The organism is Enterobacter cloacae complex sp. 309I3, assembly GCF_050031595.1.
Lineage (GTDB): Bacteria > Pseudomonadota > Gammaproteobacteria > Enterobacterales > Enterobacteriaceae > Enterobacter > Enterobacter cloacae.
Map to the genome: position 1 here is coordinate 4,456,647 of NZ_JBLGWI010000001.1, position 111,628 is coordinate 4,568,274.

At 54.2% G+C, this 111,628-nt stretch carries 123 protein-coding genes, 2 tRNA genes and 4 rRNA genes (2 of these 129 only partly in view); 39 read left to right on the forward strand and 90 right to left on the reverse strand.

What is annotated here, in order from left to right:
* Positions 1-552, reverse strand: partial view of an acrEF/envCD operon transcriptional regulator gene (gene envR, locus ACQG22_RS21305; protein ID WP_054442329.1) — the 5' portion only. 168 nt of this gene lie to the left of the window's left edge; the window shows 552 of its 720 coding nt (coding positions 1-552); its start codon is at positions 550-552; its stop codon lies off the left edge, out of view.
* Between the two features lie 386 nt (positions 553-938).
* On the opposite strand from envR, the gene ACQG22_RS21310 reads away from it, so the two are divergent.
* The 7 genes from ACQG22_RS21310 (at position 939) to ACQG22_RS21340 (ending at position 10,341) form a co-directional block, all read left to right on the forward strand.
* Positions 939-2,078 carry an efflux RND transporter periplasmic adaptor subunit gene (locus ACQG22_RS21310; RefSeq protein ID WP_013098999.1) on the forward strand — a complete coding sequence of 380 codons (1,140 nt, stop codon included), beginning with the start codon at positions 939-941 and terminating at the stop codon, positions 2,076-2,078.
* Between the two features lie 11 nt (positions 2,079-2,089).
* Entirely contained in the window at positions 2,090-5,203 is a 3,114-nt protein-coding gene (locus ACQG22_RS21315; RefSeq protein WP_369706611.1) for an efflux RND transporter permease subunit, read from the forward strand.
* Between the two features lie 293 nt (positions 5,204-5,496).
* Positions 5,497-5,718, forward strand: coding sequence for a lipoprotein (locus ACQG22_RS21320; protein ID WP_013099001.1), 222 nt, complete (start codon positions 5,497-5,499; stop codon positions 5,716-5,718).
* A 469-nt stretch (positions 5,719-6,187) separates the two neighbouring features.
* Positions 6,188-7,213 carry an amino acid ABC transporter substrate-binding protein gene (locus tag ACQG22_RS21325; protein WP_013099002.1) on the forward strand — a complete coding sequence of 342 codons (1,026 nt, stop codon included), beginning with the start codon at positions 6,188-6,190 and terminating at the stop codon, positions 7,211-7,213.
* Positions 7,214-7,280: 67 nt separating this feature from the next.
* The gene (locus ACQG22_RS21330; protein WP_013099003.1) at positions 7,281-8,462 is read left to right on the forward strand and encodes an amino acid ABC transporter permease; all 1,182 of its coding nucleotides are present in this window, start codon (positions 7,281-7,283) and stop codon (positions 8,460-8,462) included.
* 9 nt (positions 8,463-8,471) lie between these two features.
* Positions 8,472-9,575: an amino acid ABC transporter permease gene (locus tag ACQG22_RS21335; protein ID WP_102752937.1), complete on the forward strand. Its 1,104-nt coding sequence runs from the start codon at positions 8,472-8,474 to the stop codon at positions 9,573-9,575.
* Between the two features lie 7 nt (positions 9,576-9,582).
* Positions 9,583-10,341, forward strand: a complete 759-nt coding sequence (locus ACQG22_RS21340; protein WP_013099005.1) for an amino acid ABC transporter ATP-binding protein — start codon at positions 9,583-9,585, stop codon at positions 10,339-10,341.
* A 106-nt stretch (positions 10,342-10,447) separates the two neighbouring features.
* Here the strand turns inward: ACQG22_RS21340 and rrf (ACQG22_RS21345) are convergent.
* From rrf (ACQG22_RS21345) to ACQG22_RS21370, 6 genes are all read right to left on the reverse strand, one after another.
* A 5S ribosomal RNA gene (gene rrf, locus ACQG22_RS21345) occupies positions 10,448-10,563 on the reverse strand.
* Between the two features lie 43 nt (positions 10,564-10,606).
* Positions 10,607-10,682, reverse strand: a tRNA-Thr gene (locus ACQG22_RS21350).
* Positions 10,683-10,696: 14 nt separating this feature from the next.
* Positions 10,697-10,812, reverse strand: a 5S ribosomal RNA gene (gene rrf, locus ACQG22_RS21355).
* Between the two features lie 64 nt (positions 10,813-10,876).
* Positions 10,877-13,780, reverse strand: a 23S ribosomal RNA gene (locus tag ACQG22_RS21360).
* A 182-nt stretch (positions 13,781-13,962) separates the two neighbouring features.
* Positions 13,963-14,038: transfer RNA gene (locus ACQG22_RS21365), tRNA-Glu, on the reverse strand.
* A gap of 84 nt (positions 14,039-14,122) precedes the next feature.
* Positions 14,123-15,662, reverse strand: a 16S ribosomal RNA gene (locus ACQG22_RS21370).
* Together the 16S, 23S and 5S rRNA genes with 2 tRNA genes alongside form the textbook arrangement of a ribosomal RNA operon.
* A 474-nt stretch (positions 15,663-16,136) precedes the next feature.
* Between ACQG22_RS21370 and ACQG22_RS21375 the strand changes: the two genes are divergently transcribed.
* The gene (locus ACQG22_RS21375) at positions 16,137-16,691 is read left to right on the forward strand and encodes a gamma carbonic anhydrase family protein (RefSeq protein ID WP_058650936.1); all 555 of its coding nucleotides are present in this window, start codon (positions 16,137-16,139) and stop codon (positions 16,689-16,691) included.
* Here the strand turns inward: ACQG22_RS21375 and ACQG22_RS21380 are convergent.
* Genes ACQG22_RS21380 through dprA form a run of 6 tightly spaced genes read right to left on the reverse strand, consistent with a single transcriptional unit; the run spans position 16,667 to position 20,450 of the window.
* Positions 16,667-16,915, reverse strand: a complete 249-nt coding sequence (locus ACQG22_RS21380; RefSeq protein WP_047352259.1) for a DUF1488 domain-containing protein — start codon at positions 16,913-16,915, stop codon at positions 16,667-16,669. The genes ACQG22_RS21375 and ACQG22_RS21380 overlap by 25 nt on opposite strands.
* Entirely contained in the window at positions 16,912-17,730 is an 819-nt protein-coding gene (gene aroE, locus ACQG22_RS21385; RefSeq protein ID WP_102752815.1) for a shikimate dehydrogenase, read from the reverse strand. Before aroE ends, ACQG22_RS21380 begins: the two co-directional genes overlap by 4 nt.
* Positions 17,731-17,734: 4 nt before the next feature.
* A complete protein-coding gene (tsaC, locus tag ACQG22_RS21390; protein ID WP_038420961.1) occupies positions 17,735-18,307 on the reverse strand; it encodes an L-threonylcarbamoyladenylate synthase type 1 TsaC in 573 nt (190 codons plus the stop codon).
* Positions 18,300-18,854, reverse strand: a complete 555-nt coding sequence (locus ACQG22_RS21395) for a DNA topoisomerase family protein (RefSeq protein ID WP_013099010.1) — start codon at positions 18,852-18,854, stop codon at positions 18,300-18,302. The genes tsaC and ACQG22_RS21395 overlap by 8 nt, the downstream gene beginning before the upstream one ends.
* A 26-nt stretch (positions 18,855-18,880) precedes the next feature.
* Complete coding sequence (gene smg / locus ACQG22_RS21400; protein WP_013099011.1) at positions 18,881-19,354, reverse strand: DUF494 family protein Smg; 474 nt, start codon at positions 19,352-19,354, stop codon at positions 18,881-18,883.
* Positions 19,326-20,450: a DNA-protecting protein DprA gene (gene dprA / locus ACQG22_RS21405; protein ID WP_044157682.1), complete on the reverse strand. Its 1,125-nt coding sequence runs from the start codon at positions 20,448-20,450 to the stop codon at positions 19,326-19,328. Before dprA ends, smg begins: the two co-directional genes overlap by 29 nt.
* A gap of 127 nt (positions 20,451-20,577) precedes the next feature.
* Here dprA and def point away from each other — a divergent pair, with 127 nt between their 5' ends.
* The 5 genes from def (at position 20,578) to mscL (ending at position 25,354) form a co-directional block, all read left to right on the forward strand.
* Positions 20,578-21,087 carry a peptide deformylase gene (gene def / locus ACQG22_RS21410; protein ID WP_013099013.1) on the forward strand — a complete coding sequence of 170 codons (510 nt, stop codon included), beginning with the start codon at positions 20,578-20,580 and terminating at the stop codon, positions 21,085-21,087.
* 25 nt (positions 21,088-21,112) lie between these two features.
* A complete protein-coding gene (gene fmt / locus ACQG22_RS21415; RefSeq protein ID WP_013099014.1) occupies positions 21,113-22,060 on the forward strand; it encodes a methionyl-tRNA formyltransferase in 948 nt (315 codons plus the stop codon).
* Between the two features lie 52 nt (positions 22,061-22,112).
* Positions 22,113-23,399, forward strand: coding sequence for a 16S rRNA (cytosine(967)-C(5))-methyltransferase RsmB (rsmB, locus tag ACQG22_RS21420; protein ID WP_102752816.1), 1,287 nt, complete (start codon positions 22,113-22,115; stop codon positions 23,397-23,399).
* Positions 23,400-23,421: 22 nt separating this feature from the next.
* The gene (trkA, locus tag ACQG22_RS21425; protein WP_013099016.1) at positions 23,422-24,798 is read left to right on the forward strand and encodes a Trk system potassium transporter TrkA; all 1,377 of its coding nucleotides are present in this window, start codon (positions 23,422-23,424) and stop codon (positions 24,796-24,798) included.
* A gap of 145 nt (positions 24,799-24,943) precedes the next feature.
* Positions 24,944-25,354, forward strand: coding sequence for a large-conductance mechanosensitive channel protein MscL (gene mscL, locus ACQG22_RS21430; protein WP_013099017.1), 411 nt, complete (start codon positions 24,944-24,946; stop codon positions 25,352-25,354).
* Here mscL and ACQG22_RS21435 read toward each other — a convergent pair.
* From ACQG22_RS21435 to rpsJ, 31 genes are all read right to left on the reverse strand, one after another.
* Positions 25,351-25,566: an alternative ribosome-rescue factor A gene (locus tag ACQG22_RS21435; protein ID WP_013099018.1), complete on the reverse strand. Its 216-nt coding sequence runs from the start codon at positions 25,564-25,566 to the stop codon at positions 25,351-25,353. The two genes, mscL and ACQG22_RS21435, sit on opposite strands and share 4 nt — an antisense overlap.
* 57 nt (positions 25,567-25,623) lie before the next feature.
* Positions 25,624-26,049 (reverse strand): Zn(2+)-responsive transcriptional regulator, encoded by a 426-nt coding sequence (gene zntR, locus ACQG22_RS21440; protein ID WP_013099019.1) that lies wholly within the window; start codon positions 26,047-26,049, stop codon positions 25,624-25,626.
* Between the two features lie 2 nt (positions 26,050-26,051).
* Positions 26,052-26,420 carry a DUF1992 domain-containing protein gene (locus ACQG22_RS21445; RefSeq protein ID WP_013099020.1) on the reverse strand — a complete coding sequence of 123 codons (369 nt, stop codon included), beginning with the start codon at positions 26,418-26,420 and terminating at the stop codon, positions 26,052-26,054.
* Positions 26,421-26,527: 107 nt separating this feature from the next.
* Positions 26,528-26,914: a 50S ribosomal protein L17 gene (gene rplQ / locus ACQG22_RS21450; RefSeq protein ID WP_001216372.1), complete on the reverse strand. Its 387-nt coding sequence runs from the start codon at positions 26,912-26,914 to the stop codon at positions 26,528-26,530.
* 40 nt (positions 26,915-26,954) lie between these two features.
* Positions 26,955-27,944 carry a DNA-directed RNA polymerase subunit alpha gene (locus ACQG22_RS21455; RefSeq protein WP_002919219.1) on the reverse strand — a complete coding sequence of 330 codons (990 nt, stop codon included), beginning with the start codon at positions 27,942-27,944 and terminating at the stop codon, positions 26,955-26,957.
* Positions 27,945-27,969: 25 nt separating this feature from the next.
* A complete protein-coding gene (rpsD, locus tag ACQG22_RS21460; RefSeq protein WP_003863314.1) occupies positions 27,970-28,590 on the reverse strand; it encodes a 30S ribosomal protein S4 in 621 nt (206 codons plus the stop codon).
* Positions 28,591-28,622: 32 nt separating this feature from the next.
* Positions 28,623-29,012: a 30S ribosomal protein S11 gene (gene rpsK, locus ACQG22_RS21465; protein WP_003031137.1), complete on the reverse strand. Its 390-nt coding sequence runs from the start codon at positions 29,010-29,012 to the stop codon at positions 28,623-28,625.
* Positions 29,013-29,028: 16 nt separating this feature from the next.
* Complete coding sequence (gene rpsM / locus ACQG22_RS21470; RefSeq protein WP_013099021.1) at positions 29,029-29,385, reverse strand: 30S ribosomal protein S13; 357 nt, start codon at positions 29,383-29,385, stop codon at positions 29,029-29,031.
* 146 nt (positions 29,386-29,531) lie between these two features.
* Positions 29,532-29,648: a 50S ribosomal protein L36 gene (gene rpmJ / locus ACQG22_RS21475; RefSeq protein WP_000868187.1), complete on the reverse strand. Its 117-nt coding sequence runs from the start codon at positions 29,646-29,648 to the stop codon at positions 29,532-29,534.
* Positions 29,649-29,679: 31 nt separating this feature from the next.
* Complete coding sequence (secY, locus tag ACQG22_RS21480) at positions 29,680-31,011, reverse strand: preprotein translocase subunit SecY (protein ID WP_003863305.1); 1,332 nt, start codon at positions 31,009-31,011, stop codon at positions 29,680-29,682.
* Positions 31,012-31,018: 7 nt separating this feature from the next.
* Positions 31,019-31,453 (reverse strand): 50S ribosomal protein L15, encoded by a 435-nt coding sequence (rplO, locus tag ACQG22_RS21485; RefSeq protein WP_013099022.1) that lies wholly within the window; start codon positions 31,451-31,453, stop codon positions 31,019-31,021.
* Positions 31,454-31,456: 3 nt separating this feature from the next.
* Entirely contained in the window at positions 31,457-31,636 is a 180-nt protein-coding gene (gene rpmD / locus ACQG22_RS21490; RefSeq protein ID WP_003863301.1) for a 50S ribosomal protein L30, read from the reverse strand.
* 6 nt (positions 31,637-31,642) lie between these two features.
* Positions 31,643-32,143 carry a 30S ribosomal protein S5 gene (gene rpsE, locus ACQG22_RS21495; protein ID WP_003863299.1) on the reverse strand — a complete coding sequence of 167 codons (501 nt, stop codon included), beginning with the start codon at positions 32,141-32,143 and terminating at the stop codon, positions 31,643-31,645.
* A gap of 14 nt (positions 32,144-32,157) precedes the next feature.
* Positions 32,158-32,511 carry a 50S ribosomal protein L18 gene (gene rplR / locus ACQG22_RS21500; protein ID WP_013099023.1) on the reverse strand — a complete coding sequence of 118 codons (354 nt, stop codon included), beginning with the start codon at positions 32,509-32,511 and terminating at the stop codon, positions 32,158-32,160.
* A 9-nt stretch (positions 32,512-32,520) separates the two neighbouring features.
* Positions 32,521-33,054, reverse strand: a complete 534-nt coding sequence (gene rplF, locus ACQG22_RS21505) for a 50S ribosomal protein L6 (RefSeq protein WP_013099024.1) — start codon at positions 33,052-33,054, stop codon at positions 32,521-32,523.
* Between the two features lie 12 nt (positions 33,055-33,066).
* Positions 33,067-33,459 carry a 30S ribosomal protein S8 gene (gene rpsH / locus ACQG22_RS21510; RefSeq protein ID WP_013099025.1) on the reverse strand — a complete coding sequence of 131 codons (393 nt, stop codon included), beginning with the start codon at positions 33,457-33,459 and terminating at the stop codon, positions 33,067-33,069.
* A gap of 33 nt (positions 33,460-33,492) precedes the next feature.
* Complete coding sequence (rpsN, locus tag ACQG22_RS21515) at positions 33,493-33,798, reverse strand: 30S ribosomal protein S14 (protein ID WP_013099026.1); 306 nt, start codon at positions 33,796-33,798, stop codon at positions 33,493-33,495.
* Between the two features lie 14 nt (positions 33,799-33,812).
* Positions 33,813-34,352, reverse strand: a complete 540-nt coding sequence (gene rplE, locus ACQG22_RS21520; protein WP_001096202.1) for a 50S ribosomal protein L5 — start codon at positions 34,350-34,352, stop codon at positions 33,813-33,815.
* Positions 34,353-34,366: 14 nt separating this feature from the next.
* The gene (gene rplX, locus ACQG22_RS21525) at positions 34,367-34,681 is read right to left on the reverse strand and encodes a 50S ribosomal protein L24 (RefSeq protein WP_000729185.1); all 315 of its coding nucleotides are present in this window, start codon (positions 34,679-34,681) and stop codon (positions 34,367-34,369) included.
* Positions 34,682-34,691: 10 nt separating this feature from the next.
* Positions 34,692-35,063, reverse strand: a complete 372-nt coding sequence (gene rplN / locus ACQG22_RS21530; RefSeq protein WP_002919748.1) for a 50S ribosomal protein L14 — start codon at positions 35,061-35,063, stop codon at positions 34,692-34,694.
* A gap of 166 nt (positions 35,064-35,229) precedes the next feature.
* Entirely contained in the window at positions 35,230-35,484 is a 255-nt protein-coding gene (gene rpsQ / locus ACQG22_RS21535; RefSeq protein ID WP_008503489.1) for a 30S ribosomal protein S17, read from the reverse strand.
* A complete protein-coding gene (gene rpmC / locus ACQG22_RS21540) occupies positions 35,484-35,675 on the reverse strand; it encodes a 50S ribosomal protein L29 (protein ID WP_013099027.1) in 192 nt (63 codons plus the stop codon). Before rpmC ends, rpsQ begins: the two co-directional genes overlap by 1 nt.
* Positions 35,675-36,085 carry a 50S ribosomal protein L16 gene (rplP, locus tag ACQG22_RS21545; RefSeq protein WP_002919759.1) on the reverse strand — a complete coding sequence of 137 codons (411 nt, stop codon included), beginning with the start codon at positions 36,083-36,085 and terminating at the stop codon, positions 35,675-35,677. Before rplP ends, rpmC begins: the two co-directional genes overlap by 1 nt.
* A gap of 12 nt (positions 36,086-36,097) precedes the next feature.
* Positions 36,098-36,799 (reverse strand): 30S ribosomal protein S3, encoded by a 702-nt coding sequence (gene rpsC, locus ACQG22_RS21550; RefSeq protein WP_000529945.1) that lies wholly within the window; start codon positions 36,797-36,799, stop codon positions 36,098-36,100.
* A gap of 17 nt (positions 36,800-36,816) precedes the next feature.
* Positions 36,817-37,149 carry a 50S ribosomal protein L22 gene (gene rplV / locus ACQG22_RS21555; protein WP_002919773.1) on the reverse strand — a complete coding sequence of 111 codons (333 nt, stop codon included), beginning with the start codon at positions 37,147-37,149 and terminating at the stop codon, positions 36,817-36,819.
* A 14-nt stretch (positions 37,150-37,163) separates the two neighbouring features.
* Complete coding sequence (gene rpsS, locus ACQG22_RS21560; protein WP_001138117.1) at positions 37,164-37,442, reverse strand: 30S ribosomal protein S19; 279 nt, start codon at positions 37,440-37,442, stop codon at positions 37,164-37,166.
* A gap of 16 nt (positions 37,443-37,458) precedes the next feature.
* Positions 37,459-38,280, reverse strand: a complete 822-nt coding sequence (rplB, locus tag ACQG22_RS21565) for a 50S ribosomal protein L2 (protein ID WP_000301859.1) — start codon at positions 38,278-38,280, stop codon at positions 37,459-37,461.
* Between the two features lie 17 nt (positions 38,281-38,297).
* Complete coding sequence (rplW, locus tag ACQG22_RS21570; RefSeq protein WP_000617546.1) at positions 38,298-38,600, reverse strand: 50S ribosomal protein L23; 303 nt, start codon at positions 38,598-38,600, stop codon at positions 38,298-38,300.
* Complete coding sequence (gene rplD / locus ACQG22_RS21575; RefSeq protein WP_000424395.1) at positions 38,597-39,202, reverse strand: 50S ribosomal protein L4; 606 nt, start codon at positions 39,200-39,202, stop codon at positions 38,597-38,599. The genes rplW and rplD overlap by 4 nt, the downstream gene beginning before the upstream one ends.
* Before the next feature lie 10 nt (positions 39,203-39,212).
* Complete coding sequence (gene rplC / locus ACQG22_RS21580) at positions 39,213-39,842, reverse strand: 50S ribosomal protein L3 (RefSeq protein ID WP_003863274.1); 630 nt, start codon at positions 39,840-39,842, stop codon at positions 39,213-39,215.
* Between the two features lie 32 nt (positions 39,843-39,874).
* Positions 39,875-40,186, reverse strand: coding sequence for a 30S ribosomal protein S10 (gene rpsJ, locus ACQG22_RS21585; protein ID WP_001181005.1), 312 nt, complete (start codon positions 40,184-40,186; stop codon positions 39,875-39,877).
* A 381-nt stretch (positions 40,187-40,567) separates the two neighbouring features.
* On the opposite strand from rpsJ, the gene ACQG22_RS21590 reads away from it, so the two are divergent.
* Positions 40,568-41,041, forward strand: coding sequence for a prepilin peptidase (locus ACQG22_RS21590; protein ID WP_057072483.1), 474 nt, complete (start codon positions 40,568-40,570; stop codon positions 41,039-41,041).
* Here the strand turns inward: ACQG22_RS21590 and bfr are convergent.
* From bfr to fkpA, 11 genes are all read right to left on the reverse strand, one after another.
* Positions 41,025-41,501 carry a bacterioferritin gene (bfr, locus tag ACQG22_RS21595; protein WP_013099029.1) on the reverse strand — a complete coding sequence of 159 codons (477 nt, stop codon included), beginning with the start codon at positions 41,499-41,501 and terminating at the stop codon, positions 41,025-41,027. The genes ACQG22_RS21590 and bfr overlap by 17 nt on opposite strands.
* A gap of 72 nt (positions 41,502-41,573) precedes the next feature.
* A complete protein-coding gene (gene bfd / locus ACQG22_RS21600) occupies positions 41,574-41,768 on the reverse strand; it encodes a bacterioferritin-associated ferredoxin (protein WP_008503493.1) in 195 nt (64 codons plus the stop codon).
* Positions 41,769-41,947: 179 nt separating this feature from the next.
* A complete protein-coding gene (gene tuf, locus ACQG22_RS21605; RefSeq protein ID WP_023620081.1) occupies positions 41,948-43,132 on the reverse strand; it encodes an elongation factor Tu in 1,185 nt (394 codons plus the stop codon).
* Between the two features lie 69 nt (positions 43,133-43,201).
* The gene (gene fusA / locus ACQG22_RS21610; protein WP_029882142.1) at positions 43,202-45,316 is read right to left on the reverse strand and encodes an elongation factor G; all 2,115 of its coding nucleotides are present in this window, start codon (positions 45,314-45,316) and stop codon (positions 43,202-43,204) included.
* Between the two features lie 96 nt (positions 45,317-45,412).
* Positions 45,413-45,883: a 30S ribosomal protein S7 gene (rpsG, locus tag ACQG22_RS21615; protein ID WP_003861706.1), complete on the reverse strand. Its 471-nt coding sequence runs from the start codon at positions 45,881-45,883 to the stop codon at positions 45,413-45,415.
* A gap of 96 nt (positions 45,884-45,979) precedes the next feature.
* Complete coding sequence (gene rpsL / locus ACQG22_RS21620) at positions 45,980-46,354, reverse strand: 30S ribosomal protein S12 (RefSeq protein WP_000246815.1); 375 nt, start codon at positions 46,352-46,354, stop codon at positions 45,980-45,982.
* Positions 46,355-46,478: 124 nt separating this feature from the next.
* Positions 46,479-46,766 carry a sulfurtransferase complex subunit TusB gene (tusB, locus tag ACQG22_RS21625; RefSeq protein WP_013099033.1) on the reverse strand — a complete coding sequence of 96 codons (288 nt, stop codon included), beginning with the start codon at positions 46,764-46,766 and terminating at the stop codon, positions 46,479-46,481.
* A 7-nt stretch (positions 46,767-46,773) separates the two neighbouring features.
* A complete protein-coding gene (tusC, locus tag ACQG22_RS21630) occupies positions 46,774-47,133 on the reverse strand; it encodes a sulfurtransferase complex subunit TusC (protein ID WP_013099034.1) in 360 nt (119 codons plus the stop codon).
* Positions 47,133-47,519 (reverse strand): sulfurtransferase complex subunit TusD, encoded by a 387-nt coding sequence (gene tusD, locus ACQG22_RS21635; RefSeq protein WP_130626953.1) that lies wholly within the window; start codon positions 47,517-47,519, stop codon positions 47,133-47,135. Before tusD ends, tusC begins: the two co-directional genes overlap by 1 nt.
* A complete protein-coding gene (locus ACQG22_RS21640) occupies positions 47,519-48,241 on the reverse strand; it encodes a helix-turn-helix transcriptional regulator (RefSeq protein ID WP_003861697.1) in 723 nt (240 codons plus the stop codon). Before ACQG22_RS21640 ends, tusD begins: the two co-directional genes overlap by 1 nt.
* Positions 48,242-48,407: 166 nt before the next feature.
* Positions 48,408-49,229, reverse strand: coding sequence for an FKBP-type peptidyl-prolyl cis-trans isomerase (gene fkpA, locus ACQG22_RS21645; RefSeq protein ID WP_262786659.1), 822 nt, complete (start codon positions 49,227-49,229; stop codon positions 48,408-48,410).
* A gap of 238 nt (positions 49,230-49,467) precedes the next feature.
* Here fkpA and ACQG22_RS21650 point away from each other — a divergent pair, with 238 nt between their 5' ends.
* Positions 49,468-49,686 carry a protein SlyX gene (locus tag ACQG22_RS21650; protein ID WP_003861693.1) on the forward strand — a complete coding sequence of 73 codons (219 nt, stop codon included), beginning with the start codon at positions 49,468-49,470 and terminating at the stop codon, positions 49,684-49,686.
* A 51-nt stretch (positions 49,687-49,737) separates the two neighbouring features.
* On the opposite strand, the gene slyD is transcribed toward ACQG22_RS21650, so the two are convergent.
* The 4 genes from slyD to kefG all read right to left on the reverse strand — a co-directional run bounded on the left by slyD (position 49,738) and on the right by kefG (position 52,987).
* Positions 49,738-50,322, reverse strand: a complete 585-nt coding sequence (gene slyD, locus ACQG22_RS21655; protein ID WP_013099037.1) for a peptidylprolyl isomerase — start codon at positions 50,320-50,322, stop codon at positions 49,738-49,740.
* A 94-nt stretch (positions 50,323-50,416) separates the two neighbouring features.
* Positions 50,417-50,617: a YheV family putative zinc ribbon protein gene (locus ACQG22_RS21660; RefSeq protein ID WP_013099038.1), complete on the reverse strand. Its 201-nt coding sequence runs from the start codon at positions 50,615-50,617 to the stop codon at positions 50,417-50,419.
* A 13-nt stretch (positions 50,618-50,630) separates the two neighbouring features.
* Positions 50,631-52,436, reverse strand: a complete 1,806-nt coding sequence (kefB, locus tag ACQG22_RS21665) for a glutathione-regulated potassium-efflux system protein KefB (RefSeq protein ID WP_020690480.1) — start codon at positions 52,434-52,436, stop codon at positions 50,631-50,633.
* Positions 52,436-52,987, reverse strand: a complete 552-nt coding sequence (kefG, locus tag ACQG22_RS21670) for a glutathione-regulated potassium-efflux system ancillary protein KefG (RefSeq protein WP_029882146.1) — start codon at positions 52,985-52,987, stop codon at positions 52,436-52,438. Before kefG ends, kefB begins: the two co-directional genes overlap by 1 nt.
* Positions 52,988-53,125: 138 nt before the next feature.
* On the opposite strand from kefG, the gene ACQG22_RS21675 reads away from it, so the two are divergent.
* Positions 53,126-55,030 (forward strand): ABC transporter ATP-binding protein, encoded by a 1,905-nt coding sequence (locus ACQG22_RS21675; protein ID WP_013099041.1) that lies wholly within the window; start codon positions 53,126-53,128, stop codon positions 55,028-55,030.
* Positions 55,031-55,045: 15 nt separating this feature from the next.
* The gene (locus ACQG22_RS21680) at positions 55,046-55,978 is read left to right on the forward strand and encodes a LysR family transcriptional regulator (RefSeq protein WP_013099042.1); all 933 of its coding nucleotides are present in this window, start codon (positions 55,046-55,048) and stop codon (positions 55,976-55,978) included.
* A gap of 62 nt (positions 55,979-56,040) precedes the next feature.
* Here ACQG22_RS21680 and mdcH read toward each other — a convergent pair whose 3' ends face one another.
* The 8 genes from mdcH to mdcA all read right to left on the reverse strand — a co-directional run bounded on the left by mdcH (position 56,041) and on the right by mdcA (position 63,087).
* On the reverse strand, positions 56,041-56,937 hold the full coding sequence (mdcH, locus tag ACQG22_RS21685) for a malonate decarboxylase subunit epsilon (protein WP_369706785.1): 897 nt from the start codon (positions 56,935-56,937) through the stop codon (positions 56,041-56,043).
* Complete coding sequence (locus ACQG22_RS21690) at positions 56,937-57,554, reverse strand: malonate decarboxylase holo-ACP synthase (protein ID WP_047024195.1); 618 nt, start codon at positions 57,552-57,554, stop codon at positions 56,937-56,939. Before ACQG22_RS21690 ends, mdcH begins: the two co-directional genes overlap by 1 nt.
* Positions 57,555-57,556: 2 nt before the next feature.
* Positions 57,557-58,516 carry an AEC family transporter gene (locus ACQG22_RS21695; RefSeq protein ID WP_369706784.1) on the reverse strand — a complete coding sequence of 320 codons (960 nt, stop codon included), beginning with the start codon at positions 58,514-58,516 and terminating at the stop codon, positions 57,557-57,559.
* Positions 58,517-58,639: 123 nt separating this feature from the next.
* Positions 58,640-59,440 (reverse strand): biotin-independent malonate decarboxylase subunit gamma, encoded by an 801-nt coding sequence (gene mdcE / locus ACQG22_RS21700; protein WP_346721234.1) that lies wholly within the window; start codon positions 59,438-59,440, stop codon positions 58,640-58,642.
* Positions 59,440-60,273, reverse strand: a complete 834-nt coding sequence (locus ACQG22_RS21705) for a biotin-independent malonate decarboxylase subunit beta (RefSeq protein ID WP_218656209.1) — start codon at positions 60,271-60,273, stop codon at positions 59,440-59,442. Before ACQG22_RS21705 ends, mdcE begins: the two co-directional genes overlap by 1 nt.
* Entirely contained in the window at positions 60,266-60,565 is a 300-nt protein-coding gene (gene mdcC, locus ACQG22_RS21710) for a malonate decarboxylase acyl carrier protein (protein WP_029882152.1), read from the reverse strand. Before mdcC ends, ACQG22_RS21705 begins: the two co-directional genes overlap by 8 nt.
* 9 nt (positions 60,566-60,574) lie before the next feature.
* On the reverse strand, positions 60,575-61,432 hold the full coding sequence (locus tag ACQG22_RS21715) for a triphosphoribosyl-dephospho-CoA synthase (RefSeq protein WP_013099049.1): 858 nt from the start codon (positions 61,430-61,432) through the stop codon (positions 60,575-60,577).
* Positions 61,432-63,087, reverse strand: a complete 1,656-nt coding sequence (gene mdcA, locus ACQG22_RS21720; RefSeq protein WP_013099050.1) for a malonate decarboxylase subunit alpha — start codon at positions 63,085-63,087, stop codon at positions 61,432-61,434. The genes ACQG22_RS21715 and mdcA overlap by 1 nt, the downstream gene beginning before the upstream one ends.
* 228 nt (positions 63,088-63,315) lie before the next feature.
* Here mdcA and ACQG22_RS21725 point away from each other — a divergent pair, with 228 nt between their 5' ends.
* The 3 genes from ACQG22_RS21725 to ACQG22_RS21735 are packed head-to-tail and all read left to right on the forward strand — an operon-like array spanning position 63,316 to position 65,453.
* On the forward strand, positions 63,316-64,338 hold the full coding sequence (locus tag ACQG22_RS21725) for a hydrolase (protein ID WP_369706783.1): 1,023 nt from the start codon (positions 63,316-63,318) through the stop codon (positions 64,336-64,338).
* Positions 64,335-64,553 carry a YheU family protein gene (locus ACQG22_RS21730; protein WP_013099053.1) on the forward strand — a complete coding sequence of 73 codons (219 nt, stop codon included), beginning with the start codon at positions 64,335-64,337 and terminating at the stop codon, positions 64,551-64,553. The genes ACQG22_RS21725 and ACQG22_RS21730 overlap by 4 nt, the downstream gene beginning before the upstream one ends.
* Positions 64,554-64,583: 30 nt before the next feature.
* On the forward strand, positions 64,584-65,453 hold the full coding sequence (locus ACQG22_RS21735) for a phosphoribulokinase (RefSeq protein ID WP_013099054.1): 870 nt from the start codon (positions 64,584-64,586) through the stop codon (positions 65,451-65,453).
* Positions 65,454-65,519: 66 nt separating this feature from the next.
* On the opposite strand, the gene ACQG22_RS21740 is transcribed toward ACQG22_RS21735, so the two are convergent.
* Positions 65,520-65,924, reverse strand: a complete 405-nt coding sequence (locus tag ACQG22_RS21740; RefSeq protein ID WP_047024191.1) for an OsmC family protein — start codon at positions 65,922-65,924, stop codon at positions 65,520-65,522.
* Between the two features lie 310 nt (positions 65,925-66,234).
* Between ACQG22_RS21740 and crp the strand changes: the two genes are divergently transcribed.
* A complete protein-coding gene (gene crp / locus ACQG22_RS21745; RefSeq protein WP_000242758.1) occupies positions 66,235-66,867 on the forward strand; it encodes a cAMP-activated global transcriptional regulator CRP in 633 nt (210 codons plus the stop codon).
* Between the two features lie 57 nt (positions 66,868-66,924).
* Positions 66,925-69,012 (forward strand): YccS/YhfK family putative transporter, encoded by a 2,088-nt coding sequence (locus ACQG22_RS21750; RefSeq protein ID WP_013099057.1) that lies wholly within the window; start codon positions 66,925-66,927, stop codon positions 69,010-69,012.
* Here ACQG22_RS21750 and argD read toward each other — a convergent pair.
* The 4 genes from argD to ppiA form a co-directional block, all read right to left on the reverse strand.
* On the reverse strand, positions 69,009-70,229 hold the full coding sequence (gene argD, locus ACQG22_RS21755) for a bifunctional acetylornithine/succinyldiaminopimelate transaminase (protein ID WP_369706782.1): 1,221 nt from the start codon (positions 70,227-70,229) through the stop codon (positions 69,009-69,011). The genes ACQG22_RS21750 and argD overlap by 4 nt on opposite strands.
* A gap of 86 nt (positions 70,230-70,315) precedes the next feature.
* A complete protein-coding gene (gene pabA / locus ACQG22_RS21760) occupies positions 70,316-70,879 on the reverse strand; it encodes an aminodeoxychorismate synthase component 2 (protein ID WP_040022682.1) in 564 nt (187 codons plus the stop codon).
* Between the two features lie 30 nt (positions 70,880-70,909).
* Complete coding sequence (locus ACQG22_RS21765; RefSeq protein WP_013099060.1) at positions 70,910-71,494, reverse strand: putative adenosine monophosphate-protein transferase Fic; 585 nt, start codon at positions 71,492-71,494, stop codon at positions 70,910-70,912.
* A 105-nt stretch (positions 71,495-71,599) separates the two neighbouring features.
* Positions 71,600-72,172 (reverse strand): peptidylprolyl isomerase A, encoded by a 573-nt coding sequence (gene ppiA / locus ACQG22_RS21770; RefSeq protein ID WP_013099061.1) that lies wholly within the window; start codon positions 72,170-72,172, stop codon positions 71,600-71,602.
* Between the two features lie 278 nt (positions 72,173-72,450).
* On the opposite strand from ppiA, the gene tsgA reads away from it, so the two are divergent.
* Positions 72,451-73,635: an MFS transporter TsgA gene (gene tsgA, locus ACQG22_RS21775; RefSeq protein WP_038981457.1), complete on the forward strand. Its 1,185-nt coding sequence runs from the start codon at positions 72,451-72,453 to the stop codon at positions 73,633-73,635.
* A gap of 18 nt (positions 73,636-73,653) precedes the next feature.
* On the opposite strand, the gene ACQG22_RS21780 is transcribed toward tsgA, so the two are convergent.
* Complete coding sequence (locus ACQG22_RS21780) at positions 73,654-74,955, reverse strand: cytosine deaminase (RefSeq protein WP_038420963.1); 1,302 nt, start codon at positions 74,953-74,955, stop codon at positions 73,654-73,656.
* Between the two features lie 241 nt (positions 74,956-75,196).
* Here ACQG22_RS21780 and nirB point away from each other — a divergent pair, with 241 nt between their 5' ends.
* The 4 genes from nirB to ACQG22_RS21800 all read left to right on the forward strand — a co-directional run bounded on the left by nirB (position 75,197) and on the right by ACQG22_RS21800 (position 79,887).
* Positions 75,197-77,740 (forward strand): nitrite reductase large subunit NirB, encoded by a 2,544-nt coding sequence (gene nirB, locus ACQG22_RS21785; RefSeq protein ID WP_369706781.1) that lies wholly within the window; start codon positions 75,197-75,199, stop codon positions 77,738-77,740.
* Entirely contained in the window at positions 77,737-78,063 is a 327-nt protein-coding gene (gene nirD, locus ACQG22_RS21790) for a nitrite reductase small subunit NirD (protein WP_013099065.1), read from the forward strand. The genes nirB and nirD overlap by 4 nt, the downstream gene beginning before the upstream one ends.
* Before the next feature lie 134 nt (positions 78,064-78,197).
* On the forward strand, positions 78,198-79,571 hold the full coding sequence (cysG, locus tag ACQG22_RS21795; RefSeq protein ID WP_013099066.1) for a siroheme synthase CysG: 1,374 nt from the start codon (positions 78,198-78,200) through the stop codon (positions 79,569-79,571).
* Between the two features lie 145 nt (positions 79,572-79,716).
* On the forward strand, positions 79,717-79,887 hold the full coding sequence (locus ACQG22_RS21800; protein ID WP_008503029.1) for a YhfL family protein: 171 nt from the start codon (positions 79,717-79,719) through the stop codon (positions 79,885-79,887).
* 145 nt (positions 79,888-80,032) lie between these two features.
* Here the strand turns inward: ACQG22_RS21800 and trpS are convergent, their stop codons facing one another.
* The 12 genes from trpS to ACQG22_RS21860 all read right to left on the reverse strand — a co-directional run bounded on the left by trpS (position 80,033) and on the right by ACQG22_RS21860 (position 89,989).
* The gene (gene trpS / locus ACQG22_RS21805) at positions 80,033-81,037 is read right to left on the reverse strand and encodes a tryptophan--tRNA ligase (protein WP_020687783.1); all 1,005 of its coding nucleotides are present in this window, start codon (positions 81,035-81,037) and stop codon (positions 80,033-80,035) included.
* Complete coding sequence (gene gph, locus ACQG22_RS21810) at positions 81,030-81,791, reverse strand: phosphoglycolate phosphatase (RefSeq protein ID WP_029882160.1); 762 nt, start codon at positions 81,789-81,791, stop codon at positions 81,030-81,032. The genes trpS and gph overlap by 8 nt, the downstream gene beginning before the upstream one ends.
* Positions 81,784-82,461 (reverse strand): ribulose-phosphate 3-epimerase, encoded by a 678-nt coding sequence (rpe, locus tag ACQG22_RS21815; protein WP_008503032.1) that lies wholly within the window; start codon positions 82,459-82,461, stop codon positions 81,784-81,786. The genes gph and rpe overlap by 8 nt, the downstream gene beginning before the upstream one ends.
* A 41-nt stretch (positions 82,462-82,502) precedes the next feature.
* Positions 82,503-83,315: an adenine-specific DNA-methyltransferase gene (gene dam, locus ACQG22_RS21820; protein ID WP_013099069.1), complete on the reverse strand. Its 813-nt coding sequence runs from the start codon at positions 83,313-83,315 to the stop codon at positions 82,503-82,505.
* A gap of 67 nt (positions 83,316-83,382) precedes the next feature.
* Positions 83,383-84,684: a cell division protein DamX gene (gene damX, locus ACQG22_RS21825; protein WP_102752326.1), complete on the reverse strand. Its 1,302-nt coding sequence runs from the start codon at positions 84,682-84,684 to the stop codon at positions 83,383-83,385.
* Between the two features lie 92 nt (positions 84,685-84,776).
* Positions 84,777-85,865, reverse strand: coding sequence for a 3-dehydroquinate synthase (gene aroB / locus ACQG22_RS21830; RefSeq protein ID WP_029882162.1), 1,089 nt, complete (start codon positions 85,863-85,865; stop codon positions 84,777-84,779).
* A gap of 57 nt (positions 85,866-85,922) precedes the next feature.
* Positions 85,923-86,444: a shikimate kinase AroK gene (gene aroK / locus ACQG22_RS21835; protein ID WP_003861630.1), complete on the reverse strand. Its 522-nt coding sequence runs from the start codon at positions 86,442-86,444 to the stop codon at positions 85,923-85,925.
* A 286-nt stretch (positions 86,445-86,730) separates the two neighbouring features.
* The gene (gene hofQ, locus ACQG22_RS21840; protein WP_038981443.1) at positions 86,731-87,966 is read right to left on the reverse strand and encodes a DNA uptake porin HofQ; all 1,236 of its coding nucleotides are present in this window, start codon (positions 87,964-87,966) and stop codon (positions 86,731-86,733) included.
* The gene (locus ACQG22_RS21845; RefSeq protein ID WP_246932334.1) at positions 87,881-88,273 is read right to left on the reverse strand and encodes a HofP DNA utilization family protein; all 393 of its coding nucleotides are present in this window, start codon (positions 88,271-88,273) and stop codon (positions 87,881-87,883) included. The genes hofQ and ACQG22_RS21845 overlap by 86 nt, the downstream gene beginning before the upstream one ends.
* A complete protein-coding gene (locus ACQG22_RS21850) occupies positions 88,263-88,724 on the reverse strand; it encodes a HofO (protein ID WP_114519300.1) in 462 nt (153 codons plus the stop codon). Before ACQG22_RS21850 ends, ACQG22_RS21845 begins: the two co-directional genes overlap by 11 nt.
* A 3-nt stretch (positions 88,725-88,727) precedes the next feature.
* Positions 88,728-89,216 carry a PilN domain-containing protein gene (locus ACQG22_RS21855; RefSeq protein WP_222169124.1) on the reverse strand — a complete coding sequence of 163 codons (489 nt, stop codon included), beginning with the start codon at positions 89,214-89,216 and terminating at the stop codon, positions 88,728-88,730.
* Complete coding sequence (locus tag ACQG22_RS21860) at positions 89,213-89,989, reverse strand: DNA utilization protein HofM (protein WP_369706780.1); 777 nt, start codon at positions 89,987-89,989, stop codon at positions 89,213-89,215. The genes ACQG22_RS21855 and ACQG22_RS21860 overlap by 4 nt, the downstream gene beginning before the upstream one ends.
* A 120-nt stretch (positions 89,990-90,109) precedes the next feature.
* On the opposite strand from ACQG22_RS21860, the gene mrcA reads away from it, so the two are divergent.
* Positions 90,110-92,662, forward strand: a complete 2,553-nt coding sequence (mrcA, locus tag ACQG22_RS21865; RefSeq protein ID WP_013099079.1) for a peptidoglycan glycosyltransferase/peptidoglycan DD-transpeptidase MrcA — start codon at positions 90,110-90,112, stop codon at positions 92,660-92,662.
* Between the two features lie 82 nt (positions 92,663-92,744).
* Here the strand turns inward: mrcA and nudE are convergent, their stop codons facing one another.
* Positions 92,745-93,305, reverse strand: a complete 561-nt coding sequence (gene nudE, locus ACQG22_RS21870; RefSeq protein ID WP_029882167.1) for an ADP compounds hydrolase NudE — start codon at positions 93,303-93,305, stop codon at positions 92,745-92,747.
* A gap of 325 nt (positions 93,306-93,630) precedes the next feature.
* Here nudE and ACQG22_RS21875 point away from each other — a divergent pair, with 325 nt between their 5' ends.
* From ACQG22_RS21875 to hslO, 4 genes are all read left to right on the forward strand, one after another.
* On the forward strand, positions 93,631-95,769 hold the full coding sequence (locus ACQG22_RS21875; protein ID WP_013099081.1) for an intracellular growth attenuator family protein: 2,139 nt from the start codon (positions 93,631-93,633) through the stop codon (positions 95,767-95,769).
* 62 nt (positions 95,770-95,831) lie between these two features.
* A complete protein-coding gene (yrfG, locus tag ACQG22_RS21880; RefSeq protein ID WP_013099082.1) occupies positions 95,832-96,515 on the forward strand; it encodes a GMP/IMP nucleotidase in 684 nt (227 codons plus the stop codon).
* Positions 96,512-96,913, forward strand: a complete 402-nt coding sequence (gene hslR / locus ACQG22_RS21885; protein ID WP_013099083.1) for a ribosome-associated heat shock protein Hsp15 — start codon at positions 96,512-96,514, stop codon at positions 96,911-96,913. The genes yrfG and hslR overlap by 4 nt, the downstream gene beginning before the upstream one ends.
* Before the next feature lie 24 nt (positions 96,914-96,937).
* Positions 96,938-97,816 carry an Hsp33 family molecular chaperone HslO gene (gene hslO / locus ACQG22_RS21890; protein WP_013099084.1) on the forward strand — a complete coding sequence of 293 codons (879 nt, stop codon included), beginning with the start codon at positions 96,938-96,940 and terminating at the stop codon, positions 97,814-97,816.
* Between the two features lie 34 nt (positions 97,817-97,850).
* On the opposite strand, the gene ACQG22_RS21895 is transcribed toward hslO, so the two are convergent.
* Entirely contained in the window at positions 97,851-99,599 is a 1,749-nt protein-coding gene (locus ACQG22_RS21895) for a DUF4153 domain-containing protein (RefSeq protein WP_222169121.1), read from the reverse strand.
* Positions 99,600-99,934: 335 nt separating this feature from the next.
* On the opposite strand from ACQG22_RS21895, the gene pckA reads away from it, so the two are divergent.
* Entirely contained in the window at positions 99,935-101,554 is a 1,620-nt protein-coding gene (gene pckA, locus ACQG22_RS21900) for a phosphoenolpyruvate carboxykinase (ATP) (RefSeq protein ID WP_014833557.1), read from the forward strand.
* A 96-nt stretch (positions 101,555-101,650) separates the two neighbouring features.
* On the opposite strand, the gene envZ is transcribed toward pckA, so the two are convergent.
* Positions 101,651-102,997: a two-component system sensor histidine kinase EnvZ gene (gene envZ / locus ACQG22_RS21905; RefSeq protein ID WP_029882169.1), complete on the reverse strand. Its 1,347-nt coding sequence runs from the start codon at positions 102,995-102,997 to the stop codon at positions 101,651-101,653.
* Positions 102,994-103,713 carry a two-component system response regulator OmpR gene (ompR, locus tag ACQG22_RS21910; RefSeq protein WP_006177890.1) on the reverse strand — a complete coding sequence of 240 codons (720 nt, stop codon included), beginning with the start codon at positions 103,711-103,713 and terminating at the stop codon, positions 102,994-102,996. Before ompR ends, envZ begins: the two co-directional genes overlap by 4 nt.
* 232 nt (positions 103,714-103,945) lie before the next feature.
* Here ompR and greB point away from each other — a divergent pair, with 232 nt between their 5' ends.
* From greB to feoC, 6 genes are all read left to right on the forward strand, one after another.
* Positions 103,946-104,419, forward strand: a complete 474-nt coding sequence (greB, locus tag ACQG22_RS21915) for a transcription elongation factor GreB (RefSeq protein WP_013099090.1) — start codon at positions 103,946-103,948, stop codon at positions 104,417-104,419.
* An 86-nt stretch (positions 104,420-104,505) separates the two neighbouring features.
* Positions 104,506-106,836 (forward strand): Tex family protein, encoded by a 2,331-nt coding sequence (locus tag ACQG22_RS21920; RefSeq protein ID WP_058660997.1) that lies wholly within the window; start codon positions 104,506-104,508, stop codon positions 106,834-106,836.
* 152 nt (positions 106,837-106,988) lie between these two features.
* A complete protein-coding gene (locus tag ACQG22_RS21925) occupies positions 106,989-108,164 on the forward strand; it encodes an IS4 family transposase (protein ID WP_038418736.1) in 1,176 nt (391 codons plus the stop codon).
* A 294-nt stretch (positions 108,165-108,458) separates the two neighbouring features.
* Positions 108,459-108,686 carry a ferrous iron transporter A gene (gene feoA / locus ACQG22_RS21930; protein ID WP_010436417.1) on the forward strand — a complete coding sequence of 76 codons (228 nt, stop codon included), beginning with the start codon at positions 108,459-108,461 and terminating at the stop codon, positions 108,684-108,686.
* Between the two features lie 30 nt (positions 108,687-108,716).
* Positions 108,717-111,035 (forward strand): Fe(2+) transporter permease subunit FeoB, encoded by a 2,319-nt coding sequence (gene feoB / locus ACQG22_RS21935; RefSeq protein WP_369706721.1) that lies wholly within the window; start codon positions 108,717-108,719, stop codon positions 111,033-111,035.
* A gap of 8 nt (positions 111,036-111,043) precedes the next feature.
* Complete coding sequence (gene feoC / locus ACQG22_RS21940; RefSeq protein WP_013099093.1) at positions 111,044-111,283, forward strand: [Fe-S]-dependent transcriptional repressor FeoC; 240 nt, start codon at positions 111,044-111,046, stop codon at positions 111,281-111,283.
* On the opposite strand, the gene bioH is transcribed toward feoC, so the two are convergent.
* Positions 111,255-111,628: the 3' portion of a pimeloyl-ACP methyl ester esterase BioH gene (gene bioH / locus ACQG22_RS21945; protein ID WP_038420750.1), read on the reverse strand. The gene runs 409 nt beyond the window's last position; only the last 374 of its 783 coding nucleotides appear in the window; its start codon lies off the right edge, out of view — the gene reads right to left on this strand; the stop codon is at positions 111,255-111,257. The two genes, feoC and bioH, sit on opposite strands and share 29 nt — an antisense overlap.

Consider the following 111,628-nt stretch of genomic DNA (forward strand, 5'->3'; position numbering starts at 1 on the left):
GAAGCTGTCGTTATTCATTAACCAGTTTTTAATTATTCCGCTAAAAAATCCGTGGAACACTATCAGCGTTAAATCCACATTGACCTGCGAAGAAATGATGTTTCGTGAAATACAGCGCTCCAGTGTCGCACGTAGAAAATCATTGTTGAAACCAATACGTTTCCTGATTTCATACTCGGAAACCATATCACTGGTAAATTCACACTTATGATACAAAATCTGTAACAGCGCCCACTGGCGAGGCTCATGCGCAATATATTGCAACGCAGTGATAAATTGCTCACGAAGCATTAACAAGGGATCATCTTTTTCGGAAAGAGAAAGTCTGTCGCGAATGAGATCGCGAAGCGGCAATTGCTGTTCCCAGATAGCATTAAATATCTCTGTTTTACTGGTGAAATGCCAATAGACGGCCCCACGCGTCACCTTTGCCGCATCGGCGATATCCGTCAGCGTTGTGTTGGTTACGCCACGTGTCGCAAACTGCCCGATAGCCGCTTCAATCAGCTGTTGACGGGTTTGTTGAGCCTCTGCTTTCTTTTTACGCGCCATGGACGACTACTCGTTACTCACAAGAATTAAGCTGTTTAGTAGGGTTTTGTAATCAGAAGTATTCATGAAAGACAAGGTGAATTCTGCACAAAAAAAGTCAATTCGCTTTATTTATAACTGAGGTAAATACATACCAATAATTAAATTCACAAAACAGATGAATGCCCTCTATGAAACATCACTCTCCTGATTACTTTTGTTAAAGTATATTGCTGTAAACGCAAAGCCTTCTTCTGATTTTCTTTCCTGCCGCATTTACCCGCACTTATAAATTAAAAAACATTAAATACCCTCATTATTATACGCAGCTACATTTTTTGTTTTTGTCCCCTGCCCTGTCACCGATCCACGGAAATATCGGTTAATGGGTATTTAAAGGAACAGTAATGACGAATCATTTCAGACGCTTGCCCTTAACCGGTTTTATTGTCTGCGCCGCACTGCTTGCCGGATGCGATGGGCAGGAAAATCAGCAACATCAACCGCAGCCGCCTCAGGTGAGTGTACACATTGTCAAAAGTGCCCCCCTCACTGTGACAACAGAGCTGCCGGGCAGAACAGATGCGTTTCGCGTTGCGGAAGTGCGTCCTCAGGTTAGCGGCATTATCCTGCGTCGCAATTTCACCGAAGGCAGCGATGTCAAAGCTGGCCAGTCACTTTATCAGATCGATCCCGCCAGCTATCAGGCGGCGTATGACAGCGCAAAAGGAGAGCTGGCGAAAGCCCAGGCGGCAGCCAATATTGCGCACCTGACGGTGAAACGTTATCTCCCGCTGGTGGGCACACAGTATGTCAGTAAGCAGGAGTACGACCAGGCCGTTGCGACGGCTCAGCAGGCGGATGCCAGTGTCGTTGCTGCAAAAGCAGGAGTTGAAAGCGCACGCATCAACCTTGCCTATACCAAAGTCACCTCTCCCGTCGATGGTCGCATTGGTAAATCCAGCGTGACCGAGGGAGCTCTCGTCACCAACGGCCAGGCAAACGCCCTCGCAACGGTACAGCAACTGGATCCGATGTATGTCGATGTCACCCAGTCCAGCAATGATTTTATGCGTCTGAAGCAGACAAGCCTGCAAAAAGGGGAGACCACCAGCACCGTCGAGCTGTTGATGGAGAATGGTCAGCCCTATCCGCTAAAAGGCACGCTGCAGTTTTCTGATGTGACGGTTGATGAAAGCACTGGCTCCATCACTCTGCGGGCGATTTTCCCGAATCCGCAACACCTGCTGTTACCGGGAATGTTTGTACGCGCCCGCATTAATGAGGGTACGCAGCCGAATGCGATTCTGATCCCACAGCAAGGCGTCACCCGCACGCCGCGTGGGGATGCAACCGTCCTGATTGTTAACGACAAAAACCAGGTTGAGTCACGCACCGTCGTTGCCTCTCAGGCCATTGGCGATCGCTGGCTGGTCACAGAGGGGCTGAAAAACGGTGACCGCGTGATTGTCAGTGGGTTACAAAAAGCCAAACCTGGGGCTACCGTCGTCGCCACACCCGATACCTCTACGACTCCAGCCGGTTAAGGAACGACGTCATGGCTAATTTCTTTATCCAGAGGCCGGTTTTCGCCTGGGTACTCGCCATCATTTTGATGATTGCAGGTGGGCTGGCGATCCTCAAACTGCCTGTAGCGCAGTATCCGACTATCGCCCCACCCGCGGTTGCCATAACCGCAACCTACCCTGGCGCAGATGCGCAGACGGTGCAGGATACCGTGACGCAGGTTATCGAACAGAATATGAACGGCATCGATAACCTGATGTATATGTCATCCACCAGCGATTCTGCAGGTAATGTCACCATCACCCTGACCTTTGAGTCTGGTACAGACCCGGATATCGCCCAGGTTCAGGTTCAGAATAAACTTCAGCTCGCCATGCCGCTGCTGCCGCAGGAAGTGCAGCAACAAGGGATCGGCGTTGAGAAGTCCAGCAGCAGCTTCCTGCTGGTGGCTGGCTTTGTTTCAGACAATAAAAGCCTCTCGCAGGATGACATTTCCGACTACGTCGCCTCGAATGTGAAAGATGCCATTAGTCGAACCACTGGGGTGGGTGATGTTCAGCTGTTTGGTGCCCAGTATGCAATGCGCATCTGGCTCGACAGTAACGCGATGAATAAATACCAGCTGACGCCGCTGGACATTATTAATCAACTGAAAACCCAGAATGACCAGATAGCGGCAGGCCAGCTAGGCGGAACGCCGTCCGTGCCGGGCCAACAATTGAACGCCTCGATCATTGCGCAAACCCGCCTGAAATCACCGGAAGAGTTTGGCCGCGTGACGCTGAAGGTGAACCAGGACGGCTCGATGGTGCATCTGAAGGATGTCGCACGCATTGAACTGGGCGGTGAAAACTACAATATGGTGACCAAAATCAACGGGCAGGCCGCAACCGGCCTGGGGATTAAGCTGGCGACCGGTGCAAATGCGCTGGATACGGCGTCGGCCATCAAGAGCAAGCTGGCGCAACTGCAGCAATTCTTCCCACAGGGTCTGAAGGTGGTTTATCCGTACGACACCACGCCGTTTGTGAAGATCTCTATTCACGAAGTGGTGAAAACCCTGTTTGAAGCGATCATTCTCGTCTTCCTGGTGATGTATCTGTTCCTGCAAAACCTGCGCGCGACGCTTATCCCCACTATCGCGGTGCCGGTTGTTTTGCTGGGTACCTTCGCGGTGCTGGCGGCGTTCGGGTTCTCCATCAATACCCTGACGATGTTCGGGATGGTGCTGGCAATAGGCTTGCTGGTTGATGATGCCATCGTGGTCGTTGAGAACGTCGAACGCGTGATGGTAGAAGACAAACTGCCGCCGAAAGAGGCGACGCAGAAGTCGATGGAACAGATTCAGGGCGCACTGGTGGGTATAGCCATGGTGCTGTCGGCGGTCTTTATCCCGATGGCATTTTTCGGTGGCTCGACCGGGGCCATCTATCGGCAGTTTTCGCTGACCATCGTTTCGGCAATGGCGCTCTCCGTGTTGGTCGCCCTGATCCTGACCCCCGCGCTGTGCGCAACCCTGCTTAAACCGGTATCCGGCGATCACCACGAAAAGAAAGGCGGTTTCTTTGGCTGGTTTAATGCGCTTTTTGACCGTAGCGTGGAGCACTACAGCAACAGCGTGAGCGGCATTTTACTCAAGACCGGACGCTACCTGGTGGTGTACATCATCATTGTGGGTGGTATGGCGGTGCTGTTCCTGCGCTTGCCCACCTCCTTCCTGCCCGAAGAGGACCAGGGAGTATTTATGACGATGGTGCAACTTCCGGCCGGTGCGACCCAGACGCGTACACAGCAGGTCCTCGATCAGGTCCAGAACTATTATCTGAAAAACGAGAAGGCCAATGTTGAATCTGTCTTTACCGTTAATGGCTTTAGTTTTAGCGGCCAGGGCCAGAACGCCGGGATTGCCTTCATTAGCCTGAAGCCCTGGGAAGCACGACCGGGGGCGGAAAATAGCGTTGAGGCGATTGTTGGCCGCGCGACAAAAGCCTTCAGTCAGATAAAAGATGGACTCGTATTTCCGTTTAACCTTCCTGCGATTATCGAACTGGGAACCGCAACGGGCTTCGACTTCGAACTGATTGATCAGGCAAACCTGGGACATACCTCGCTGACGCAGGCGCGGAATGAGCTGCTCGGAATGGTGAAAGCGCACCCTGACATGCTGGTGCGCGTGCGGCCAAATGGTCTGGAAGATACCCCGCAGTTTAAACTGGATGTCGACCAGGAGAAGGCTCAGGCGCTGGGCATCAGTCTTTCTGACGTCAACCAGACCATCTCGACGGCCCTGGGTGGAACTTATGTAAATGACTTTATCGATCATGGACGCGTGAAAAAGGTCTATGTCCAGGCTGATGCGCGCTTCCGTATGCTGCCTGGTGACATCAGCAACCTGTATGTACGCAGCGCAAATGGTGAGATGGTTCCTTTCTCCGCCTTTAGCACCTCGCACTGGGTGTACGGTTCACCTCGCCTGGAGCGCTATAACGGGATGCCATCCATGGAGATCATCGGTGAGTCCGCACCCGGGAAAAGTACTGGTGAGGCCATGGCGCTGATGGAGAGTCTTGCTGCAAAACTGCCTTCCGGCATCGGGTATGACTGGACAGGAATGTCTTATCAGGAGCGACTTTCCGGAAATCAGGCGCCTGCGTTGTACGCTATTTCACTGATTGTGGTGTTCCTGTGTCTGGCTGCTCTTTACGAAAGCTGGTCCATTCCCTTCTCAGTGATGCTGGTGGTCCCGCTGGGAGTCATAGGGGCGCTGGTTGCAGCAGCGTTACGTGGCTTGAACAATGACGTCTATTTCCAGGTGGGTTTACTGACAACGATTGGTTTGTCGGCTAAAAACGCCATTCTGATCGTTGAGTTTGCCAAAGATCTGATGGAAAAAGAGGGTAAAGGCATCATTGAAGCCACGCTGGAAGCATCAAGAATGCGCCTTCGACCGATCCTGATGACCTCGCTCGCCTTTATTCTTGGCGTCATGCCGCTGGTGATCAGCCATGGCGCCGGGAGCGGTGCGCAAAACGCGGTCGGGACAGGGGTCATGGGGGGCATGCTTTCCGCAACGCTTCTGGCTATCTTCTTCGTGCCCGTTTTCTTTGTGGTCGTCCGGCGACGCTTTACGCGCCATAAAGAGTAATGAATACCTGAAAGGCACCTCTGGTGCCTTTTTTATTTTAAGATAAACAGTGTATTAAGATCGCAGTGTTAAAAAGAGTCAGTTTGCATTAAGTAAGAACGCCACGTTGTTACTCCATAATTTCTCCATTAATTCGTTCTGACGAAACACTTTTCTCCACGATGTTTACAAACAACATAATTTGAGATTATTCCTCGTGTAACGTGGGCTTATCCCGGTGGTAAAATAACCTCCAGTTCGTTAATAGCCCTCCTGGCTTTATAGCGGACGCGAAATAATACTGAGGTAACATCATGAAAAGATTCATTTCCGTTGCACTACTCGCTGCGCTGCTGGCTGGATGCGCGCACGACTCTCCATGTGTACCGGTATACGACGATCAGGGCCGACTGGTTCATACCAATACCTGTATGAAAGGTACCACTCAGGATAACTGGGAAACAGCAGGTGCTATCGCTGGTGGTGCTGCCGCGGTGGCGGGGTTGACGCTGGGTATTGTTGCCCTGACCCGATAACATCTGTTCAGAAAGCGCGGCTCTGGCCGCGCTTTTGCTTTGAATGAGTGCAGTAATATCAAATCAGTAAAAATCCCGTATTTATTCACGCCATTAATTTTAGCCAGAAGCCTGTCACCTCTTTTTCACTTCCCCTTTTAATTTTGTATTCAGTTTTGATGATTTTCACCCATTCATATTATTGAATACCCGGCCAATATTCACTCCGGAAACTATCTCTTCTTTTTTTCTAACCCTCCTTAAAAGTTTTGCTCCGATTTGTGGCACAGGTTGTAATTTCGCACCGTTTCGGGGCGCTCCTTTTATTTAAGCCTGTCTACACTCAGCATTAAGCGTTCACTTATCGCTTATTTCATCGAGCGCGAAACCTGGCATTACGTTTGCTATATAAACGTCGGCCAACGCCACAGATGGGTAAAAGTGTTTAAAACACCTAAATAACGATAAATTTAGCCACACAGGATGCATTATGAAAAAGACGATGATAGCCAGCCTGGCCGCTGCGGGTATGTTGTTTGCTGTTGCGGGTCAGGCCCATGCGGGCACAACGCTGGATGCCGTGAAAAAGAAAGGTTTTGTTCAGTGCGGTATCAGCGACGGTTTGCCTGGCTTCTCTTATGCCGATGCTAACGGCAAATTTACCGGTATCGATGTTGACGTCTGCCGGGGCGTCGCCGCTGCCGTTTTCGGTGATGACAGCAAAGTAAAATATACCCCACTGACGGCCAAAGAACGTTTCACCGCGCTGCAGTCCGGCGAAGTGGACATGCTCTCCCGTAATACCACCTGGACCTCCTCCCGTGATGCAGGAATGGGGATGTCATTCACCGGTGTCACTTATTATGACGGCATCGGTTTCCTGACCCACAATAAAGCGGGTCTGAAAAGCGCCAAAGAGCTGGACGGTGCGACCGTGTGTATTCAGGCCGGTACCGATACCGAGCTTAACGTCGCCGATTATTTCAAAGCGAATAATATGAAGTACACCCCGGTGACATTCGATCGCTCTGATGAATCAGCCAAAGCGCTGGAATCTGGCCGTTGCGATACGCTGGCCTCTGACCAGTCACAGCTCTACGCGCTGCGTATTAAGCTGAGCAACCCGGCAGAGTGGATCGTCCTGCCTGAAGTCATCTCCAAAGAGCCCCTTGGACCCGTCGTTCGCCGTGGCGACGAAGACTGGTTCTCTATCGTTCGCTGGACCCTGTTCGCCATGTTAAATGCAGAAGAGATGGGTATCAGCTCGAAAAACGTCGATGAGAAAGCTGCCAAACCGTCTACCCCGGATATGGCACACCTGCTGGGCACAGAAGGCGATTTTGGCAAGGATCTGAAGCTGGATAACAAGTGGGCGTACCACATCATTAAACAGGTGGGCAACTACGCTGAGATCTTTGAGCGCAACGTGGGATCGGAAAGCCCGCTGAAGATCAAACGCGGCCAGAACAATCTCTGGAATAACGGCGGTATTCAGTACGCACCGCCAGTACGTTAAGTCTTTGCTGTAACGGGCACTGTGAACGCAGTGCCCACTCCAGAGTCATGGTTACCGAGGTTTCTTTATGTTCCATCGCCGCTCCCCCGTAAAAGGATCGCTATCCTTTTCTCATCCCGCGGTCCGCGCCTGGCTATTCCAGATTATTGCCATTCTTGCGGTTGTTCTTATCGCCATTTATTTAATTCATAACACGGTTACCAACCTGAATAATCGCGGTATTACCTCCGGCTTTGCTTTTCTGGATCGCAGTGCGGGTTTTGGCATTGTTCAGCATCTTATTGACTATCAGGAAGGCGATACCTACGGCCGCGTGTTCCTCGTCGGTTTACTCAATACACTGCTGGTCTCCGCGCTGTGTATTGTTTTCGCCTCCATACTGGGCTTTTTTATTGGCCTCGCTCGCCTGTCAGATAACTGGCTGCTGCGAAAGCTGTCCACCATTTACATTGAGACGTTCCGTAATATCCCGCCGCTGCTGCAGATTTTTTTCTGGTATTTCGCCGTACTGCGTAACCTTCCGGGGCCACGTCAGGCTGTCGATGCCTTCGATCTGTTTTTTCTGAGCAACCGTGGGCTCTATATTCCTTCTCCTGAACTCGCAGAAGGGATATATGCTTTTATCGCCGCGATTATCATCGCGCTCGCCCTCTCTGCCGGGCTATTTCGCTATAACCGCAAACATCAGATCAAAACCGGGCAGCTTCGCAAGACATGGCCAATTGCGGCGCTTTTGATTATCGGTCTGCCGCTACTGACACACTGGCTTTTTGGTGCCGCGTTACACTGGGATGTCCCACATCTGCGGGGCTTTAACTTCCAGGGCGGGATGGTATTAATTCCTGAACTGGCGGCCCTGACCCTGGCCCTTTCCATTTATACGTCTGCGTTTATTGCCGAAATCATTCGGGCGGGGATCCAGGCAGTCCCGCATGGACAGCACGAGGCAGCACGCTCTCTGGGGTTACCTCATACGGTAACGCTTCGACAGGTCATTATTCCACAGGCGTTACGGGTCATCATTCCGCCCCTGACCAGCCAGTACCTCAATATTGTCAAAAACTCGTCGCTGGCAGCCGCTATTGGCTACCCGGATATGGTGTCACTGTTCGCCGGCACCGTGCTTAACCAGACAGGACAGGCCATTGAAACCATTGCCATCACTATGTCCGTTTATCTGATTATCAGCCTGGCGATCTCGTTGCTGATGAACCTGTATAACCGCCGTATCGCACTGGTCGAGCGCTAAGGAACTATGATGACAAAAGCGATACTGTCGCGCTCTTCGCGTCCTGCCAACCCGACAGGTGGGCGTTTTATTCTCTGGGCGCGCAAGAATCTGTTCTCCAGCTGGGGTAACAGTCTGCTGACAATAATTTGTCTGTGGCTGATGTGGGAGTTGATCCCGCCACTCATTAACTGGGCTTTCTTGCAGGCTAACTGGGTCGGTTCAACCCGGGCAGATTGTACAAAAGCTGGCGCTTGCTGGGTGTTTATCCACGAGCGTTTTGGTCAGTTCATGTATGGATTGTATCCGCACGAACAACGCTGGCGAATCAATCTGGCGCTGGTTATTGGGCTGCTCTCCATCGCCGTGATGTTCTGGAAAAGGCTGCCGCAACGCGGACGGTACATCGCCTGCTGGGCGGTGGTGTATCCGATTGTTGTGTGGGTGCTGTTGTACGGTGGTTTCCTGGGGCTGGAACGCGTGGAAACCCGACAATGGGGCGGCTTAACGCTGACGCTGATTATTGCTTCTGTTGGGATCGCAGGCGCACTGCCGTGGGGCATTTTACTGGCGCTAGGCCGTCGCTCAAAAATGCCCGTTGTCCGTGTGCTCTCGGTTATTTTCATTGAGTTCTGGCGCGGTGTACCGCTTATTACCGTCCTCTTTATGTCTTCGGTCATGCTGCCATTGTTTATGGCAGAAGGCACGACGATAGACAAACTGATCCGTGCCCTGGTGGGAGTCATTCTGTTCCAGTCAGCCTACGTTGCGGAGGTGGTGCGTGGCGGTCTGCAGGCATTGCCTAAAGGGCAGTATGAGGCTGCGGAATCACTGGCGCTCGGTTACTGGAAAACACAGGGGCTGGTGATACTTCCGCAGGCACTCAAGCTGGTTATCCCTGGGCTGGTGAACACGATCATCGCCCTCTTCAAAGATACCAGCCTCGTGATCATTATCGGATTGTTCGATCTCTTTAGCAGCGTGCAACAGGCAACGGTTGACCCTGTCTGGCTTGGCATGTCCACCGAAGGATATGTCTTTGCTGCTCTGATCTACTGGATCTTTTGTTTTAGCATGTCGCGCTATAGCCAGCATCTGGAAAAGCGCTTTAACACCGGGCGTACACCGCACTGAGGAAATTATGAGCCAAATAACTATGACACCCGCCGACGCGATGATTACGCTTGAAAACGTAAATAAATGGTACGGGCAATTTCACGTCCTGAAAGATATCAATCTTAAGGTCAAGCAGGGCGAACGCATTGTCCTTTGCGGCCCTTCCGGGTCCGGGAAATCGACAACCATTCGCTGCATCAATCACCTTGAGGAGCATCAACAGGGGCGTATTGTTGTTGATGGTATCGAACTGAATGAAGATATTCGCAACATCGAACGCGTGCGTCAGGAAGTCGGGATGGTGTTTCAGCACTTTAACCTGTTCCCCCATCTGACGGTGCTGCAGAACTGTACGCTTGCGCCGATTTGGGTGCGCAAAATGCCAAAAAAGGAAGCTGAAGCGTTAGCGATGCACTATCTGGAACGTGTACGTATTGCTGAACACGCCAATAAATTTCCAGGCCAGATATCGGGTGGCCAGCAGCAGCGTGTGGCTATCGCCCGTTCACTGTGCATGAAGCCCAAAATTATGCTTTTTGATGAGCCAACTTCAGCGCTGGATCCTGAAATGGTGAAAGAAGTTCTGGATACCATGATTGGGCTGGCGCAATCTGGAATGACTATGCTGTGCGTGACTCACGAAATGGGGTTCGCCAGGACCGTGGCTGACCGGGTGATCTTTATGGATCGCGGAGAGATTGTTGAACAGGCGCCACCGGATGAGTTCTTTGCGCATCCGAAGTCAGAACGCACGCAAGCATTCCTGTCACAGGTGATTCACTAGTCGTTTGTTATGCCGGGTGGCGGCTTCGCCGTACCCGGCCTACGCTGTGTGCCGTGTAGAAATGCAAAAAGGCCATCCTTTCGGATGGCCTTTTCACTTGTTTGATGTCTGGCAGTTCCCTACTCTCACATGGGGAGACCCCACACTACCATCGGCGCTACGGCGTTTCACTTCTGAGTTCGGCATGGGGTCAGGTGGGACCACCGCGCTAAAGCCGCCAGACAAATTCTTTTACTTCTTGCCGAACTTTAACCTAAGTATAAAGTGGTGCTGATACCCAGAGTCGAACTGGGGACCTCACCCTTACCAAGGGTGCGCTCTACCAACTGAGCCATATCAGCACACTAAATTTGATGCCTGGCAGTTCCCTACTCTCACATGGGGAGACCCCACACTACCATCGGCGCTACGGCGTTTCACTTCTGAGTTCGGCATGGGGTCAGGTGGGACCACCGCGCTAAAGCCGCCAGGCAAATTCTGTTAATCTGTATCAGGCTGAAAATCTGTCTCTTCGCCAAAACATCTTCGGCGTTGTAAGGTTAAGCCTCACGGTTCATTAGTATCGGTTAGCTCAACGCATCGCTGCGCTTACACACCCGACCTATCAACGTCATCGTCTTTAACGTTCCTTCAGGAGACTTAAAGTCTCAGGGAGAACTCATCTCGGGGCAAGTTTCGTGCTTAGATGCTTTCAGCACTTATCTCTTCCGCATTTAGCTACCGGGCAGTGCCATTGGCATGACAACCCGAACACCAGTGATGCGTCCACTCCGGTCCTCTCGTACTAGGAGCAGCCCCCCTCAATTCTCCAGCGCCCACGGCAGATAGGGACCGAACTGTCTCACGACGTTCTAAACCCAGCTCGCGTACCACTTTAAATGGCGAACAGCCATACCCTTGGGACCTACTTCAGCCCCAGGATGTGATGAGCCGACATCGAGGTGCCAAACACCGCCGTCGATATGAACTCTTGGGCGGTATCAGCCTGTTATCCCCGGAGTACCTTTTATCCGTTGAGCGATGGCCCTTCCATTCAGAACCACCGGATCACTATGACCTGCTTTCGCACCTGCTCGAGCCGTCACTCTCGCAGTCAAGCTAGCTTATGCCATTGCACTAACCTCCTGATGTCCGACCAGGATTAGCTAACCTTCGTGCTCCTCCGTTACTCTTTGGGAGGAGACCGCCCCAGTCAAACTACCCACCAGACACTGTCCGCAACCCGGATCACGGGTCTACGTTAGAACACCAGCCATTAAAGGGTGGTATTTCAAGGACGGCTCCACGCAGACTGGCGTCCACGCTTCAAAGCCTCCCACCTATCCTACACATCAAGGACCAGTGTTCAGTGTCAAGCTATAGTAAAGGTTCACGGGGTCTTTCCGTCTTGCCGCGGGTACACTGCATCTTCACAGCGAGTTCAATTTCACTGAGTCTCGGGTGGAGACAGCCTGGCCATCATTACGCCATTCGTGCAGGTCGGAACTTACCCGACAAGGAATTTCGCTACCTTAGGACCGTTATAGTTACGGCCGCCGTTTACCGGGGCTTCGATCAAGAGCTTCGCGTTGCCGCTAACCCCATCAATTAACCTTCCGGCACCGGGCAGGCGTCACACCGTATACGTCCACTTTCGTGTTTGCACAGTGCTGTGTTTTTAATAAACAGTTGCAGCCAGCTGGTATCTTCGACTGATTTCAGCTCCACCCGCAGGGGCTTCACCTACATATCAGCGTGCCTTCTCCCGAAGTTACGGCACCATTTTGCCTAGTTCCTTCACCCGAGTTCTCTCAAGCGCCTTGGTATTCTCTACCTGACCACCTGTGTCGGTTTGGGGTACGATTTCGTGTTACCTGATGCTTAGAGGCTTTTCCTGGAAGCAGGGCATTTGTTACTTCAGCACCGTAGTGCCTCGTCATCACACCTCAGCGTTAAAAGGTACCGGATTTACCTGGAACCTCCGCCTACATGCTTAAACCGGGACAACCGTCGCCCGGCTAACATAGCCTTCTCCGTCCCCCCTTCGCAGTAACACCAAGTACAGGAATATTAACCTGTTTCCCATCGACTACGCCTTTCGGCCTCGCCTTAGGGGTCGACTCACCCTGCCCCGATTAACGTTGGACAGGAACCCTTGGTCTTCCGGCGAGCGGGCTTTTCACCCGCTTTATCGTTACTTATGTCAGCATTCGCACTTCTGATACCTCCAGCAACCCTCACAGGCCACCTTCAACGGCTTACAGAACGCTCCCCTACCCAACAACGCATAAGCGTCGCTGCCGCAGCTTCGGTGCATGGTTTAGCCCCGTTACATCTTCCGCGCAGGCCGACTCGACCAGTGAGCTATTACGCTTTCTTTAAATGATGGCTGCTTCTAAGCCAACATCCTGGCTGTCTGGGCCTTCCCACATCGTTTCCCACTTAACCATGACTTTGGGACCTTAGCTGGCGGTCTGGGTTGTTTCCCTCTTCACGACGGACGTTAGCACCCGCCGTGTGTCTCCCGTGATAACATTCTTCGGTATTCGTAGTTTGCATCGGGTTGGTAAGCCGGGATGGCCCCCTAGCCGAAACAGTGCTCTACCCCCGAAGATGAGTTCACGAGGCGCTACCTAAATAGCTTTCGGGGAGAACCAGCTATCTCCCGGTTTGATTGGCCTTTCACCCCCAGCCACAGGTCATCCGCTAATTTTTCAACATTAGTCGGTTCGGTCCTCCAGTTAGTGTTACCCAACCTTCAACCTGCCCATGGCTAGATCACCGGGTTTCGGGTCTATACCCTGCAACTTAACGCCCAGTTAAGACTCGGTTTCCCTTCGGCTCCCCTATACGGTTAACCTTGCTACAGAATATAAGTCGCTGACCCATTATACAAAAGGTACGCAGTCACACCCGAAGGTGCTCCCACTGCTTGTACGTACACGGTTTCAGGTTCTTTTTCACTCCCCTCGCCGGGGTTCTTTTCGCCTTTCCCTCACGGTACTGGTTCACTATCGGTCAGTCAGGAGTATTTAGCCTTGGAGGATGGTCCCCCCATATTCAGACAGGATACCACGTGTCCCGCCCTACTCTTCGAGTTCACAGCCTGTGCATTTTCGTGTACGGGACTTTCACCCTGTACCGTGCGACTTTCCAGACGCTTCCACTAACACACAAGCTGATTCAGACTCTGGGCTGCTCCCCGTTCGCTCGCCGCTACTGGGGGAATCTCGGTTGATTTCTTTTCCTCGGGGTACTTAGATGTTTCAGTTCCCCCGGTTCGCCTCGTTAACCTATGTATTCAGTTAACGATAGTGTGACGAATCACACTGGGTTTCCCCATTCGGACATCGCCGGGTCAAGGGTTCATATCACCTCGCCGGCGCTTTTCGCAGATTAGCACGTCCTTCATCGCCTCTGACTGCCAGGGCATCCACCGTGTACGCTTAGTCGCTTAACCTCACAACCCGAAGATGTTTCACTTCTGATTGCGAAAATTTGAGAGACTCGAACACACATAACATGTGTGTCGTTTCAATTTTCAGCTTGATCCAGATTTTTAAAGAGCAAATATCTCAAACATGACTCGCAAGTCAGTTTTGAGATATGACGGCAGGTGACTTTCACTCACGAACCAGCAAGTGGCGTCCCCTAGGGGATTCGAACCCCTGTTACCGCCGTGAAAGGGCGGTGTCCTGGGCCTCTAGACGAAGGGGACGTACAGTCTCAATCGCAAGACGCCTTGCTATTTACTTTTCATCAGACAATCTGTGTGAGCACTGCAAAGGCAGGTTCTTTAAGGTAAGGAGGTGATCCAACCGCAGGTTCCCCTACGGTTACCTTGTTACGACTTCACCCCAGTCATGAATCACAAAGTGGTAAGCGCCCTCCCGAAGGTTAAGCTACCTACTTCTTTTGCAACCCACTCCCATGGTGTGACGGGCGGTGTGTACAAGGCCCGGGAACGTATTCACCGTAGCATTCTGATCTACGATTACTAGCGATTCCGACTTCATGGAGTCGAGTTGCAGACTCCAATCCGGACTACGACGCACTTTATGAGGTCCGCTTGCTCTCGCGAGGTCGCTTCTCTTTGTATGCGCCATTGTAGCACGTGTGTAGCCCTGGTCGTAAGGGCCATGATGACTTGACGTCATCCCCACCTTCCTCCAGTTTATCACTGGCAGTCTCCTTTGAGTTCCCGGCCGGACCGCTGGCAACAAAGGATAAGGGTTGCGCTCGTTGCGGGACTTAACCCAACATTTCACAACACGAGCTGACGACAGCCATGCAGCACCTGTCTCACAGTTCCCGAAGGCACCAATCCATCTCTGGAAAGTTCTGTGGATGTCAAGACCAGGTAAGGTTCTTCGCGTTGCATCGAATTAAACCACATGCTCCACCGCTTGTGCGGGCCCCCGTCAATTCATTTGAGTTTTAACCTTGCGGCCGTACTCCCCAGGCGGTCGATTTAACGCGTTAGCTCCGGAAGCCACGCCTCAAGGGCACAACCTCCAAATCGACATCGTTTACGGCGTGGACTACCAGGGTATCTAATCCTGTTTGCTCCCCACGCTTTCGCACCTGAGCGTCAGTCTTTGTCCAGGGGGCCGCCTTCGCCACCGGTATTCCTCCAGATCTCTACGCATTTCACCGCTACACCTGGAATTCTACCCCCCTCTACAAGACTCCAGCCTGCCAGTTTCGAATGCAGTTCCCAGGTTGAGCCCGGGGATTTCACATCCGACTTGACAGACCGCCTGCGTGCGCTTTACGCCCAGTAATTCCGATTAACGCTTGCACCCTCCGTATTACCGCGGCTGCTGGCACGGAGTTAGCCGGTGCTTCTTCTGCGGGTAACGTCAATTGCTGTGGTTATTAACCACAACACCTTCCTCCCCGCTGAAAGTACTTTACAACCCGAAGGCCTTCTTCATACACGCGGCATGGCTGCATCAGGCTTGCGCCCATTGTGCAATATTCCCCACTGCTGCCTCCCGTAGGAGTCTGGACCGTGTCTCAGTTCCAGTGTGGCTGGTCATCCTCTCAGACCAGCTAGGGATCGTCGCCTAGGTGAGCCGTTACCCCACCTACTAGCTAATCCCATCTGGGCACATCTGATGGCAAGAGGCCCGAAGGTCCCCCTCTTTGGTCTTGCGACGTTATGCGGTATTAGCTACCGTTTCCAGTAGTTATCCCCCTCCATCAGGCAGTTTCCCAGACATTACTCACCCGTCCGCCACTCGTCACCCGAGAGCAAGCTCTCTGTGTTACCGTTCGACTTGCATGTGTTAGGCCTGCCGCCAGCGTTCAATCTGAGCCATGATCAAACTCTTCAATTTAAAAGTTTGATGCTCAATGAATTAAACTTCGTAATGAATTACGTGTTCACTCGTTGAGACTTGGTATTCATTTTTCGTCCGAGGACGTTAAGAATCCATGTCACTTTGAGTGCCCACACAGATTGTCTGATAAATTGTTAAAGAGCAGTTGCGACGCGCTTCAGCGCTCTTTCGCGAGGTGGCGTATATTACGCTTTCCTCTTTCAGAGTCAACCCTGATTTTCAGGATTTTTTCTCTTCAACCGACCGGGCTGTTTGTGAAGTGATTCACATCCGCCGTGTCGATGGAGGCGCATTATAGGGATCCCATTTTTTAGCACAAGTATTTTTTAGATCTTTTTTTCTGACTGATGATTTTCCGCGCTTTTCGCTGAAATCCCGCCCGATCTGCTTAAATATTGACGTATTTTGCCTTGCCTCGATCCCAAAATATGATCAAAGTCTTCTGTATAAAGCTCATCTGTCGAGGTAGATATGTCTGCAGTACTACGTCCGTATAAAGATCTGATTCCACAAAAAGGCGATCGCGTGATGATCGATGCCAGCAGTGTGGTCATTGGCGATGTCCGAATGGCCGATGATGTCAGCATCTGGCCGCTCGTTGCGATCAGGGGAGACGTTAACTATGTGGCAATTGGCGCACGCACTAATATTCAGGATGGCAGCGTGCTGCATGTCACCCACAAATCCTCATATAACCCGGACGGCAATCCACTTGTTATAGGAGAAGATGTTACCGTCGGTCATAAAGTCATGCTTCACGGCTGCACTATCGGAAACCGGGTGCTGGTTGGCATGGGATCGATCCTGCTGGATGGTGTCATCGTAGAGGATGATGTAATGATTGGTGCCGGGAGTCTTGTCCCTCAACATAAACGGCTCGAAAGCGGCTATCTCTATTTAGGCAGCCCGGTAAAGCAGATCCGCCCCTTAACAGAAGCGGAAAGAGAAGGTCTGAAATATTCAGCGAATAATTACGTGAAATGGAAAGATGAGTATCTGGATCAGGACAGCCAGACCCAGCCCTGATCGTCTTCCTGCTGATCGCGGATCAACTCGCTGGCTTCTTCTTCAAGATCCCAGCGATTTTCGCAAAACACCTCTAATGGATTTGAGCCACCAAAGCGGCGCTTGAGCGTTTCACCGCTAATGGCACATGTCAGTTGCATCCCATGCACGAGCACCGGGAAACAGACTGCTTGCTTACTCTCATCCCACTGTTCTCTGTCGGGAAAGTGAATCGCCTGGTTCACGCCGTAAGTTCCTGTTTCAGCTTTTCAATGACAGGTTCGACAGCAGGTAATACACCGTGCCAGAGCAAAACTGCATGCGCAGCCTGCCCCACCAGCATGCCAAGGCCATCAGCCAGCTGTTTCGCGCCGTGTTGTTCACACCAGCTGAGGAAGGGAGTTTTCCCTTTCTGATAAAACATGTCGTAGCAATAGAGGTGGCTGTTTACCAAAGAGGACGGGATCGCCGGTACTTCCCCGCCAATGCCGCTGGAGGTGGCATTAATGATAAGATCAAATTCATGGTGGATAAGATCATCAAGAGCCATCGCGCTCACGCTGCCAGTATGTGCAAACAACGCCGCCAACGCTTCCGCCCGGGAAAAGGTGCGATTGGTTATGGTCACTGCACAATCCAGTGAAAGGAGCGGCAACAGTACGCCTCGCGATGCCCCACCAGCACCAATCAACAGAACCCGGAACCCGGGTTTGATAAATGAGAGTCTTTCCAGATCGCTAAGTAAGCCGATTCCGTCAGTGTTGTCACCGAGAAGGCGACCATCCTCCAGCCGTTTAAGCGTATTCACGGCACCCGCAAGAGATGCGCGCTCAGTTAATTCATCCGCACGTTCAAAGGCTTCTTCTTTAAAAGGCACCGTCACATTGGCACCTTTACCACCCGCGTCAAAAAAAGCATTCAGGGTGGTAACAAAGGCATCAACAGGTGCCAGCACCCGGCCATAGGGATGATCAATCTGCAGTTGTTCAGCAAACTGCTGATGGATCAGCGGCGACTTGCTGTGTGCGATCGGATTACCAAAAACGGCATAGGTTTCCATCATATTACCCCTGGCGAAAACGTTCGCCGGTCAAGGCGTCGCGGATTTCCGACGGATTAAGACGACCTCCGGTTTCACCGACGGCTACCGGGAAGTCATTCCCGAACTGCGCCAGCACCTCTTCGGTGCTCCGGCAAGGAGGCTGCCCGGTAAGGTTGGCACTGGTTGAGACCAGCGGTTTACCAAACGCCAGACATAGCTCTACCACCAGCGGATGATCGGTGACACGGACAGCGAGGGAATCGAAACGCCCTGTTAACCAGCGTGGCGTAGTTGGCTGCGCCGGGAAAACAAAGGTCACCGGCCCTGGCCACGCCGAAAAGATGGTATCCCGTTGTGCTGGCGTGAGCATGGAATCATCAATATAGGGTTTAAGCTGCTCATAATTAGCAGCGATCAAAATCAATCCTTTTTCGACAGGTCTCTGTTTTAGCGTAAGTAAGCGATTCACAGCTGTCTCGCTGTCAGGATCGCAACCGACCCCAAAGACAGCTTCTGTTGGATAGGCGATGACTTCTTCATTTTTCAGGACCTCCACTGCGTGCGCAATGGATCCTGTTGGCAGGTTATTATTCACTGATTTCATCCGCCGAAACCGGCTTTCCACATTGTTTACTGGCGCAAAAGCGTTTCATACCTTGCGCCGTTTTCTTCTCTATAAGTAACGGATAATCGCAATGAGGGCAGGTACCCGCTACCGGTTTGAAATTGATAACGAACTGGCATTCAGGATAACGATCGCAGGAATGGAAGGTTTTACCAAAACGAGAACGACGCTGTACCAGTTGTCCGCGCTGGCACTGGGGGCAGGCGATTGCCGTTTCATCTGGCTTATCAATTTGTTCCGTATGTTCACATTCAGGATAGCGACTGCAACCAATGAACATACCAAAACGGCCCTGCCGTAACGCCAGTTCGCCTCCACACTTCGGGCAAAGCTGCCCCTCCAGAATTTTAACGATATGTCCGTCCGCCTGGCTTTTCAGGGGACGAACATAATCACATTCCGGATAGTGTGAACAACCGAGAAACGGACCGTGTTTCCCGGACCGAATGACAAGTTCAGCCCCGCACTGTGGGCAGGGCTCGTTTTTATGCACCGTGAACAGTGCTGATTTGGCCATAACAACTCTTGGTGCTGCACATTGAATTAGTGCAGCATACCTTCATTCACTTCAAAGAGTAATTCTTCCATTTGCTGATAGGCATTTTCACAGCCTGGAATATTAAACAGAACCATCAGGATCACCCACTTGAGGTCATCCAGTTCGAACTCTGCCGTATCCAGCGCCATAACACGCTCTATCACCATTTCTCTTGTTTCGAGGTTTAGCACCTGAATCTGCTCAAGGAATAAGATGAATCCCCGGCAGCTGGCGTCCAGCCTTTCACACTCTTCAGCGGTATAAATGCGCACAGACAATGGGTCAGAAGCAAGCTGCATCGGTTCGGCAAGGCCTTCCTGATAATCAGCCAGTTTTTCCAGCCACATCAACGCATTATAAATATCTTCCCGTTCAAACCCCGCATCGGTAAGATCCTGTGTCAATTTGTCCTGATCCACTCGCATTTCTGCTTCGTTATGGATGTAAGTCTCAAACAAATACATCAGTACGTCGAACATGGCTTGCCCTCCTCAATCGGACATAGCCGCCGGGTACAGCTGCGATCCACCCTGCTAACTCCAGTTCGAGTAGCTGTGCTACCGTTACTGGCACAGGTTGGCCGGCACGTTCAGCGACAACGTCAACAGGTGTTACCTCATCTCCTACGTTAGCCAGGAGGCTGGGAAATGGCAATGCCACCTTCTCCTGATCTGATGAAAAATGTCGCTTTTCGGGTTCATCTGTTAACCAGTGCAAGCCATATTGCAAATTTTCAAGGATGTCCTCGACGCTCGTCACAGGCGTTGCCCCCTGCTTGATGAGCCAGTGGGGGCCCTCACACCCCGGGTTACCTATCGGGCCAGGTAAGGCAAAGACTTCTCGCCCCTGTTCTAGCGCATACCGTGCCGTGACGAGTGAGCCGCTTCTTAAAGCGGCCTCCACCACCAGCACGCCCAGACTCAGACCGCTGATGATTCGGTTACGACGTGGAAAATTTGCCGGCCAGGGCGGCGCTGACAGCGGGAACTCTGACACAATAGCCCCCTCTGATTCGATAAGCCGTGCAGCCAGAGCCTGATGCCGACGGGGATAAATGCTAAACAGCCCGTTTCCAAGCACCGCGACACTTCGCCCTTTTACAGACAGCGCGGCGTGGTGAGCGACGCCGTCAATACCGCAGGCCAGCCCACTGGTGATCGTGAAACCACTTTGTGAAAGTTGTTCGCACAGGATTTTCCCCCATCGCTCACCGTACCAGGATGGCGCGCGGCTACCCACAACCGCCAGTTGAACGGTAATAAGGGCTTCAGGATTGCCTTTAATAAACAATGCGCTGGGGTAGTCAGGGATCGTGCGAAGTAAAGGGGGATAACGAGGATCATCCGCCGTCAGCAGATGGTTCTCCGGCTGTTCAAGCCACGCCAGATTTCGTTGCAGTTCATTTTCATCAAGCGCAAAGAACTGTTGAGCCTGTTTTGTTGACAGCCCGGCATCTCTGACAACGGCATCATCAATCCTTGTCTGCATAAGTAGTCGCGCTGCCGCTGCGAGCATCTGATCACCACACAGAGAGCCTGTGTGGATTAGCCGTAACCATATCTCCGTCGACGTCATCCTTTTCCCTGCCATAAGCAGCCTCTGCAATCATTGCGATTGGTCACGGATGCTGTCAATCGATGGGGGATTTGTCTAGAATAGAGATAGTATTCTTATCAACTCCTGAACACGACTCTGGAAATTTATGGCAGTTTTGCAAGTGTTACATATTCCGGACGAGCGCCTTCGCATCGTCGCTGAACCGGTCAAAGAAGTGAATGCAGAAATTCAGCGTATCGTTGATGATATGTTCGATACCATGTACGCCGAAGAAGGCATTGGTCTTGCGGCAACTCAGGTGGACATTCACAAGCGTATTATCGTGATCGACGTTTCTGAGAATCGCGATGGCCGTCTGGTGCTGATCAACCCTGAGCTGTTGGAAAAGAGCGGTGAAACAGGTATTGAGGAAGGTTGTCTGTCCATTCCTGAACAGCGTGCTTTAGTTCCACGTGCCGAAAAAGTGAAAATTCGCGCCCTGGATCGTGAAGGCAACCCGTTCGAACTGGAAGCAGACGATCTGCTGGCGATTTGTATTCAGCATGAGATGGATCACCTGGTCGGTAAACTGTTTATCGATTACCTCTCACCATTGAAGCAGCAGCGTATTCGTCAGAAAGTAGAGAAACTGGATCGTTTGCGCTCCCGCGCATAACATCCCCCCGGATACAAGGATCATCGTGTCTAAAACACTACGTATTATCTTCGCGGGTACCCCTGATTTTGCAGCGCGTCATCTTGACGCGCTGTTATCTTCTGGCCACCAGGTTGTTGGCGTGTTTACCCAACCGGATCGCCCGGCAGGCCGTGGTAAAAAGCTCATGCCCAGCCCGGTGAAAGTGCTGGCAGAAGAACATGGGTTACCCGTTTACCAGCCCGCATCCTTACGACCTCAGGAAAATCAGCAACTTGTTGCCGATCTCAATGCTGATGTCATGGTGGTGGTGGCTTACGGCTTAATTCTGCCAAAAGTCGTGCTTGATATGCCTCGTCTGGGGTGTGTCAACGTACATGGTTCGTTGCTTCCACGCTGGCGTGGCGCGGCACCGATCCAACGCTCGTTGTGGGCGGGTGATGCTGAAACTGGCGTCACCATCATGAAGATGGATGTAGGTTTAGACACCGGCGACATGCTGTATAAACTGGCCTGTCCAATTACCGCCGACGACACCAGTGCCACGCTGTATGACAAACTGGCGGACCTGGGTCCACAAGGACTCATCAAAACCTTGCAGCAGCTTGCTGATAATACGGCTACCCCTGAAGTTCAGGATGAGACTCTGGTGACCTACGCCGAAAAACTCAGCAAAGAAGAGGCGCGGGTCGACTGGTCCCTCTCAGCCGCACAGCTTGAGCGTTGCATTCGCGCCTTTAATCCGTGGCCAATGAGCTGGATGGTGATCGATGAGCAACCTGTTAAAGTCTGGAAAGCATCCGTCATTGAAGGCAATACGTCTGCTGAGCCGGGTACAATTATCGAAGCCAGCAAAAATGGTATCCAGGTGGCAACCTCGGAAGGGATCCTGAATCTGGAATCACTGCAACCCGCGGGTAAAAAGGCAATGAGTGCTCAGGATCTGTTAAATTCCCGTCGCGAATGGTTTATCCCTGGCTCTCGCCTTGCCTGAGCAAATTTATTCTTAAGGCCCGGTGTTTCCGGGCATTTTTATTTTTACGGTTATGAAAAAACAAAATCTACGCAGTCTGGCGGCACAGGCCGTTGAGCAGGTTGTCGAGCAGGGTCAATCACTGAGTAATGTCCTACCTCCACTGCAGCAAAAAGTGTCCGACAAAGACAGAGCTCTGCTTCAGGAGCTCTGTTTTGGCGTCCTGCGCACCCTTTCTCAGCTTGAATGGCTGATTAATAAGCTGATGTCGCGCCCAATGACCGGTAAGCAGCGTACCGTCCATTATTTGATTATGGTTGGCTTCTATCAGCTTCTTCATACCCGCATCCCACCTCATGCTGCGTTGGCTGAGACGGTAGAAGGTGCTGTCGCGATTAAACGTCCCCAGCTCAAAGGGCTGATCAACGGCGTACTGCGTCAGTTCCAGCGTCAACAGGAAGAACTTCTGGCAGAATTTGCAAAAAGCGAAACCCGTTTCCTTCATCCTGACTGGCTTCTGAATCGCCTCAAAAAAGCGTATCCGCAGCGGTGGCAGGATATTGCTGACGCAAATAATCAACGTCCGCCGATGTGGTTACGCGTTAACCGTAATCATCATACCCGCGATGCATGGCTGGCCTTGCTGGAAGAAGCCGAAATGAGTGGATTCGCGCATGATACTTATCCTGATGCCGTGCGTTTAGCCTCCCCTGTGCCGGTGCATGCCTTACCCGGATTCGATGAAGGCTGGGTAACCGTTCAGGATGCATCTGCTCAGGGCTGTATGACATGGCTCGAACCCAAAAATGGCGAACAGATCCTCGACCTGTGTGCCGCGCCTGGGGGCAAAACAACGCATATTCTGGAAGTCGCACCGCAGGCCAGCGTAATGGCTGTGGATGTTGATGAGCAGCGACTTTCGCGTGTCTACGACAACCTTAAGCGTTTAGGTATGAAGGCGCAGGTCAAGCAAGGCGACGGACGTAAGCCCGCAGAATGGTGCGGCGAGACTCAATTCGACCGCATTTTGCTGGACGCTCCCTGCTCGGCAACCGGCGTTATTCGTCGTCACCCGGACATTAAGTGGCTGCGTCGCGACTGTGATATAAAGGAACTTGCGCAGCTGCAATCCGAGATCCTTGACGCTATCTGGCCACACCTGAAGCCTGGCGGAACGCTGGTCTATGCCACCTGTTCCATTCTTCCGGAGGAGAATAGCCAGCAAATTTCAGCCTTCCTTAAACGCACTCCTGGCGCTACGCTGCGCGATACGGGGACACCGGAGCACCCGGGCCAGCAGAACCTGCCCGGCGCTGAAGAGGGTGATGGCTTCTTTTACGCTAAGCTAATCAAAGAGTGATGTTGAGAACAGGTCACGAGATATGAAGATTATCATTCTGGGCGCAGGACAGGTCGGCGGGACGCTGGCGGAAAACCTTGTAGGTGAAAACAACGACATTACGATCGTCGATACCAACGGCGATCGACTGCGCGTTCTGCAGGATAAATTTGACCTTCGCGTTGTGCAGGGGCACGGTTCGCATCCACGTGTCCTCCGTGAAGCCGGTGCTGACGATGCCGATATGTTAGTGGCCGTGACCAGCTCGGATGAGACCAATATGGTCGCTTGTCAGGTGGCCTATTCGCTCTTCAACACGCCTAACCGAATCGCCCGTATCCGCTCCCCGGATTATGTCCGCGATGCGGAAAAACTCTTTAACTCAGAAGCGGTACCAATCGACCACCTTATCGCACCAGAACAGCTGGTTATCGATAATATTTATCGCCTCATCGAATATCCCGGCGCACTGCAGGTCGTGAACTTTGCAGAAGGGAAAGTGAGTCTGGCCGTTGTTAAGGCCTATTATGGCGGTCCGTTGATCGGAAACGCGCTGTCTACGATGCGCGAACATATGCCGCATATCGATACCCGCGTCGCAGCCATTTTCCGTCACGACAGACCGATTCGACCTCAGGGCTCGACCATTGTCGAAGCAGGAGATGAAGTTTTCTTCATTGCTGCCTCTCAACATATTCGTGCCGTTATGAGTGAACTTCAGCGCCTCGAAAAGCCCTATAAACGCATCATGCTGGTCGGCGGGGGTAATATCGGCGCAGGTCTCGCTCGCCGTCTGGAAAAAGACTATAGCGTGAAGTTGATCGAGCGCGATCAACAGCGCGCCTCTGAACTTGCTGAAAAACTACAAAACACGATCGTGTTTTATGGCGATGCATCAGATCAGGAATTACTGGCAGAAGAGCATATCGATCAAGTTGATCTGTTTATTGCCGTCACCAACGACGATGAAGCAAATATTATGTCCGCCATGCTCGCCAAGCGCATGGGAGCAAAAAAGGTCATGGTACTTATTCAGCGTCGTGCCTATGTTGACCTGGTGCAGGGGAGCGTAATTGATATTGCGATTTCGCCGCAGCAGGCAACGATTTCCGCGCTGTTGAGCCACGTTCGTAAAGCAGATATTGTTGGTGTGTCCTCACTTCGTCGCGGCGTCGCTGAAGCTATTGAAGCTGTCGCTCACGGTGATGAAACCACATCGCGCGTGGTGGGACGCGCCATCGATGAAATTAAGCTACCACCCGGCACAATTATCGGCGCTGTAGTACGCGGGAATGATGTCATGATTGCCAATGATAATTTGCGTATTGAACAAGGCGATCACGTTATTATGTTCCTGACCGATAAAAAATTTATTACCGACGTCGAACGTTTATTCCAGCCAAGCCCATTCTTCCTGTAATGATTCAGGTGCTCGCGATAGAGCACCTGAATATTATCCTTCTGATTCCTGTGCCTTTTATTTTCATAACGTTTATTTATCCCCAATGGCAATTAGCTAATCATTTGTTAAACTTATAGTCGTCAGCTGGCACAAGGAGAACATAATGAGTTTTGTTAAAGAATTTCGCGAATTTGCGATGCGCGGAAATGTGGTGGATTTGGCAGTGGGTGTCATTATTGGTGCAGCGTTCGGCAAGATCGTTTCATCTTTAGTGGCTGATATCATCATGCCACCTTTAGGGCTATTAATTGGGGGCATTGATTTCAAACAATTCGCCTTCACGCTTCGGGAAGCACAGGGGGATATCCCGGCAGTGGTGATGCACTATGGCGTGTTTATTCAGAACGTATTTGATTTCGTGATCGTCGCGTTTGCCATTTTTATGGCCATCAAGCTTATCAACAAGCTCAACCGTAAAAAAGAAGAGCCTGCTGCGGCGCCCGCGCCTACGAAAGAAGAAGTATTACTGACTGAAATTCGCGATCTGTTAAAAGAGCAGAATAACCGCGTTTAACAGCTAAAAGCAGGAAGGCCAGTGGTAAATAAGCGATTCGCTTGCTTGCCACTGGCCTCCCAGTTACCCCGTTTTGCATGTTTGTTTTTACGCAGATAACTTCCCTTCCCTTTTTTGTTCTTTTCAACTCGCTGTCGAAAAAGCGGGTCGTGAAGCAAAGCCTCAATGGCATTATCTTTAATTTGTCCCTTCGTATGTTGATAGTGACTCATAATTTCTCCTGAGCATGATTAATGTCGAGGGGAGTCTAGACCCGGACTGATAAAAAATCAACAACCCCGGGTTTCTCCACTTGCCCCTTGTTCAAGGGCCTCCAGAATAGAACAATAGACACTGCTGTGAGCCGTACCACAGCATGCATCATTCAACCTTTGCAGAGAGCGCTGCATGGTTTGCAGTTCCTGAATACGCGCTTCAACTTCATCCAGCCTGGCCTGGACAATGCTTTTCGATTCCTGGCAGGTGTGATGTGCCGGATCGATACGGATCGACAATAACTCACGGATCGAATCCAGCGTGAATCCCAGTTGGCGTGCATAACGAATAAACCGCAGCCGTTGCAGATCGTTGTCGGTATAGAGCCGGAACCCACCTTCGGTTCGCACCTCGTGATCAATCATCTGCTGTTTTTCATAGTAACGGATGGTATCCGGCGTCACGTTAGCAAGCTTTGCAAGTTCACCGATACGATACATGGCTATTCCTCGTTTATTTTCTGCATCAGTCTTTCACTATACTCGCCATGCAGAAAATCAGTCGCAATTCCTGCTTGTCGTAGCTTGAGTTCAACCAGAGCCAACCGCCGGCTTAGTTCTCCATGACGGGGATCGTCTTTCCGTATCCCTTTTAGCAGGTCAGTAAGCTCAATCGCCTCTTTGCGCTGTTCAAGCTCGGGAGGCAGACACCCCGCATTTTTCAGTAAGCGATATCCAGCCCGTAGTTCAGGGGGTATATGCGAATCATCTTCCAGTATTAGCGGTTCACCGCTACCGGACAGGTTATCGAATTCGCCTTTAGTTTGGGCATCGCGAATATGGCGTTCTGCCCACTGGTCGAGCAACCACATCATAAACTCCAGGGGATGAACAAAATTAATACAGATATTGTAGAGAAGTGGGGATAGTGCGGATATAAAAAAACCCGCCGGAGCGGGTTTTTTTACGTTACTGCAGATTACTCTGCAGCAGCTTCTGCTTTCGACTCAGAACGATCAACCAGCTCGATGTAAGCCATCGGAGCGTTGTCGCCTGCGCGGAAGCCACACTTCAGAATGCGAGTGTAACCACCGGCACGGCTCGCGAAACGCGGGCCCAGCTCGTTAAACAGTTTTGCCACGATCTCGTTATCACGAGTACGGGCGAATGCCAGACGACGATTAGCAACGCTGTCAGTCTTGGCAAGAGTAATCAGCGGCTCAACTACACGACGCAGCTCTTTCGCTTTAGGCAGGGTCGTCTTGATGATTTCATGACGAACCAGTGAACCTGCCATGTTGCGGAACATAGCCTGGCGATGGCTGCTGTTGCGGTTCAGTTGACGACCACTCTTACGATGGCGCATGACCTTATCCTTCTCAGTAAAACCTTAACCTGTGATCCGGTTACTCGTCAGCAATGCTTGCTGGTGGCCAGTTTTCCAGGCGCATGCCCAGAGACAGACCACGTGAAGCCAGCACGTCTTTAATCTCAGTAAGAGATTTTTTACCCAGGTTCGGCGTTTTCAGCAACTCAACCTCGGTACGCTGTACCAGATCACCGATATAGTGGATAGCTTCTGCCTTGAGGCAGTTAGCAGAGCGGACAGTCAATTCGAGATCGTCAACAGGGCGCAGCAGGATCGGATCGAATTCTGGTTTCTCTTCTTTCACTTCCGGCTGACGTACATCACGTAAGTCAACGAAAGCTTCCAGTTGTTCTGCCAGGATGGTTGCCGCACGACGAATCGCCTCTTCAGGATCGATTGTGCCATTGGTTTCCATTTCGATGACCAGCTTGTCCAGGTCGGTACGCTGTTCTACACGCGCTGCTTCAACATTGTAGGCAATACGCTCTACAGGGCTGTAGCATGCGTCGACCAGCAGACGGCCGATTGGGCGCTCATCTTCTTCCGAATGAATTCGGGCAGAAGCCGGCACATAACCACGACCGCGCTGAACTTTGATACGCATGCTAATAGCTGCGTTCTCATCGGTCAGGTGGCAGATCACGTGCTGCGGCTTGACGATTTCAACATCACCGTCGTGGGTGATGTCGGCTGCAGTCACAGGGCCAATGCCAGATTTATTCAGAGTAAGAATAACTTCATCTTTACCCTGAACTCTCACCGCCAGCCCTTTCAGGTTGAGCAGGATTTCAAGGATATCTTCCTGAACGCCTTCTTTGGTGCTGTACTCATGAAGTACACCATCAATCTCAACCTCGGTCACCGCGCAACCCGGCATCGATGAGAGCAGAATACGGCGCAGTGCGTTACCCAGAGTATGGCCAAAGCCACGCTCTAAAGGCTCAAGGGTCACCTTGGCGTGCGTCGAACTCACTTGCTCGATATCTACCAGGCGCGGTTTTAGAAACTCTGTCACAGAACCCTGCATTGTGTCCTCTCTTTGGTACTAAGCTTTACTTGGAGTAAAGCTCGACGATCAGGTGTTCGTTAATGTCCGCAGACAGATCAGAACGTTCTGGCTGACGCTTGAACGTACCTTCCATCTTGCCAGCATCAACTTCCAGCCAGGTTGGCTTTTCACGCTGCTCAGCCAGCTCCAGAGCGGCTTTCACGCGAGATTGCTTTTTCGCTTTCTCACGAATGCTAACAACGTCATTCGCTTTAACCTGATAAGAAGCGATGTTAACAACACGACCGTTTACCATGATTGCTTTGTGGCTAACCAGCTGGCGTGATTCAGCACGAGTAGCGCCGAAGCCCATACGGTATACAACGTTGTCCAGACGACCTTCCAGCAGAGCCAGCAGGTTTTCACCTGTGTTGCCTTTCAGACGTGCTGCTTCTTTATAGTAGTTACGGAACTGACGCTCCAGCACACCGTAGATACGGCGAACTTTTTGCTTTTCACGCAACTGCACACCATAGTCAGACAGACGCGGTTTACGCGCACCGTGCTGGCCAGGAGCTTGTTCAATTTTACACTTGGTATCGATCGCGCGAACGCCAGACTTAAGGAATAAGTCGGTGCCCTCACGACGGCTCAGCTTGAGCTTAGGACCCAAATATCTTGCCATTTTCTATCTCCAACTAACCTAAAAAACGAGCGTTATACGCGACGTTTTTTCGGCGGACGACAACCGTTATGAGGGATCGGAGTCACATCAGTAATATTAGTGATGCGGAAACCAGCGGCGTTCAGAGCGCGAACAGTAGATTCACGACCCGGACCCGGACCTTTAACCATAACTTCCAGATTCTTGATGCCGTATTCTTTTACGGCTTCTGCGCAACGCTCTGCTGCAACCTGAGCTGCAAACGGAGTGGATTTGCGAGAACCACGGAAACCGGAACCACCGGCTGTTGCCCAACCCAATGCGTTACCCTGACGATCAGTAATAGTAACGATGGTGTTGTTGAAAGAAGCATGGATATGAGCCACGCCGTCAGAGACTTGTTTTCTTACACGTTTACGTGCACGAATTGGTGCCTTTGCCATTATTCAATCACCCCGATTATTTCTTGATCGGTTTGCGCGGACCCTTACGGGTACGTGCGTTGGTCTTAGTACGCTGACCGCGCACTGGCAGACCACGACGATGACGCAAACCGCGATAGCAACCAAGATCCATCAGGCGCTTGATGCTCATGCTGATTTCACGGCGCAGATCACCTTCAACGACAAATTTGGCAACTTCGTCACGCAGCGTGTCGATTTGTCCTTCAGACAGCTCACTGATCTTAACATCTTCAGCGATACCCGCTGCAGCCAGGATGGCTTTAGAACGGGTCTTGCCGATGCCGTAGATCGAAGTTAATGCGATCACAGCATGTTTCTGATCAGGAATGTTAATGCCTGCTATACGGGCCACTATGCACTCCTACTATTTAATATGTACGCACCATGCTGAAAAGCCCGTTTTCAGGATACTCAAATGGAAACGTACAGACATACAAAAGATTGGCTGGCTAATCTAGCCAGCTCAACCCAACTTTGCAAGAAAAATATGCGAAATAATCAGCCTTGGCGCTGTTTATGCTTCGGCTCGGCACTGCAAATCACACGGATGACACCATCACGCTTAACGATTTTGCAGTTACGGCATAATTTCTTGACGGAAGCACGAACTTTCATTTTTACTCTCCGTAACTTCTCAGGCGACCAATTAGCGGCCGTAGCCTTTCAGGTTCGCCTTCTTCAATGCAGACTCATACTGACTGGACATCATCAGAGTTTGCACTTGAGCCATAAAGTCCATAATCACGACAACAACGATAAGCAGTGAGGTCCCACCGAAGTAGAACGGTACTTTCATTGCATCACGCATGAACTCCGGGATCAGGCAGATAAAAGTAATATAAAGCGCACCAACCAAAGTCAGGCGAGTCATTACTTTATCGATATACTTCGCCGTTTGCTCTCCCGGACGAATTCCTGGTACAAATGCACCGGACTTCTTCAGGTTATCTGCTGTTTCACGCGGGTTGAAGACCAACGCCGTGTAGAAGAAACAGAAGAAGATGATCGCAGACGCATAGAGTAACACATAAAGTGGTTGCCCAGGCTGCAAATACAGCGAAATTGTTGTCAGCCAGTTCCAACCAGTACCGCCCCCGAACCATGACGCGATGGTTGCCGGGAACAGAATAATACTGGAAGCGAAGATCGCCGGGATTACCCCTGCCATATTCACTTTCAGCGGCAAATGTGTGCTCTGTGCAGCATAGACACGACGACCCTGCTGACGTTTCGCGTAGTTCACCACAATGCGGCGTTGACCACGTTCAACGAAGACAACAAAGAACGTCACTGCAAATACTAATACTGCAACCAACAGCAACAGGAGGAAGTGCAGGTCGCCTTGACGCGCTTGCTCGATAGTATGGGCGATGGCTGGCGGGAGACCCGCAACAATACCGGCGAAGATAATGATTGAGATACCGTTACCGATACCACGTTCAGTAATCTGTTCGCCGAGCCACATCAGGAACATTGTCCCTGTGACCAGACTAACAACAGCGGTGAAATAGAATGCAAAGCCTGGGTTTAAGACCAGGCCCTGCATACCAGGCATATTCGGAAGACCGGTAGCAATACCGATCGACTGGAATATTGCCAGCACCAGAGTACCGTAGCGGGTGTACTGACTAATCTTACGACGTCCAGACTCCCCTTCTTTCTTCAGTTCTGCCAGGGCCGGATGAACGACCGTCAGCAGCTGGATAATAATGGATGCCGAAATATACGGCATAATACCCAGCGCGAAGATAGAAGCACGGCTGAGAGCACCACCAGAGAACATGTTAAACATTTCAATGATGGTGCCTCGCTGTTGCTCAAGCAGTTTGGCAAGTACAGCGGCATCGATACCAGGGATCGGAATAAAAGAGCCAATACGGAACACAATCAGCGCGCCGATTACAAACAGCAGTCTGCGTTTCAGCTCACCAAATCCACCTTTGGCACTTTGAAAATCTAATCCCGGTTGCTTAGCCATCTGCTACTTATTCCTCAATTTTACCGCCAGCAGCTTCGATAGCAGCACGAGCACCTTTAGTAACACGCAGGCCACGAACAGTTACCGGAGTAGAAACTTCACCAGCCAGGATCACTTTCGCGAACTCGATCTGGATACCGATAATGTTAGCTGCTTTCAGCGTGTTCAGGTCTACAACGCCGCCTTCAACTTTCGCCAGGTCAGACAGACGGACTTCCGCTGTGATCGCTGCTTTGCGAGAAGTGAAGCCGAACTTCGGCAGACGACGGTACAGTGGCATCTGGCCACCCTCGAAACCGCGACGTACGCCACCGCCAGAACGAGAGTTCTGACCTTTGTGACCACGACCACCGGTTTTGCCGAGGCCAGAACCGATACCACGACCCAGGCGTTTACCCGCCTTTTTAGAGCCTTCGGCCGGAGACAGAGTATTTAAACGCATCTCTTACTCCTCAACTTTAACCATGAAGTAAACCGCGTTGACCATACCGCGAACAGCAGGAGTATCCTCGCGCTCAACGGTATGACCAATACGACGCAGACCCAGGCCAAGCAGCGTTGCCTTGTGTTTCGGCAGACGACCGATTGCACTGCGGGTTTGAGTGATTTTAATAGTCTTTGCCATGGTCAATTACCCCAGAATTTCTTCAACGGATTTACCACGCTTGGCAGCGACCATTTCTGGAGAATTCATATTTTCCAGGCCATCAATAGTTGCACGAACCACGTTGATCGGGTTGGTGGAACCGTATGCTTTAGCCAGAACGTTATGAACCCCAGCAACTTCCAGAACGGCGCGCATTGCACCACCGGCGATGATACCGGTACCTTCTGAAGCTGGCTGCATGAATACACGAGAACCCGTGTGAACACCTTTAACTGGGTGCTGCAGGGTGCCGTTGTTCAGCGCGACGTTAATCATATTGCGACGGGCTTTTTCCATCGCTTTCTGGATCGCTGCTGGAACTTCACGCGCTTTACCGTAACCAAAACCAACGCGACCGTTACCATCACCAACTACAGTCAGAGCTGTGAAGGAGAAAATACGACCACCTTTAACGGTTTTAGATACGCGGTTTACCGCGATCAGCTTTTCCTGCAGTTCGCCAGCTTGTTTTTCGATGTGAGCCATCTTACACCTCTACCTTAGAACTGAAGGCCAGCTTCACGGGCAGCATCTGCCAGTGCCTGGACACGACCATGATATTGGAACCCGGAACGGTCAAAGGATACATTGCTGATGCCTTTTTCCAGAGCGCGTTCAGCAACAGCTTTACCTACAGCTGCAGCAGCGTCTTTGTTACCGGTGTACTTCAATTGTTCTGCGATAGCTTTTTCTACAGTAGAAGCAGCTACCAGAACTTCAGAACCGTTCGGTGCAATTACCTGTGCGTAAATGTGACGCGGGGTACGATGTACCACCAGGCGAGTTGCACCCAGCTCTTTGAGCTTGCGGCGTGCGCGGGTCGCACGACGGATACGAGCAGATTTCTTATCCATAGTGTTACCTTACTTCTTCTTAGCCTCTTTGGTACGCACGACTTCGTCGGCGTAACGAACACCCTTGCCTTTATAAGGCTCAGGACGACGGTAGGCGCGCAGATCTGCTGCAACCTGGCCAATCAGCTGTTTATCAGCGCCTTTCAGCACGATCTCAGTCTGAGTTGGACATTCTGCAGTGATACCGGCCGGCAGCGGATGCTCAACAGGGTGAGAGAAGCCCAGAGACAGGCCTACTGCATTCCCTTTGATCGCTGCACGATAACCTACACCAACCAGCTGCAGCTTCTTAGTGAAGCCTTCGGTAACACCGATAACCATTGAGTTCAGCAGGGCACGCGCGGTACCAGCCTGAGCCCAGCCGTCTGCGTAACCATCACGCGGACCGAAGGTCAGAGCATTATCTGCATGTTTAACTTCAACAGCATCGTTGAGAGTACGAGTCAGCTCGCCGTTTTTACCTTTGATCGTAATAACCTGACCGTTGATTTTTACATCAACGCCGGCAGGAACAACGACCGGTGCTTTAGCAACACGAGACATTTTTTCCTCCGATTAGGCTACGTAGCAGATAATTTCGCCGCCAAGACCAGCCTGGCGCGCTGCACGATCAGTCATAACACCTTTAGAGGTAGAAACAACTGCGATACCCAGACCGGCCATAACTTTTGGCAGCTCATCTTTTTTCTTATAGATGCGCAGACCTGGGCGGCTGACACGCTGAATGCTTTCTACAACAGCTTTACCCTGGAAGTACTTAAGAGTCACTTCCAGTTCCGGCTTGGTGTCGCCTTCAACTTTAAAATCTTCAATAAAACCTTCGTCCTTCAGCACGTTGGCGATTGCCACTTTCAGCTTGGAGGAAGGCATGGTGACCGCAGCTTTATTCGCGGCCTGACCGTTACGGATACGGGTCAGCATATCCGCGATCGGATCTTGCATGCTCATCTGTCTTTACTCCCGTGATTCAATTGGTGACAATTACCAGCTAGCCTTTTTCAAGCCTGGCACTTCACCGCGCATGGCGGCTTCACGCAGCTTAATACGGCTCAACCCGAACTTGCCCACATAACCATGTGGACGACCTGTTTGACGGCAGCGGTTACGCTGACGAGACGGGCTGGAATCACGCGGCAGAGTTTGCAGCTTGAGAACTGCGTTCCAACGATCTTCGTCGGAAGCGTTCACATCAGAGATGATCGCTTTCAGTTCAGCGCGTTTAGCGAAGAATTTATCAGCTAAAGCTACGCGTTTTACTTCGCGTGCTTTCATTGATTGCTTAGCCATTCAGTAACCCTACCTTACTTGCGGAACGGGAAGTCAAAGGCAGCCAGCAGAGCACGGCCTTCTTCGTCAGATTTCGCAGTAGTGGTAATGGTAATATCCAAACCACGCACGCGGTCGACTTTATCGTAGTCGATTTCTGGGAAGATGATCTGCTCACGGACACCCATGCTGTAGTTACCACGACCGTCGAATGACTTAGCGGACAGGCCACGGAAGTCACGGATACGAGGTACAGCAATAGTGATCAGGCGCTCAAAGAACTCCCACATGCGTTCGCCACGCAGAGTTACTTTACAGCCGATCGGATAGCCCTGACGGATTTTGAAGCCTGCAACTGATTTGCGTGCTTTGGTGATCAGCGGTTTTTGACCGGAGATTGCTGTCAGGTCAGCTGCTGCGTTATCCAGCAGTTTCTTGTCAGCGATCGCTTCACCAACACCCATGTTCAGGGTGATCTTCTCGACCCGAGGGACTTGCATGACAGAATTGTAGTTAAACTCAGTCATGAGTTTCTTAACTACTTCGTCTTTGTAGTAATCATGCAGTTTCGCCATCGTACTACTCCAAATTACTTGATAGTTTCGCTGTTAGACTTGAAGAAACGGACTTTTTTGCCGTCTTCGAATCTAAAGCCTACACGGTCAGCCTTGCCGGTTGCCGCATTGAAGATTGCAACGTTAGAAACCTGAATAGCAGCTTCTTTTTCAACGATGCCGCCTGGTTGGTTCAGGGCCGGAACCGGCTTCTGATGTTTTTTAACCAGGTTGATACCTTCAACAATGACCTTGCCGGAAGACAGGACATTTTTTACTTTACCGCGTTTACCTTTATCTTTACCGGTTAACACGATAACTTCGTCATCACGACGGATTTTCGCTGCCATGATTCGCTCCTTAGAGTACTTCTGGTGCCAGAGAGATAATTTTCATGAACTTCTCAGTACGAAGTTCACGAGTTACCGGCCCAAAGATACGCGTGCCGATTGGCTGCTCGCTGTTATTGTTCAAAATAACGCATGCATTACCATCGAAGCGAATGACAGAACCGTCAGGGCGACGAACACCCTTCTTGGTGCGCACCACTACCGCTTTCAGCACATCACCTTTTTTGACCTTACCACGTGGAATTGCTTCTTTGATGGTGATCTTGATGATGTCGCCTACGCCTGCGTAGCGACGGTGCGAGCCACCCAGAACCTTGATACACATTACGCGACGTGCACCGGAGTTGTCGGCGACGTTCAGCATAGTCTGTTCTTGGATCATTTTAGTGCTCCGCTAATGTCAACTACTACCTGAGACTCTAAAATCAGAGCCGTTAAAAAGCCCCATATCGAGGGCGCGGCATTATAACACCGCTTCTGCAATATGGGTAGAAAAAATAAACGGCTCATCGCTGAGCCGTTTATTCGTATCGAGAACGGGTACTGTATTACAGAACCGCTTTCTCTACAACGCGAACCAGCGTCCAGGACTTAGTCTTGGACAGTGGACGGCATTCACGGATTTCAACCTTGTCGCCGATACCACATTCGTTGTTCTCGTCATGTACGTGCAGTTTGGTCGTACGCTTGATGAATTTACCGTAGATCGGGTGTTTCACAATGCGTTCGATAGCAACAACGATGGATTTCTCCATTTTGTCGCTAACAACACGACCTTGCAGAGTACGGATTTTATCGGTCATTACGCACCCGCCTTCTCAGTCAGTAAAGTCTTAACGCGTGCAACATTGCGACGCACTTGCTTCAGCAGGTGGGTCTGTTGCAGCTGGCCACTTGCAGCCTGCATACGCAGGTTGAACTGCTCGCGCAGCAGGTTCAGCAGCTCAGCGTTCAGCTCTTCAACGCTCTTTTCACGCAGCTCTTTTGCTTTCATTACATCACCGTCTTAGTTACAAAGGTGGTTTTGATAGGCAGTTTCGCTGCTGCCAGGCCGAAGGCTTCACGGGCCAGCTCTTCCGGAACACCGTCCATTTCATACAGGACTTTGCCCGGTTGGATCAAGGCAACCCAGTACTCCACGTTACCTTTACCTTTACCCATACGAACTTCCAGCGGCTTCTCGGTGATCGGTTTGTCCGGGAATACACGGATCCAGATCTTACCTTGACGCTTAACTGCACGGGTCATTGCACGACGTGCTGCTTCGATCTGACGTGCAGTCAGACGACCACGGCCAACAGCTTTCAGACCGAAAGTGCCGAAGCTAACATCCGTACCCTGCGCCAGACCACGGTTGCGGCCTTTGTGCACTTTACGGAATTTTGTACGCTTTGGTTGTAACATCAGCGACGCTCCTTATTTACGGCCTTTACGCTGCTGCTTTTTAGGTTGAGCAGCCGGTTTTTCCGGTTGTTCAACAGCAGCCATACCACCCAGGATCTCACCTTTGAAGATCCATACCTTAACGCCGATTACACCGTAAGTGGTGTGCGCTTCAGAGGTGTTGTAGTCGATGTCAGCACGCAGAGTGTGCAGCGGTACGCGACCTTCACGGTACCATTCGGTACGTGCGATTTCCGCGCCGCCCAGACGGCCGCTAACTTCAACTTTGATACCTTTAGCGCCCAGACGCATTGCGTTCTGTACAGCACGCTTCATAGCACGACGGAACATAACACGACGTTCCAGCTGAGAAGTGATGCTGTCAGCAACCAATTTAGCGTCCAGTTCAGGCTTACGAACTTCAGCGATATTGATCTGTGCAGGAACGCCAGCGATATCCGCTACGACCTTGCGCAGTTTTTCTACGTCTTCGCCTTTCTTACCGATAACGATGCCAGGGCGAGCAGTGTGAATAGTCACACGGATGCTCTTAGCTGGACGCTCGATAACGATACGAGATACAGACGCTTTAGCCAGTTCCTTCGTCAGGTACTGACGTACTTTAAAATCGCTGTCCAGGTTGTCAGCGAATTCTTTGGTGTTCGCAAACCAGGTAGAGTTCCATGGTTTTACAATACCCAGGCGAATACCATTAGGATGTACTTTCTGACCCATTGCTAGTCTCCAGAGTCTCAGCGATCGGACACAACCACAGTAATGTGGCTGGTGCGCTTCAGGATGCGATCTGCACGACCTTTCGCACGCGGCATAATGCGCTTCATGCTTGGGCCTTCATCTACGAAAATTTTCGCGACTTTCAGATCGTCGATGTCAGCGCCATCGTTGTGTTCAGCGTTAGCAATGGCAGATTCCAGTACTTTCTTGACCAATACCGCAGCTTTCTTGTTGGTATAGGTCAGGATGTCCAGGGCCTGCGACACTTTCTTACCGCGAATCAGGTCAGCAACAAGGCGAACCTTCTGTGCAGAAGAACGAGCATGGCGATGTTGAGCTAAAGTTTCCATCTCTTCCTCCTACCTTATTTCTTCTTCGCTTTTTTATCAGCAGCGTGGCCGCGATAAGTACGAGTCGGTGCGAATTCACCCAGTTTGTGACCAACCATTTCGTCGGTAACAAAGACTGGAACGTGCTGACGACCATTATGGACAGCGATGGTCAAACCGATCATGTTAGGAAAGATCGTTGAACGACGGGACCAAGTGCGCAGGGGCTTCTTGTCTCCGCTTTCCACCGCTTTCTCTACCTTCTTCAGCAAGTGCAGGTCAATAAAAGGACCTTTCTTGAGAGAACGTGGCATGGCTTATCCTCTAAAATTATTTGCTACGGCGACGTACGATAAATTTATCAGTACGCTTGTTGCTGCGGGTCTTCTTACCTTTGGTCTGAACGCCCCACGGAGTTACCGGGTGCTTACCAAAGTTACGACCTTCACCACCACCATGTGGGTGGTCTACTGGGTTCATCGCAGTACCGCGAACGGTAGGACGAACACCACGCCAGCGTGCAGCACCAGCTTTACCCAGAACGCGCAGCATATGCTCAGCATTGCCAACTTCGCCCAGAGTAGCGCGGCAGTCTGCTTCGACTTTACGCATTTCACCAGAACGCAGACGCAGGGTGACATAAGCACCGTCACGCGCAACGATCTGAACGTAAGTACCCGCGGAACGCGCCAGCTGACCGCCTTTACCTGGTTTCATTTCTACGTTATGAACGGTAGAACCAACCGGGATATTGCGCATCGGCAGGGTGTTGCCTGCTTTGATTGCAGCATCAACGCCAGACTGAATCTGGTCGCCAGCTTTCAGGCCTTTAGGGGCCAGGATGTAACGGCGTTCGCCGTCTTTGTACAGAACCAGCGCGATGTTCGCGGAACGGTTCGGATCGTACTCAAGACGCTCAACAACTGCTGGGATACCGTCTTTGTTGCGTTTGAAGTCAACAATACGATAAGCCTGCTTGTGGCCACCACCGATGTGACGAGTGGTGATACGGCCATTGTTGTTACGACCACCGGATTTGCTGTTTTTTTCCAGCAACGGAGCAAAAGGTTTGCCCTTGTGCAGCTCAGGGTTAACCACTTTAACTACGTGGCGACGACCCGGAGATGTCGGTTTACATTTAACAACTGCCATTGTATTACTCCTCCGACTTACTCAGCGCCGCCAACGAAGTCCAGGTTCTGGCCTTCTTTCAGGGTGACGTAAGCTTTTTTCCAGTCGCTACGACGACCGATACGCTGTCCGTGACGTTTAACTTTCCCTTTAACTACCAGGGTGTTAACGACTTCGACTTCGACTTCAAACAGTTTCTGCACAGCAGCTTTGATCTCTGCTTTGGTCGCGTCTTTAGCAACTTTGAGAACGATGGTGTTTGTTTTTTCCATCGCAGTAGACGCTTTTTCAGAAACGTGCGGTGCGCGCAGCACCTTCAGCAGACGTTCTTCACGAATCATGCCAGCATCTCCTCAACTTGCTTAACAGCATCAGCAGTCATTACGACTTTGTCGAAGGCGATCAGGCTAACCGGGTCGATACCAGTCGCGTCGCGTACGTCAACCTTGTGCAGGTTGCGCGCGGCCAGGAACAGGTTCTCGTCCAGCTCACCGGTGATGATCAGCACATCTTCCAGAGCCATGTCTTTCAGTTTCTGTGCCAGCAGCTTAGTTTTAGGCGCTTCTACAGAGAACTTCTCGACAACGATCAGACGATCCTGACGTACCAGCTCGGACAGGATGCTTTTCAGCGCGCCGCGGTACATCTTTTTGTTAACTTTTTGACTGTGGTCCTGTGGACGCGCAGCGAAGGTCACGCCACCTGAACGCCAGATCGGGCTCTTGATAGAACCTGAACGCGCACGGCCGGTACCTTTCTGGCGCCATGGCTTTTTGCCAGAACCAGTTACTTCAGCACGAGTCTTCTGAGCACGAGTACCCTGACGAGCACCAGCTGCATAAGCAACAACAACCTGGTGAACCAGCGCTTCGTTGAAATCACGACCGAAGGTAGTTTCGGAAACAGTCAGCGCGCTCTGCGCGTCTTTCAATACTAATTCCATTGCTATCCCCTTACGCCTTCACAGCTGGTTTAACGATCAGGTCGCTACCGGTTGCACCCGGGACCGCACCTTTAACCAGCAGCAGGTTGCGCTCAGCGTCAACACGTACTACGTCCAGGCTCTGAACAGTTACACGTTCGTTGCCCAGCTGACCTGCCATTTTCTTGCCTTTGAACACTTTGCCCGGAGTCTGGTTCTGACCGATAGAACCCGGAACGCGGTGAGACAAGGAGTTACCGTGAGTAGCGTCCTGGGTACGGAAGTTCCAGCGCTTAACGGTACCAGCAAAACCTTTACCTTTAGAGGTACCGGTTACGTCAACTTTTTTAACGTCAGCAAACAGCTCAACGCTAATGTCCTGACCTACGGTGAACTCTTCGCCTTCAGCAAGACGGAATTCCCACAGACCACGGCCAGCTTCAACGCCAGCTTTAGCGAAGTGACCCGCTTCTGGTTTGGTTACACGGTTAGCTTTTTTAGCACCAGTGGTAACCTGAATAGCGCGGTAGCCATCGTTAGCCAGATCTTTAACCTGAGTAACGCGGTTTGCTTCAACTTCGATTACGGTTACTGGGATAGAAACGCCATCTTCAGTGAAGATGCGGGTCATACCCACTTTTTTACCGACTAAACCAATCATTGTTTCAACCTCTCAATCGCTCGATGACCTGATTAACCCAGGCTGATCTGCACGTCTACACCGGCAGCCAGATCCAGACGCATCAGAGCATCAACGGTTTTCTCAGTTGGCTCAACGATGTCAACCAGACGCTTGTGAGTGCGGATTTCGTACTGATCACGCGCGTCTTTGTTAACGTGCGGGGAGATCAGAACGGTGAAGCGCTCTTTGCGGGTCGGCAGCGGGATCGGACCACGGACTTGCGCACCAGTGCGCTTAGCAGTCTCGACGATTTCCGCGGTTGATTGATCGATCAGACGATGATCAAACGCTTTAAGGCGGATACGGATTCTTTGGTTCTGCATGAGACCAGAGCTCCAATTATTTTATAAACGAAAATGATTACTCCTCAAACCCATTACGATTGATGGGAGAGTGTAACCGTTCTTACGTAGCTCCCCAATTGGGAGCATTGTTGAGTAACAAAATGAGTCACTCCGGTTCAGATTGAACCCGCCGTCAATTACGACAAGCCCGCGCATTATACGTAAATCTGGGCAAGACGCAAGTGCCGTTTAGAATTTAAGCGCTAAAGGTGTACCTTGCGTAAGGCCTCGCACTGTTTTCTGCAATCCGTCCCCTTTCTTCTGTTCTTATGAAACCACTACGCAATTACATTTTTTGGCTATTGCCAGGCATTCGTGGTGTGGAGAGTATGCGCTGAAATTCACCTTGAGGTTTCGTTCATGCTTACTCTCCTCCCCTTCCTGCTCATCTATTTTGTTCTCTCATGTTTACTGGTGCGTGAAGATATTCGCTCAGGCATTCTCCCTGATAAATATCTCTGTCCCCTGTTATGGGCTGGTTTGCTCTATCAACTCTGTCTTCACCCTGATTTTCTGCCTGGCGCAGTGGTCGGGGCGATGGCAGGGTATGTCGGCTTTGCCATGATCTACTGGGGTTATCGGCTAATATTTCGCCGTGAAGGGATGGGCTATGGCGATGTGAAGTATCTTTCAGCGCTCGGTGCATGGCATGGTTGGTGCGTGTTGCCCGAACTGGCACTGGTTGCCGCACTATTGGCGCTGCTCTACCTTCTTATGACTTCGTTGTTCAACCCTGCCAGACGGACATTAAAAAACCCACTGCCTTTTGGGCCATTTCTGGCGGCAGCGGGTTTATGTGTAGGTTGGCAGACGCTGGTTAATCTTCCACTTTAATCTGCGACTGGAGATAGTTTTGCAGGCCAATTTTGCCAATGAGATCCAGCTCGGTTTCCAGCCAGTCGATATGCCCTTCTTCATCGGCCAGAATCTGGATCATCATATCGCGGCTAACGTAGTCATGGACGCTGTCTGCGTAGGCAATAGCTTCGCGAAGGTCTTTTGCGCCTTCAAGTTCAAGTCTGAGATCGGATCGCAGCATCTCTTCAACATCTTCACCGATGCCGAGTTTACCTAGGTCCTGCAGGTTGGGGATGCCTTCGAGAAATAAAATACGCTCGATATATTTATCGGCATGTTTCATCTCATCGATGGATTCGTGATACTCAACGTCGTTGAGGCGCATGAGGCCCCAGTTTTTAAACATTCTCGCATGGAGAAAATACTGATTGATTGCGACAAGCTCATTTCCCAATAATTTATTGAGATAACTTATGATTTTAACATCACCTTTCATTATATAGTCCCTCCGCTTCCACTCATTGAAGCGTAGATCGGGCTACAGGGATGTCAAAAAAAAGATGGGCGCTTACGCGATCTCTTTGTATTCCGGGATCTGCATCAGTTCATCCTGCATGATTTCACGCGCTGCGCGTACGCATTTACCGCATTGATTTCCCACTGGAACAAACTTGCGAAGTTGCTGGAAGGACTGTGGCTGAAACTGGCGAACGGCCTGACGTATTTTTTTGTCACTCACACCATTACATAAACAAACGTACATAAAGACTCCCGTTCAAAATATGCGCAAAGTGTAAGTGAGAATGGTTATGATTACAATAGCACAAACGCCAGTATACGGGGCGGGAGCAAACAAAAAATGCGAAAATTTGTGACAAATACACACGCTAATAAAACAAAAAAGGACGCCGAAGCGTCCTTTTTTTATTCGGGGATAATTAATTAGCCCAGAACTTTAGCAACAACGCCCGCGCCAACGGTACGGCCGCCTTCACGGATTGCGAAACGCAGACCGTCGTCCATCGCGATTGGGTGGATCAGAGTCACAACCATCTTGATGTTGTCACCTGGCATTACCATCTCTACGCCTTCTGGCAGTTCGATGGTACCGGTCACGTCAGTTGTACGGAAGTAGAACTGTGGACGGTAGCCTTTGAAGAACGGAGTATGACGGCCGCCTTCGTCTTTGGACAGGATGTACACTTCAGATTCGAACTTGGTGTGTGGCTTGATTGAGCCTGGCTTCGCCAGAACCTGACCACGTTCGATTTCTTCACGTTTGATACCACGCAGCAGAACACCAACGTTCTCACCAGCACGGCCTTCGTCCAGCAGTTTGCGGAACATTTCAACGCCAGTACAAGTAGACTTCGCAGTCTCTTTGATACCAACGATTTCAACTTCTTCACCCACTTTGATGATACCGCGCTCTACACGACCGGTAACAACGGTACCACGACCGGAGATGGAGAATACGTCTTCGATTGGCAGCAGGAATGGCTTGTCAATCGCACGCTCTGGTTCTGGGATGTAAGAATCCAGGTAGCCAGCCAGTTCGATGATTTTCTCTTCCCACTCTGCTTCGCCTTCCAGCGCTTTCAGAGCAGAACCACGAACGATTGGAGTATCGTCGCCTGGGAAATCGTACTGAGACAGCAGTTCACGAACTTCCATCTCTACCAGTTCCAGCAGCTCTTCGTCATCAACCATGTCGCATTTGTTCAGGAACACGATGATGTAAGGAACGCCTACCTGACGACCCAGCAGGATGTGCTCACGAGTCTGAGGCATTGGGCCGTCAGTCGCAGCTACTACCAGGATCGCGCCGTCCATCTGCGCAGCACCGGTGATCATGTTTTTAACATAGTCGGCGTGGCCTGGGCAGTCTACGTGTGCGTAGTGGCGAGTCGGGGTGTCATATTCAACGTGAGAGGTGTTGATGGTGATACCACGAGCTTTTTCTTCTGGTGCGTTATCGATCTGGTCGAATGCACGAGCAGAACCACCGTAGGTTTTAGCCAGAACGGTAGTGATTGCAGCAGTCAGGGTAGTTTTACCATGGTCAACGTGGCCGATAGTACCAACGTTGACGTGCGGTTTTGTACGTTCAAATTTTTCTTTAGACACGGCTATATTCCTTACTATAGTGCTCTCCCCTCAGGAGAGAGCACGGGACTTAGGTTTTAATCCTGTGGATTACTTACCACGGGCTTCAATAACGGCCTGAGCAACGTTGTTAGGCGCATCATCATACTTCAGGAATTCCATGGTGTATGATGCACGACCTTTGGTCAGAGAACGCAGCTGAGTTGCATATCCGAACATTTCAGACAGCGGAACTTCAGCGTGGATCTTAACGCCAGTTACTTCGGATTCCTGACCGCGCAGCATACCGCGACGACGGCTCAAGTCACCGATAACGTCACCGGTGTTCTCTTCAGGAGTTTCTACTTCAACCTTCATGATTGGCTCAAGCAGAACTGGTTTTGCTTTCTTAAAGCCTTCTTTAAAGGCAATAGACGCAGCCAGTTTAAACGCCAGTTCAGAGGAGTCAACGTCGTGGTAAGAACCGAAGTGCAGACGGATACCCATGTCAACAACCGGATAGCCAGCCAGAGGGCCCGCTTTCAGCTGTTCCTGGATGCCTTTATCAACGGCAGGGATGTATTCGCCAGGAATTACACCACCTTTGATGTCGTTGATGAACTCGTAACCTTTCGGGTTAGAGCCCGGCTCCAGTGGGTACATGTCGATCACAACGTGACCGTACTGACCGCGACCACCAGACTGCTTAGCGTGTTTACCTTCGATATCGGTAACTTTCGCGCGAATCGCTTCGCGGTAAGCAACCTGAGGTTTACCCACGTTCGCTTCAACGTTGAACTCGCGCTTCATACGGTCAACGATGATGTCCAGGTGCAGTTCACCCATACCTGCGATGATGGTCTGGTTAGATTCTTCATCAGTCCATACGCGGAATGATGGGTCTTCTTTCGCCAGACGGCCCAGAGCCAGACCCATTTTTTCCTGGTCAGCTTTGGTTTTTGGTTCAACCGCGATGGAGATTACCGGCTCAGGGAATTCCATACGCTCCAGAATGATCGGGTGATCCGGGTCACACAGGGTGTCACCGGTGGTCACGTCTTTCAGACCGATAGCTGCAGCGATGTCGCCCGCACGAACTTCTTTGATCTCTTCACGTTTGTTAGCGTGCATCTGTACGATACGGCCAAAACGTTCACGCGCCGCTTTCACGGAGTTCAGGATGGTGTCACCGGAGTTAACCACACCAGAGTAAACGCGGAAGAAGGTCAGGTTACCCACGAATGGGTCGGTAGCAATTTTGAACGCCAGTGCAGAGAACGGCTCGTCGTCGCTTGCGTGACGCTCAGCCGGAGTATCTTTACCGTCGTCCAGGATGCCGTTGATCGCAGGAACGTCAACCGGGGATGGCAGGTAGTCAACTACCGCATCCAGCATCGCCTGAACACCTTTGTTCTTGAACGCAGAACCACAGGTTACCAGGATGATTTCGTTGTTCAGAACACGCTGACGCAGAGCTTTTTTGATCTCTTCTTCAGACAGTTCTTCACCACCCAGGTATTTCTCCATCAGCTCTTCAGAAGCTTCAGCAGCGGATTCGATCAGGTTCTGGTGCCATTCGTCAGCCAGGTCCTGCATCTCAGCCGGGATATCTTCGTATTCGAAGGTAACGCCCTGGTCTGCATCGTTCCAGTTGATGGCTTTCATTTTCACCAGGTCGATAACGCCGGTGAAGCCTTCTTCAGCACCAATTGCCAGCTGCAGCGGAACAGGGTTCGCGCCCAGACGGGTTTTGATCTGACCAACAACTTTCAGGAAGTTAGCACCCATACGGTCCATTTTGTTAACGAACGCGATGCGTGGAACTTTATATTTGTTCGCCTGACGCCATACGGTTTCAGACTGTGGCTGAACACCACCAACTGCGCAATAAACCATTACCGCGCCGTCAAGAACACGCATGGAACGTTCTACTTCGATGGTGAAGTCAACGTGCCCTGGGGTGTCGATGATGTTTACGCGATGCGGTTCGTACTGCTTAGCCATACCTGACCAGAATGCAGTAGTCGCTGCGGAGGTGATAGTAATACCACGCTCCTGCTCCTGTTCCATCCAGTCCATGGTGGCTGCGCCGTCATGAACTTCACCGATTTTATGGTTTACACCGGTGTAGAACAGAATACGTTCGGTAGTAGTGGTCTTACCGGCGTCGATGTGCGCACTGATACCGATGTTACGGTAGCGTGCGATGGGTGTTGTACGAGCCATTTGATTCCTCGTTTGTTTCTTTAGGCGTTCAGTTAAGTAACCCAGAGCGGGCAGCTTCTCTGAAGCGCCCGCCTGGTGACTAATACTCCGAAGGGATTACCAACGGTAGTGTGCGAACGCCTTGTTGGCTTCTGCCATACGGTGAACGTCTTCACGTTTCTTAACTGCAGTACCTTTGTTTTCTGCAGCATCAGAAAGTTCGTTCGCCAGACGCAGAGCCATGGATTTATCACCGCGTTTACGAGCAGCTTCAACGATCCAACGCATTGCCAGGGCATTACGACGAACCGGACGAACTTCAACTGGAACCTGATAAGTAGAACCACCAACGCGGCGGGACTTAACTTCTACAGTTGGGCGAACGTTGTCGAGAGCGACTTCGAAAGCTTCCAGTTCATTTTTACCAGAACGCTGAGCCAGGGTCTCCAGCGCGCTGTATACGATTGCTTCTGCAGTAGATTTTTTACCATCTACCATCAGGATATTTACAAATTTTGCCAGCAGTTCTGATCCGAATTTCGGATCTGGAAGAATTTTACGCTGACCAATGACGCGACGACGTGGCATGGGAATACTCCGTTGTTAATTCAGGATTGTCCAAAACTCTACGAGTTTAGTTTGACATTAAGATAAATCAGTTTGGCCTTACTTAACGGAGAACCATTAAGCCTTAGGACGCTTCACGCCGTACTTGGAGCGAGCCTGCTTACGGTCTTTAACACCTGAGCAGTCCAGCGCACCACGAACGGTGTGGTAACGAACACCCGGAAGGTCTTTAACACGACCGCCACGGATCAGGATCACGGAGTGCTCCTGCAGGTTGTGACCTTCACCACCGATGTAGGAAGTCACTTCGAAACCGTTAGTCAAACGCACACGGCATACTTTACGCAGTGCGGAGTTTGGTTTTTTAGGAGTGGTGGTATACACACGAGTACATACACCACGTTTCTGCGGGCATGCTTCCAGCGCAGGCACGTTGCTCTTTGCAACTTTGCGTGCACGTGGTTTGCGTACCAGCTGGTTAACTGTTGCCATTAAATAGCTCCTGGTTTTAGCTTTTGCTTCGTAAACACGTAATAAAACGACCTCATACAATATGAGGACGCGAAATTTTAGGGCTACGTCGAAAAGGTGTCAAGAAATATACAGCGATCTCAAATCACCAGTTCATTTGACTGGCGTGCGTCACAGTAAGATTGACGAAATCAGTATAGCCAACCACGTCAATTTTGGCTGAAATTTGACCAGAAAGACCCCGCGCATCCAGATCGTCCTTTAGCGCAGAGACAGTTATGGGGGCATTCGTGAGGATTTCAACGAAACGGCTGCCTTCCAGCGCAGCAAGTACGCCATCCTGAATCAGCAGCAGGTCATCACCTTCGCGCAGCATGCTCAGTAGCGTGTCGATATCACATTGCCACGGTGAGCGGCTCAGGGTATGGAGCATGGCAGCCTCAGAAAGTCAGAACAGTGTCGTAGTGAGAGAGTTGTTCGCGCAGCGCAGCAGAAGACAGGCACGTGACATCCAGAACAAAAGGCGTCTTCTCATCTAATCCGCGAGCGGCCAGCGAGTCGGCACACACATAGAAGGTTTCAATGTCGTACAGCGGCAACACTTTAAAGGTGGCGATGTAATCCCGCATCAAAATCGCCTGCGGTTGCTGGCCCGCCAGAAGCTGAAACACCCCGTCCCCTAAAAAGAAGACGCCGATCTCCTCGGTCAATGCAGATGTCGCGAGCAGCGCATCCAGCCCTTCTCGGCCCGATGCGCTACCGTGCGGGGCAGTGGTAAAAACAAACGCGATGCGTTTCATCAGAATTGCACCACTCGGTCACAGGTGAGCGCAGCCTGCGCCAGCGCGCCCAGACCACTTAGTGAAAATCCGGGCTGCAGGTTGGAACCGGCTAAATCAAGACGCGCGGCTTCGGTTGTATCAGCGACACCGCGACGCAGGGCCGCTGCCACGCAGATATGCAATTCAACTCCCTGCGTCTCATTTAACGCCTGCCAGGCGCGCACCAGATCAAACTCATCGCTGGCCGGCGACGTAAACTGGTTCGCGTTATAGACCCCTTCCCGATAAAAGAAGACGCTCACCAGTTCATGTCCGGCTTTTAGCAGCGCCTGGGCAAATTGCAGTGCGCTGCTGGCCTGCTGAGTGCCATAAGCCGGGCCTGTCACCATTAACGCAAAACGCATTACTTATCCTGCCCCAGGAAATCACCGCTTTTGAACTGGCGAATATAGAGGTAGACCGTATGTTTGGAAATGTTCAGGCGGTCAGCCACCTGATTGATGGCGTCTTTGATATCAAAAATGCCTTTTTCATAGAGATTCAGCACGATCTGACGGTTCTTGGCGTTGTTCGATACGTTGCGATCGGCATTCACCTCTTCAATCGTGAACTCCAGCGTCTGCGTGACGAGATCCTCAACTGAAGAGGCAAAGTTAACAGAAGAGCCCACGTCTGGCGTTTCAGGCGGAATAAAGGTGCTCATGATTTGCGAGAATGGCACATCAAGGTTCATGTTGATGCACAGCAGTCCGATCACACGATGCTCGCGATTTCGAATAGCAATGGTTTCTGATTTCATCAGCACGCCGCTTTTGGCGCGAGTGAAATAGCATTTGGAGACGCTGCTGTCCGCGCCGGTCATGTCATGCAGCATACGCAATGCAAGGTCGGTAATTGGCGAACCAATTTTACGGCCAGTATGCTCACCATTAGCAATGCGGATGGCGGAACACTTCAGATCTTGCAGGGAGTGCAATACGATTTCGCAGTGGGACCCAATGAGCATCGCTAACCCGTCCACCACCGCTTCGTAGGATTTCAGAATATCGAAGTCGGTCTGGTCGAAAGGACGTTGATCCAGCAAATCAAGTTCACTGGTTTCGTTGGTTAAAAGCGACCTGGACATGAAAAAAACACTCCTTTTCAGGAGCCTGTCGTTAGGTTTTCAGGGCAGGCTCATTATCTACACGGACAACTAAATTAATACAGCGTACCTGGCACTTTCCAGTGTTAATTATATCTGCCCCACAATAAAAAAAACCGCCGCCTTAAAGGCGGCGGTTTTCATCACATTACTTCTTCGCGTCTGCGGCAGCTTTTTGATCTGCCTGCGCTTCTGGTTTCGCATCGGCTTTCGGTGCCGGTTTGATATCCAGCAGCTCTACGTCAAACACCAGCGTAGAGTTGGCAGGGATACCCGGAACGCCGGTTTTGCCATAGGCCAGATCCGGTGGGATAACCAGCTTGATCTTACCGCCTTTCTTGATGTTTTTCAGACCTTCGGTCCAGCCTGGGATCACACCATCCAGACGGAAGGAGAGCGGCTCACCGCGGGTGTAGGAGTTATCGAACTCTTTACCGTCGATCAGCGTACCTTTGTAGTTCACCACGACAGTATCGCTGTCTTTCGGTGCATCACCGGTACCTTCTTTCTCAACTTTGTATACCAGGCCGGTAGAAGAGGTTTTTACGCCCTTCTCTTTAGCAAAGGTATCGCGGTAGGCTTTGCCTTTCGCTTCGTTGTCTTTCGCGTCCGCTTCCATCTTCGTCTGAGCGGCACCTTTTACACGCGCTTCGAACGCCTGCAGAGTCTGTTCAATTTCCTGGTCAGACAGTTTGCTCTTATCAGCAAACGCATCCTGAACACCCGCGATCAGCTGAGCTTTGTCCAGTTTGATGCCCAGTTTCTCTTGTTCTCTCAGAGAATTTTCCATGTAACGACCCAGAGATGCGCCCAGTGCGTAGGCAGATTTCTGGTCGTCATTTTTGAACGCCGCTTTGCTGTCTGCAGTTGCAGCAGGCTTCGCAGCAGTATCAGCAGCGAAGGACAGCGGCGCGTTCAGCGCAACAGCCATCGTCGTCGCCAGCAGCGTTACTTTAAACAGTGATTTCATCCATATCTCCAGGGCCTGGGGACTCTCACCCCAGCATTAAACGTAAATGAGCTACGTACTATAAAACGTTGTGGAAGAAATCTACAGACAGACTCTCCCGATTCTCGCCACTTTTAAGACTATTTTTGTTTAAATAAGTTTCTTGCCAAAGGGATGGATACTGCACTAAGGAACAAACTCAGTTAAACTTCGCCGCCGCTGGCCCATTATGGCGAATCAGAAACAGACGAGGTGAATGATGAAGGACACAACGATTGAAGCGAGACTGGCTGAACTGGAAAGCCGCCTGGCTTTTCAGGACATCACCATCGAAGAGCTTAACCAGACCGTGACCGCGCATGAACTCGAAATGGCGAAACTGCGGGATCATATGCGCCTGCTGACGGAAAAGCTGAAGGCTACGCAGCCGTCAAACATCGCCTCACAGTCTGAAGAGACGCCACCACCTCACTATTGAGGCGAAAAAAAAGCGGGATAATCCCGCTTTTTTATTTTCCGTTATACGGAATTAGTGGCAGCCACAGCCGCCGTTACCGCAACCACCTTTACCGTGGTCGTGACCATGGTCGTGGCCGTGGCCACCGCAGCAACCGTCATGGCCGTGATCGTGGTCATGGTCGTGACCGTGCGCACCGTGAACGTGGCCATGAGCCAGCTCTTCTTCGGTTGCTTCACGGATAGCGACAACTTCTACGTTGAACTTCAGGTTCTGGCCAGCCAGCATGTGGTTGCCATCAACCACAACGTGGTCGTCTTCAACTTCAGTAATTTCAACCGGAACCGGGCCCTGGTCAGTTTCCGCCAGGAAGCGCATGCCAACCTGCAGTTCGTCAACGCCCATGAACACGTCTTTAGGAACGCGCTGAACCAGGTTGTCGTCATACTGGCCGTATGCGTCGTTCGCGCCTACAGCAACGTCAAATTTATCGCCAACTTCATGACCTTCCAGCGCGTTTTCCAGGCCGGAAATCAGGGAACCGTGACCATGCAGGTAGTCCAGCGGCGCACTCACCGGAGACTCATCAACCAACACACCGTCTTCTGTACGTACCTGATAGGCCAGGCTGACCACCAGGTCTTTTGCTACTTTCATGATATCTCCTGAGCGTGGGAAAATTGCTGGCGCAGATTGTAGCGGAAATCTGCACCCGTGTACCCTTTAGCTTAAAAAAACTCAGGGCATATCGCTAGTCCGGATGAAAAATGCCGATCACTTGCTCTTCTTTGCGTACATGATCGCGCGCTTCTTTGTCGGCCTCACGCATCTGGTGGCCGCACTTAACACACTCAACAACATCAATATTATTTTCACGCCACATTGCCAGAGTATCTTGCGCCTGGCAGGAGGGGCACTTTGCGCCCGCAATAAAGCGTTTACGTACAGCCATATTTGGTTACCCTTTATTCAAATTCGTCCCAGCCGTCCAGCTGGCGTCGTTCCTGCTGCATCTCGCGCTGGAAAATCTCCTCCAGCTCGCGACGCGCTTCCCGCACGCGGGAAATCTGCGCTGTATCCGTGTGTACGGGCATCAGCTCGCGCAGCATTCGCATATCCAGCCGTCGGAAGTGCATCTGGGCCCGCTGCGCCTGATGCGGGTGCATACCCAGCGAAATCAACGCTTTGCGCCCCAGTTCCAGCGCACTGGAAAACGTCTCACGCGAGAAGTGTTTCACACCCGCCTGCAACAGTTCGTGCGCTTCAACACGACCCCGCGCACGCGCCAGAATATGCAGATGCGGGAAATGCTGCTGGCAGAGTTCGACCAGCTTCATCGTATCTTCCGGATCGTTACAGGTTATGACGATCGACTCAGCCGCCTCGGCACCTGCGGATCGCAGCAGTTCGAGCTGCGTCGCATCGCCGTAGTAAACCTTATAACCATATTTGCGCATCAGGTTGACCGCGCTGATATCCCGCTCGAGCACCGTGATGCGCATTTTGTTCGCCATCAGCAGACGACCAATCACCTGCCCGAAGCGGCCAAACCCCACCACAATCACTTGCGGCTTATCGTCTTCCACCCACGGGGCTTCATCTTCATCGTCAGCCGGGTTTAAGCGGCGCGACAGCAGTTTATCCACCAGCTTCATCAGCAGCGGCGTGGTCATCATCGACAGCGTGACCGTCACCAGCAGAAGCGCCATCTGATCGTCTTTGAACAGTTTCTGGGACGATGCCGTAGAGAACAGCACAAACGCGAACTCTCCCCCCTGGCTTAGCACGCTGGCAAACTGCATACGTTCCGAACTGCGCAGCCCGGATATACGCGCCAGGACATACAGCACCAGCGTTTTCACCGCCACCAGCACAGCCACGCTCACAATAACCCACAGCAGATGGGTATAGAGCACACCGAGATTGAGCGCCATGCCCACCGAAATAAAGAACAGCCCTAACAGCAGCCCTTTAAAGGGTTCGATCGCAATTTCCAGTTCGTGGCGGTATTCGCTCTCGGCGAGCAGCACCCCGGCGATAAACGTACCCAGCGCCATCGACAGCCCCAGCGCGTCCATAAACAGCGCAGAGCCTAATACCAGCAGCAGCGTTGCAGCGGTAAACACCTCGCGCACGCCTGACGCGGCGATAAAGCGGAACACCGGCCGCAGCAGAAAACGTCCCCCAATTAGCATGCCCGCAAAAGCCAGCACCTTCATGGAGACTTTTGCCCAGTCAAAGTGATCGTCACCCGGCCCGGCCAACAGCGGCACCAGCGCTAACGCCGGGATCACCGCTAAATCCTGAAACAGCAGCACCGAAAAGCCCAGTTGCCCCGACTCACTGCGGTTCATGCCCTTGTCCCGCATCAGCTGCAATGCCATCGCCGTTGAGGACATGGCAAGGCCAATACCTCCGATGGTCGCCGCCTGCCACGAAAAGTCAGTGAGCATCAGCAATCCGGCCAGAATGGCCGCGCTGAACAGCACCTGCGCCGCGCCAACGCCAAAGATAGAGCGCCGGAGCTGCCACAGCTTTGACGGATTAAGCTCCAGGCCAATGATGAACATCAGGAAGACCACACCCAGCTCGGAGAAATGGAGAATTTCATCGACATCGCTGATGAATCCCAGCCCCCAGGGGCCAATCGCGATCCCCGCCAGCAGATACCCGAGTACCGCGCCAATACCGAGCCGTGCGGCCAACGGTACAGCCACCACCGCGGCAAACAAAAACAGCACCCCGGCGAGGAGTAAATTCGATCCTTCCATTAACGCCCTCCTGCCGGAATCGGTGATGCCAGCCATTCTCCGTACGCTCTGGCGTGGCTCGCCAGCGCCTTCGGATCCTGACGCCGTGCCCAGTAGACAATAATCGGGCTCATCCAGTGCATACGGCACATCGCCGCCGTCAGTTCAAACGGTCGCAGGATATCGCTCATCGGATAACGGTTAAGGCCATCGTAGCGGTAGGCGCTCTCCGGCTCACCGGTGGTAATCACACTACGCCAGTACTTTCCCGCCAGTTGGTTGCCCCCCACCCCGCTGGAAAACCCCCGGCTCAGCACCCGATCCAGCCACTCTTTCAGCAGGGCCGGACAGCTATAGGTATAGAGCGGATGCTGGAACACAATCACATCATGCTGACGCAGCAATTCCTGCTCGTACGGAATATCGATAAAGAAATCAGGGTAGTGCGCGTAGAGATCGTGCACCGTCACGTTACTGAGCTGAGTAGCCGGCTTAAGCAGGACGCGGTTTGCCACCGAGTCCTGAGATTCCGGATGGGCATACAGCAGCAGCACTTTTGCTGTCTGAGACATCACTCCCCTCCCGGTTCTGTTTCTGTTTTTGTGTATCGTCGTTGTTTTGGGCTACCATGGCGGCCCGGTGCGGAAAATGGCCCACACCTTACATTATCATAATGACAAATTAACATAGTCGGAACATACGGCGCTTCTATGATTGTTTTCTCCTCGTTACAAATTCGCCGCGGCGTGCGCGTCCTGCTGGATAACGCCACCGCCACCATTAATCCAGGTCAAAAAGTGGGTCTGGTCGGCAAAAATGGCTGCGGCAAATCCACCCTGCTGGCGCTGCTGAAAAACGAGATTAGCGCGGATGGCGGTAACTTTACTTATCCGGGAAACTGGCAGCTCGCCTGGGTAAACCAGGAGACGCCCGCCCTGAGTGAGCCGGCGCTCGACTATGTTATTGATGGCGATCGTGAATACCGTAAGCTGGAAGCGGAACTGAACGCCGCCAACGAGCGCAACGATGGCCACGCCATCGCCACCGTCCACGGCAAGCTGGACGCCATCGACGCGTGGACCATTCGCTCCCGCGCTTCCAGCCTGCTCCACGGCCTGGGGTTCAGCAACGAACAGCTTGAACGTCCCGTCAGCGACTTCTCCGGTGGCTGGCGTATGCGTCTTAACCTGGCGCAGGCGCTGATCTGCCGCTCCGATTTGCTGTTGCTCGATGAACCGACCAACCACCTCGATCTCGATGCGGTCATTTGGCTGGAGAAGTGGCTCAAGAGCTATCAGGGCACTCTGATTCTGATCTCCCACGACCGCGACTTCCTCGATCCGGTGGTGGATAAAATCATTCATATCGAACAGCAAAATATGTTCGAGTACACCGGTAACTACAGCTCTTTCGAACGCCAGCGCGCAACGCGCCTCGCTCAACAGCAGGCGATGTACGAAAGTCAGCAGCAGCGCGTGGCGCATCTGCAGAGTTTTGTTGACCGCTTCAAGGCCAAAGCCTCGAAGGCCAAGCAGGCCCAGAGCCGCATCAAGATGCTGGAACGCATGGAGATGATTGCCCCGGCGCATGTGGATAACCCGTTCCACTTTAGCTTCCGCGAGCCGGAGAGCCTGCCAAACCCGCTGCTGAAGATGGAAAAAGTGAGCGCCGGATACGGCGATCGCATCATCCTCGACTCCATCAAACTCAACCTGGTACCGGGTTCGCGCATTGGTCTTCTGGGGCGTAACGGTGCCGGTAAGTCAACGCTCATCAAACTGCTGGCGGGCGAGCTTAACCCGGTAAGCGGCGAAATCGGTCTGGCGAAAGGCATCAAGCTTGGCTACTTCGCCCAGCATCAGCTGGAATTTTTACGTGCGGACGAGTCCCCTATCCAGCATCTGGCGCGTCTGGCGCCGCAGGAGATGGAGCAGAAGCTGCGCGACTACCTCGGCGGCTTTGGCTTCCAGGGTGATAAGGTCACTGAAAACACAGAGCGTTTCTCCGGCGGCGAAAAAGCGCGTCTGGTGCTGGCGCTGATCGTCTGGCAGCGCCCGAACCTGCTGCTGCTCGATGAACCGACCAACCACCTCGACCTCGACATGCGTCAGGCGCTGACCGAAGCGCTGATTGAGTTTGAGGGCGCGCTGGTTGTGGTCTCGCACGATCGTCACCTGATCCGCTCCACCACGGACGATCTCTATCTGGTGCACGACGGAAAAGTCGAGCCGTTTGACGGCGACCTGGAAGACTATCAGCAGTGGCTGACGGACGTGCAGAAGCAAGAGAACCAGCCGGAAGAGTCGGCGAAAGAGAACGCCAACAGCGCGCAGGCGCGTAAAGATCAGAAGCGTCGTGAAGCTGAACTGCGTACTCAGACTCAACCACTGCGTAAAGAGATTGCCCGTCTCGAAAAAGAGATGGAAAAGCTCAACGCCACGCTTGCCGCCGTTGAAGAGAAGCTGGGCGACAGCGAACTGTATGACCAGAGCCGTAAAGCGGAGCTGACCGACTGTCTGCAAACCCAGGCGAAGACCAAATCCAGCCTCGAAGAGTGCGAAATGGCATGGCTGGATGCCCAGGAACAGCTGGAAGCGATGCTGCAGGCTGACTGACACGCCGGGAGGGTTATGGGTTTCGATATCACGAGCGACATTACATTCCGTAAGCTCAGCATCTTCATGACGTTTATGGAGAAGGGCAATATCGCGCGTACTGCCGAAACGCTGGGTCTGAGCGGCGTCAGCGTGCATCGTGCACTGCATACTCTGGAAGAGAACGTTCGCTGTCCGCTCTTTACCCATAAGGGACGTAACCTGATTGCCCTTCCGTCCGCCTGGACGCTGCTGGAGTATTGTCAGGAGGTTATGCAGGTGATGGAGCGCGGGCTGGAAGAGTCCCGTAAGGTCGCTGGTATTGGTCAGGGACGGTTGCGCGTCGGCACGCTCTACTCGCTGACGCTGGAAACCGTGCCGCGCCTGATCATGGGCATGAAGCTGCGTCGCCCGGATCTGGAGATGGACCTGACGATGGGCTCTAACGATACGTTGCTGCATATGCTTGACGACGGTACGCTGGACGCGATCCTCATCTCGATTTCCGAAAGCAATATCGACCGCAACAGCCTTGAAGTCCTGCCCCTGTTTCATGATGACATTTTCCTGGCCGCGCCTGCCTCTGCCACGCTGAATACCAGCGGGCTGGCGGATTTACGTGATTACAAAGATCAGAAATTTGTCTCGCTGGCAGAAGGGTTTGCCACCTATGCGGGGTTCCAGGAGGCATTTCATATCGCCGGATTTGAACCGGAAATCGTCACCCGCGTGAATGACATTTTCTCAATGCTCAGCCTGGTTCAGGCGGGCGTCGGCTTTACGCTGATGCCGGGCAGGATGAAGAAGGTCTACGAAAATTCAGTGCAGCTACTGAAGCTGGCAGAACCGTACCAGATGCAGCAGCTTATCGCGATTGTGTTCGCCCGCAACCGCGAGCAGGACCCGAGCCTGCGGGCATTAGCCGCCGAAGGGCGGATGTATGCGCGCAGCCTGCAGGAAAGTGTGTGATACAAAACAAGGCAACCGAACCCGTAGGCCCGGTAAGGCGCAGCCGCCACCGGGCTAAAAATTCACGCACGAAGCCTTCCTGCCAGATGCACCGCCACATCCACACCGCTGCGCTCGAGTGATATGGTCTCCCCTTCCCACGCCGCCTGACGTGTCAGGCAGGTCAGGACGCCACCGGGCGGCATCTCGATCGCCAGCCGGGCTTCACGTTCATTCGCGGCAATCACCGCCTCCTGCCAGCGCACGGTGCGCGCCATGTTCATGGCAAGATCGTCCGCGATTTTCTCCGGCTGCCAGAGCACGCGTCCGGTGCTGCCGCTCAGATACGCACAGCGCGGTCGGGAAAGGGTGACCGCTTCAAACGCCGAGGCCAGCTTTTGTGCCGGCTTCGCCAGCAGTTCACAATGGGATGGCACGCTGACTGCAAGCCTTTGCACTTTGCTCGCCCCCTTTTCCAGAGCGCATTTTGCCACCTGCGCCATCCCTTCATCGGATCCGGCAATGACGATCTGCGTTTCGGCATTCAGGTTAGCAATATACGTTCCGCTACCCTCGATAAGCTGTTCCACCTGCGGCAGGGTTAAGCCCATGATGGCCGTCAGGCCGTAGCCGTGGGGCCAGGCCTGCTCCATCAGGTCGCCACGCAGTGCCACCAGCTTAAGGGCGTCCGTAAATTCCAGCGCCCCTGCTACTACCGCCGCGGGATAAGCACCAATCGATAAACCGCTGACTATGTCAGGCGACACGTCACGTCGCTCCAGCTCGCGCGCCCAGGACACGCCAGCAATCAGCAGGGAAAGCTGAACCGCACGGGTATGGGTTAACGAGGCGGCACTGTCCAGCGTATCAACTTCGGCACCCAGCACCTCACGCGCCTGAGCCAGTTCCGTTCCCGGCAGGTTTTGCAGCATACCTTCATGCTGCGTACCCTGCCCCGGAAAGGTAAACAGTATTTTCATCACTCCTCCCTGCGCCATGGGTCTGCCACCAGGCGTGGCCCACGGCGGGTTTTCAGCAGCGTTTTGCCATCGCGCAGCCACTCCGCCAGCGCGAATCCGCCCTCAGGCGTATCCACCTGGGTATCAGCCCGGCACAGCGCACCACTCAACTGCGACTGCCAGGCGGTAAACGCGTCGGGTGATATCGGCTGCGGGGCGCGGATCAGCAGATCAAGATCGCTGTCGGCATGGATCACCGGAATGCCGGTCGCCAGCGCATAGCCGGTGCTGCCGGTTATGCCCCACGTCCACGGCCACGGCTGCTGCGCAAGCTGTAACGCCACCTGAACCGGTGGCTGGGTGACAAACGGCGAACGCAGCAGATCGGCGGTGACGCACAGCTCTTCAGGTGACACCACGCGTAACACATTCCCGGGCTTCACCCATCCAGCCGCCCGCTGGTCGCGGCGCAGTCCGCGCACGCCAACGGGGATTCGGTCATCGTTATCAACATCACGCCGCACCACCACCGGCAGGCCGGTATGCCAGGCGGCATCCACCCAGGTTTCAGTAATACCTTCCAGCGCGTCGCGCGAGGTAAGCCAGATGAGGTCGTGGGGGCGTAATGTTGTGGTCATGATTACATTCCTGAAGTCAGCGAGATAAACAGCGGCAGCGACAGGATACACAGGACTGAGCTTAACAGCAGTACCGCTTCTGCATCCGGTGACTGCACGCCAAAGCGGTTACCAAACACGACCCCGAAGAAGCCCGCAGACAGCGCAATCATCAAAATGGCGGTGATCGCCACGGAGCCGTGCAGACCGAAGATTAAAACGATACTCCAGGCAATGGCTGGCTGGATAAGCAGCTTAGCGATGGTGGAAGTGATCACCATGGTGTTGATCTGCAGCTTACGGGCAGAGAGGATCACCCCGGTCAGGAACAGCGCCGCAGCGGTGGCAGACAGCCCCAACGGTTTAATTGCAGAGAGGACCAGTTCCGGCATTTTGATGCCGATGGCGGATAAAATCACACCCAGCAGAGGCCCCATCACGATCGGTTTTTTAATGGATCGCCACATCAGCACCGGCAGCATAGAGAGGGTTGAGCCGGAGGTATTGCCCTCAGCGCGCGCTTTTTCCCGCTCCAGGATCAGCAGACAGAACGGCGTCATCAGCACGGACCCGCAGGCAATAGAGACCGCCACAGACAGAGACGTGGTAGATCCTTCACCCAGCACGCTGCCCAGAATCGGCAGACCAAGCGCCGCATAGTTTGGCAGCGCGACGGTGAGCGTCAGCACGGCCGCATCCTGAGGGGATTTTTTAAAGACCTTCGTGGCAAGGAAATAGATGGCTGCGTAGGTGATCCACATCGCCAGAGTCAGTACCAGGATCAGCGGCGACTGCGCCACGATACCGGTCCACGGGGTTTGCACGGTCGCGCTGAACAGCGCGGCAGGCAGCGCAAAATCCATGACGAAGATATTGAGCAGGGAAACATTTTTGTTATCGACCATCTTTGCCTTACCGGCCCAGAATCCCAGCAGCATGATGACGAAAATCGGTGCGAGAGCATGAACAATTACGTAAGTCATAAATCACCTGTGATTAAAAAGAAGTAGCACTGGCGCGATGATTATTATTTTCAGGATGCAGTTTCCCGCACGGGCGTAACGGATACGCCCGTGAGGTTGTGCATCTGGCAGGTCTCTTTTTACTTACCAGCTGGCGCGCATACGTTCGCGTACGAGCGCCGAGCTGCGGCGATTGTCAGCACCCAGACGGCTTTTCAGCGTCGGATCCTGACGAGCGTCACTGATGGCCTGTTGCAGGGTGGTTTTCACCAGCGTCAGGTCGCTATCGGATGGGGCATCCGGGTTGCTGATATCCAGCAGGCTCGAGAGCAGCCCCAGCGTGGCGTAGTTGTTGATGTCATACGCCATAGGTGGGATAGTGGCGGCCAGTTTTTCCAGCGCCTCCACGCTGCGCAGGGTGATCCGCGCGGCAGACGCTTTCCCCATGGCATGGATGAGCACGCCTTTATCGTTAAAGGCAATCAGGCGGTTGGCCTGGTAGCCATGCGCCAGAAACGCGCCGGACATGGCTTTACCCACAATCAGGCCAATCACCGCATGACCCGCCAGGCGCGCGTTGGCGTAGGCGGCCGCAGCGCCTGCCAGCGCCTGGTGGATACCAAACGCCTCTTCGCGACGGCCATAAGCCTGGCTTGGGACGTCGATCACCGCCACAATCGGGCGTTTAACGGCTTTATCAGCATCTGCCGCGACGGTTTCGCTGACCACTTTCGCCAGCGTCCAGCCTTCAAGCAGGCCGACTTCCCCTTTCGCCGCGCGCGGGAAGTGGTTGTTGGCATCCGGCACTACGGCGATAAAACGCACCGTTTCACCGTTCAGCTCGCCGTCTGCCGCCTGCACGGACGGGCACAGCCCCTCAATACGTTTAGCGTTCGGGGCGAGGGTTTCCAGCCAGCGTTCGCCACGGCTCATTGCGTTACTCATCATTTCACCTCCCGGGCAAAAAGCGCGTTAATCTGTTCGGCATCGGCCTGTTTGCGGGTGTCGAAATTGGTCAGGCGGTTCAGGTAATCGTCGTAGTTATCGGTGCGATGTTTTGCCGGTACGCCTTTGCCGATGGCCTCGTTCATCGCGGCTTTCACCGCATTCACCCCGTCGCCGACCAGCGCGTCCACCAGCCCGCTCTGATAGCGAACCTCACCGCCGGTCATGCTCCAGATAAACGGACGGTCGCGGGAGTCGTACTCTTCAATGCCCGCTTCCTGCTCAATAACCTGCGGACCGTTTAACCCCAGACGCGCTTCGCGGGTCACAATCAGGTAGCTGCAAAGCGCCGCGGCGATGGACATCCCGCCGAAGCAGCCCACGGTCCCGGCCACAATCCCGATAACGGGCGTGTAGCGACGCAGGTCAACAATCGCCGCGTGGATATCGGCAATCGCCGCCAGGCCGAGGTTAGCTTCCTGCAGGCGTACGCCGCCGGTTTCGAGGCACAGCACCGCCTGAGTCGGAATGCCGTTGCGGTTATCTTCCGCCGCCAGCTCCAGCGCTGCTGCCATTTTCGCGCCGGAGACCTCGCCCATGCTGCCGCCCTGGAACGCGCCTTCAATCGCCACGACGACCGCAGGCTGGCCGTTGATAGTCCCTTTCGCGACCACCATGCCGTCATCGGCCTGCGGCACAATGCCCTGTGGCCCCAACCACGGAGAGATAATGCCTGCAAACGGATCCAGCAGTTCGCGGTAGCTGCCCTCGTCGAGCAACGCCTGCGCACGCTGGCGCGCTTTTAATTCGATAAAGCTGCTGTCATCACGCATGGCTCACCCCTTCAAAAACCTGTTCGATACGAATGCGCGCCACGCCCGGCGTCGCGCCAAAGTCGTGGATGGTCAGTTTGCCTGCGGGCAGACTGCTGACGGTCTCCAGGCGGCTGAATAACGCCTCCCAGCGCCCACGGCTGTTGTCGACGGAGGTGGTGATATCAATGGTTAAGGTCTGGCCCGGTTCGGCGGTGAACAGCACCTCCATATCCCCGGATCCAACTACCCCTGCCAGCGCCCGGCCGCTTAACGTGCGGCTGGCTGGCATGGTCAATGTGATTTTTTCCATAACATCCTCTTAATGCTTTGAATAGGGCGTTTCGACACGGTCAAGAAACAGCGTGGCGGCAAGCAGGTCGGCGGCACCGCCCGGTGAGGCATTGAGCGTCAGCATCTGGCGATCTAACCGCGCCAGCGCCTGCTGCCCCGCGAGCGTTGCGCATCCTCCGGCGTTCAGTACCGCCCGGGCGCCGTTCTGCATGGCGTCCAGCCCCTCCATTCCGGCGCGCGACAGCACGCAGGTATCGGTGAGCGAAGTCATGATTGCCATCAGCGCGTCGAGTCTGGCGTTTGTTTCGCTGCTGCCGTTGAGACGGCTCAGGCGAAGCTGCGGCAGCGCGCGCTGCATGATGTGCGGAAACGCCTGCTGAGCCTCTTCACGCGCGCCCGGTACGCGGTAGCGGTGCGTGGCGCGTAACCCCTTACTGAACACCTTCGGTGCCGCGTCGTCCGGGAGTTTCGCCAGCTGTGCGGCGGTGTTAGCGACGGTTTGCGCGCGGGCGTCGCCACCCAGCATCGCCACCGCGCTCACCAGCAGCCCCAGCGCCCAGATTGCGCCACGGTGCGTATTTACGCCGTCGGTGGCGATCATCATCTGCCGTTCGCCTTCACGGCCAAGGCGGCCAACGGTTTGCCGTAGGGCAATATCCGCCGGACGCTGCCAGCTCTGCTGCGCCAGCGCCTGAAACGTGGAGGTCAGGCTGTGCGCGGAGCGCTCCATCAGCGCAAGCGATAAATCGTGGTGCGCGCCATTCCCCCGACTGTCCACCAGACCGGGTTTCGGGCTTAAGCGTGCTTCGTCAATCAGACACTGCGTGGCGGTTCGCGCCAGCCATTCGGCACCGCCTTCAACCTGAATCTGGGGCAGAAGTGTCATTACCAGCTCCGGAATTTCGCAGGTGGGTTGTAGAGACCGCCGGACCACTCAACGAGGTCAGCCACGCTGCCCGCCGCCAGCAGAGAGCGGGTGGCATCGGTACGGCGAATCCCCATGTCTTCCGGGTACACGACCTTGCCGCTCTGGCGCAGTTCCGCCACGCGTCTGGCATCCACGCCCAGACCGATATCGGTGATACCGGCCACGGCTGCGACCATGGCGCGACGCTCTTCCAGATCTTTTGCCCGGTAGAGGTAGGCAATCCCCTCTTCCGTCAGCACGTGGGTGACGTCATCGCCGTAAATCATCACCGGTGCCAGCGGCATGCCGGAGGCTTTCGCCACGTCAACGGCGTCCAGTTTTTCCACGAAGGTGGGCTTCACGCCCGCCTGGAAGGTTTCCACCATCTGCACGACCAGTTTTTTACCGCGTTGCATCGGGTCGGGTTCGGTGATCATGTTCAGCCAGGCCGGGGTGGCGTGGCGACGGCCGTGTGGATCATGGCCCATGTTCGGCGCGCCGCCGAAGCCGGAGAGACGACCGCGGGTCACCGTTGAGGAGTTGGCGTAACCATCCACCTGCAGGGTTGAGCCGATAAACATATCCACCGCGTACTGGCCCGCCAGCTGGCAGAAGGCGCGGTTGGAACGCATGGAGCCGTCAGCACCGGTGAAGAACACGTCCGGACGGGCGCGGATGTACTCTTCCATCCCCAGTTCGCCGCCGAAGCAGTGCACGCTCTCCACCCAGCCGCTTTCAATCGCCGGGATCAGCGTTGGATGCGGGTTCAGCGTCCAGTGTTTACAGATTTTGCCCTTCAGGCCGAGCTGTTCACCGTAAGTGGGCAGCAGCAGCTCAATTGCCGCGGTGTTAAAACCGATCCCGTGGTTCAGAGACTGCACCTGATGTTCAGCGTAGATGCCTTTGATGGCCATCATCGCCATCAGGATATGTTCCTGTTTGATCAGGCGCGGGTCGCGGGTAAACAGCGGTTCGATAAAGAATGGCTTGTCGGCCACCACCACGTAGTCAATCCAGGAGCCTGGGATATCAACGCGCGGCAGGTCGCATTCGTCGTCCACCAGCTCGTTAACCTGTGCGATGACGATGCCATCGTGGAACGCGGCGGCCTCCACCAGCGCCGGGGTATCTTCGGTACTTGCCCCGGTGTAGAGATTGCCTTTGCGGTCTGCTTTAAACCCGGCGATCAGCGCCACGTTTGGTGAAAGGTCGACGTAGAGACGTGAATACAGTTCGATATAGGTATGAATAGCACCGATTTCGAGTTGACCATCCTCCAGCAGCTGGGAGATGCGCAGGCTCTGTGTGCCGGAGAAGGAGAAGTCCAGCTTACGGGCAATGCCCTTCTCAAAGATATCCAGATGTTCACTGCGGCCAACGCTTGGCATGATCATGTGCAGGTCATGCACAATTTGCGGGTTTACTTCGGCCAGAGAGCGGGAAAGAAAATCCGCCTGCTTCTGGTTGTTGCCTTCCAGAACGACCTTATCGCCTGGCGCGATCAGCTTTTCCAGCATGGCGACAAGGTCGCCGGTTGGCAGAACCTTGCCCTGCACCGGTACGGAGGCCAGACGACGCGCTTTTTCGCTGCGTCGGGTGTTCCATTGCCGGGTGGGTATTTGCCCAGATAACATTATTAACCTCCTGATTCAGCACATCATTTTGATTTGCTTAACGCTGAGTAAAGTCTGCACCCTGGCGGAAAAGGCATCAATTAAGCGTAGAGTGGAATCATTAGCCTGAGAGTAATAATCAAGGTAAATATTTGTGATCGGGATCAGTTCATGCTTCGGAAAACCAGGCTAAACGGGGTACAATTCGGAAGGTATAGTAAATTTCTGACAAGAATCAGCATCGCCCTTATGACCCAAATCATTCCCTCAGACTTCGACCTCACCGCCGAAGACAGCACTGATTTCGTGCCCATGCGCGGCGTGGCCAACTGCCACCTGCAGACCATGCTGCCGCGCCTGATCCGCCGCAAGGTGCAGTTCACTCCGCACTGGCAGCGGCTGGATTTGCCGGACGGTGATTTTCTGGATCTCGCCTGGAGCGAAGATCCCGAACAGGCGCGCCATAAACCCCGCCTGGTGGTGTTTCACGGTCTGGAAGGCAACCTGCATAGCCCGTATGCCCATGGGTTAATCCAGGCGGCAAAAGCGCGCGGCTGGCTGGGCGTGGTGATGCATTTTCGGGGATGCAGCGGCGAGCCGAATCGTCAGAAACGCATCTATCACTCCGGCGAAACCGAAGATGGCACCTGGTTTTTGCACTGGCTGCGGAATAATTTCGGCACCGTGCCGACGGCGGCGGTGGGCTATTCGCTCGGCGGAAATATGCTGGCCTGTCTGCTGGCCAAAGAGGGAGACGCGGTACCGCTGAATGCTGCGGTGATTGTCTCTGCCCCCTTCATGCTGGAGCAGTGCAGCTACCACATGGAGAAAGGCTTTTCCCGGGTCTATCAGCGCTATCTGCTCAACCTGCTAAAAGCCAATGCGGCGCGCAAGCTGAAGGCCTATCCGGATACCCTGCCGGTGAGCCTGCGACAGTTGAAAAAGGTCCGCCGCATTCGTGAGTTCGACGACCTGATCACCGCCAAAATTCATGGGTTCGCCGATGCCATTGACTACTATCGTCAGTGCAGCGCCATGCCGCTGCTCAGCAAGATCACTCAGCCGACGCTGATCATTCACGCGAAAGATGACCCGTTTATGGATCATCACTCCATCCCTGCACAGGAATTTCTGCCCGACAACGTTCACTATCAGCTGACCGAGCACGGCGGCCACGTGGGGTTTGTCGGCGGAACGCTGCGTCGCCCGAAAATGTGGCTGGAGACGCGCATTCCTGACTGGTTAACCCCTTACCTGGACGGTGCAACATGATTATCCCCTGGCAGGATCTGGCGCCCGAAACGCTCGATAATCTGATTGAAAGCTTTGTCTTGCGTGAAGGCACCGATTATGGTGAACATGAACGCTCGCTTGAGCAAAAGGTCAACGATGTTAAACGCCAGCTTAAAAGCGGCGACGTGGTGCTGGTGTGGTCTGAACTGCATGAGACGGTCAATATCATGCCCCGCAACGCGTTTCACGGCTGATCTTTCAACCTTTCCAGTCAGGGAGTTGCTATGTCTGCCAGACATCCGGTTATTGCCGTTACGGGGTCGAGTGGTGCGGGAACCACCACCACCAGCCTCGCGTTTCGCAAGATTTTCGCCCAGTTGAATCTCCGCGCGGCGGAGGTCGAAGGCGACAGCTTTCACCGCTATACGCGCCCGGAGATGGATATGGCCATCCGCAAAGCGCGTGATTTGGGCAAACACATCAGCTACTTCGGCCCGGAGGCCAATGACTTCGGCCTGCTGGAGCAAACGTTTCAGGAGTACGGCCTAAGCGGCAAAGGCCAGTCCCGCAAGTATCTGCACACCTACGACGAAGCCGTTCCCTGGAATCAGGTCCCGGGCACCTTTACCCCCTGGCAGCCGCTGCCGGAACCTACCGACGTGCTGTTTTACGAAGGATTGCACGGCGGCGTGGTGACGCCGCATCACGACGTGGCGCGACATGTGGATCTGCTGGTCGGCGTGGTGCCAATCGTGAACCTGGAGTGGATCCAGAAGCTGACGCGAGACATCAGCGAGCGCGGCCATTCACGCGAGGCGGTGATGGATTCGGTTGTGCGCTCAATGGAAGATTACATCAATTACCTGACACCACAGTTTTCCCGCACCCACATCAACTTCCAGCGTGTGCCGACGGTGGACACCTCCAACCCGTTCGCGGCCAAAAGTATCCCGTCGCTGGATGAGAGCTTTGTGGTGATCCATTTCCGCAATCTCGACGGCATCGATTACCCCTGGCTGCTGGCGATGCTGCAGGGCTCGTTTATTTCTCACATGAATACGTTAGTGGTGCCCGGCGGAAAAATGGGGCTGGCGATGGAGCTGATCATGACGCCGCTGGTGCAGCGGTTGATGGAAGGGAAACAGATCGCATAATCATATTCCCTCTCCCGGTAGGAGAGGGTTAGGGTGAGGGCATCAACACGCACGATGCCCCGTCAATCACGCCTCGATCACTTCATACGAATGGGTAATTTTTACCGCTTTCTCCAGCATTAATGCCACAGAGCAGTATTTTTCCGCAGACAGATTCACCGCGCGTGAGACGGCAGCATCTTTCAGCGCTTTCCCGGTGACAACAAAATGCAGGTTAATGTGCGTGAACAGGCGTGGCGCCTCTTCGCGACGTTCTGACGTGAGCTTGACTTCACAGTCGGTCACATCATGACGGCCCTTTTGCAGAATCGACACCACGTCAATCGCGCTGCATCCCCCTGCCGCCATCAGCACCATCTCCATTGGGCTGGGTGCTTTATCGCCGGAGTTACCGTCCATCAAAATCTGGTGTCCCGACGAGGACTCGCCCAGGAACGTTAAACCTTCTACCCATTTCACGCGCGCTTGCATATTCATTAGCTCCAACGTTGCATTTTTGGTGACAGATTACGCGTGCGTTACATTTCTCGCAATGGAAGGCGACCTGCGTCATGCTGAAGCGAGACACCAGGAGACACGCGGCGAAAGCTATGCTAAAACACTCTGGATGCTACAGTAATACATTGACGTTACACATGTATGCAGAGGACATCAAACTTTACTGGCTGCGAAACGTTACGACAGCCGACTTCCCAGGTATGGGTAAGAATTCGATTGCAACCCCAGAGTCCGGATGCATCTTATGACTCTGGTGACAGCTTATAACAGAGGATAACAGCGCATGGTGCTTGGCAAACCGCAAACAGACCCGACTCTCGAATGGTTCTTGTCTCATTGCCACATTCATAAGTACCCATCGAAGAGCACGCTGATTCACCAGGGTGAAAAAGCGGAAACGTTGTATTACATCGTCAAAGGCTCGGTGGCAGTGCTGATCAAAGATGAAGAAGGGAAAGAGATGATCCTTTCTTATCTGAACCAGGGCGATTTTATCGGTGAACTGGGCCTGTTTGAAGAAGGCCAGGAACGTAGCGCCTGGGTTCGTGCAAAGACAGCATGTGAAGTGGCTGAAATTTCCTACAAGAAATTCCGTCAGTTGATTCAGGTTAACCCTGACATCCTGATGCGTCTTTCTTCGCAGATGGCTCGCCGTCTGCAGGTGACATCAGAGAAAGTGGGTAACCTCGCCTTCCTGGACGTGACCGGCCGTATCGCGCAGACCCTGCTGAACCTGGCGAAACAGCCAGACGCTATGACCCACCCTGACGGCATGCAAATTAAAATTACCCGCCAGGAAATTGGTCAGATCGTCGGTTGCTCCCGTGAAACAGTGGGCCGTATCCTGAAAATGCTGGAAGATCAGAACCTGATCTCCGCCCACGGTAAAACCATCGTGGTTTACGGAACCCGTTAATCCCGATAAAACGGCGTGCCATCGCAAGGTGTCACGCCGTTTTTGTCTCTACTCCCCATGTGGCGCAGGCTGATTTATCACCCGGAAGTTAACTACGCACTGCGACAAACGCTGGTGTTGTGCCTTCCTGTGGCCGTGGGCCTGATCCTTGGGCATCTTCAGCAGGGGCTGCTGTTTTCACTGGTTCCCGCCTGCTGCAACATTGCCGGTCTCGACACCCCGCATAAGCGTTTTTTCAAACGTCTGATTATCGGCGGTTCGCTGTTTGCCGGGTGTAGCCTGGCCGTGCAGCTTTTGCTGGCCCGCGATATTCCGCTGCCGCTGATCCTGAGCGTGCTGGCGATGACGCTGGGGGTGACCGCCGAAATCAGTTCGCTGCACGCGCGTTTACTGCCCGCCTCACTCATCGCGGCCATCTTTACCCTGAGTCTCGCAGGTAATATGCCGGTGTGGGAGCCGCTGCTGATCTACGCCCTCGGTACGCTATGGTATGGCCTGTTTAACTGGTTCTGGTTCTGGCTGTGGCGGGAACAACCGCTGCGTGAATCCCTGAGCCTGCTCTATGTCCAGCTTGCGGAGTACTGCGAAGCCAAATACACACTGCTGACCCAGCATACCGACCCGGAAAAATCGCTGCCGCCGCTGCTGACGCGCCAGCAGAAGGTGGTGGATCTGATAAGCCAGTGCTACCAGCAACTGCATATGCTGGCCGCCAACAAGAACCACGAATATAAACGGCTGCTGCGCACCTTCCAGGTGGGGCTGGATCTGCAGGAGCATATCTCCGTGAGCCTGCACCACCCGAAGGAGGTGCAAAAGCTGGTGGAGCGCAGCCATGCCGAAGCGGTGATCCGCTGGAACGCGCAGACCGTGTCCGCACGCCTGCGGGTACTGGCCGACGACATTCTTTATCACCGCTACCCCACCCGCTTTAACATGGACAAGCAGCTCGGCGCACTGGAGAAAATCGCCCGCCAGCACGAGGATAACCCGGTAGGCCAGTTTGCCGCCTGGCACTTCAGCCGTATTGCCCGCGTCCTGCGTACCCAGCGCCCGCTCTATCCCCGCGATCTGATGGCGGATAAGCAAAAGCGCCTGCCGCTGCTGCCTGCGCTTAAAAGCTATCTCTCGTTTAAATCTTCCGCCCTGCGCAACGCCGCCCGGATTAGCGTGATGCTGAGCATCGCCAGCCTGATGGGCATGGCGCTGCATCTGCCCAAACCCTACTGGATATTAATGACGGTACTGTTTGTCACCCAGAACGGCTACGGCGCCACGCGAGTGCGTATTCTGCACCGGGCGGGCGGAACCATGGCGGGGTTGATTATCGCGGGCGTAACGCTGCACTTCCACGTGCCGGAAGGCTATACGCTGGCAGGCATGCTATTGATTACCCTGGTGAGCTACCTGATCATCCGCAAAAACTACGGCTGGGCGATGGTGGGCTTTACGGTCACGGCGGTATACACCCTGCAGTTGCTTACGCTCAATGGCGAACAGTTTATTGTCGCCAGGCTTATCGATACCCTGATTGGCTGTCTGATTGCCTTTGGTGGTATGGTCTGGCTGTGGCCACAATGGCAAAGCGGCCTGCTCAGGCAGAACGCCCACGACGCGCTGGAGGCCGACCAGCAGGCTATCCGCCTGATCCTGAGCGACGATCCGCAGCCCTCCCCGCTGGCGTATCAGCGGATGAAGGTCAACCAGGCGCATAACGCCCTGTTCAACTCGCTGAATCAGGCGATGCAGGAGCCCGGCTTTAACTCGCACTATCTGGCGGATATGAAGCTCTGGGTAACGCACAGCCAGTTCATCGTCGAACATATCAACGCGATGACCACGCTGGCGCGTGAACATACCATGCTAACGCCAGACCTGGCGCAGCGCTATTTGCAGTCGTGTGAGATTGCCCTGCAGCGGTGTCAGCAGCGTCTGGAGTATGACGCGCCGGGTGAATCGGGGGATTCGAACATTCTGGAAGCGCCGGAAACGCTCACCCACGGGCCAATGAGCACGCTGGAGCAGCATCTGCAACGCATTCTGGGGCATCTGAACACCATGCACACCATTTCGTCGGTGGCATGGCGTCAGCGTCCGCATCACGGCATTTGGTTAACGCGGCGGTTAAAACGAACCGAGTATTAGCCTTTAACGATCTTCGCGACCGCCGCGGCAAAGCGGGTTAATCCATCTTCAATATCGTTCTCTTCGACCACCAGCGACGGCGCAAAGCGCATCACGTCCGGGCCGGCGTTGAGTACCATCACCCCTTCGTGAGCAGCGGCGTGCAGGAAATCGCGTGCGCGGCCTTTGTACTGCGGCTTCAGCTCTGCGCCAATCAGCAGTCCCATGCCACGGATCTCGCTGAAGACGTCGTACGTTTCGTCGATCTGCTGCAGATGTTTCACGAACAGCTCGCGCTTCGCCTGAACGCCGCTTAATACCTCCGGCGTATTGATGATATCAAACGCCGCACCGGCGATGGCGCAGGCCAGCGGATTTCCGCCGTAGGTGGAGCCGTGAGAGCCAACGTGGAACGCGGAGGCGATCTCCTGGGTGGTGAGCACCGCGCTGACCGGGAAGCCGCCGCCGAGCGCTTTGGCGCTGGTCAGAATATCCGGCGTCACGCCGTAGTGCATATAGGCGAACAGGGAGCCGGTACGCCCCATCCCGCTCTGGACTTCATCAAACACCAGCAGCGCCTGATGCTGATCGCACAGCGCGCGCAGCCCTTTGAGGAATTCCGGCGTTGCCGCCGTCACGCCGCCTTCACCCTGAATCGGCTCAACCACGACCGCGCAGGTATGGTCATCCATCACCGCTTTCACCGCATGCAGATCGTTAAAGGGCACATGAATGATATCGGCGGGTTTCGGACCAAAGCAGTCGGAATACTTCGGTTGGCCGCCAACGGAAACGGTAAACAGCGAACGACCGTGGAAAGCGTTATGGAAAGCGATGATTTTGGTTTTGTATGGGCTGTGGCGTGTGGAAGCGTAGTAGCGCGCCAGCTTGAAGGCGGTTTCGTTGGCTTCGGTCCCGGAGTTCATAAACAGCACGCGCTCGGCGAAAGTCGCGTCAATGATCTTGCGCCCCAGACGCAATGCCGGTTCGTTGGTAAAGACGTTGCTGGTGTGCCACAGGGTTTCGCCCTGGGTTTTCAGTGCCTCGACCAGTGCAGGATGGCAATGCCCCAGCGCCGTCACCGCAATCCCCCCGGCGAAATCCACGTACTCTTTCCCCTGCTGATCCCAGACGCGGCTGCCTTTTCCCTTTACCGGGATAAACTCGGCCGGTGCATAAATCGGCAGAATGACTTCATCGAATGTCGCGCGGGTAATTGCAGATTGTTCAGTTGCCATGTCATGACCATCCATTTTATGTCACATTGATTGTGAAAATATAATCACAAAATATGCATAAAAAATCACAGCAAGGCAACAGATATTCAGCGATTGAGGAAATTAGCCAGTAGCTGGTGTCCCTGTTCGCTGAGAATACTCTCCGGGTGGAACTGCACCCCTTCGAGATCCCATTCACGATGGCGAATGCCCATGATCTCCTGCGTCTCGCTCCAGGCGGTCACCTCAAAGCAGTCGGGCAGCGTCGGCGGGTCAATCACCAGAGAATGGTAGCGCGTGACGGTTAACGGGTTATTTAACCCACTAAACACGCCCGTGCCGGTGTGGGTAACCGGTGAGGTTTTACCGTGCATCACCCTGGCAGCACGGACGATGGTGGCGCCAAACACCTGCCCGATGGCCTGATGGCCAAGGCAGACGCCAAGAATCGGCAGCCTGCCGGCGTAATGGCGGATCACATCCAGAGAAATACCCGATTCCGATGGGGTACACGGCCCCGGCGAGATAACAATTTTCTTTGGGGACAGCGCGTCAATCTCGGTCAGGCTGATGTCGTCGTTACGGCGGACAACCACCTCTGCACCCAGTTCACAAAAATACTGGTAAAGGTTCCAGGTGAAGGAATCGTAGTTATCAATCAGCAGAATCATGGCGGCTCCCGAAAAAAATGCCGCCCTATTCTACTCAGATTCCCGCGCTTCGCTCACTACTTTGGCAAAGATAGCGTTCAGGGCGGACAAATCTCCCGTTGCGCCGCTCTGGTTAGCCGCGACCCACTGCTCAGGATCGATATCGCGCCAGTCCAGCAGGTAACCCGCATGGATCGCCAGCTGTTCAAAGAAAACACGCTGCGCAATGCCATTACCGCTCGCAAAAGGATGCAGCATATTGATTTCACAATAGTAATGGCTTATCCGCTCGATAAACTCCTCTTTCTGAAGACCCACCAGGTACCGGTCGCTTTCCAGTGCCGACATCAATTCATTGCCCATCTTCTCAATGTATTCGAAATGACAAAAAGGAATGTCCCCTTTGAAAATATCGTCCGTACGGTATTCACCTGCCCGTTTCATCTCTCTGCGATACAGATGGCGGTGAATAAGGCACAGATGGGGCAACCCAGGCGCTGAAGGCCCAAGTTCCAGCGTCTCAATCTGGGGATCTGAAGGACCATGACCCTTTTCAAGGAGACAACTGGCCTGAAAATTGACGTTACGCTGCTGCTCCCAGAGACGGGATTTTTGCTTATCGGTGAGTTTTTTCACTTAACGCCTCCCTGAATATGTCCGTTTGCCAAAGTATAAGCAGCAAAACGCGCTTTCGCAGGGAGGGCTAACAACACGGGCGAGACGCGCCCGTGTCAAAGAGGATTACGGCAGTACTTTTGCAGAGAGGATCACGACCGGTTTGGATGGTACATTCTGGTATGGCCCAACGTCGTGGGTCTGTACCTGAGAAATCTTGTCCGCCACGTCCATCCCTTTTACCACTTTACCAAACACCGCATAGCCGAAGTCACGCTGGCCGTGGTCGAGGAAGGCGTTATCCGCCACGTTGATAAAGAACTGGCTGGTAGCGCTGTCTTTATCCGCCGTACGCGCCATGGCGATGGTGCCACGGGTGTTCAGCAGGCCGTTGTCCGCTTCGTTTTTGATCGGTGGATTCGGCTGTTTCTGCTGCATCTGCTCGTTGAAACCGCCGCCCTGCACCATAAAGCCTGGGATCACGCGGTGGAAGGTGGTGTTGTTGTAAAAGCCGCTGTTTACGTAGTCGAGGAAGTTTTTCACAGAAACCGGGGCTTTCTGGCTATTCAGTTCCAGCTCAATATTCCCTGCGGAGGTGGTCAGCAGAACATGAGGGTCCCCTTTTGCTGCCAGCGCAGCCGGGGAAACGGCAGAAAGAGCAAACACAGCTGCGACAGCCGCCAGTGTTGATTTGAGCATGAGAATTCCTTAACAAAGCGCAGTATAAAAAGCGAATGGCTTGATTCTAAAGAGCAGTATGAACGGAGACCAGCCTTTTACCTAATTTTACGAAATTGAAACAGTTGTTACCGCGCAAACGATTGGTTATGACGCAATTTTATGTGATCGCGATCACATAAAAACCTGCAATGAAGCTCATATTTTCTTTAAAAGATATGAATGGATCACTTTCACGACTAAAATCTGCCCGCTCTCAGCGCCTATCCGGCGCTTTTCTTTTCCTGAACAGGCCAGACATGACTAACAGCAATCGTATCAAGCTCACATGGATCAGCTTCTTCTCCTACGCCCTGACCGGCGCGTTGGTGATCGTCACCGGGATGGTGATGGGAAATATCGCAGACTACTTCCAGCTGCCCGTTTCCAGCATGAGTAACACCTTCACCTTCCTCAACGCGGGGATCCTGATCTCCATTTTCCTGAATGCCTGGCTGATGGAAATTGTTCCGCTGAAAACGCAGCTGCGTTTTGGTTTTGTGCTGATGGTCGCCGCCGTGGCGGGTCTGATGCTGAGCCACAGCATCGCCCTGTTCTCCGCCGCCATGTTCGTGCTCGGTCTGGTCAGCGGGATCACCATGTCGATTGGTACCTTCCTGATTACCCATATGTATGAAGGCCGTCAGCGCGGCGCGCGCCTGCTGTTTACCGACTCCTTCTTCAGCATGGCCGGGATGATTTTCCCGATGGTCGCGGCCGTTCTGCTGGCGCGCAGCATTGAGTGGTACTGGGTCTACGCTTGTATCGGCCTGGTTTACGTGGCCATCTTCATCCTGACCTTCGGCTGCGAATTCCCGGTTCTGGGTAAAAAAGCACAGACCACGGCAGAGCCTGTGGTGAAAGAGAAATGGGGTATCGGCGTACTGTTCCTCTCCATTGCCGCACTGTGCTACATCCTGGGTCAGCTGGGCTTTATCTCCTGGGTGCCGGAATACGCCAAAGGTCTGGGCATGAGCCTGAACGACGCGGGTAAACTGGTGAGCGATTTCTGGATGTCTTACATGTTTGGCATGTGGGCGTTTAGCTTCATCCTGCGCTTCTTCGATCTACAGCGCATCCTGACCGTGCTGGCAGGCCTGGCTACCGTGCTGATGTATCTGTTCATCAACGGTTCGCCGGAGCATATGCCGTGGTTCATTCTGACCCTGGGCTTCTTCTCAAGCGCCATTTACACGTCGATCATCACTCTGGGCTCCCTGCAGACCAAAGTGGCCTCGCCGAAGCTGGTGAACTTCGTACTGACCTGCGGCACCATCGGCACCATGCTGACCTTTGTGGTGACGGGCCCGATCGTCGCCCACAGCGGTCCGCTGGCGGCGCTGCACACCGCTAACGGCCTGTACGCCGTGGTGTTCATCATGTGCTTCATCCTGGGCTTTGTAACCCGCCACCGCCAGCATAACGCTGCAGCGGCGTCGCACTAATCCCTGCGCCCCTCTGCGCTACGCAGAGGGGCTGTTTCTGGCAAAACTTATCTCTTCTCCCCCGCTATCCATCTGGATCCAGGTCTGCGCCAGCTGCGTGGTGGCAATAATCCGCCCCTGCCGAATGGACCAGCGCACCGGCACCTGACAGCGTACCGCCTCAAACCCACTCTCTGCAGGCAAAATCACCAGGTTCGCCGGGTTACCCGTCTCAATACCGTAATCGCTCAGGCCAAAGGTGCGGGCGCTGTTATGGGTGATCAGGTTCAGGCCGCTGTCAATTTGCGGGTAGCCCATCATCTGACAGACGTGCAGCCCCATATGCAGCACCTGCAGCATATTGCCGGTACCGAGCGGATACCATGGATCAAACACATCATCATGACCAAAGCAGACGTTAATGCCCGCCGCCTGTAGCTCCTTCACGCGGGTAATGCCCCGACGCTTCGGATAGTCGTCAAAACGCCCCTGCAGGTGGATATTCACCAGCGGATTCGCCACAAAGTTAATGCCCGACATCTTCAGCAGGCGGAACAGCCGCGAGGTGTACGCGCCGTTGTAGGAATGCATGGCGGTGGTGTGGCTGGCCGTGACCCGCGCGCCAATACCAGTTTCATAGGCCAGCGTGGCGACCGTCTCCACAAAGCGGGACTGCTCATCGTCGATTTCATCGCAATGAATATCCAGCGGACGGTCGTATTTCTTCGCCAGGTCAAAGGCGATATGCAAGGACTGCACGCCGTATTCCCGGGTGAATTCGAAGTGCGGGATGGCACCCACCACATCCGCGCCCAGCGTTAATGCCTCTTCCAGCAGCGCCGCGCCGTTCGGGTAAGAAAGAATGCCTTCCTGCGGGAATGCCACGATTTGCAGCGTCACCCACGGGGCGACCTCCTGTTTAACCTCCAGCATCGCCTTCAGGGCGGTAAGCGTCGGGTCGGAGACATCCACGTGGGTGCGGACAAACTGGATCCCGTTGGCAATTTGCCACTTCAGCGTTTTCCATGCGCGCGCTTTGACATCTTCATGGCTGAGCAGCGCCTTACGCTCCGCCCAGCGTTCAATCCCTTCAAACAGCGTGCCGGACTGGTTCCAGTGTGGCTCGCCCGCCGTCTGCGTGGTATCCAGGTGAATATGTGGCTCAATAAACGGTGGAATGGCAAGTCCGCCGCGGGCATTCAAGACCTCATAGCTTTCGCTGTGGGTCTCGTCCATGGGCGTGATAGCACCAAACCGACCGTTCTCGATGGCGATCTGCCACAGCCCTTCGCGATCCGGTAAACGAACATTCTGCACAAGCCAAAGCGGTGTTGTAGACATACCTTTCCCCTGAAAAACGCGGCTGAAATTAAGGAGTACCTGTTTTTCCAAAAATAGCCACTCTTTTTGTACATAAAATCGACGACAACGAAAAGCCAGCGATTTCCATAACTTAGAAAAATCCTGACAAATCATACATCTACCACCTAGGGAGTAGGCGAAGGCGTATTTGATTTGCATCAATAAGTGCCCCTGCTGAATCGTTAAGGTAGGCAGTAATAGAAAAGAAATCGAGGCAAAAATGAGCAAAGTCAGACTCGCTATCATCGGTAACGGCATGGTCGGCCACCGCTTTATTGAGGATCTTCTCGATAAAGCCAGCGCTGAGCAGTTCGATATTACCGTGTTCTGTGAAGAACCCCGCAAGGCGTACGACCGTGTGCACTTGTCTTCCTACTTCTCCCATCATACCGCCGAAGAGCTCTCTCTGGTGCGTGAAGGTTTCTATGAGAAGCATGGCGTAAAAGTGCTGGTGGGCGAACGCGCTATCACCATCAACCGTCAGGAGAAAGTGATCCACTCCAGCGCTGGCCGTACGGTTTTTTACGACAAGCTGATCATGGCGACTGGCTCATATCCGTGGATCCCGCCTATCAAAGGTTCGGAAACGCAGGATTGCTTCGTTTACCGTACCATTGAAGATCTCAACGCCATCGAATCCTGCGCACGCCGCAGTAAACGCGGCGCGGTGGTCGGGGGCGGCCTGCTGGGTCTGGAAGCAGCCGGAGCGTTGAAAAACCTCGGCGTTGAAACGCACGTCATCGAATTTGCCCCGATGCTGATGGCCGAACAGCTGGACCACATGGGTGGCGATCAGCTGCGCCGTAAGATTGAAAGCATGGGCGTGAAAGTCCATACCAGCAAAAACACCAAAGAGATTGTGCAGGAAGGCACCGAAGCGCGTAAAACCATGCGCTTTGCCGACGGCAGCGAGCTCGAAGTTGACTTTATCGTCTTCTCCACCGGTATTCGTCCACGCGACAAGCTGGCCACCCAGTGCGGTCTGGCGGTTGCCCAGCGCGGCGGGATCATGGTGAACGATACCTGCCAGACCTCCGACCCGGATATCTATGCTATCGGCGAATGTGCCAGCTGGAATAACCGCGTGTACGGTCTGGTGGCGCCGGGCTACAAAATGGCGCAGGTCGCCGTTGACCATATCCTCGGAAACGAAAACGCCTTCGAAGGCGCGGACTTGAGCGCCAAGCTGAAGCTGCTGGGCGTGGACGTGGGCGGCATCGGCGATGCGCATGGCCGCACGCCGGGCGCGCGCAGCTACGTTTATCTCGACGAGAGCAAAGAGATCTATAAACGCCTGATCGTCAGCCAGGACAACAAAACCCTGCTCGGTGCGGTGCTGGTGGGCGACACCAGCGACTACGGCAACCTGCTGCAACTGGTGCTGAACGCCATCGAACTGCCGGAGAATCCGGACGCGCTGATCCTCCCGGCGCACGCTTCCAGCGGCAAGCCGTCTATCGGCGTCGATAAACTGCCGGACAGCGCGCAGATCTGCTCCTGCTTCGACGTCACCAAAGGCATGTTGATCTCCGCCATCAACAAAGGCTGTCACACCGTTGCGGCGCTGAAAGCGGAAACCAAAGCCGGGACCGGCTGCGGCGGCTGTATCCCTCTGGTCACACAGGTGCTTAACGCCGAACTGGCGAAACAGGGCATCGAAGTGAACAACAACCTGTGCGAGCACTTCGCGTACTCCCGCCAGGAGCTGTATCACCTGATCCGCGTGGAAGGCATTAAATCCTTCGACGAACTGCTGGCCAAGCACGGCCAGGGCTATGGCTGCGAAGTGTGTAAACCGACCGTCGGCTCCCTGCTGGCCTCCTGCTGGAATGAGTACATCCTCAAACCAGAACATACACCGCTGCAGGACACCAACGACAACTTCCTGGCAAATATCCAGAAAGACGGGACTTACTCCGTTATCCCACGCTCTGCGGGCGGTGAAATCACCCCGGAAGGGCTGGTGGCCGTGGGCCGTATCGCGCGTGAATTTAACCTCTACACCAAAATCACCGGTTCCCAGCGTATCGGCCTGTTTGGTGCACAGAAAGATGACCTGCCGGAGATCTGGCGTCAGCTGATTGAGGCGGGCTTAGAAACCGGTCACGCGTATGCCAAAGCGCTGCGAATGGCAAAAACCTGCGTGGGCAGCACCTGGTGCCGCTACGGCGTGGGCGACAGCGTGGGCTTCGGCGTCGAGCTGGAAAACCGCTACAAAGGCATCCGTACCCCGCACAAAATGAAGTTCGGCGTCTCCGGCTGTACGCGTGAATGTGCCGAAGCGCAGGGGAAAGACGTGGGGATCATCGCCACCGAGAAAGGCTGGAACCTGTACGTCTGCGGTAACGGCGGGATGAAACCACGCCACGCTGACCTGCTGGCGGCCGATCTTGACCACGACACGCTGATTCAGTATCTCGACCGCTTCATGATGTTCTACATCCGTACCGCCGACAAACTGACCCGTACCGCTTCCTGGCTGGATAATCTGGAGGGTGGCATCGACTACCTGAAGTCGGTCATCATCGACGATAAGCTGGGGCTTAACGAACATCTGGAAGCCGAGATGGCGCGCCTGCGCGCGGCGGTGATTTGCGAGTGGACGGAAACCGTCAACACGCCAGCGGCACAGACACGCTTCAAACACTTCATCAACAGCACCCAGCGCGACCCGAACGTGCAGGTAGTAGCAGAGCGCGAACAGCATCGTCCGGCGACACCTTATGAACGTATTCCGGTGACGCTGGTGGAGGAAAACGCATGAGCCAGTGGGTAAACATCTGCAACATTAACGACATTCTGCCGGCAACCGGCGTCTGTGCGCTGCTGGGAAACGAGCAGGTCGCGATTTTCCGCCCTCGCCACGACGAACAGGTTTTTGCCATCAGCAATATCGACCCGTTTTTTGAGGCCAGCGTCCTCTCCCGCGGGCTGATTGCCGAGCATCAGGGTGAGCTGTGGGTCGCCAGTCCGCTGAAAAAACAGCGTTTCCGTTTAAGCGACGGACTGTGCATGGAAGATGAAAGCTACTCGGTGAAGCACTACGACGTTCGCGTGAAGGACGGCCAGGTGCAGTTAAAAGCCTAACCCCCGCCTTTCCTATAGGAAAGGCTTATGACCCCTTATGGGTAACGGCAGGAAAAACCGTATGTTTCCGGCGATTCCTGCTGTTATTCTGACGTCAATTCTTACCCCCTCCATGAATGCTGTGAGGTAATGTCGTGGACCACCTGCCGATTTTCTGTCAATTACGCCATCGCGACTGCCTGCTTGTGGGTGGCGGCGATGTGGCTGAACGCAAAGCCCGCTTGCTGTTAGAGGCAGGTGCCCGTCTTACGGTTAACGCCCTCGCCTTCGCACCACAGTTTGAAGCCTGGGCGAAGGAAGGGATGCTCACGCTGAATCAGGGGGAGTTTAACGAGTCCCTGCTGGATACCTGCTGGCTGACTATTGCCGCGACGGATGACGATGAAGTGAATCAGCGCGTTAGCGATGCCTGCGAAGCGCGCCGTATATTCTGCAACGTGGTGGATGCGCCGAAAGAAGCCAGCTTTATCATGCCGTCGATAATCGACCGTTCACCGCTGATGATTGCGGTGTCGTCAGGTGGCCGCTCGCCGGTTCTCGCCCGCCTGCTGCGGGAAAAACTGGAAGCACTGCTGCCGCAACATCTTGGACAAATTGCCCACTATGCAGGGCAACTGCGTTCCCGGGTGAAGCAAACCTTCGCGACCGTGGGCGAGCGCCGTCGCTTCTGGGAAAAATTCTTCGTCAATGACCGGCTGGCCCAGTCGCTGGCCAATCAGGACGTGAAGGCGGTTGAAGAGACGACCGAGCAGTTACTCTCTGAACCGCTGGATCATCGTGGCGAGGTGGTGCTGGTAGGCGCAGGCCCCGGCGATGCGGGACTACTGACGCTGAAAGGACTCCAGCAGATCCAGCAGGCCGATACCGTTGTGTATGACCGTCTGGTCTCCGATGAAATCATGAATCTGGTACGTCGCGATGCGGACCGGGTGTTTGTGGGTAAACGTGCGGGTTATCACTGCGTGCCGCAGGAAGAGATTAACCAGATCCTGCTGCGGGAAGCGCAAAAAGGAAAACGTGTGGTGCGCCTGAAGGGCGGGGATCCGTTTATCTTTGGTCGCGGCGGCGAGGAACTGGAAACCCTGTGCAACGCAGGTATTCCGTTCTCTGTGGTGCCTGGCATTACGGCGGCATCCGGCTGTTCGGCATACTCCGGTATTCCATTGACCCATCGTGATTACGCGCAGAGCGTGCGTCTGGTAACGGGGCACCTGAAAACCGGCAGCGAACTGGACTGGCACAACCTGGCCGCCGAAAAGCAGACGCTGGTCTTCTATATGGGGCTGAATCAGGCCGCTACGATCCAGGCGAAATTACTGGAACACGGCATGGAAGCGGATATGCCCGTCGCACTGGTGGAAAACGGCACCTCCATTAAGCAGCGCGTGGTAAATGGCGTACTGACACAGCTGGGTGAGCTGGCGCAGCAGGTTGAAAGCCCGGCGCTGATTATTGTCGGCCGCGTGGTCGAGCTGCGCGATAAACTCAACTGGTTCTCAAATCACTAGCGCATATTCTCCCCTCTTCGAGTAGTCCTTAACCGGACTACTCCCCTGTTACTGCTGTCGATAACATACCTCCCGCGAAATGGAACTTTTCCATTTATTCCCTCGTGTTACATCCAATTTAGTTTTTTTAAGACAAGGAATGCGTATGTTCAAACTGGCTAAAGCTGCCGTTCTGGTAGGCCTGTTATCGACTCTGACGGCCTGCACTGGCCACGTGCAAAACACCAAAAACAACTGCAGCTATGATTACCTGCTGCACCCGGCGATCTCTATTTCGAAGATCATCGGGGGTTGTGGCCCGGCGGCACAGCAGTAAGCTGTTTTACAGGTGTAAAAAAACCGGGGATTCCCCGGTTTTTTTGTTTAGAAAAGTGCGGCGTGATGCCCTCACCCTGGCCCTCTCCCACAGGGAGAGGGTACAAACCCTAAAAACGGTAACGCCGTTACCGTTTTGCTTTTACCTACGGCTTCGCAACAAACCCAATCGCTTCGTACACCGCTTTCAGGGTTTCTGACGCGCGCGCGCTGGCTTTTTCAGCGCCCTCTTTCATCACCTTCTGCAGGAAGGCTTCATCGTTACGGTAGCGATGATAACGCTCCTGCAGCTCGGTCAGCATACCGGAAACGGCATCCGCCACTTCGCCTTTCAGGTGGCCGTACATCTTGCCTTCAAAGTGCTGCTCCAGCTCAGGAATGCTCTGGCCGGTCACACCGGAGAGGATATCCAGCAGGTTGGAGACCCCCGCTTTGTTCTGCACATCGTAGCGCACAACAGGCGGCTCGTCGGAGTCGGTCACGGCACGCTTGAGCTTTTTAACCACCGATTTCGGATCTTCCAGCAGGCCAATAACGTTGTTGCGGTTATCGTCAGACTTGGACATCTTTTTGGTCGGCTCCAGCAGCGACATCACGCGTGCACCGGATTTTGGAATAAATGGCTCTGGCACTTTGAACACTTCGCCATACAGGGCGTTAAAGCGCTGGGCGATATCACGGCTCAGCTCCAGGTGTTGCTTCTGGTCTTCACCCACCGGCACCTGGTTAGTCTGATACAGTAGAATGTCAGCCGCCATCAGCACCGGATAGTCAAACAGACCGGCGTTAATGTTCTCGGAATAGCGCGCGGATTTATCCTTGAACTGCGTCATGCGGCTCAGTTCACCAAAGTAGGTGTAGCAGTTCAGCGCCCAGCCAAGCTGTGCATGCTCCGGCACGTGAGACTGAACGAAGATGGTGCTCTTTTCAGGATCGATCCCGCAGGCCAGATAGAGCGCCAGGGTGTCCAGCGTGGCTTTACGCAGCTTCTCAGGATCCTGACGGGCGGTAATAGCATGCAGATCCACAATGCAGTAAATGCAATGGTAGTCATCCTGCATGCTAACCCACTGACGTAACGCACCCATGTAGTTACCAATGGTCAATTCACCTGACGGCTGGGCGCCACTAAAAACGATGGGCTTAGTCATTTTTCAATTCCTGATGTTCACTGTATGAAAGCCCGAGTGCGGGCAACAAATCTTTGAAGCGATCGAACACGACGTCCGGCTCACTCAGGGTAATGGCCTCACCGTAGTTGTAGCCATAAGTTAACCCCACGGAGGGACAACCCGCCGCTCTGGCAGCCAGAATATCATTGCGTGAATCACCGACAAAGAGCAGCTCAGCAGGTGTTAAGGATAATTTTCCTGCCACCAGCAACAGCGGTTCCGGGTGCGGCTTTTTATTCTGTACGTCATCACCGCCCACAATCACGGTGAAGTATTTCGCGATATCCAGTGCGTCCAGCAATGGCGCAACAAACGGCGTCGGCTTGTTGGTAACCAGCCCCAACGGAATGCCTTTCGCATGCAGCGCGCTCAGCGTTTCCTTCACGTCCGGGAACAGGAAGCTGCCTTCTTCAACGGTTTCTGCGTAGAAACGGTCAAACAGTTTGCGCAGAATACGCAGTTGTTCTTCCTGCGGGATATCCGCGTGATCAACGCTCGGTTTACCCTGTGCGGAACGTTGTGACGCACGCTCCTGCCGAGCCCACGTCAGGGCGCGCTCCATCAGGACATCTGCGCCATTACCAATCCACGTCACGACGCGATCTTCGCCCGCGACGGGCAGTTCAAGGGCGTACAGCGCCTGGTCGACGGCGCTCGTTAAGCCCGGCGCGCTGTCAACCAGCGTGCCATCGAGGTCAAATGCAATACCCCGGGTTGCCTGCAATTTATCCATGACTTACCTTCGCCAGCTCGCGGCGCATTTCATCTATAACTTTTTTGTAATCCGGTTGGTCGAAAATTGCCGAACCTGCAACGAACATATCCGCGCCCGCAGCCGCAATTTCACCAATGTTATTCACCTTCACGCCACCATCCACTTCCAGACGGATGTCATAGCCGGACTCATCAATACGACGGCGCACTTCACGCAGTTTATCGAGCGTGTGAGGAATGAATGACTGCCCGCCAAAGCCCGGGTTAACGGACATCAGCAAGATAACGTCCAGCTTATCCATCACATAGTCGAGATAGCTCAGCGGCGTTGCCGGGTTAAAGACCAGACCCGCTTTACAGCCGTTTTCTTTAATCAGCTGCAGCGTGCGGTCAACGTGTTCAGACGCTTCCGGGTGGAAAGTAATGATGCTGGCGCCCGCCGCGGCAAAATCAGGCACGATGCGGTCAACCGGTTTCACCATCAGATGGACGTCAATGGGCGCGGTAATACCGTAGTTACGCAGCGCCTTGAGCACCATGGGGCCAATGGTCAGGTTAGGAACGTAGTGGTTATCCATAACGTCGAAATGGACGACATCCGCACCCGCGGCGAGCGCGTTAGCAGTGTCCTCACCCAGGCGGGCAAAATCGGCCGACAGAATTGAGGGAGCAATCAAAAACTGTTTCATCCGCATCTCCTTGAAATGTGTTTACCGGCGGGCAAAACGGCTCAGGGGCGATAAAGAGCCAGGAGTTCATCCACCTTTTTACGTGTGCCGCCGTTGCTGCTAATGCTACGCCGCACTTTGACCTGAAAATGCTTCGCGGCTTTGTACCATTCGCGCGTATCAGGGGTATCGTGATTCGAAATTAACACCGGAATTCTTTTGCTGACCAGCTTTTCCGCCATCTCCGCCAGACGAGCCTGCTCGGCCGGACTGAAGCTGTTGGTGTGATAGGCGGTAAAATTCGCCGTCGCAGACAGCGGGGCGTACGGCGGATCGCAGTAAACCACCGAGTCTACGCCCGCCAGTTCCATACACTCTTCATATGAGAGGCAGTGGAATTCTGCATTCTGCGCTTTTTCAGCAAAGTGATACAGCTCGTCCTGCGGGAAGTAAGGGCGCTTATAGCGGCCAAACGGCACGTTGAATTCCCCACGCAGATTATACCGGCACAGGCCGTTGTAACCATGGCGGTTGAGATAGAGGAACAACAGTGCCCGACGGAACGGATCCTGGCTCTGGTTAAACTCAGTGCGCAGCTGGTAGTAAACATCCGGGTGATTGTTCTCGGGCGTAAACAGCTTGCGCGCCTCTTCCACATACTCATCGGTACGCAGTTTGACGATGTTATAGAGGCTGATGAGATCGCTGTTGATATCCGCCAGGATATAACGAGAAAAATCGGTGTTCAGGAACACCGATCCTGCGCCCACAAAGGGCTCGATAAGACACTCGCCTTTAGGCAGGTGCTTTTTAATATCATCAAGCAGGGGGTATTTCCCCCCTGCCCATTTCAGAAAAGCGCGATTTTTTTTCATGCTGACTAACTGATTACACCTTCTCCGGCTGTGGAGAAAGCTCCGACAGCATCCTGCGCTTTAAACATTACTTAAGATCGGCCTGAACCTGATGAATGGGCTTCGCCCACGGGTTTTTCGCCTGAACGTCTGCTGGCAGTGTCGCCACGGCACGTTTCGCTTCATCTTTAGAAGCATACACACCGCTCACCAGCACATACCACGGCTGCCCGTTACGGGTCGTCTGATAAACCACGTAGTTTTTCAGATTCGATTTCTTCGCCCAACCGTTGAGGTTGTCATAGTTGGACGAACTGCTCAGCTGCAGCGTGTAGTTACTGGATGGCGCAGATTTCAGTGAACCGACGTTACCCGTCGTTTTACCGGTTGTGCCAGCCGATGCTGTGGCGGTTGCAGCTGGAGCCGTTGTCGCCGCAGGTGCAGTGGTGGTGGCCGTGGCTTTCGGTGCAGTCTGCGTCACTGGCGCTTTTGCAGGCTCGCTTGCCGCAGCGGTTTCAGTCCGTTTCGGCTGCACCGGGGTTGCTTTGACTTCTGGTGCTTTTACCACAGCCTGAGGTTTGGTTTCACGCTTAGGTTCAATGACCGCCTGCTTACGTTCCTGACGTGGTGCAGTCTGAGTCTGACGCGGCTTGCTTTCCGTTGCTGCGGTTTGTGGCTGAGCGTTGCCACCGCGAACAGGCGCAACGGTTGCAGGTTCAGTTGGCAGCGTAGAGTTCACCACGACGTTATCCACCTGCTGCTGGTTTTGCGGCTGCATCAGCGCGTTGTTCAGATCGCCCTGAACTTCTACACGCTGCTGGCCTTCTGGCGTGGCAGGTGCCTGATTCTGAGCGGGGGTAGAAGAGACTGGCGGCAGGGAAACATCCTGCGCCGTCGTTGTGTTACTGGCGGTCTGCTCTGCGGAGGTGGTCCCCGGCGCTGGCTGTGCACCATTTGCCTGATCTGCCGCATCGTTACCGGAGAGGTTGATGCTCTTCTCAGTGGAAGCCGTTTGCTCGCCAGAATTCGTGGAAGGCGCTTTCAGCGCGGAGCCAATGCCGACAATCAGCAGCACAAGCACCAGAACGCCCAGTCCCATCATGATGTACTGGCGGGAGGCCGGTTTCTGCGCGGCCGCTTTTTTACGTTTACGCGGGCGACGCTCTACTGGCTCTTCGTCCATTGAATCTTCTTCGGACTCATAATCCTCTTCTTCTCGCTCATCACGCGCATTGCGGCTACGTGAAGGGCGACGATCGTCTGCATCCAGATCAACATCGTCAAAGTTGATCTGCGGCTCGTTATCACGTTCTGAAGATTGACGAGAACGACCAGTACGACGATCGCTGGGATCGGGTTTCAGCTCGTCTTCTGGTTTGAATTCATCCATTTAACACCCCACTCAAAGGCTTATGCCTACGACTTTGCATTTCGCCTGAAGCTAAACGACCACCGGTAACAGTGGCCTGACCTTTCTAGTTGTTACGCCTGCTGACAATCAGCGATAGCGCCAAGAACGACATCGTGCGGCACTCCGCCGCGCACTTCACTCTTCCCTATTGCAAGCGGGAGTACAAGACGCATCTCACCTGCCAATACTTTTTTATCGCGCATCATGTGGGGTAAATACGCTTGCGCCGACATCTCCTGCGGCCCGGTTACCGGCAAGCCAGCACGTTCCAGCAGTGCGATGATACGTGCCGTCTCTTCCGGTTTGAACTGACCCAGACGTTCGGAGGTACGGGCAGCCATCACCATGCCAGCAGCGACAGCTTCACCGTGGAGCCAGTTTCCGTAACCCATTTCGGCTTCAATCGCGTGGCCAAACGTATGCCCAAGATTCAGTAAAGCACGTAAGCCCGTTTCACGCTCGTCTGCTGCAACAACTTCTGCTTTCAGCTCACAACAACGGCGAATGCAGTATGCCAGTTTAGCCTCATCCAGGCGCAGCAGCGCATCCATATTCTCTTCCAGCCAGTTAAAGAACTCGCCGTCGAGAATAATGCCGTATTTGATCACTTCAGCCAGGCCAGAGGCCAGTTCGCGTGCTGGCAGGGTTTTCAGACAGTCGAGATCCACCACCACCGAAGCAGGCTGGTAGAACGCGCCAATCATGTTTTTGCCGAGCGGATGGTTGACCGCGGTTTTGCCGCCAACGGAAGAGTCGACCTGAGACAGTAAGGTGGTCGGAATCTGAATAAAACGGACACCACGTTGATAGCTTGCTGCCGCAAAGCCCGTCAGATCGCCCACAACACCGCCGCCGAGAGCAAGCAGTGTCGTATCGCGACCATGGGGTTTTTGCAGCAATGCGGTAAAGACGGTATCCAGTACCGTCAGGCTTTTATACTGCTCGCCATCGGGCAGAATTACACTGTCGACCTTCACGCCCGCCTGCTCAAGCAGGTGGCGAACGCGGTCAAGATAAAGCGGAGCCAGCGTCTCATTGGTGACCAGCATCGCCTGATCACCCGCTTTCAGTGGTAAAAAGGAAGCTGGGTCGTTAAACAAACCAGCCGCGATGGTGATAGGGTAACTACGTTCCCCGAGAGTAACTGTAATCCTCTCCATGACGCGACATCCACCTTTAATGCTTTTACCCGCAGGCGAGTGTATATAAAGCCAGAATCAGTTGCTTTCCAGCATATGAATAATCTGGTTTGCAACCACTTTAGCGCTCTGATCATCAGTACGAATGGTCACATCAGCAATCTCTTCGTACAGAGGATTGCGTTCATCGGCCAACGCTTCCAGAACTTCGCGTGGTGGCGTTTCAACCTGCAGCAGCGGGCGCTTTTTATCGCGCTGCGTACGTGCCAGCTGTTTTTCAATGGTCGTCTCAAGATAGACCACTACGCCACGGGCGGAGAGACGGTTGCGGGTTTCGCGAGATTTTACAGAACCGCCGCCGGTCGCCAGCACGATGCCCTGTTTTTCCGTGAGTTCGTTGATCACTTTTTCTTCTCGGTCACGGAAACCTTCTTCGCCTTCTACATCGAAGACCCAGCCCACATCAGCTCCGGTTCGTTTCTCAATCTCTTGATCAGAATCGTAAAATTCCATATTGAGTTGTTGAGCTAACTGACGCCCAATAGTGCTTTTGCCGGCACCCATAGGCCCAACCAGAAAGATATTGCGTTTCTCTGCCATTTTTTCGGTACTACTAAGACTATTCGTTAATGGTAATCCCCGCTTCGCAGACACCCGGCGTAGCAGGACATGAACTGAAACCTCATATGCAATAGAGCGAGAGTCAGACTAAAAATTATCTCAATACTCCGGCTTGTTTGGCAACTGATTAAATCACCGCACCAGACGCATAAGACAACAAGACGTCAGTCCAACTCAAATCGGTACTCCTTGTATGCTAATTCATGCCCCACGTCAAACATCTGCAACAAACTGAATGCAAAATCATTGCGGGGATCGTTACCCGTCAGTGAATAGCCACCAGACGTGGTGTTATAAACACCACTAATTCACGCCGTTCGTTGTCTTTACCGTCATGACGAAAAAGCTGCCCAAGCCAGGGGATTTTACCGAGCCCGGGTACGCTATCACTTCCGGTTTTATTCTTTTGCGAGAAAATACCGCCCAGCGCCAGCGTTTCTCCACTTTTTACCTCCACCTGAGTCTCTATTTCTTGTTTGTCGATAGCCAGCGTTTCGCCATCAGCCTGTTGCAACACCTGCCCCGGCATATTTTCACTGATATGTAATTTCAGGCGCACGCGCCCGCCCGGTAGCACCACTGGGGTGACCTCCATACCTAATACCGCCTCTTTGAACTCCACAGAGGTAGCCCCACTCTCCCCGCTGGAGACCTGATACGGGATCTCACTGCCCTGTTTGATACTGGCCGGCTGCATATGTGAGGCCAGCAGTCGCGGGCTGGCGATGATATCGACCTGCTGTTTTTGCTCCAGTGCTGACAGCTCCAGATCCAGCAGCCTGCCGTTAATACGCCCGATGTTAAACCCCACATGGCTGGTGGCGCTGGCCACGGACAAATCACTGCCAAGGGTTGTCATTTGCCCAACCTTGCCCGCTTCAGTGGCCTCGGCAAGATTCCATTTCACCCCCAGCTCCCGCAGACTTTTTTCGTTGATGGTGACGATATGCGCCGCCAGTTCGACCTGCTCGACGGGAATATCCATCTGTGTTGCCCAGCGCTGTAGCGTTTCCAGTACGGCTTTATTATCCCTGACCAGCAGCCGGTTGGTGCGTTTATCAAGAGAAAGACTGCCCTTCGGACTGAGCAGTTTTTCCGCTGCGTTTTGCAGCTCCCCGGCATCAGCGTATGAAAACGAAATGCTTTGCGAGAGCAGCGGAGCCTCAAGCTGCCTGCGGGCCCGGTCCTGTGCTTTACGCTCCTGCTGTTCGCGCTGCCAGGCCGCCGTATGGACATAGAAAATGCCGCCCTCCTCGCGCAGAACCAGCCCTGCGCTGGCGATCACCGTCTGTAATGCCTGTCGCCACGGAACATGCGTCAGACTGAGCGATAATGTGCCGCTTACGTCGGGTGACACCACCAGATTACGATTCTCCTGCGCCACCAGCGCCTGCAGGACCTGAACCACAGGAACGTCATCCACCACCAGCGTGACCGGCTTCGGTGCGGCGGCCAGCGGAGTGACGATCGTCAGTAACAGCAGCGTTATCCTTAAATTCATATTTTTTCGTTCCTTCTCGTTGCCATGTCCATTGCGCTGGCTCACAGGTTTCACCCAGGTTTATGACGAGTTGCGTCTCATTCATTGCGCTGACCCGCCAGCCCGCCGGTAAACGTTCCTCTAAGTGCAGGCGATACCAGCGCTGTTTCCCGTCCTGCAACAGGGCAACCCCGCCGACCATGCCGCGATAGTGCCACTGCGTCAGCTCGCCAACGGCACAGGGATCGTCAGGCGGACGAAACGGATCGCGCATCCCGGTGAGTAACAGCACTGAGCAAACCAGCAGGTAGCGCAGGCTATTTCGCATGGTCTAGCTCCAGTTGCACTCGCAGACGTAACGCCGCGCCCTGAGGCGCAAGCGTAAAGGCGGCAATCCGGACATCTTGCTGCGCCAGCCGGGCGAAAGCCGTCAGGATTGCTGGCCACTCGGCATCCAGCGCCAGCTCTCCACCGCCCGGAAGGGGTTTCCAGTGCACCAGCGTTGCGCCATCAGCCTGAAAATCCAGCGGGGAAAAGCGCACCACCGGGCGTGCGTCAGGCTCAGGTGTCCGGCGCGGCGCGTTGCTGGCGACAGGCCAGAGCGTCGCATGGCGCTGTACGGCGTCGGCCATTTGCTTCTGAAGCGCAGCAAGCTGTGAATTAAGCGGCCTCAGGAACAGGCCCCATGCGGTTCCCCACAACAAGGCAACGCCCAGCCCACCGCACAGGAGCCGGTACCGGCGACGGCTCTCACACCAGCGTTCAAATATTCTGTTCACACGTTACCCCTGGCCTGTGAGCTGAAAAGTGAACATCCAGCGCCCGTGATTATCCTGCCGTATCTCCCCTGCTGACCCTGGGGTAAAACCCGCTATTTGTCGCAGAGCATCACCCATTGCCGACAGGGCGGGCAGTGCTGAGGCATAGCCGTTAATCATCAAAGAGGGCGGTTGGTAACGAAGCTCAGTGAACCATGCCTGCGCCGGAATGGCATCGGAGAGTGACGCCAGCACCGGGTGCCATGCCATACGCTGTGGCTGGCGCGAGGGAGCGGGTGTGGCAAGAGGTAGACGAGAAGACAACGCGCGCTGCACGGTCTGCATGCCCGCCAGTTCAGCCTGCAGGGCGTGCAGTTTCAGGTGGGCGTGCATGCTCAGACTGAAGACCGTTGCCAGCGTCAGAATACAGGTGGTCGCAGACAGCCCTCCCCAGAACCGCACGCGGCGCGCGCGTCGTTGCTGTCGCCACGGAAGAAGATTGGTCATGCTCATTCAGGCACCTCGCTCATGGCCAGCGCCAGCGCGACGGCATAATCGGCACCGCACTCCGGCAGCGGGGGCTGACAGCGAGAGAGGAGCTCCCACGGGTCGCGCTGGCTATCAAACAGCGCGATATCGTCCGGCGCGAGAGCCAGCAGTGCCGCCAGTTCAGCCACGCTTTTGGCCTCGGTAGCGAAGCGGCGCCCCCACTGGTGGCGCATTGCCCACAACCACTGATGTTCGTCTCGCCACGCGACACACTGCGCCGGTACCACCGCAGGAAGAAAATTTGCCAGCGCGCTGGCATCCGGGGTAATCGTCACCAGCCGTAAATGCAGCGTTTTCGCGAGCGTCAGTAGTGTTTCAACCTCTTTGTTTTGCGCAGCGGTGACATGAAATGTGTTGCTGAACGTGTCCTGTGCGTAATCGAAGCACAGCGCATCAGGGGACATCTCCAGCTCACGCGAGAGCGCAGCCCCTAGCCAGGAGAGCTGTTCGCTGTCGCGCAGGGCGATAGCCGGGCGGGGCAACGATCTTTGCAGGGTACGCGCCGCCGGAAATGAGAGAAACACCCGGTGCTGATGCGGCAACGTACGTCGCCAGCCGCGTAATGCGTCAAACAATTGTTCTGGCTGACAAATTTTCCCGTCGAGGATGATGCCTTCCGTCAGCGGTATCGCCCACCAGCGGCGCAGACACCAGTTGAGACGCTCACGAACCAGCGCGACAATCAGCACCCTATCTTGTTGAATATGAACGCCCGTTTGCCATGTTTTGAAAGCCATGCTTCACGATCTCCTTATCGCCCGTCACCGTGACGGCTATATCAATGAATCAGGCTTGCCTTTATACTACCGCGCGATTGTTTAGAAACTGCCCAAGTGAAACCAGATGGGAAATCTCCGGTGAAGTTCGTAAAGTATTTATTAATCCTTGCAGTGTGTTGCATTCTGCTGGGAGCAGGCTCGATTTATGGTTTGTACAAATATATTGAGCCGCAGCTACCTGATGTCGCTACGCTTCGTGATGTGCGGCTCCAGATCCCAATGCAGGTTTACAGCGCCGACGGCGAGCTGATGGCGCAGTACGGCGAAAAACGCCGTATCCCGCTGACCTTAAACCAAATTCCCCCTGTGATGGTGAAGGCCTTCATCGCCACAGAGGACAGCCGTTTTTACGAGCACCACGGCGTTGACCCGGTGGGGATTTTCCGTGCCGCAAGCGTTGCGCTGTTCTCCGGGCATGCCTCTCAGGGGGCAAGTACCATTACGCAGCAGCTGGCGCGTAACTTTTTCCTCAGCCCTGAAAAGACGCTGATCCGTAAGATAAAAGAGGTGTTCCTCGCGATCCGCATTGAGCAGTTGCTGAGTAAAGACGAAATCCTTGAGCTTTACCTCAACAAGATCTATCTCGGTTATCGCGCCTATGGCGTGGGTGCTGCGGCACAGGTGTACTTCGGCAAGCCCGTGGAGCAACTGACCTTAAGCGAAATGGCGACCATTGCCGGCCTGCCTAAAGCCCCGTCCACGTTTAACCCGCTCTACTCGCTCGATCGCGCCACCGCACGTCGCAATGTCGTTCTGTCACGTATGCTGAGCGAAGGCTACATCAGCCAGAGTGAATATGAGCAGGCACGCAACGATGTCATCGACGCTAACTACCATGCGCCGGAAATCGCCTTCTCTGCCCCGTATCTGACCGAAATGGTTCGCCAGGAAATGGTCAGCCGTTATGGGGATAAGGCCTATGAAGATGGTTATCGCGTATACACCACGGTTACCCGTAAAGGGCAGCAGGCAGCACAGGATGCGGTGAGAAATAACGTGATGGACTACGATATGCGTCACGGCTATCGCGGCCCGTCCAACGTGCTGTGGAAGGTGGGAGAAAGCGCCTGGGACAGTAAAAAAATCACCAGTACGCTGAAAGCGCTGCCTACCTACGGCCCGCTGCTGCCTGCGGTGGTGACGCAGGCCACGCCTCAGGAAGCCGTTGCAACGCTTGCGGATGGCACCTCAGTCTCCTTGCGCATGGACGGGATCCGCTGGGCGCGTCCGTACCGCTCTGACACCTTACAGGGACCAACGCCACGCAAAGTGACCGATGTCGTACAAACCGGACAACAAATCTGGGTGCGTCAGGTGGGCGATGCCTGGTGGCTGGCGCAGGTGCCAGACGTCAACTCCGCGCTGGTCTCCATTAACCCGCAAAACGGTGCCGTGCTGGCGCTGGTGGGTGGGTTTGATTTCAACCAGAGCAAATTCAACCGCGCGACGCAGGCGCTGCGTCAGGTCGGTTCGAATATCAAACCGTTCCTCTACACGGCGGCGATGGATAAAGGCTTAACGCTTGCCAGTATCCTCAATGACGTGCCGATCTCTCGCTGGGATGCCGGTGCCGGTTCCGACTGGCAGCCGAAGAACTCGCCGGCGGAATACGCAGGTCCTATTCGCCTTCGTCAGGGGCTGGGTCAGTCGAAAAACGTGGTGATGGTGCGTGCAATGCGTGCAATGGGCGTCGATTACGCGGCAGAATATCTGCAACGTTTTGGCTTCCCGGCACAGAACATCGTGCGCACCGAATCGCTGGCGTTAGGCTCGGCATCGTTCACGCCGCTGCAGGTGGCGCGGGGGTATTCGGTCATGGCCAACGGCGGCTTCCTGATCGACCCGTACTTCATCAGTAAAATCGAAAACGACCAGGGTGGTGTGCTGTTCGAAGCGAAACCGAAAATTGCCTGTGCGGAGTGCGATATTCCGGTGATTTACGGCAATACGCCGAAGTCTGACGTGCTTGAAAACAAGGACATGGAAGATGTCGCCGTGTCGCAGGAGCAGCCGAACGGCGTGGTGCCGCAGCCACAGCTGGAACAGGCAAACCAGGCGCTGGTGGCGCAGAGCGGTGCGCAGGAGTATGCCCCGCATGTGATCAACACCCCGCTGTCATTCCTGATCAAGAGCGCGTTGAATACCAACATCTTCGGTGAACCGGGCTGGCAGGGTACCGGCTGGCGTGCCGGGCGTGATTTACAGCGCCACGATATCGGCGGTAAAACCGGGACCACCAACAGCTCGAAAGATGCCTGGTTCTCCGGCTACGGTCCGGGCGTGGTGACTTCGGTCTGGATCGGCTTTGACGATCACCGCCGCGATTTAGGCCGCACCACGGCGTCTGGCGCGATCAAAGATCAGATTTCCGGCTACGAAGGTGGGGCCAAAAGTGCGCAACCGGCCTGGGATGCCTATATGAAATCCGTTCTTGAGGGCGTGCCGGAGCAGCCGCTGACGCCACCGCCGGGCGTGGTCACGGTCAATATCGACCGCAGCACCGGGCAGTTAGCCAACGGTGGCAATAGCCGTGAGGAGTATTTCATCGAAGGTACGCAGCCAACCACGCAGGCGGTACATGAGGTGGGTACAGAGATTATTGATAACGGCGAGACGCACGAGCTGTTCTGACACCAAAGCAAAACGGCAACCTCGGGTTGCCGTTTTTGTGTTTGCTCCCTCTCCCGTGGAAGAGGGTTGGGGCATCAGGCCACTACAGCCGCCCCTGCCCCTTCAGCCATTCCCGCACCAGGAACAGCGCGCTCACGTTACGCGCCTCATTGAAGTCAGGATCTTCCAGCAAATCCATCAGGTGCGCCAGTGGCCAGCGAACCTGGGGCAGCGGCTCCGGCTCGTCACCTTCCAGCGATTCAGGGTAAAGATCTTCAGCCACCACAATATTCATTTTGCTGGAAAAATAGGAGGGAGCCATGCTCAGCTTTTTCAGGAACGATAGCTCTTTCGCGCCAAACCCAACCTCTTCTTTCAGCTCGCGGTTTGCTGCTTCAAAGACCGTTTCACCCGGATCAATAAGCCCTTTCGAGAAACCCAGTTCATAAGATTCCGTGCCCACTGCATACTCGCGGATCAAAATCAGATGGTCATCAACAATGGGGATGATCATCACCGCTTCACGCGATGAGGGGCGCATACGTTCATAAACGCGACGCACGCCGTTGCTGAACTCCAGGTCCACACTTTCGACATTAAACAGCCGGGATTTCGCGACAGTTTCAACACTCAGAATGGTGGGTTTTTGTAGTGGTTTGCTCATCTTGACGGGTCTTTGAAGTGTGAACTGACTTTATTGTGCGATACGCCGCACGGTTTCGGCAATGTCAATTGTTCTTTATTTACATTTGTGCAACCTGACAGGAATCAATCCTCAAATCAAAACAAATGTCAAGAGGTTGAAATGTTTCCAGGAATTTGCTGATATCGCGCCATGACAGGCTTTGCTATCATCATCGGTCACTGGGATGCGCTGCAGAATGCTCAAGTTCGACTCCATGCTTGCCGATAGCCAACCACAGACTCTCATTCATTGTTAAAGGTGCACTGACTACACCTGTAAGAAGATAAAGTAAGATGGGGAAAGCATGAGCACCATTTTGATCGTTCTCGCTGCTATGCTGGCCGGCGCTTTAGTTGCAGGGTGGGTATACAGGCGTCGCGTACAGCGTCGTTTCAGGCTGCCCTTTTTAACGGCCTTTGCCGGTGCCACAACGCGTAAACTCACGCAAGAAGAGCGCGATGCTGTTGAAAACTATCTCGAAACCCTCAACCGTTCCCAGTTAACGCCCGGGCCAACGGGGGCTACGGCTGCGCCTGTCACCCTCAATCTGAACGCACAAAGCGACACCGTGCTCTGCGTGACGCGCTCCATCACCCGTTATGGCATCACGACGGACGATCCCAATAAATGGCGTTACTACCTCGACTCCGTTGAAGTGCATCTGCCTCCCTCCTGGGAGCAGTACATTAATGACGAAAACAGCGTTGAGCTTATCCATACCGATTCGCTGCCGCTGGTCATCTCCCTGAACGGCCATACGCTGAATGAATACATTCATGAAGCACCGCGCTTTGCGCTGGAACGCGCGAGTTCAAAGCAGGCCTCCATTCGCGGTGAAGAGACCGAGCAAATTGAACTGCTGAACATTCGTCAGGAGACTCATGAAGAGCACGCCCTGAGTCGTCCGGATGGCATTCGCGAGGCGGTCCTGATTGTGGCCGCCTTCCTGCTCTTTTTCTTCTGTCTGCTGACGCCGGATGTGTTTGTCCCGTGGCTCGCGGGCGGTGCGCTGCTGCTGTTGGCCGCCGGGCTGTGGGGGCTGTTTGCGCCTCCGGCCAAAACCTCTTTGCGTGAAATTCACTGCCTGCGCGGCACCCCTAAGCGCTGGGGCCTGTTCGGTGAGAACGATCAGGAACATATCAACAATATCTCCCTCGGGATTATTGACCTTATCTATCCGCGCCACTGGCAGCCATGGATTGCACAGGATTTGGGGCATAAAACCGATATTGATATCTATCTTGACCGCCATGTTGTGCGTCAGGGGCGCTTCCTCTCCCTGCACGATGAAGTGAAAAACTTCCCGCTTCAGCACTGGCTACGCAGTACGGTTATCGCCGGGGGCGCAGCGCTGGTCTTTGCTCTGTTGCTGCTGTTCGTGCCGCTGGATATGCCCATCAAATTCACCCTGTCGTGGATCAAAGGGGCACAAACCGTAGAAGCCACCAGCGTTAAGCAGCTGGATGACGCTGGCGTGCGGGTGGGTGATACGCTCCGTCTGAAGGGGACCGGGATGTGTAACATCCACACCCCAGGGGCCTGGAATACCCGTCAGAACTCGCCGTTCATGCCGTTCGACTGCTCGCAAATCGTCTGGAACGATGCGCCGCCGTTGCCGCTGCCGGAATCAGATGTCGTCAATAAAGCCACTGCGCTCACCCAGACGCTCAACCGCCAGCTGCACCCGAAAACCGATGATGATTCACGCGTCAGCCCTGCCCTGCGTTCTGCCATTCAGAAATCCGGAATGGTACTACTGGATGACTTTGGCGAAATCGTATTGAAAACACAGGATTTATGTTCTGCACAGGATGAGTGCGTTCGCCTTAAAAATGCGCTCGTGAACCTGGGTAACAGCAAAGACTGGGACTCGCTGGTGAAGCGCGCCGAAGCGGGTCGACTGGACGGGGTGAACGTGCTGCTGCGCCCGGTGAGTGCCGAATCGCTGGATAACCTGGTGGCGACCTCTACCGCGCCGTTTGTGATGCGTGAAACCACCCGTGCGGCCCAGGCGCTGAATAGCCCGGCGCCTGGCGGTTTTGTGATTGTCAGCGATGAAGGCAGCGACCTGGTCGATCAGCCTTATCCGCAGATTGCCCTGTACGACTACCCGGCTCAGGAACAATGGGGGCAGTTCCAGCGTCTGGCGCAGATGCTGATGCAAACGCCGTTCAGTGCCGAAGGGATTGTGACCAGCATCTTTACCGATGCCAACGGTACTCGCCATATCGGCCTGCACCGGATGCCTGACAGCGCGGGTTTATGGCGTTATATCGGTACATCACTGCTGATGATCGCCATGCTGGTGTCTATTTTCTGGAACGGCATCATGGCCCTGCGCCGTTATCAGCGTTCGCGCACCCGGCTTGCTGAGATCCAGCAATACTACGAAAATTGCCTTAATCCTAAGCTGGTCCCCTCCTCTGAGAGCCTGATCGGATAACATCGCTGCGCGACAAGTTGTGCTACCCTGTCGCGCACGTTTCTTCTGGCTGGAGTTCCCCTATGCATCTTGATATCGCCTGGCAGGAGGTTGATACCGTCCTGCTGGATATGGACGGCACGCTGCTCGATCTCGCCTTCGATAATTACTTCTGGCAAAAGCTGGTCCCGGAGACCTATGGAGAACAGCAGGGTATCTCCCCGGCAGAAGCGCAGGAATTCATTCGTTCGCAATATAGCGCGGTGCAACATACGCTAAACTGGTACTGTCTGGACTACTGGAGCGAACGACTCGGTTTGGATATTTGTGCCATGACCACCGCCCAGGGCCCGCGCGCCGTACTGCGTGAGGACACCGTGCCCTTCCTGGATGCGCTGAAAGCAAGCGGCAAGCGCCGTATTTTGCTGACCAACGCCCATCCGCATAATCTGGCCGTGAAGCTGGAACATACGGGTCTTGCGTCACACCTTGATTTATTACTTTCCACCCACACATTTGGTTATCCGAAAGAGGATCAGCGGTTGTGGCATGCGGTGAAGGAAGAGACCGGTTTACAGCCGGAACGCACGCTGTTCATTGATGACAGCGAGCCCATTCTGGATTCCGCCGCGGCGTTTGGCATTCGCTACTGCCTGGGCGTGACCAATCCTGACTCCGGCCTGGCGGACAAAAGCTATCTGCGGCATCCGGGGCTGGGTGACTATCGTCAGATGATCCCCTCACTGACCGTGAAGGAGACGCCATGAAAGAAAAACCCTCAGATGGGGTAAGACTGGATAAATGGCTGTGGGCAGCCCGTTTTTATAAAACGCGCGCCCTTGCCCGCGAGATGATCGACGGCGGAAAGGTGCATTACAACGGCCAGCGTAGCAAGCCGAGTAAGCTGGTTGAACTGAATGCCACCTTAACGCTGCGTCAGGGCAACGATGAACGAACGGTGGTGATTAAAGCCATTACCGAACAACGACGGCCCGCATCTGAAGCCGTACAGCTTTATGAAGAGACGGCTGAGAGCATTGAAAAGCGCGAAAAGACCGCGCTGGCGCGCAAAATGAATGCGCTGACCATGCCCCACCCGGACCGGCGACCGGATAAAAAAGAGCGCCGCGATCTGATGAAATTTAAACACGGTGAGACCGAGTAACCCTCACCTGCACGAGAGACTATTATGGCCCAACACGACCAATTACACCGCTATCTGTTTGAACAATTCGCCGTGCGTGGCGAGCTGGTCACCGTATCCGAAACCTGGAAACAGATTCTGGAAAACCACAACTACCCGCTGCCGGTGAAAACCCTGTTGGGCGAACTGCTGGTTGCCACCAGCCTGCTGACCGCCACGCTGAAGTTTGCCGGTGATATCACCGTGCAGCTGCAGGGTGATGGCCCGATGTCGCTGGCCGTGATCAACGGTAACAATCAGCAGCAGATGCGCGGCGTCGCGCGCGTTCAGGGCGACGTTCCTGAAAATGCCGACCTGAAAACGCTGGTGGGGAATGGCTACCTGGTGATCACCATCTCCCCGGAAGAAGGTGAACGCTATCAGGGCGTGGTCGGTCTGGAAGGCGATACCCTGGCCGCTTGCCTGGAAGATTACTTCATGCGTTCAGAACAGCTGCCAACTCGCCTGTTCATCCGTACCGGTGAAGTAGACGGGCAACCCGCTGCAGGCGGTATGCTGCTGCAGGTTCTGCCCGCACAGGATGCGCAGACCAATGATTTTGAGCACCTGGCGACGCTGACCGAAACCATCAAGGCGGAAGAGCTGTTCAACCTGTCGGCGACCGATGTGCTGTGGCGCCTGTATCATGAAGAAGAGGTGACGGTTTACGATCCACAAGCCGTGGAGTTTAAGTGTACCTGTTCACGTGAACGCTGCGCTGGCGCACTGAAAACCCTGCCGGATGAAGAGATCGACAGCATTATGGCTGAAGACGGTGAAATCGATATGCACTGTGACTACTGCGGTACGCACTATGTGTTCAACTCGATGGATATCGCTGAAATCCGCAACAACGCCTCTCCGGCGGATCCGCAGGTTCACTGATCATAAAGCAACGGCTCCACAAGGAGCCGTTTTGTTAACGCACCAGCGCATTATCGTAGTTTATCTCTACGCGTTCACCGAAGATCTCAATATCTGCCCACGGCTTCACAACGGATTTCACCTTCCCCTGCTGCACTGCGCGTTCCAGCTCTTCCCGTGATAAACCATCAGGCATTTTCCAGGTATCGCCTGCCAGCTTCCAGCCGGTACCGGTTTGCGTGTACACCACAATCGTGCGGTCGCTAAACTGATAAATCACCGCTTCAGGCTTGCCGTCGCCGTTCAGATCCAGCGACATCAGTAAACAGGTTTTCCGCTCGCGGCTGCAGGAATCAAATCGGTACTGGTTATTCAGCATCGCCTGCCATAACCCCTTGTCGGGGCGAGACGTACCCGGTGCGAGTGTGAACTGCTTCTCAAGCATCCCGGCTGTCATCTTCCCTGCTCCGTCCCGGTTTCCGCTGAGAAGGCCGTACAGCTCACGCTGGCGCTTTGGCTCAGCCATAAACTGCCGATCGTATTGCAGCGTCTGCATGGCTTCGCGTCCCTTACGCCCGCTGTTGCTGAGCATATACAGGCTGACCTGATCCGCGTTGATGCGTCCGTCGTGGTAGCGCGCCATATGGCTTTCAACGCTGATACGCCACGGATCAAGCACCGGCGTATGAATCAAGATCAGGAGAATAAGCGCAAGTGACCCCGTTAGCGGGATAACAGACGCCTGCAGCTTTTGTGCCTGGCGGCGACAGAAGACAACGCTTATGCAAAATCCTACCGCCCAGACCAGCGCTACCAGCGTAATGAGCACGCCATACAGACGCTCCGGCGACCAGCCATATTGCGAAATGCGCAGCCATAACGCCCACCCTGCTAACACCGGATAGGCGGGAACGATAGCGATGGCGAGACGAACCATCCCGTTGAGAAGCGCATAGTAAGGTAGCGTCTGACGCTGCGGATGCCAGACAATCGTCACCAGAAAAAGGAGCAGTAGCGCTAAGGCGGTCAGCAGGCCCGCCGCGGATATCCGTGCGGAAATGGCCTCAAAGCCCATCACGGGCAATGCGCCAATAAACAGCAGGGCTAAGGCCGCCATCAGAGGCAACAGGCCGGTGGCGATCAGGGTAAGCAGGTTTTGTAATGCGCGCATCAAGCGCACCTGCATACGCGCCAGCACGGCGACACTGGCAGAAACCACGCCAATCGCCACTGAAATAAACCAGTCAGACTGGAAGAAAAGGCGATCAAAAAACTGAATGCCAATGAGTTTGAAGAGTTCAGCCCAGAGGAAAAGCACCAGCCAGAAGAGGCCGTTGGAGATAAAAATAGTGAGTATAGTCAGCGCGTTGTGCCAGTGCTTATCGTAAAAATCACTGTAGAACGAGGCCGTCGTCGCAGGCGACAGACGCCTTTGCAGCCATGGCAACATCAATAGCATCATCAACAGAAGATGAAAGCCCCAGACAAGCACGACCTCTTTAATTTCCCAGTGTTCAAGCCCGGACACGCTCCACTTAAGCCAGGCGCCCATACCGGCGACAACAGCGCCAACGATCGCGAGCGCCAGCCAGAGTAACGGTTTTCTGAATGACGTCACGGAAAGCGCGACAGTGGCGGTCATCGCCACCGTTGCAGGCATCACGCACAAAGACCACACCGTATCGGATGGCAATTTCGCATACGCGATGTACTCGCTGATCCCGTAGCAAATCAGCCCCTGTAAAGCGCCCACCAGCACGATGGCCAGGCGCGTTGAAGAGGATAACGTTTCACTGTTTTCCATCTCTCATCCCTTTTCCAGAAAAGCGTATTGTTTCATCAATCCGCGGACGACATGAATCGTTTTCATACTGTAACCCTTACGTAATTTTCTTACGTGTATGCGATTACATTCACATTCTTTCCGATAAAATCACCAGCCATTAACCTTTTCGGAACATTTTCCCCAACAAAAAAGCGATTCCTGCGATAATCCGCCTGCCCTGTGACTGGAGTCGCAGCGTTTTCCGTTAGTAAGGGTTTTGACCAGATACGTAAATCTATGAGCCCCGTCGCGGTTAACAACCTCAGAAAAACCCTACAATTTCAGGCAGTACATATTGGCTAAGGAGCAGTGATATGCGTGTTACTGGTTTAACCCCGCAAGATCTCAAGGCTTATGGTATTCACGACGTCCAGGAAATCGTCTACAACCCCGATTACGATACGCTGTATCAGGAAGAGCTCAATCCAGCACTGGAAGGATACGAGCGAGGTGTGTTGACTAACCTTGGTGCTATCGCCGTCGATACCGGTATCTTTACCGGTCGTTCGCCGAAAGATAAGTATATCGTCCGAGACGAAACCACCCGCGATACGCTGTGGTGGGCTGACAAAGGCAAAGGGAAGAACGATAACAAACCGCTCTCCCCGGAAACCTGGCAGCATCTGAAAGGGCTCGTCACCCAACAACTTTCCGGCAAGCGTCTGTTCATTGTCGACGCTTTCTGCGGCGCTAACGCCGACACCCGTCTTTCCGTGCGTTTTATCACCGAAGTGGCCTGGCAGGCACATTTCGTGAAAAACATGTTTATTCGTCCAACCGACGAAGAGCTGCAGACGTTCAAACCCGATTTCATCGTGATGAACGGTGCCAAATGTACCAACCCACAGTGGCAAGAGCAGGGCCTGAACTCCGAGAACTTTATCGCCTTTAACCTGACCGAGCGTATCCAGCTGATTGGCGGTACCTGGTACGGCGGCGAGATGAAGAAAGGCATGTTCTCGGTCATGAACTACCTGCTGCCGCTACGCGGTATCGCCTCTATGCACTGCTCAGCGAACGTCGGTGAAAAAGGGGATGTGGCGGTGTTCTTCGGCCTGTCCGGCACCGGTAAAACCACCCTGTCTACCGATCCAAAACGTCGTCTGATTGGGGATGATGAGCACGGCTGGGATGACGACGGCGTGTTTAACTTCGAAGGCGGTTGCTACGCGAAGACCATTCGTCTGTCTGAAGAAGCTGAGCCGGATATCTTCCATGCCATCCGCCGCGATGCGCTGCTGGAAAACGTCACCGTACGTGCCGACGGCTCTATCGACTTCGACGACGCATCCAAAACCGAAAACACCCGCGTTTCCTACCCGATCTACCACATCGACAACATTGTGAAGCCGGTGTCGAAAGCGGGTCATGCGACGAAGGTGATTTTCCTGACGGCGGATGCGTTCGGCGTGCTGCCGCCGGTTTCCCGCCTGACTGCCAGCCAGACGCAGTATCACTTCCTCTCCGGTTTTACCGCCAAACTGGCGGGCACCGAGCGCGGCGTGACGGAGCCAACCCCAACGTTCTCTGCCTGCTTCGGTGCGGCCTTCCTGTCGCTGCACCCGACGCAGTACGCAGAAGTGCTGGTAAAACGCATGCAGGCCTCCGGGGCGCAGGCGTACCTGGTTAACACCGGCTGGAACGGTACCGGCAAGCGTATCTCCATCAAAGATACCCGCGCCATTATCGACGCCATTCTGGATGGTTCTCTGGATAACGCTGAAACCTTCACCCTGCCGATGTTTGATCTGGCTATTCCAACGGCGCTGCCGGGCGTGGATACGCATATCCTTGATCCGCGTAACACCTACGGTTCCCCGGAACAGTGGCGTGAGAAAGCGGAAACGCTGGCGAAGCTGTTTATTGAGAACTTCGAGAAGTATACCGATACCCCAGCGGGTGAAGCGCTGGTGAGTGCGGGACCGAAGCTGTAGGTAAAAGCAAAAAGGCAACGAAAGTTGCCTTTTTTAATGGTTTATCCCTCTCCCCGTGGGAGAGGGCCGGGGTGAGGGCATCAGGCCGCACCCCGATTAACCCTCTTTCACTTGCCCCCGCGTCACCGGCACCGGCAACCAGGCGCGAATGCTCAACCCACCCCGCTCGCTGGTACCAATCTCCAGCAACCCGTTATGGTTATCAACAATACGCTGCACAATCGCCAGGCCTAAACCGGTTCCGCTGGTGCTGCGCGCGCTGTCGCCGCGCACAAACGGCTGGAACAGATGCTTACGCTGCTCGGGCTTGATACCCGGACCGTCATCTTCCACCTGGAACCAGGCGCGGTTGAGTTCCGATCCGCTGCTGACTTTAATCCAGCCATTACCGTAGCGGGCCGCATTCACCACCATGTTTGCCACCGCGCGCTTGATGGAGAGCGGGTGCATGCGAACCTGAATTTCACCGGCCTGAAGGTCGGTATCAATCTCACGCTCGTAGCCGCTTTCAGCCGCCACCACTTCGCCCAGCACCGCGTTCAGGTCAGCCATCTCCATCGGCATCTCCTGCCCGGTACGCAGGTAGTCAATGAACTGCTCAATGATGGCATTACACTCTTCGATATCCTTGTTGATGGACTCGGCGAGATAACCGTCCTCTTCGCCCATCATCTCCGTCGCCAGTCGGATACGCGTGAGTGGCGTACGCAGATCATGGCTGACGCCCGCCATCAGCAGCGTACGGTCATCCGCCAGCTGTTTGACGCCAGCCGCCATATGATTAAACGCGCGCGTCACCGAACGCACCTCCGATGCGCCATATTCACGCAGCGGCGGCGGAATGATCCCTTTACCGACCTGGAGCGCAGCGTGTTCCAGGTCGACCAGCGGTCGGTTCTGTATGCGGATAAACAGCCACGCGCCGCCTATCGCTAACAGCATGATGGCAAGGGTGTAGCGGAACAGCGGCGAGAAGTCGCCCTGGTGGATTTCGGTCAGCGGAACGCGCACCCAGATATTGGGCGACAGCCAGGTTTTCAGCCAGACAACCGGCGAGCTTTTGTTGACCTCAACACGCACCTCCGTCGGGCCACCCAGCTGCTGCGCCATCTGCTGGCTGAGGAATTCATAGTGCTGTGCCCAGCGCAGACCCGCGTCTTCCGCCGCTTCATTCGAGTAGAGCGAAATGCCCAGTTCACGGTAGATTTCACGGCGAAACGCCGGAGGAACCACTAACTGCGTGCCGTCCTCCAGCTGCAGTTTATCGGTCATCAGCATACGTACTTCGTACGCCAGGACCTTATTAAACTGCTGAAGGCTCGGCAGGATCGCAAAGTTCAGCACCACCAGGTAGGTTGTCACCAGGCTGACAAACAGCAAGGTGACAATCAAAAGCAGGGTACGGGCAAACGAGCTTCGCGGTGAGAAGCGCATTCGCCTCATGCTTTAGCGCCGTCCGGGACGAACACGTAGCCCAGACCCCACACGGTCTGAATATAACGAGGATGCGCCGGATCTTCTTCCACCATGCGGCGCAGACGAGAGATCTGCACGTCGATGGAACGTTCCATTGCCGAGTATTCACGGCCGCGCGCCAGGTTCATCAGCTTGTCACGGGAGAGCGGCTCACGCGGGTGGCTGACCAGCGCTTTCAGTACCGCGAACTCACCGCTGGTGAGCGGCATTGGCTCGTCTTCACGGAACATCTCACGCGTACCGAGGTTCAGCTTGAACTTCCCGAACGCAATCACCGCTTCTTCCTGCGACGGTGCGCCTGGCAGTTCGTTCGCCTGACGGCGCAGCACGGCACGAATACGCGCCAGCAGTTCACGCGGGTTAAACGGTTTAGGAATGTAGTCGTCAGCGCCAATTTCGAGGCCCACGATACGGTCAACCTCTTCCCCTTTCGCCGTCACCATAATGATTGGCATGGGGTTGCTCTGGCTGCGCAGGCGGCGGCAGATAGAGAGCCCGTCTTCGCCCGGCAGCATCAGGTCGAGGACCATCAGATGGAAGGATTCACGGGTCAGCAGGCGGTCCATCTGCTCAGCGTTCGCGACGCTACGAACCTGGAAGCCCTGCTCGGTCAGATAACGTTCCAGCAGCGCACGCAGGCGCATGTCGTCATCTACGACCAGAATTTTGTAGTTCTCTTGCATTGTGTGTACTCCCAAAGGTTCGGATAGTCTAATAACAGCGTATTCTAAAAAAGTGCACGGGTTCGACCAGCGAATTCTGGTATAAATTCTAGTCGAAATTGTTACAAAGCATATTTAACAGCAGCTTATCTGCACAATTCATCACATAAATGATTATTAACGCTGTCTGATAGACTACGTGATACGTAATGTGCGCAATGTTTGCAATGAAGTCGAGTCTGAAGGTCACAGTATGAAAACGCCCCTGATCACCCGCGAAGGGTACGAAAAACTCAAAAAAGAGATGGATTACCTGTGGCGCGAAGAGCGTCCGGAAGTGACCAAAAAAGTTACCTGGGCGGCAAGCCTGGGCGACCGCAGCGAAAATGCTGACTACCAGTACAACAAAAAGCGGCTGCGTGAGATCGACCGTCGGGTACGCTATCTGACCAAATGTCTCGAGAATCTTAAAATTGTCGATTATTCACCGCAGCAGGAGGGCAAAGTCTTCTTCGGCGCGTGGGTAGAGATCGAGAATGATGATGGCAATACCCTGCGCTTTCGCATTGTCGGGTACGACGAAATTTTTGGCCGTAAGGATTACATCTCCATCGACTCGCCGATGGCCCGCGCGCTGCTGAAAAAGGAGGTGGGTGATTTAGCCGTCGTCCAGACGCCTGCCGGAGAAGCGAGCTGGTACGTCAATGAGATCACCTACGTAAAATAGTCCGAGAGCGCCCTCCACGGCTGGCATTTTACCGTGTCAGCCCGTATAACTATCCCCTGATTTTTGACCCACAAGATGATAAAGCCATGATGAAAGATTCGCTCTGCCGCATTATTGCGGGTGAACTTCAGGCCAGAGCCGAACAGGTAGAAGCTGCCGTTCGCCTGCTTGATGAAGGGAACACCGTGCCGTTTATTGCACGTTATCGTAAGGAAGTCACCGGCGGTCTGGATGACACGCAGCTGCGTAACCTGGAGACCCGTCTGGGCTACCTCCGTGAACTGGAAGACCGCCGTCAGGCAATCCTCAAATCCATCGGCGAACAGGGCAAACTGACCAGCGATCTGGAAAAGGCCATTAACGGCACCCTGAGCAAAACTGAACTCGAAGACCTCTATCTGCCCTACAAACCGAAGCGCCGTACGCGCGGGCAGATTGCAATTGAAGCAGGTCTGGAGCCGCTGGCCGAGCTGCTGTGGAACGAACCGTCACACGACCCGGAAACCGAAGCGGCCAAATTTATCGACGCTGACAAAGGCGTGGCAGACGCCAAAGCGGCCCTTGATGGCGCACGCTACATTCTGATGGAGCGCTTCTCCGAGGATGCCGCCCTGCTCTCCCGTGTGCGTGATTATCTGTGGAAGAACGCCCACATCGTCTCTACCGTCGTGGCAGGCAAAGAAGAGGAAGGCGCGAAATTCCGCGACTACTTCGATCACCACGAACCGATTTCAACCGTGCCTTCTCACCGTGCGCTGGCCATGTTCCGCGGCCGTAATGAAGGCGTGCTGCAGCTCTCTCTCAACGCCGACCCGCAGTTTGATGAGCCGCCAAAAGAGAGCCACTGCGAGCAGATCATCACCGATCACCTCGGCCTGCGCCTGAATAACGCCCCGGCAGACAACTGGCGTAAAGGCGTGGTGAGCTGGACATGGCGCATTAAGGTGCTGATGCACCTCGAAACCGAACTGATGGGCACCGTGCGCGAGCGTGCGGAAGACGAAGCAATCAACGTCTTTGCCCGTAACCTGCATGATCTGCTGATGGCCGCACCTGCTGGCCTGCGTGCGACCATGGGTCTCGATCCGGGTCTGCGTACCGGCGTAAAAGTGGCGGTGGTTGACGGTACCGGCAAGCTGGTGGCAACCGACACCATTTACCCGCATACCGGTCAGGCGGCGAAGGCTGCTGTAGTGGTGGCCGCACTGTGCGAGAAATATAACGTTGAGCTGGTGGCTATCGGCAACGGTACGGCCTCCCGCGAAACCGAACGTTTCTACCTCGACGTGCAGAAACAGTTCCCGAAAGTGACGGCGCAGAAAGTGATCGTCAGCGAGGCCGGGGCGTCCGTCTATTCTGCGTCAGAGCTGGCGGCCCAGGAGTTCCCGGACCTAGACGTCTCCCTGCGCGGTGCGGTCTCTATCGCCCGTCGTCTGCAGGATCCGCTGGCGGAACTGGTGAAGATCGACCCGAAATCCATCGGTGTGGGCCAGTATCAGCACGACGTGAGCCAGACGCAGCTGGCGCGTAAGCTGGATGCGGTGGTGGAAGATTGCGTAAACGCCGTGGGCGTGGACCTGAACACCGCCTCCGTTCCTCTGCTGACCCGCGTGGCAGGCTTAACCCGCATGATGGCGCAGAACATCGTTGCCTGGCGTGATGAGAACGGTCAGTTCCAGAACCGCCAGCAGTTGCTGAAGGTAAGCCGTCTGGGGCCGAAAGCGTTTGAGCAGTGTGCGGGCTTCCTGCGCATCAACCACGGCGATAACCCGCTGGATGCGTCAACCGTTCACCCGGAAGCCTACCCGGTGGTTGAGCGCATTCTGGCAGCGACTCAGCAGGCACTCAAAGACCTGATGGGCGACAGCAACGCGCTGCGCAACCTGAAAGCGGTCGATTTCACCGACGAGCAGTTCGGCGTGCCGACCGTGACCGACATCATCAAAGAGCTGGAAAAACCGGGCCGCGATCCGCGTCCTGAGTTCAAAACCGCGACCTTTGCCGACGGCATCGAGACCATGAACGACCTGCTGCCGGGCATGGTGCTGGAAGGCGCCGTCACCAACGTCACTAACTTTGGCGCTTTTGTCGATATCGGCGTGCATCAGGATGGCCTGGTGCATATCTCATCGCTCGCCGATAAGTTCGTTGAAGATCCACATACGGTGGTCAAAGCGGGCGATATCGTGAAGGTGAAAGTGCTGGAAGTGGACCTGCAGCGCAAGCGAATCGCCCTGACCATGCGTCTGGACGAGCAGCCAGGTGAAACCAACGCGCGCCGCGGCAGTAACGGCGGTGGCCGTGAGCAGCAACGCCCTGCCGCTAAAGGCGCGAAGCCGCGCGGGCGTGATGCGCAGCCAGCGGGTAACAGCGCAATGATGGATGCGCTGGCGGCCGCGATGGGTAAGAAACGCTAAGGTTGTAAATGCCCCTCACCCTAACCCTCTCCCCAAAGGGGAGAGGGAACTTGAACACCCTCTCCCTTGGGGCTGAGGGTTCCCCAGAAAAATGAAAAGCACGATGAAGTGTGATCTACTGGTTGCGCTAACAAATCAGAAGAGACCTCATCGTGCCTTTACAGACAGTCTGCCAGAAATTTTTCTCCGCGTCTTTACCGGACGTTCACAGCTTCCGGATTAATGTCCTTGTTTCCATGGCCGTTGCCCTCACGCACGGTGCGGATCTGACCCTGACCAGCCTTGGTCGCACTCTTCCCGGCAGGGCGCACGTCAAAAATAAAATTAAACGTGTTGACCGTGCCCTGGGTAATACCGCCCTTCACCGGGATATTCCCCGTATTCAGCATCTGCTCACACATACCATCACCTCCCTGATGCCCTTCTGTGTGATTGCTGTCGACTGGACAGGCTGGCATGACAGGAACTGGTATCTTCTGCGGGCAAGCCTGGTCTGTAATGGTCGCTCACTGCCGCTTATGAGTGAGGTTGTCCCCGCAGAGCTGGCGCAGAACAGCGATGTACAGTGCCGCTTCCTTGACCGCCTGCATGATGCCATCCCGAAAGATAAAGCCGTCACCATCATTACGGATGCAGGCTTCCGGACAGACTGGTTCCGGCATGTCAGCCAGCTGGGCTGGAGCTTCACCGGCAGGGTCAGGGGCTGCATCAGCTTCCGGCTGGACGGAGATAAAAAGTGGATGAAAATCAGTGAGCTTGAGGCTACCGGACAACCGGTCTGCGTGGGTTACGGTGTCCTGTCCCGTAAACCACGAACGCCCTGTTACGGCCGGTTCTATCTGCATAAGCGCCCTGACGCAGGGCGTCAGGGAAAAGGGGGGATGCCGAAAACACAGCGGGAACACCGCAGTAGCGCGCGGGAGCCCTGGCTGCTGTTCAGTAATGCAGAGGGACTGGAGCCGCACCAGATAATGGCCCTGTACAGCCGCAGAATGCAGATAGAACAAAACTTCCGGGACGACAAAAGTCCACGCTTCGGGTTCGGTCTGAGGCTGAGCCGGAGTCAGGGAAAAGGGCGACTGGAAGTGCTGAATATGGTCGCGGCAATGGCAAGCCTGGTGATGTGGCTGGCAGGTTACAGGGCAGAAAGGCAGTGTTTACACTGGCACTATCAGGCAAGCAGCATCAGGCACAGACGGGTTCTGTCATACCTGAGTCTGGCAGAAGAAGTCATCCGGCATGAGCCCGGGAAAGTGAGACGGCTGAATATAGTTAACGAGATGAAAAAGCTGGGAAAAGAGTACAGTAATATGGTCATGGTGGCATGACCATATTACTGGGGATCCCTCAGCCCTTGGGGAGAGGGCCGGGGTGAGGGGACAAATTATATCGCAAGAGATGAAACCGATTGCATATCCATATTTAAACCACCATTTATCACCCCGTTAACAAATAATCCCCTTTTCGTTTTCCCGTCATTTCAGCAAATATTGAGCAAGGTCAAACAGGCCGTAAATTAATACGCTTAACAACATTCCGTCACAGTTTTCATATTGCTGATAAAAACTATTCTCATTATCATCCCATAGTAGATAATTTAACCTTCCGTGGAATCAGGCATTATGCAATTCACTCCAGACAGTGCATGGAAAATTACCGGTTTTACCCGCGAAATTAGCCCGGCCTATCGGCAAAAGCTACTGTCGCTGGGCATGCTCCCCGGCTCGTCATTCCAGGTGGTGCGCGTGGCCCCGTTAGGTGATCCCGTTCATATCGAAACCCGGCGCGTGAATCTGGTACTGCGTAAAAAAGACCTCGCATTAATTGAAGTCGAAGCCTTATCCCAATAACAAGCCAGCGGTTTCAGTGAGTCGAAAACAATGAAAAAATTAACTATTGGCTTAATTGGCAATCCTAATTCCGGCAAGACAACGTTATTTAACCAGCTCACCGGTGCACGCCAGCGTGTGGGTAACTGGGCGGGCGTAACGGTTGAACGTAAAGAAGGCCAGTTCACCACGACAGACAATCAGGTCACCCTGGTGGATCTGCCCGGCACCTACTCCTTAACCACCATTTCGTCACAAACCTCGCTCGATGAGCAGATTGCCTGTCACTATATTCTGAGTGGCGATGCGGACCTGTTAATCAACGTGGTCGATGCATCTAACCTGGAGCGTAACCTCTATCTGACGCTGCAGTTGCTTGAGCTGGGGATCCCCTGCATTGTGGCGCTCAACATGCTCGACATCGCAGAGAAACAAAAGCTGCGTATCGACGTCGACGCCCTCTCCGCGCGTCTGGGCTGCCCGGTAGTGCCGCTGGTTTCTACCCGTGCCCGCGGAATTGACGCACTGAAGCTGGCCATTGACCGCCACGCGGGCAACGCCGACGTTGAGCTGGTGCACTATGCGCAACCGCTTCTGCGCGAAGCCGGTCTGCTGGCGCAGGAGATGGACAACAGCATGCCCGCCAGACAGCGCCTGTGGCTCGGCCTGCAGATGCTGGAAGGCGATATCTACAGCCGCGCCTATGCGGGCCATGCCGCAGACAAACTGGACGTGGCGCTGGCGCGTCTGAGCGATGAGCTCGATGACCCGGCCCTGCACATCGCCGACGCGCGCTATCAGGCCATCGCCGCCATTTGCGACGTGGTCAGTAATGCCCTGACGGCTGAGCCAAGCCGCTTTACGGCCGCCGTGGACAAGATTGTGCTTAACCGCTTCCTCGGTTTGCCGATCTTTTTACTGGTCATGTACCTGATGTTCCTGCTCGCCATTAACATCGGTGGCGCGCTACAGCCTATTTTCGATGCTGGTTCTGTGGCGATATTTGTCCACGGTATTCAGTGGCTGGGCTACACCCTGCACTTCCCGGAATGGCTGACCATTTTCCTCGCCCAGGGGATCGGTGGTGGTATCAACACCGTTCTGCCGCTGGTACCGCAAATCGGCATGATGTACCTGTTCCTCTCGTTCCTTGAGGACTCCGGTTACATGGCGCGTGCGGCTTTCGTGATGGATCGTCTGATGCAGGCCCTGGGTCTGCCGGGTAAATCCTTCGTCCCGCTGATTGTCGGCTTCGGCTGTAACGTGCCGTCGGTAATGGGTGCGCGCACGCTTGATGCCCCCCGCGAACGTCTGATGACCATCATGATGGCGCCATTTATGTCCTGCGGGGCGCGACTGGCTATCTTTGCGGTCTTTGCCGCGGCCTTCTTTGGTCAGGAAGGGGCACTGGCGGTCTTCTCGCTGTATGTGCTGGGCATCGTGATGGCGATCCTGACCGGGCTCATGCTTAAACACACCATCATGCGCGGGGAAGCGTCGCCGTTTGTGATGGAACTGCCGGTGTATCACGTGCCGCATCTGAAAAGCCTGGCGATCCAGACCTGGCAGCGCCTGAAAGGTTTTGTGCTGCGCGCCGGTAAAATGATTGTCATCGTCAGCATCTTCCTGAGCGCGCTGAACAGTTTCACCCTGAGCGGGCAGGCGGCGGATAACATCAACGACTCCGCCCTCGCCTCCGTGAGCCGCATCATTACCCCGGTGTTTAAACCGATTGGCGTGCATGAAGACAACTGGCAGGCGACCGTTGGCCTGTTCACCGGCGCGATGGCAAAAGAGGTGGTGGTCGGCACCCTGAACACGCTTTACACCGCTGAGAATATCCAGCAAGAAGAGTTTAACCCGGCGGCGTTCCACCTCGGTGATGAACTGCTCGGCGCGGTGGAAGAGACCTGGCAGAGCCTGAAAGACACTTTCAGCCTGAGCGTACTGGCGAACCCGATTGAAGCCAGCAAAGGCGACGGCGAAATGGCCACCGGTGCCATGGGCGTGATGAGCGAGAAATTTGGCAGCGCGTCAGCAGCCTACAGCTACCTCATCTTTGTCCTGCTCTATATTCCGTGCATCTCGGTGATGGGGGCGATAGCCCGTGAGTCCAGCCGCGGCTGGATGGGGTTCTCCATCCTGTGGGGCTTAAACATCGCCTACTCGCTGGCGACGCTCTTTTACCAGACCGTTAACTTCAGCCAGCATCCGCGCTACAGCCTGGTCTGCATCCTGGCGGTTGTGCTGTTTAACGTGCTCGTTCTCGGTCTGCTACGCCGGGCACGCAGCCGCGTCGATATCAACCTGCTGGCAAACCGTAAAACCGCCGCGACCTGCTGCAACAGCCCGGCGGGCGACTGTCACTAGGGGGAGCCATGGCATCGTTGATTCAGGTTCGTGATTTACTGGCGTTGCAGGGGCGTATGGAGGCAAAACAGCTGAGCCTCAGCCTGCATACGCCGCAGCCGATGATCGATGCCATGCTGGAAAGACTGGAAGCGATGGGGAAAGCCATACGTATTCAGGAAGAGCCGGACGGTTGTCTGTCCGGCAGTTGTAAACATTGCCCGGAAGGGAAAGCCTGTCTCAGGGAGTGGTGGGCACTTCGTGACTGAAGGCGATCAACGCTGAACAAAACTCGGCAGGATGCGAGATAAACGGCGCATGGGCCGCTTTGGCGATTGTCAGCGATTGACTCTCTGGCCACAGTTCATCCAGCAGTGGCACCACTTTGCGTGGAACCAGCCCATCCAGATAACCATAAATGCGCAGGTGCGGCACCGCCAGCGCGGTCAGTGGCTCACGCAGGTCGACCGTTTTCAGTAATTCGAGTCCCCCGTTCAGTACCTCCACATCCGGCATCGGCAGCGACAGCACGGTCTGCTTCAGCAGACGAGCATCCTTACGGGCGCTCTCTGTCCCCATCGTCTGCAGGGCCAGGAAGCGTTCTACCGTTCGCT

Coding starts and splice junctions, on each gene's coding strand:
- ACQG22_RS21310 (WP_013098999.1), top strand. CDS start 939: ATGACGAATCATTTCAGACGCTTGCCCTTAACCGGTTTTATTGTCTGC.
- ACQG22_RS21315 (WP_369706611.1), top strand. CDS start 2,090: ATGGCTAATTTCTTTATCCAGAGGCCGGTTTTCGCCTGGGTACTCGCC.
- ACQG22_RS21320 (WP_013099001.1), top strand. CDS start 5,497: ATGAAAAGATTCATTTCCGTTGCACTACTCGCTGCGCTGCTGGCTGGA.
- ACQG22_RS21325 (WP_013099002.1), top strand. CDS start 6,188: ATGAAAAAGACGATGATAGCCAGCCTGGCCGCTGCGGGTATGTTGTTT.
- ACQG22_RS21330 (WP_013099003.1), top strand. CDS start 7,281: ATGTTCCATCGCCGCTCCCCCGTAAAAGGATCGCTATCCTTTTCTCAT.
- ACQG22_RS21335 (WP_102752937.1), top strand. CDS start 8,472: ATGACAAAAGCGATACTGTCGCGCTCTTCGCGTCCTGCCAACCCGACA.
- ACQG22_RS21340 (WP_013099005.1), top strand. CDS start 9,583: ATGAGCCAAATAACTATGACACCCGCCGACGCGATGATTACGCTTGAA.
- ACQG22_RS21375 (WP_058650936.1), top strand. CDS start 16,137: ATGTCTGCAGTACTACGTCCGTATAAAGATCTGATTCCACAAAAAGGC.
- aroE (WP_102752815.1), bottom strand. CDS start 17,730: ATGGAAACCTATGCCGTTTTTGGTAATCCGATCGCACACAGCAAGTCG.
- ACQG22_RS21395 (WP_013099010.1), bottom strand. CDS start 18,854: ATGGCCAAATCAGCACTGTTCACGGTGCATAAAAACGAGCCCTGCCCA.
- smg (WP_013099011.1), bottom strand. CDS start 19,354: ATGTTCGACGTACTGATGTATTTGTTTGAGACTTACATCCATAACGAA.
- dprA (WP_044157682.1), bottom strand. CDS start 20,450: ATGACGTCGACGGAGATATGGTTACGGCTAATCCACACAGGCTCTCTG.
- def (WP_013099013.1), top strand. CDS start 20,578: ATGGCAGTTTTGCAAGTGTTACATATTCCGGACGAGCGCCTTCGCATC.
- rsmB (WP_102752816.1), top strand. CDS start 22,113: ATGAAAAAACAAAATCTACGCAGTCTGGCGGCACAGGCCGTTGAGCAG.
- trkA (WP_013099016.1), top strand. CDS start 23,422: ATGAAGATTATCATTCTGGGCGCAGGACAGGTCGGCGGGACGCTGGCG.
- mscL (WP_013099017.1), top strand. CDS start 24,944: ATGAGTTTTGTTAAAGAATTTCGCGAATTTGCGATGCGCGGAAATGTG.
- ACQG22_RS21435 (WP_013099018.1), bottom strand. CDS start 25,566: ATGAGTCACTATCAACATACGAAGGGACAAATTAAAGATAATGCCATT.
- zntR (WP_013099019.1), bottom strand. CDS start 26,049: ATGTATCGTATCGGTGAACTTGCAAAGCTTGCTAACGTGACGCCGGAT.
- ACQG22_RS21445 (WP_013099020.1), bottom strand. CDS start 26,420: ATGTGGTTGCTCGACCAGTGGGCAGAACGCCATATTCGCGATGCCCAA.
- rplQ (WP_001216372.1), bottom strand. CDS start 26,914: ATGCGCCATCGTAAGAGTGGTCGTCAACTGAACCGCAACAGCAGCCAT.
- ACQG22_RS21455 (WP_002919219.1), bottom strand. CDS start 27,944: ATGCAGGGTTCTGTGACAGAGTTTCTAAAACCGCGCCTGGTAGATATC.
- rpsD (WP_003863314.1), bottom strand. CDS start 28,590: ATGGCAAGATATTTGGGTCCTAAGCTCAAGCTGAGCCGTCGTGAGGGC.
- rpsK (WP_003031137.1), bottom strand. CDS start 29,012: ATGGCAAAGGCACCAATTCGTGCACGTAAACGTGTAAGAAAACAAGTC.
- rpmJ (WP_000868187.1), bottom strand. CDS start 29,648: ATGAAAGTTCGTGCTTCCGTCAAGAAATTATGCCGTAACTGCAAAATC.
- secY (WP_003863305.1), bottom strand. CDS start 31,011: ATGGCTAAGCAACCGGGATTAGATTTTCAAAGTGCCAAAGGTGGATTT.
- rplO (WP_013099022.1), bottom strand. CDS start 31,453: ATGCGTTTAAATACTCTGTCTCCGGCCGAAGGCTCTAAAAAGGCGGGT.
- rpmD (WP_003863301.1), bottom strand. CDS start 31,636: ATGGCAAAGACTATTAAAATCACTCAAACCCGCAGTGCAATCGGTCGT.
- rpsE (WP_003863299.1), bottom strand. CDS start 32,143: ATGGCTCACATCGAAAAACAAGCTGGCGAACTGCAGGAAAAGCTGATC.
- rplR (WP_013099023.1), bottom strand. CDS start 32,511: ATGGATAAGAAATCTGCTCGTATCCGTCGTGCGACCCGCGCACGCCGC.
- rplF (WP_013099024.1), bottom strand. CDS start 33,054: ATGTCTCGTGTTGCTAAAGCACCGGTCGTTGTTCCTGCCGGCGTTGAT.
- rpsH (WP_013099025.1), bottom strand. CDS start 33,459: ATGAGCATGCAAGATCCGATCGCGGATATGCTGACCCGTATCCGTAAC.
- rpsN (WP_013099026.1), bottom strand. CDS start 33,798: ATGGCTAAGCAATCAATGAAAGCACGCGAAGTAAAACGCGTAGCTTTA.
- rplE (WP_001096202.1), bottom strand. CDS start 34,352: ATGGCGAAACTGCATGATTACTACAAAGACGAAGTAGTTAAGAAACTC.
- rplX (WP_000729185.1), bottom strand. CDS start 34,681: ATGGCAGCGAAAATCCGTCGTGATGACGAAGTTATCGTGTTAACCGGT.
- rplN (WP_002919748.1), bottom strand. CDS start 35,063: ATGATCCAAGAACAGACTATGCTGAACGTCGCCGACAACTCCGGTGCA.
- rpsQ (WP_008503489.1), bottom strand. CDS start 35,484: ATGACCGATAAAATCCGTACTCTGCAAGGTCGTGTTGTTAGCGACAAA.
- rpmC (WP_013099027.1), bottom strand. CDS start 35,675: ATGAAAGCAAAAGAGCTGCGTGAAAAGAGCGTTGAAGAGCTGAACGCT.
- rplP (WP_002919759.1), bottom strand. CDS start 36,085: ATGTTACAACCAAAGCGTACAAAATTCCGTAAAGTGCACAAAGGCCGC.
- rpsC (WP_000529945.1), bottom strand. CDS start 36,799: ATGGGTCAGAAAGTACATCCTAATGGTATTCGCCTGGGTATTGTAAAA.
- rplV (WP_002919773.1), bottom strand. CDS start 37,149: ATGGAAACTTTAGCTCAACATCGCCATGCTCGTTCTTCTGCACAGAAG.
- rpsS (WP_001138117.1), bottom strand. CDS start 37,442: ATGCCACGTTCTCTCAAGAAAGGTCCTTTTATTGACCTGCACTTGCTG.
- rplB (WP_000301859.1), bottom strand. CDS start 38,280: ATGGCAGTTGTTAAATGTAAACCGACATCTCCGGGTCGTCGCCACGTA.
- rplW (WP_000617546.1), bottom strand. CDS start 38,600: ATGATTCGTGAAGAACGTCTGCTGAAGGTGCTGCGCGCACCGCACGTT.
- rplD (WP_000424395.1), bottom strand. CDS start 39,202: ATGGAATTAGTATTGAAAGACGCGCAGAGCGCGCTGACTGTTTCCGAA.
- rplC (WP_003863274.1), bottom strand. CDS start 39,842: ATGATTGGTTTAGTCGGTAAAAAAGTGGGTATGACCCGCATCTTCACT.
- rpsJ (WP_001181005.1), bottom strand. CDS start 40,186: ATGCAGAACCAAAGAATCCGTATCCGCCTTAAAGCGTTTGATCATCGT.
- ACQG22_RS21590 (WP_057072483.1), top strand. CDS start 40,568: ATGCTTACTCTCCTCCCCTTCCTGCTCATCTATTTTGTTCTCTCATGT.
- bfr (WP_013099029.1), bottom strand. CDS start 41,501: ATGAAAGGTGATGTTAAAATCATAAGTTATCTCAATAAATTATTGGGA.
- bfd (WP_008503493.1), bottom strand. CDS start 41,768: ATGTACGTTTGTTTATGTAATGGTGTGAGTGACAAAAAAATACGTCAG.
- fusA (WP_029882142.1), bottom strand. CDS start 45,316: ATGGCTCGTACAACACCCATCGCACGCTACCGTAACATCGGTATCAGT.
- rpsG (WP_003861706.1), bottom strand. CDS start 45,883: ATGCCACGTCGTCGCGTCATTGGTCAGCGTAAAATTCTTCCAGATCCG.
- rpsL (WP_000246815.1), bottom strand. CDS start 46,354: ATGGCAACAGTTAACCAGCTGGTACGCAAACCACGTGCACGCAAAGTT.
- tusB (WP_013099033.1), bottom strand. CDS start 46,766: ATGCTCCATACCCTGAGCCGCTCACCGTGGCAATGTGATATCGACACG.
- tusC (WP_013099034.1), bottom strand. CDS start 47,133: ATGAAACGCATCGCGTTTGTTTTTACCACTGCCCCGCACGGTAGCGCA.
- tusD (WP_130626953.1), bottom strand. CDS start 47,519: ATGCGTTTTGCGTTAATGGTGACAGGCCCGGCTTATGGCACTCAGCAG.
- ACQG22_RS21640 (WP_003861697.1), bottom strand. CDS start 48,241: ATGTCCAGGTCGCTTTTAACCAACGAAACCAGTGAACTTGATTTGCTG.
- fkpA (WP_262786659.1), bottom strand. CDS start 49,229: ATGAAATCACTGTTTAAAGTAACGCTGCTGGCGACGACGATGGCTGTT.
- ACQG22_RS21650 (WP_003861693.1), top strand. CDS start 49,468: ATGAAGGACACAACGATTGAAGCGAGACTGGCTGAACTGGAAAGCCGC.
- slyD (WP_013099037.1), bottom strand. CDS start 50,322: ATGAAAGTAGCAAAAGACCTGGTGGTCAGCCTGGCCTATCAGGTACGT.
- ACQG22_RS21660 (WP_013099038.1), bottom strand. CDS start 50,617: ATGGCTGTACGTAAACGCTTTATTGCGGGCGCAAAGTGCCCCTCCTGC.
- kefB (WP_020690480.1), bottom strand. CDS start 52,436: ATGGAAGGATCGAATTTACTCCTCGCCGGGGTGCTGTTTTTGTTTGCC.
- kefG (WP_029882146.1), bottom strand. CDS start 52,987: ATGTCTCAGACAGCAAAAGTGCTGCTGCTGTATGCCCATCCGGAATCT.
- ACQG22_RS21675 (WP_013099041.1), top strand. CDS start 53,126: ATGATTGTTTTCTCCTCGTTACAAATTCGCCGCGGCGTGCGCGTCCTG.
- ACQG22_RS21680 (WP_013099042.1), top strand. CDS start 55,046: ATGGGTTTCGATATCACGAGCGACATTACATTCCGTAAGCTCAGCATC.
- mdcH (WP_369706785.1), bottom strand. CDS start 56,937: ATGAAAATACTGTTTACCTTTCCGGGGCAGGGTACGCAGCATGAAGGT.
- ACQG22_RS21690 (WP_047024195.1), bottom strand. CDS start 57,554: ATGACCACAACATTACGCCCCCACGACCTCATCTGGCTTACCTCGCGC.
- ACQG22_RS21695 (WP_369706784.1), bottom strand. CDS start 58,516: ATGACTTACGTAATTGTTCATGCTCTCGCACCGATTTTCGTCATCATG.
- mdcE (WP_346721234.1), bottom strand. CDS start 59,440: ATGAGTAACGCAATGAGCCGTGGCGAACGCTGGCTGGAAACCCTCGCC.
- ACQG22_RS21705 (WP_218656209.1), bottom strand. CDS start 60,273: ATGCGTGATGACAGCAGCTTTATCGAATTAAAAGCGCGCCAGCGTGCG.
- mdcC (WP_029882152.1), bottom strand. CDS start 60,565: ATGGAAAAAATCACATTGACCATGCCAGCCAGCCGCACGTTAAGCGGC.
- ACQG22_RS21715 (WP_013099049.1), bottom strand. CDS start 61,432: ATGACACTTCTGCCCCAGATTCAGGTTGAAGGCGGTGCCGAATGGCTG.
- mdcA (WP_013099050.1), bottom strand. CDS start 63,087: ATGTTATCTGGGCAAATACCCACCCGGCAATGGAACACCCGACGCAGC.
- ACQG22_RS21725 (WP_369706783.1), top strand. CDS start 63,316: ATGACCCAAATCATTCCCTCAGACTTCGACCTCACCGCCGAAGACAGC.
- ACQG22_RS21730 (WP_013099053.1), top strand. CDS start 64,335: ATGATTATCCCCTGGCAGGATCTGGCGCCCGAAACGCTCGATAATCTG.
- ACQG22_RS21735 (WP_013099054.1), top strand. CDS start 64,584: ATGTCTGCCAGACATCCGGTTATTGCCGTTACGGGGTCGAGTGGTGCG.
- ACQG22_RS21740 (WP_047024191.1), bottom strand. CDS start 65,924: ATGCAAGCGCGCGTGAAATGGGTAGAAGGTTTAACGTTCCTGGGCGAG.
- crp (WP_000242758.1), top strand. CDS start 66,235: ATGGTGCTTGGCAAACCGCAAACAGACCCGACTCTCGAATGGTTCTTG.
- ACQG22_RS21750 (WP_013099057.1), top strand. CDS start 66,925: ATGTGGCGCAGGCTGATTTATCACCCGGAAGTTAACTACGCACTGCGA.
- argD (WP_369706782.1), bottom strand. CDS start 70,229: ATGGCAACTGAACAATCTGCAATTACCCGCGCGACATTCGATGAAGTC.
- pabA (WP_040022682.1), bottom strand. CDS start 70,879: ATGATTCTGCTGATTGATAACTACGATTCCTTCACCTGGAACCTTTAC.
- ppiA (WP_013099061.1), bottom strand. CDS start 72,172: ATGCTCAAATCAACACTGGCGGCTGTCGCAGCTGTGTTTGCTCTTTCT.
- tsgA (WP_038981457.1), top strand. CDS start 72,451: ATGACTAACAGCAATCGTATCAAGCTCACATGGATCAGCTTCTTCTCC.
- ACQG22_RS21780 (WP_038420963.1), bottom strand. CDS start 74,955: ATGTCTACAACACCGCTTTGGCTTGTGCAGAATGTTCGTTTACCGGAT.
- nirB (WP_369706781.1), top strand. CDS start 75,197: ATGAGCAAAGTCAGACTCGCTATCATCGGTAACGGCATGGTCGGCCAC.
- nirD (WP_013099065.1), top strand. CDS start 77,737: ATGAGCCAGTGGGTAAACATCTGCAACATTAACGACATTCTGCCGGCA.
- ACQG22_RS21800 (WP_008503029.1), top strand. CDS start 79,717: ATGTTCAAACTGGCTAAAGCTGCCGTTCTGGTAGGCCTGTTATCGACT.
- trpS (WP_020687783.1), bottom strand. CDS start 81,037: ATGACTAAGCCCATCGTTTTTAGTGGCGCCCAGCCGTCAGGTGAATTG.
- gph (WP_029882160.1), bottom strand. CDS start 81,791: ATGGATAAATTGCAGGCAACCCGGGGTATTGCATTTGACCTCGATGGC.
- rpe (WP_008503032.1), bottom strand. CDS start 82,461: ATGAAACAGTTTTTGATTGCTCCCTCAATTCTGTCGGCCGATTTTGCC.
- dam (WP_013099069.1), bottom strand. CDS start 83,315: ATGAAAAAAAATCGCGCTTTTCTGAAATGGGCAGGGGGGAAATACCCC.
- damX (WP_102752326.1), bottom strand. CDS start 84,684: ATGGATGAATTCAAACCAGAAGACGAGCTGAAACCCGATCCCAGCGAT.
- aroB (WP_029882162.1), bottom strand. CDS start 85,865: ATGGAGAGGATTACAGTTACTCTCGGGGAACGTAGTTACCCTATCACC.
- aroK (WP_003861630.1), bottom strand. CDS start 86,444: ATGGCAGAGAAACGCAATATCTTTCTGGTTGGGCCTATGGGTGCCGGC.
- hofQ (WP_038981443.1), bottom strand. CDS start 87,966: ATGAATTTAAGGATAACGCTGCTGTTACTGACGATCGTCACTCCGCTG.
- ACQG22_RS21845 (WP_246932334.1), bottom strand. CDS start 88,273: ATGCGAAATAGCCTGCGCTACCTGCTGGTTTGCTCAGTGCTGTTACTC.
- ACQG22_RS21855 (WP_222169124.1), bottom strand. CDS start 89,216: ATGAGCATGACCAATCTTCTTCCGTGGCGACAGCAACGACGCGCGCGC.
- ACQG22_RS21860 (WP_369706780.1), bottom strand. CDS start 89,989: ATGGCTTTCAAAACATGGCAAACGGGCGTTCATATTCAACAAGATAGG.
- nudE (WP_029882167.1), bottom strand. CDS start 93,305: ATGAGCAAACCACTACAAAAACCCACCATTCTGAGTGTTGAAACTGTC.
- ACQG22_RS21875 (WP_013099081.1), top strand. CDS start 93,631: ATGAGCACCATTTTGATCGTTCTCGCTGCTATGCTGGCCGGCGCTTTA.
- yrfG (WP_013099082.1), top strand. CDS start 95,832: ATGCATCTTGATATCGCCTGGCAGGAGGTTGATACCGTCCTGCTGGAT.
- hslR (WP_013099083.1), top strand. CDS start 96,512: ATGAAAGAAAAACCCTCAGATGGGGTAAGACTGGATAAATGGCTGTGG.
- hslO (WP_013099084.1), top strand. CDS start 96,938: ATGGCCCAACACGACCAATTACACCGCTATCTGTTTGAACAATTCGCC.
- ACQG22_RS21895 (WP_222169121.1), bottom strand. CDS start 99,599: ATGGAAAACAGTGAAACGTTATCCTCTTCAACGCGCCTGGCCATCGTG.
- pckA (WP_014833557.1), top strand. CDS start 99,935: ATGCGTGTTACTGGTTTAACCCCGCAAGATCTCAAGGCTTATGGTATT.
- envZ (WP_029882169.1), bottom strand. CDS start 102,997: ATGAGGCGAATGCGCTTCTCACCGCGAAGCTCGTTTGCCCGTACCCTG.
- ompR (WP_006177890.1), bottom strand. CDS start 103,713: ATGCAAGAGAACTACAAAATTCTGGTCGTAGATGACGACATGCGCCTG.
- greB (WP_013099090.1), top strand. CDS start 103,946: ATGAAAACGCCCCTGATCACCCGCGAAGGGTACGAAAAACTCAAAAAA.
- ACQG22_RS21920 (WP_058660997.1), top strand. CDS start 104,506: ATGATGAAAGATTCGCTCTGCCGCATTATTGCGGGTGAACTTCAGGCC.
- feoA (WP_010436417.1), top strand. CDS start 108,459: ATGCAATTCACTCCAGACAGTGCATGGAAAATTACCGGTTTTACCCGC.
- feoB (WP_369706721.1), top strand. CDS start 108,717: ATGAAAAAATTAACTATTGGCTTAATTGGCAATCCTAATTCCGGCAAG.
- feoC (WP_013099093.1), top strand. CDS start 111,044: ATGGCATCGTTGATTCAGGTTCGTGATTTACTGGCGTTGCAGGGGCGT.